The organism is Lentiprolixibacter aurantiacus (assembly GCF_026241225.1).
Lineage (GTDB): Bacteria > Bacteroidota > Bacteroidia > Flavobacteriales > Flavobacteriaceae > Lentiprolixibacter > Lentiprolixibacter aurantiacus.
This window is the reverse complement of the sequence record NZ_JAPFQP010000004.1, coordinates 401,354-516,696: the sequence shown is the minus strand read 5'-3', so window position 1 is coordinate 516,696 and position 115,343 is coordinate 401,354. Positions and strand designations below refer to the sequence as shown.

Sequence of the window (115,343 nt, the reverse complement as noted above, 5' to 3'; positions counted from 1 at the left end):
CATTGAACGTACCCTGAAATTAATAACGGTGACCATTACTACCGCTCGTCCGGGTATCATTATTGGTAAAGGCGGACAGGAGGTTGACAAGCTTAAGGAAGAGCTTAAGAAGATCACCGACAAGGAAGTTCAGATCAACATCTTTGAGATCAAGAGGCCTGAACTGGATGCCAACCTGGTTGCTGCCAGTGTTGCCCGTCAGATTGAAAACCGTATTTCTTACCGCCGGGCAATTAAGATGGCGATAGCCGCTGCCATGCGAATGAATGCTGAAGGAATTAAAATACAGATCTCCGGACGTTTAAACGGAGCTGAGATGGCCCGTACCGAGTCTTACAAGGACGGTCGAATTCCATTATCTACCTTCAGGGCAGATATCGATTATGCTCTGGAAGAGGCACATACCACTTACGGCAGGCTTGGAGTTAAAGTATGGATTATGAAAGGCGAGGTTTATGGCAAGCGAGAGCTTTCTCCCCTTGTAGGTATGTCCAAAGGACAGTCTAAAGGGAAACCGGATGCCAGAAAAAAACGTCGAAGAAAATAAGATTTAAGTAGAAGCAAATGTTACAGCCAAAAAGAACTAAATACCGCAAGGCGCAGAAAGGCCGTATGAAGGGGATTTCCCAGAGAGGACACCAGCTTTCCAACGGAATGTTCGGTATAAAATCTCTTGATTCGAGCTTTATCACTTCGCGGCAGATCGAGGCAGCGCGTGTAGCTGCAACCCGATACATGAAGCGCCAGGGACAGTTGTGGATCAAAATCTTCCCGGACAAGCCTATTACCAAGAAGCCTCTTGAAGTAAGGATGGGTAAGGGTAAAGGTGCTCCGGAATACTGGGTGGCCGTTGTTAAGCCAGGGCGTGTTATGTTTGAAGTTGCCGGGGTACCAATGGATATAGCCAAAGAAGCTCTGAGGTTAGCCGCTCAGAAACTACCGGTTAAAACGAAGTTTATTGTGGCACGCGATTACGACGCGGCATAAAAAAGGATAGGACGATGAAACAGTCTGAAGTAAAAGAAATGTCCGTAGAGGAATTGAAAGAGAAGATCGCTGCTTTGAAGAAGCAACATGCAGACTTGAAAATGGCGCACTCCGTAACGCCATTGGAAAATCCACTTCTTATCAGAAATACAAAAAGAACTGTGGCGCGTTTGGCAACAGAATTAACAAAAAGGGAAAACCAATAATGGGTTCTGCTTTATGGAAAAAAGAAATTTAAGAAAGGAAAGAATAGGCGTTGTTACCAGCAACAGAATGGAGAAATCCATTGTAGTTTCTGAAGTAAAGCGGGTAAAGCACCCCATGTACGGAAAGTTCGTACTGCGGACTAAGAAGTACGTAGCGCACGATGAGCAAAACGATTGTAATATTGGCGATACTGTGCGGATTATGGAAACCCGCCCTTTAAGCAAAACCAAGTGCTGGAGGTTAGTAGAAGTCCTAGAAAGAGCAAAATAAAATGGTACAACAAGAGTCTAGATTAAAAGTTGCGGACAATACTGGGGCAAAAGAAGTTTTGACCATCCGCGTATTGGGAGGTACAAAAAGAAGATATGCCTCTGTGGGAGACAAGATTGTGGTTACCGTTAAGGAAGCTACTCCCAACGGAAGCGTAAAAAAAGGTGCGGTTTCAACAGCTGTTGTGGTACGTACTATTAAAGAAGTGCGCAGGCCGGACGGATCTTACATCCGTTTTGACGACAATGCCTGTGTATTGTTGAATCCTGCCGGCGAAATGAGGGGAACACGTGTTTTCGGACCGGTTGCCAGGGAACTGCGGGAGAAACAATTCATGAAGATTGTATCACTGGCCCCTGAGGTACTATAAAGCGAAGAAAATGAAACTGAGAATAAAAACAGGAGATACCGTACGGGTAATTGCCGGAGACCACAAGGGCAGCGAAGGAAAAGTAGTCAGCGTGGACCGGGAAAAGAACAAAGCCATAGTGGAAGGGATCAACATGGTTTCCAAGCATGAGAAGCCAAGTGCCCAGAATCCACAGGGTGGTATTGTTAAAAAGGAGGCACCTATTCATGTGTCTAACCTGTCACTGATAGACAGCAAGAGCGGGGATATTACCCGTGTGGGTTTCGAAGTCAGAGACGGCAAGAAAGTGAGGTTTTCCAAGAAATCTAACGAAGTAATTTAGTTATGGCTTACGTTCCAAGATTAAAGAAAGAATACCAGGAGCGCGTAATCAGTGCTCTGAAGGAGGAATTTGGTTACAAGAATGTAATGGAGGTTCCTAAACTCAAGAAGATTGTTTTGAGCAGAGGGGTTGGAGCTGCCGTGGCCGATAAGAAACTCATTGATCACGCTGTGGATGAACTTACCATGATCAGTGGTCAAAAAGCGGTTGCCACCATTTCCAAAAAGGACGTCGCTGCCTTCAAACTGAGAAAGGGAATGCCAATTGGCGCCAAAGTTACCCTCAGAGGAGAGAAGATGTACGAATTCCTGGACAGGCTTGTGACTACTGCCCTTCCAAGGGTTAGGGACTTCCAGGGTATCCGCGCTACAGGATTCGACGGTCGAGGTAATTACAACCTCGGGGTTACGGAACAGATCATCTTTCCGGAAATCAATATAGATAAAATCAACCGTATCAGCGGAATGGACATCACTTTTGTGACCTCTGCCAATACGGATAAGGAAGCAAAATCACTTTTAGCAGAATTGGGACTTCCCTTTAAAAAGAATTAGTATGGCTAAAGAATCAATGAAAGCCCGTGAACGCAAAAGGGCAAAAATGGTTGCAAAATACGCTGCAAAGCGTAAAGCTCTTAAAGAAGCAGGAGATTACGAGGCATTGCAAAAGCTGCCTAAAAACGCTTCTCCTGTTCGCAAGCACAACCGTTGCAAATTAACCGGACGTCCGAAAGGTTACATGAGAACTTTCGGTATTTCCAGGGTTACTTTCAGGGAAATGGCCAATCAGGGATTGATCCCCGGAGTGAAAAAAGCAAGTTGGTAAACGATATAAATTAGGGAGAAGATGTTTACAGATCCAATAGCAGATTATCTGACCAGAATAAGAAACGCCAGCCGGGCTGGTCACAGGGTAGTGGAGATCCCTGCGTCTAACCTCAAAAAGGAAATGACCAAGATACTTTTTGATCAGGGTTATATCCTGAGTTACAAATTTGAGGAAGACAAGGTTCAGGGTTCCATTAAGATTGCCTTGAAATACGACAAGTTTACCAAGGAACCGGTAATTCGCAATATTGAGCGAATTAGTAAGCCCGGATTGCGTAAGTACGCCTCGTCTGGCGAAATGCCACGGGTGCTCAACGGACTTGGAATTGCCATTGTGTCTACCTCCCACGGAGTGATGACCAGCAAGCAGGCAAAAAGGGAAAATGTAGGGGGCGAAGTGCTTTGCTACGTGTACTAAGAGTTAAAGAGATCTAAAGAATAGGAAAATGTCAAGAATAGGTAATAACCCAATCGCCATCCCGGAAGGAGCCCAGGTAGAGGTAAAAGACAATGTGGTTACTGTTAAAGGTAAATTGGGGGAACTGAGCCAGGAGTTCGACGCAGTGGAAATTAAGGTGGAAGAAGGTCAGGTAGTTGTAAACCGTCCGTCTGAATCTAAAACTCACAAGGCCAAACACGGCTTGTATCGTTCCCTGGTAAACAATATGATTCAGGGAGTAACTCAAGGCTGGACCAAAGAGCTGGAACTTGTTGGTGTTGGTTACCGGGCCAGCAACCAGGGACAGAAACTGGACCTTGCCTTAGGCTTTTCCCACAATATTGTTTTGGACCTGGCTCCGGAGATCAAGGTGGAAACCATTTCCGAGAAAGGTAAAAACCCGATCATCAAATTATCCTCTCACGACAAACAACTGGTGGGCCAGGTGGCTGCCAAAATCCGTTCATTCCGTAAGCCTGAGCCTTACAAAGGAAAAGGTATCAAGTTTGTAGGTGAACAACTGAGAAGAAAAGCTGGTAAGTCAGCATAATAAGAATAGTATGGCATTATCAAAATCACAAAGGAAACTGCGGATACGAAGAAGGATCAGAAAGGTGTCTTTTGGCACCCCTGAAAGACCTAGGTTATCTGTGTTCAGGAGTAACAAAGAAATCTATGCCCAGGTTATTGATGATACTACAGGGCAAACGCTGGCGGCAGCTTCTTCCAGGGATAAGGAATTAAGTGCTGCTAAAGGCACCAAGTCCGAAATCGCTCATGAAGTAGGTAAGTCTCTTGCTGAAAAGGCGAAAAAGGCAGGTATCGAGCAAGTGGCATTTGACCGTGGTGGAAACCTCTATCACGGAAGGGTAAAATCATTGGCAGAAGGAGCCCGTGAGGGTGGATTAAATTTTTAGTTGTGAGTATGTACGCAAAATATAAGAACGTTGAAATAGTTAAGCCTGGTGGGCTGGAATTAAAAGACCGCCTGGTTGGAGTACAACGGGTTACCAAAGTAACCAAAGGAGGTAGAGCATTTGGTTTCTCTGCTATCGTGGTTGTAGGAGATGAAAATGGAGTGGTTGGACACGGACTTGGTAAATCCAAGGAAGTGGCAACTGCCATTGCCAAGGCTGTTGAGGATGCCAAGAAAAATTTGATCCGTATTCCTTTGAACAACGGAACACTGCCTCACGAACAAAAAGGAAAATACGGTGGTGCCCGTGTATATATTCAACCTGCTTCCCACGGTACCGGAGTAATTGCCGGTGGTGCGGTAAGGGCGGTGTTGGAATCCGTTGGCGTACACGATGTACTTTCTAAATCTCAGGGGTCTTCCAACCCGCACAACGTTGTGAAGGCAACTTTTGATGCCCTGCTTCAACTGAGGGATGCCAGAACGGTTGCCCAGCAAAGGGGTATTTCTGTTGAAAAGGTATTTAAAGGATAATCAGGAACAGGATGGGAAAAATACTAGTAAAACAAGTAAAGAGCAGCATAAAAAGGCCACAGAACCAAAAGAGGACACTGGAGGCTCTTGGCTTGCGCAGGATCGGACAGGTCGTTGAACACGATAACACTCCGAATATCCTTGGAATGATCAACAAAGTAAAACATTTGGTTTCCACAGAGGAGGCCAAGTAAAGGAAGGGAAAGATGAACTTGAACAATCTAAAACCCGCTAAAGGGGCGGTTCACAAAGCAGGCAAAACGGTAGGCCGGGGACAGGGTTCTGGTAAAGGAGGAACTGCCACACGAGGTCACAAAGGGGCTAAATCCCGTTCCGGATATTCCAAGAAGATTGGTTTTGAAGGTGGACAAATGCCATTGCAACGACGTGTCCCTAAATTCGGATTTAAAAACATCAACCGCAAAGAGTACCGTGGTGTTAATCTGAGTGACCTGCAGGCACTTGTTGAAAAGAAGGCGGTTAAGGATACAGTTGCTCTGGAAGATCTGATCAGTAACGGACTTGCAGGCAAGAACGATTTGGTAAAAATTCTGGGAGGTGGAGAAGTAAAGGCTTCTTTAAAAGTAACCGCCCATAAATTCACGGCTTCAGCTAAAGCAGCTATTGAGGCTGCCGGTGGAGAAGCTATAAGCCTGTAAGCATAAGACCTATGAAGAAATTCTTCGAGATCATATCGAATATCTGGAAAATTGAGGAACTCCGCGGACGTATTATCGTTACGTTGGGGTTGCTGCTTGTGTATCGTTTTGGTGCCCAGGTAGTACTTCCGGGTATTGATACGTCACAACTGGCAGAACTTTCTTCCAATACGGAACAGGGCATCCTGGGGATATTAAACGCATTTACCGGCGGTGCTTTTGCCAATGCCTCGGTATTTGCTCTTGGTATCATGCCGTATATATCGGCTTCTATTGTAGTTCAGCTGATGGGAATTGCTGTACCCTATCTGCAGAAATTGGATAAGGAAGGGGAAAGTGGCCGTAAAACAAAAAACCAGATTACCAGATGGCTAACCATCGGTATCTGTATAGTTCAGGCTCCGGCTTATCTCTATGGCCTCGGAGCACTGGGTGTTCCTGATAGTGCCTTTCTACTGGGGAAAGGGCTCAATTTCATTATCCCCGCAGTTATCATTCTCGTAACCGGTTGTGTGTTTGCCATGTGGCTGGGAGAGAAGATCACGGATAAAGGGATTGGAAACGGAATCTCCCTGCTCATTATGATTGGTATTATTGCCACCATGCCACAATCCTTTGTGCAGGAATTTCTTTCAAGGACAACAAACAACACAGGAGGTTTGATGTTTATGCTGATTGAAATTATCCTATGGTTTGTGGTGATCCTGGCCAGTGTGCTGCTGGTTATGGCTACCAGAAGAATACCGGTTCAGTATGCGAGAAGGACTGCTTCCGGTGGCTATGAAAAGAACATTGCCGGATCCCGACAATATATTCCCTTAAAGCTCAATGCTTCAGGGGTGATGCCTATCATCTTTGCTCAGGCTATTATGTTTGCTCCCGGACTTTTGGGTCGAACATTCAACAATACTGCTGTTGGACAATGGATGGAGGTACAGTTCCAGGATATCTTTGGACTCGCTTACAACATTTTGTTTGGGGTATTGATTATCATCTTTACCTATTTCTATACAGCTATCACCGTTCCAACGAACAAGATGGCGGATGATTTAAAACGTAGTGGTGGATTCATACCAGGGATCAGGCCGGGAAAAGAAACCGGAGATTTCCTGGATAAAATCATGTCCCTGATCACCTTGCCCGGGTCTGTATTCCTGGCTATTCTTGCAGTTTTGCCTGCCATAGTGGTCAAGCTGATGGATATTCAGGCAGGATGGGCATTGTTCTATGGCGGTACCTCATTGCTGATTATGGTAGGGGTAGCTATTGATACAGTGCAGCAGGTTAACTCCTATCTGTTGAACAGACATTACGATGGATTGATGAAAACCGGAAAAAACAGAAAAGTAGCATAGTATGGCAAAGCAGGCACCCATAGAACAGGATGGTAGCATTATAGAAGCCCTTTCCAATGCCATGTTCCGAGTGGAACTGGAAAACGGGCATGTAGTTACCGCTCATATCTCGGGTAAAATGAGAATGCATTATATCAAATTATTGCCTGGAGACAAGGTAAAGCTCGAGATGAGCCCATATGATCTTACAAAGGCTAGAATAACATACAGATACTAAGCACAAGACAAGATGAAAGTTAGAGCGTCCATAAAGAAAAGAAGTGCCGATTGCAAAATAGTACGCAGAAAAGGCAGATTGTACGTCATTAATAAAAAGAATCCTAGATTCAAACAAAGACAAGGGTAGTTATGGCTAGAATTGCAGGGGTAGATATCCCCAAACAGAAAAGAGGCGTAATCTCACTTACCTATATCTATGGAGTAGGTAAAAGCAGGGCTAAAGAGATCCTGGAGAGGGCAGAGGTTAGCGAAGATACCAAGGTTTCTGACTGGAACGACGACGAGATCGGGCGTATCCGGGAGGCAGTCTCTTTCTACAAAATAGAAGGTGAATTGCGTTCAGAAACCCAGCTGAACATCAAGCGCCTTATGGATATTGGATGTTACAGGGGTATTCGTCACCGATCTGGTTTGCCATTGAGGGGTCAGCGGACTAAGAATAACTCCCGTACAAGGAAAGGAAAAAGAAAAACTGTAGCCAACAAGAAGAAAGCTACCAAATAATAGTCATTTAGGCCGGGGGGATTTAGAACAGTTACTGTGCAGAATCCTTCAGCTGAGACAAAGCGCAATAGTAATTTAATATGGCAAAGACAACGACAAAAACGGCAAAGAAGCGCAAAGTGATTGTGGAGTCTGTTGGTGAGGCCCATGTAACGGCTTCTTTCAACAACATCATTATCTCGCTGACCAATAAGAAGGGAGATGTAATTTCCTGGTCTTCTGCTGGTAAAATGGGGTTCAGGGGTTCTAAAAAGAACACACCTTATGCTGCCCAGGTTGCTGCGGAGGAATGCGCCAAGGTAGCCCATGAAGCAGGGTTGAGGAAGGTAAAGGTATATGTTAAAGGTCCTGGAAACGGAAGGGAATCTGCAATACGTACCATCCACAATGCGGGAATAGAAGTTACTGAGATCATCGATGTAACTCCTCTGCCTCACAACGGTTGCAGACCTCCTAAAAGGAGACGCGTTTAATTTGAGATAATTTTCACAAAAGGATTTTTCACCCGGGGGTGAATAACGATTATCGAAGGATAAGCCTTAATTCATAATCTCACCTCCTAATAATTAGAAAATGGCAAGATACACAGGACCAAAAAGCAAGATCGCACGTAAATTCGGAGAGGCGATCTTTGGAGACGACAAAGCTTTTGAAAAAAAGAATTACCCTCCAGGACAACACGGAAACAACAGACGTCGCGGAAAGAAATCTGAGTACGCGATACAGTTAATGGAAAAGCAGAAGGCCAAGTATACCTACGGCATTCTGGAAAGACAATTCAGGAATTTATTTGCCAAGGCAAACCGAAGCAAGGGTGTTACCGGTGAGGTATTGCTCCAGCTTTGTGAAGCCAGGCTGGACAATGTGGTTTACCGCATGGGAATAGCCAATTCCCGAAGAGCTGCCAGGCAATTGGTTTCTCACCGTCACATAACTGTAAACGGCGAAGTTGTAAACATTCCATCCTTTTCCCTTAAGGCCGGAGATGTTGTAGGGGTTAGGGAAAAATCTAAGTCCCTGCAGGCAATTCAGGATGCTTTAGCTGCCAACAGCAGTGTCTACGAATGGATTACCTGGAACACTGAGAAAAAGGAAGGTACCTTTGTTTCTATTCCGGAGCGTATTCAGATTCCGGAGAATATCAAAGAACAACTAATCGTCGAGTTATACTCTAAATAAAATCATACAATTCCTAACATGGCATTATTAAATTTTCAAAAGCCCGATAAAGTAATCATGATCGATTCCTCCGATTTCGAGGGGAAATTCGAATTCCGTCCTTTGGAACCTGGATATGGATTGACTGTCGGGAACGCACTTAGAAGGGTATTGCTGTCCTCTTTGGAAGGATTTGCTATCACTTCTGTGAGAATCGATAAGGTAGAACACGAATTTTCGGTTATTGAAGGAGTTGTAGAAGATGTTACCGAAATAATCCTGAACCTGAAGCAAGTTCGGTTCAAGAGGCAGATAGAAGATGTGAACGAAGAAACTGTTTCCATTTCTGTTAGTGGCAAGGATCAGTTAACAGCCGGAGACTTTCAGAAGTTCATTTCGGGATTCCAGGTATTGAACCCGGACCTCGTGATCTGCAATATGGATCCCAAGGTGAGCATCAACATGGAGATCATCATAGAAAAAGGACGTGGCTATGTTCCCGCTGAGGAGAACAAAAAAGCCAATGCTCCTATAGGAACCATTGCCGTGGATTCTATTTTCACTCCTATCAAAAACGTGAAGTACAGCATAGAGAACTTCCGTGTGGAGCAGAAAACCGACTATGAGAAACTGGTGTTTGAGATAGTAAGCGATGGGTCTATCCATCCTAAGGATGCCTTAACTGAGGCAGCCAAGATTCTGATCCACCACTTTATGCTCTTTTCAGACGAGCGTATTACCCTGGAGGCAGACGAGATTGCACAGACCGACACTTACGACGAGGAATCTCTCCACATGCGTCAGTTGCTGAAAACCAAATTGGTTGATATGGACCTTTCCGTAAGGGCATTGAATTGCCTGAAAGCGGCTGAAGTAGATACTCTGGGAGATCTGGTTTCTTTTAATAAGAACGATCTGATGAAGTTCAGGAACTTTGGTAAAAAATCACTTACTGAACTGGAAGAACTGGTCATCAACAAGGGTCTTAACTTTGGAATGGACCTATCCAAATACAAATTAGATAAGGATTAATGGGGCAGGAGATTAAGCTCCCCTATAGTTTAGAAAGATGAGACACGGAAAGAAAGTTAATCACTTAGGAAGGAAAGCAGCCCACAGGAAAGCGATGCTAGCGAATATGGCCTGCTCCCTGATTGAACATAAAAGAATCAATACCACGGTTGCCAAGGCCAAGGCACTTAAGCAGTTTGTTGAACCGCTTATTACCAAATCCAAAGCCGAGAACAACCAGTCTGCCGAGGAAGGCACCCATAACCGCAGGATAGTTTTCAGCAACCTGCGTAATAAGCAGGCAGTCTCCGAATTGTTTGGAACTGTTTCTGAAAAGGTGGGAGACAGGCCCGGAGGGTACACCCGGATTATTAAACTGGGTAACCGCCTCGGGGACAATGCTGAAATGGCTATGATAGAACTGGTAGATTTTAATGAGATTTACGAAGCGGGAAGACCCCAGAAGAAAAAATCTACACGAAGAAGCAGGAGAGGTAAAAAAGCAGAAACTGCTCCCGCAGCAGTAACCGGGACAGCAGCAGATGATTCTGAAGAATAGAATGTTTATAAATTCATTAATATTTTGGAAAGGATAGGCCTAAAAGCTTATCCTTTTTTTGTGTTTATTTGTTAAACCAAAATTTCGAAGGCAGCATGAAGTATCAAACCAAAAAGAAAGCCCTGCTTTTACTGGCAGATGGAACCATTTTCTACGGCAAGGCGGTTGGAAACAAAGAAGGAACAGCATTTGGAGAGGTGTGTTTTAATACCGGGATGACCGGATATCAGGAGATCTTTACTGATCCTTCTTACTTTGGACAGCTTATGGTAACCACCAATGCGCACATTGGGAATTACGGGACCAACGCTGATGAAGTAGAATCGGATTCCGTTAAGATATCGGGCCTTATTTGTAAAAACTTCAGCTACGAATATTCCAGGCCCAGCGCCGATAAAAGTCTTCAGGAATTCCTGGACGATAGTCAGCTGTTTGCGATTTCAGACGTGGATACCCGCGCTCTGGTGAGCTATATACGAGATCACGGTGCCATGAATGCCGTTATTTCTACAGATGTGGACAATATTGAAGGCCTGAAAAAGGAACTGGAAAAGGTACCTAGTATGGAAGGCCTCGAGCTGGCATCACGAGTATCAACCAAAGAGCCGTATGAGTTTGGTGACCCGGCTTCCCCTTATAAAATTGCTGCATTGGATATTGGGATTAAAAAGAATATACTTCGCAATCTGGCGAAAAGGGGAGCTCACATCCGTGTTTATCCCTACGATGCCTCTTTCGATGAAATGGCTGCCTTTAAGCCCGACGGGTATTTTATCTCCAATGGGCCCGGTGACCCCGAGCCTCTACATCAGTCCGTTGAAACGGCCAAAAAGATTATGGAGACTAACAAACCCCTTTTTGGAATTTGCCTCGGCCATCAGGTGATTGCACTGGCCAAGGGCATTTCTACCTATAAGATGTACAACGGGCACCGGGGTATTAACCATCCTGTCATCAACCTGGAAACCGGAAAAGGTGAAATTACTTCACAGAACCACGGTTTTGCCATCAACCGGGAAGAGACAGAAGCACATCCGGAGCTTATCATTACACATGTACACCTCAATGACAACACGGTTGCAGGAATGCGGGTAAAGGATAAGAATGTCTTCAGCGTACAATACCATCCCGAAGCCAGCCCTGGCCCCCACGATGCCAATTATTTGTTCGATCAGTACTTTGAGATGATCGCCGCAAATGTGGATGATCAGGTTTCGGTTTAAGGAATTGTTATTATACTCTTCTTAGTGCCCAAACACTTGAGGGAATCCCATGCACCTTTTGTATCTTTATACCGCAATTAGGAAGGATTGCCGGGGATGAACCTTTGCAATTTTCCAAAGTTTGAATAACCTAATAATCAACACAAAATATTATAGAAATGAGCATAATTATTGACGTTCACGCAAGACAAATATTAGATTCCCGTGGTAACCCTACCGTTGAAGTAGATGTAGTAACCGATAGTGGGGTAGTAGGCAGGGCCGCAGTACCATCCGGAGCTTCTACAGGGGAGCATGAAGCCGTTGAGCTCCGCGACGGAGGAAATACCTTTATGGGTAAAGGCGTGAGCCAGGCGGTCAACAACGTCAATACCATTATCGCCGAAGAAATCAGGGGTAAAATAGTTTTTGAGCAGAATCTGATCGATCAGGCAATGATAGACCTTGACGGGACCCCGAATAAATCTAAATTGGGAGCCAATGCCATTCTGGGGGTTTCCCTGGCGGTTGCCAAGGCGGCTGCAAATGAGCTGGGACTTTCCCTGTTTCGCTATGTTGGGGGCGTGAGCGCCAATACCCTTCCTGTTCCTATGATGAATATTATTAACGGAGGTTCGCATTCCGATGCTCCGATTGCTTTTCAGGAATTTATGATCATGCCGGTAAAAGCCAAAGACTTTTCCCATGCCATGCAAATGGGGACAGAAATATTTCACAACCTGAAAAAGGTGTTGCACGACAGGGATCTCAGCACGGCCGTAGGGGATGAAGGAGGGTTTGCCCCTGCTCTTGACGGTACTGAAGATGCCATCGATACCATTGCCAGGGCCGTGGAAAAGGCAGGATATAAATTCGGAGAAGAGATTAAGATAGCTCTGGATTGTGCTTCAGCAGAATTCTATGTGGACGGTAAATACGATTACACCAAGTTTGAAGGGGATAAGGGAGCAGTTCGCTCCTCAGAAGAACAAGCCCGATACCTGGCTGATCTGTGTGAAAAATATCCCATCATTTCCATAGAAGATGGTATGGATGAAAACGACTGGGACGGATGGAAGATACTCACTGAGCTGGTTGGGGATAAGGTGCAACTTGTTGGGGATGACCTGTTTGTAACAAATGTGACCCGCCTTGAGAGGGGTATTGAGAACGGAATTGCCAATTCTATCCTGATCAAGGTAAACCAAATTGGAACGCTTACTGAGACGATAGCTGCGGTTAATATGGCCAAGAATGCCGGCTATACCACGGTTATGTCGCACCGCTCTGGTGAGACCGAAGATAACACCATTGCCGATTTGGCCGTGGCACTTAATACCGGACAGATCAAAACAGGTTCTGCATCCAGAAGTGATCGGATGGCCAAGTACAATCAGTTGCTTCGGATAGAGGAAGAATTGGGCAGTACAGCCTATTACCCACAGGAAAAAGCATTTAAGGTACAGGCCTAGCAGGCGAAGCATTAAGCACGGGATACAGGATTCCGTTTTCACCACTGGCTGTACGAAAGAAAGTACCATAATTCATGAAACACTTTTTATTTGTAGCAGCAGAAAATGATGCGCTGGCCAATTGCAAAGCCGGAGGCATGGGTGATGTTGTCCGGGATGTACCCCGTCAGATATCGGAACGAGGGGATAAGGCTCATGTTGTGGTGCCGGCATACTCCAGGTTACACAAGGAGGCCTTTTTTCGTACACACCTTAATTTTCAACTGAGAGGACAGACCTATACGGCTGAATTATATGAAGCCGTACCCAAGAAGGAGTTCAATAACATCATCCACTATGTAATCCACCACCCCGAGATAGAGTCAGGAAGCATTGCGCATATATATCACGATGATCCTACAGAACCCTTTTACACCGATTTCCTTAAATATACTATTTTCTGCACCGCAGTTGCCGAAGCGATAAAAAGAGGTGTTTTTGGCAACCTGGATATTGTGCATTTGCACGACTGGCATAGCAGCATGGTGTTGTTTTTAAGGGAGTTCCACCCAGGCTATGAATTGTTGAAGCCCATACGATTTGTATACAGTATCCATAATCTGGCCATACAGGGGATCCGCCCTTTCCGGGACAACTACGCTTCTTTGCAGACCTGGTATCCGGAGGTTCCCTATGAAGAAGATCAGCTGAAGGACCAGCGCTACCAGGATTGTATCAACCTCATGGCACTGGGCATTCGATTTGCAGACGCTGTTCATACTGTTTCTCCCTCATATAAGGAGGATATTATGAAACCATCGGACCCTCCTGAGTTCATTGGTGGTGAGGGGCTGGAAAAGGATTTGCAAAAGGCAGACAGGGAGGGCAGGCTGTTTGGTATTCTCAATGGATGCAACTACAAAAACATCCGTTCTGCCAGGCGTAAAAACATCTTCCCAAATATTGTCAAAGCCATATTTATCTGGCTTCAGCAGGAGTCCAAAAAATACAAGGCAGATTTCCTGGCACATACCGGGGAGAAGGTTGTTGCTTATCTGGATACCCCCCCGGATTTTATTTGTTCCAGTGTGGCGCGTTTAACGGAACAAAAGTTTTATTTCATCAAAAGATCGCCTGAAGCGTTTATCCAGATACTGGAAAAACTGGAGGAGGTCAATGGTGTCTTTTTGCTCCTGGGAACCGGAGCACCAGATTACGAGGAGTTGTTCCGGGACCTGAGTCATAAACACAGGAATTTCATTTTTATCAATGGGCAGTCAGAGGATGTAATTGATTCGATCTACCTGGAAAGCAATATGTATTTTATGCCCAGCCTGTTCGAACCATGTGGCATTAGCCAGATGCTGGCTATGCGCAATGGCAACCCATGTCTGGTACATCATACAGGGGGGCTAAAGGACACTGTTAAGGACGGTGTTACAGGATTTGCATTCAATGGGGAAAGCTATGACGATAAGATTCATGATATGGTTCGGGCCTTTAATGACGCCCTGGGGGTTTATATCGATGATCCGGCACGCTGGAAGAAGATCAGGGCCAATGCGAAACGACAGCGATTTACCTGGGAGAAATCAGTTGGCGAATACTACAGGCAGCTGTATCTTTTGGAATATTAAGCCCTTTTAAATGCGGGGAATCCAATTGTTAAGGTGATCCGTTTTTCTTATCTTTAGTGCTTTGAAAAAAATAAGCAAAATCGAACAATGGCAGACAAAGCGATATTAGAATACCAGGGAAAAAGATACGAATTACCCGTTGTCAGGGGAACCGAAAATGAACTTGCAATTGACATCAAAACCCTTCGTGCAACCTCAGGGTTGATTACGCTGGATCCGGGCTATAAAAATACCGGGTCATGCTCAAGTGCCATTACCTTTCTGGATGGGGAAAAGGGTATTTTACGATATCGCGGCTATTCCATTGAGGAACTGGCGGTGAAAGCAGACTTCCTCGAAGTAGCATATCTGCTCATTTTTGGAGAACTGCCAAACAAGGAACAATTAGAGCGCTTCCATACAGATATCAAGCATGAATCGCATGTTGATGAGGAGATGAAAAAGATTCTGGATGGTTTTCCAAAATCTGCCCACCCAATGGGGGTTCTTTCCTCCCTCACCAGTGGCCTGATTGCTTTTAACCCCTCATCCGTAGATGTGCGATCCGAGGAGGCTATGTACAATGCTATTATCCGGATAATGGCCAAATTTCCTGTACTGGTAGCCTGGACTATGCGCAAGCAGCAGGGACTACCCCTGGACTACGGGGATGACAACCTGGGATATGTAGAGAATCTGCACAAGATGATGTTCAAGAGGCCCAATAAGGAATACAAACTCAACAAGGTTGTCATCGATGCCTTAGACCAGCTCCTTATACTGCATGCAGATCACGAACAGAATTGCTCTACCTCCACAGTGAGGATTACAGGTTCCTCGCATGCCGGGTTATTTGTTTCCCTGTCAGCTGGAATTTCGGCCCTTTGGGGACCCCTGCATGGAGGAGCAAACCAGGCGGTACTGGAAATGCTAGAAGCAATTCACGCCGATGGAGGCGATACGGACAAATACATGGCCAAAGCCAAGGACAAGGATGATCCTTTCAGACTGATGGGCTTTGGACACAGGGTGTACAAAAATTTCGATCCCCGTGCAAGGATCATCAAGAAAGCAGCCGATGAGGTGCTGAATGATCTGGGGATTACAGATCCTATCCTGGATATTGCGAAGGGGCTGGAAAAAGTAGCCCTGGAAGATCCTTATTTTGTTGACAGGAAGTTGTATCCGAATGTCGATTTCTACTCAGGAATCATTTACCGTGCGCTGGGGATACCCGTGGAGATGTTCACCGTAATGTTCGCTATGGGCAGACTGCCGGGCTGGATTGCCCAATGGAGGGAGATGCGAATGAATAAAGAACCTATTGGGAGGCCAAGGCAATTGTATGTAGGTGAGAACAGCCGTACTTTTGTACCCCTTAAAAAAAGGTAGTATCCCTGCTGTATTCAATCTGATATGCTGAACCTTAACGTCCGGGACGAGACCGCTCCTCTTAAGGCGGTTCTACTGGGTACTGCCCAGAGCCCTGGTCCGGTGCCCAGACCGGAAGATGCTTATGATCCGAAATCACTGGAACATATTCTGGCGGGAACTTATCCCAAAGAAGCAGATATGATCAGTGAGATGGAAGGCTTTGCAGCTGTATTCAGGAAATATGGAGTAGACCTGTTCCGCCCTGAGGTAATTCCGGATTGCAATCAGATTTTCTCACGAGACATCGCCTTTGTTATCGAGGATAAACTGATCAAGGCCAACATCCTTCCGCACCGGGAAGAAGAGTTCGAGGCCATACTTCACGTACTGGAATATATTGCTCCGGAAAATATCCTGTACCCTCCGGATGAAGTCCATATTGAAGGCGGAGATGTGATGCCCTGGAACGACTATATTTTTATCGGCACCTACACCGGCCATGATTATCCCGATTACATTACTGCACGTACCAATTGGGAAGGGGTGGAATACATACAAAAAATGTTCCCGCACAAGAAGGTGAAGTCCTTCGAGCTGCGCAAGAGCATTGTAAACCCCAAGGAGAACGCCCTTCACCTGGACTGTTGCTTCCAGCCCGTTGGAAAGGACCGCGCGATTATCTGTAAAGCTGGTTTCCTGGTAGAAGAAGAATACCAGTGGCTGGTTGACTATTTCGGCAAGGACAAGATCTTTGAGATCACCGTGGATGAGATGTACCAGATGTTCCCCAATGTATTTTCTATTTCCCCGGATGTTGTGGTTTCAGAGCGCAGCTTCACACGCCTGAACAACTGGCTCCGTAAGGAGGGATTTACGGTGGAAGAAATAGACTATGCTCAGATTTCTAAACAGGGCGGTTTACTGCGTTGCAGCACCATGCCCCTGGTAAGGGAAATTTAAGTTCATATCTCTTTATTAAGTCCCTAAAACCTCTGTAATTTTTGGTTTAGTCTTGTCGGGTAATTGCGTACATTTATCCCACTTTTCCAGGATTGATGATGCAAATTACAAACAGCATTTTAATGATACGGCCGGTCAATTTCCGCATGAATGAGCAAACGGCTGTGAACAATTATTTTATGGAGGATTTGTCCATAAAAAACGCAGAAATTAATGCCCGTGCCCAGCATGAATTTGACCAGTTTGTAGAGGTGCTCCTTTCCCATGGGGTGGATGTGACCGTTGTTGATGACCGAGTTGAGACAGATACGCCGGATTCCATTTTTCCCAATAACTGGATAAGCTTTCATGATAACGGCACAGTTGTGGTTTATCCCATGTTTGCGGAGAACCGGAGAAAAGAGCGCAGGGAAGATTTGTTGGATATTCTGGAGGAGAAGGGTTTTCGCATTGACCAGGTCGTAGATTACACGGCAGCCGAAGAAGACTCCCTTTTTCTGGAAGGCACAGGCAGCATACTTATGGACCGGATAAATCAAAAAGCTTATTGTGCCCTGTCCGAACGTGCCCATGAAGAACTATTGATAGAATTCTGCGAAGATTTTGAGTGTACTCCTGTAATTTTCACGGCATATCAGACCGTGGAAGGGGAACGCTTACCCATCTACCACACCAATGTAATGATGTGCATGGGCGAGGATTTTGCAGTAATCTGTTTGGATAGCATAGACGATAAATCTGAGAAAAGGAATGTGCTCAACCATTTAAAACAGGATGGGAAGACCATTGTGGAGATATCCGAAACCCAGATGCATCAGTTCGCGGGTAACATGCTGCAAGTTATTGGCAGTGACGCCCAAAGGTTGCTTGTAATGAGTTCTTCAGCCTATAACAGCTTAACTCCTGCCCAGATCGCTACCCTGGAAAAATACAATGATAAGATTGTTCACAGTGCGTTGGACACCATCGAAACCTGTGGTGGTGGCAGCGCGCGCTGTATGATGGCAGAGGTGTTCCTTCCCAGGCAATCTAAACCAGCCTAGAGTAGAATATCAGGGATTTTTTTCGGTAGATGCACTAAAGGACCTTATGGCTTCATTGGGTTCCATGATATCGTAGCCTTTCCAGAATTCGGGATCGTATCGGGAGAGGTAGGTAGCCTTAATCGATTCATTTTCCACAGTGCCTTGGAATTCTTCATTGCTGATGAGGTTATTCTGGAATACCACTAGCTCATACTTTTCCCTGTTGTAATTGGATATATCCAGTTCCATGGATAATTCGTTTTGTTTTCGCCTGCCTTTTACGTATTTGTTCTTTTCAATTACTTTCAAAGGCCGCCGGACACCCATTTGGTTCCCGATTATCTTTTCCAGAAAACGGAGTTCATATTTCCCGTTGCTACCCCGGGCAAACAAGGTGGTTCCACGGTAAAGCTGTTCTTCATAGCTCAATCCGAGGAGCCGGATACGCCTTAATGATTTCACGTTTTCATATTCCAGTCGTACCACAGCATAATCATCTATGTTCACATAGATAGTGCCCTGAAAATCCTCAGAGCGCTTAGGGGCAAAGGAGATGATATATACGCCGGCATCATCGATGCTGGTGTATCCTTTAAGGGAAAAATTATAGCGGTTGGGTTTTTCCAGGAAGTTCAGCTTGGATTCATCATTAAAGAATAACGAAGCATAAATGTTGTGAATGGCACTTTTTCGATTCGACAGGAAATAATGCTTTTCTTCCTTCTCAACAACGGGTTCTGATTCTTTTGCCTCCTCATCCTCAGCATCAAAAACCGAATCCAGCTCCATTTTGGTGCCAAAGATCCCGGATTTGATCTTCAGGTAGGAGTTGGGTTTTACATTTTCCCTGAATATTCGTTCCATCTTTTCAGACAGGGCATCCATGGATCCCTCGTTGTTCTTGTCATACAGTTCGGCGGCCTTTTCTATGTACAATTTGTGTTCCTCAGGGGTTCTGTAAAAATCGCACAAGCTCTCTGTGTAATAAGCCGAACTTCTTGGAATAAGGCCTGTGACACTATCCAGGAATTTCTCATTTAGTTCTGCTATGGTCGATTTTTTAAAATCGATTTCAAATTTATTGAGATTGTTCAGGCTGCTTTGCCTGAAAAACATACGTTGTTTTACCGGCTGCTTATTATAATTATAGGGGAGCCTTTCTATTACCTGTTCAATGATGTCTTCTACTTCCATTTCCCGGTCGAAAAGGAAGACTTCATCCAGGTCAATCGCTTTTGGAGAGATCTTAATAATACTGTCTGAAATTCTTTGGATGGAAATAGCCAGTTTTTCATACCCCATGCAGGATATATATAGGGAATCCTGGTTTTCAGGAATAGCACTCCACCTGAGTGAAAACAGGCCTTCTTCATTGGTGATGATACCGGAATTGGTATCGAACCGGATTGTGGCATAGGGGATTCCCTGTCCGGTTTTGCTATCCACCAGTTTGGCCGTAAGGTCCTGTGTATATCCCTGGAGGGTTAATAAACTGAATAGGGCAAAGCAAGCAACTTTACTGATTTTCATAGCGGAAGAAATATCATTCATAGTCATAGACGAGGCAGGGGTTAAAAAAGTAACCTGGAAATGTAACTTTTTTCAGGCGCGGGCTATATTTCTGATCATTCCCCCAAAGATAAAATAGTGGAAAGGGAGCACGCAATACCAGTATAGTCTGCCCTTCAACCCCCTGGGCCGGAATGTGGCTACCTGATGCAAATTGTTTTCATCATCAATTCGGAATTCCAGCCAGGCTTCCCCTGGCAGGCGCATTTCGGCAAACAACAGTAACCTTTTCTTTTTGCGGTCGGCAAGCAGTACCCGCCAAAAATCAAGGGAATCTCCCGGATAGATCCGGTCCGGATGAGTGCGGCCACGCCTTAATCCCACGCCGCCCGTGAATTTATCCAGTAACCCCCTGAGTTTCCACAGCCAGTTCCCGTAATACCATCCGGTTTCTCCTCCAATTTTCCATATGTTATTAAGCACGCGTTTCGGGTCTTCAACCCTGATCATTTTTTCGTCTTTGAGCACCCCAAACCTGGGAACCTGAATGTATTTTTCGAGGCTGGTGTTAAATCGGCCACTAACCATACTGTCTTTCCAACTGCTCACAACAAGGTTTTGCTCAATTCGCTTAAAAGCCATTTTAATTGCTTCCTCATAGGTGTGGGTCTGGATTCCCAGCATTTTTTCGAGGCGGTTATCCCGGGCCACCACTTCAATTTTCATGCTGTCAACAAGGTTGAGGGCTAGTTTATAGGAGGTGGAGGTGACAAAATACAGCCAGTAAGAGGAAAGTTTTGGTGTCATGATGGGCACGGTAAGTATCCAGTTCTTGAAGCCCCGAACTCTGGCATATCCCTTTAGCATCTCCTTATAAGTAAGAACGTCTGGTCCGGCTATGTCAAAAGACTGATTATAGGTATCCTGCCTTCCAATTACACCCGTGAGAAAACGCATCACATCCCTGATGGCTATGGGTTGGGTTTTTGTCAAAACCCATTTAGGGGTGATCATAAAGGGAAGTTTCTCACAAAGGTCCCTGATGATCTCAAAAGAAGAACTTCCGGAACCAACAATAATTCCAGCCCTGAGCACGGTAAGGTTAAAATTCCCTTCGTTCAGGATGTCTTCAACATTCTTCCGGGACCAGAGATGTTTGGACAGGTTCTCATCGTTCACGATTCCGCTCAGGTAGATCACTTGTTTCACCCGGGTGTCCTTGAGATAGGTATTGAAATTCCTGGCGGTGGTAGCTTCCATCTCGTCAAAATCCCGGGTTGAGGTACTCATGGAATGGATGAGGAAATAGGCCACATCAATATCCGCCGGGATTATACCGGGTATTACTTCCTTGAGGAAGTCAATTTCTATTATCTCAACCTGAGCCCTCGTTTCCTCGTCAATGGAAAGCCTTTCGGCGTTGCGTACCGCACAAACTACCTCATGGCCCATTTTAAGCAATAACGGCAGCAATCGCATTCCGATATATCCATTGGCACCTGTGAGTAGTATCTTCATGCTTTAAAGATCTTCAATAGAAGTAGGAGTGTTGTCGGCTTTGTAGTCCATCATTTTCTTAAAGAATTGCCTGATGGCCTTGGTGTCACTTTTGATCTTTACAAAGTAGTGATCCCTGTAGATCGAATACACCTGCGCCTCCCCTTTGTAAACACTAAGTTTATAATACGGAACGATCAGGGCATAGGTTTCAAGCAAAGAACGGAACCTTAGGATGATCCCCTTGGGCCTCAGTTCAATATTGCAGGTATTCAGGTTATTGTCAAGGTTAAGCAGGTTCCCGATCTCCACACTGCAGGATGTTATGAAAAGTTTAGGCGAGCCTATGCCTCCTAATTTCCACCTTTCCTTCAGGGTGAATGGTTTTCCCACGCTATCGGTAATCTTCTTATCAAGTTCTTTGTTGGAGTAGGAAACGTTTGCAAGCATAAATCTTTACTATGAGCTTCGGGCTTATCCCTGTTACCATTGATTATAGATTATAAAGGTAGGGATTAGAAAGGCAGGGAATTCCTAAAAATATGTTATCCCCGAGAAAGCTTAAAATTTATGTAGTTTTGCATCTTCAATCAGGCATTATTATGGATTTGAATTCCCTGCTTAGCATCCGCGTTCAAGAGGCGGTATCTACATTGAAAGGAGTCGATATCCCAACGGTGGAATTGCAGCCAACCCGTAAGGATTTTACAGGAGATATTACCCTTGTGGTATTCCCCATGCTGCGTTATATAAAAGGGAATCCGGAGGCAATTGGGCGTGAAATAGGGGAATACCTCAAAAAACATGTGGATGAGGTGGACGATTTCAACGTGATCAAGGGCTTTTTAAACCTGGAAATCAGTGACCGCTATTATGTAGATGCCTTTAATGTTGTGAAGAAAGATGCCAGGTTTGGTTTTCACAAGGAGGAAAGTACAGGTTCGGTAATGGTGGAATATTCTTCTCCCAATACCAACAAGCCGCTTCACCTCGGACACCTGCGCAATATCTTGCTAGGGTATTCCGTATCTGAAATACTTAAGGCTGCTGGCAAAAAGGTGTATAAAACCCAGATCATTAACGACCGGGGGATCCATATCTGCAAGAGCATGCTTGCATGGAAGAAGTTTGGCAAGGGAGAGACCCCCGAAAGTGCAGGAATTAAAGGCGATAAGCTGGTAGGCAATTACTACGTGGCCTTTGATAAAGCATATAAACAAGAGGTATCCGACCTTATCGCGGGGGGAATGGATAAAGAACAAGCCGAAAAACAGGCCCCCATGCTGGTAGAGGCACAGGAAATGCTAAGAAAATGGGAATCTGGCGATCCGGAGATAGTGGATTTATGGAAAACCATGAATGGCTGGGTTTATAAAGGGTTCGATGAAACCTATCGTGCCATGGGGGTGGATTTCGACGAGCTATACTACGAAAGTGACACCTATTTGCTGGGCAAGGATGTGGTACAGAAAGGGCTGGACCAGGGTGTTTTTTATAAAAAACCCGATGGAAGTGTCTGGATAGACCTGACGGAAGACGGTCTTGATGAAAAGATTGTGCTACGGGCAGATGGTACTGCTGTTTATATGACACAGGATATTGGAACCGCAATTATGAGGGCTGAGAACCATCCGGAGATTGAAGGTATGGTATATACCGTGGGTAACGAGCAGGATTACCACTTCAAAGTACTCTTCCTGATCATGAAAAAACTGGGATACTCCTGGGCAGATCAGCTGTACCACCTCAGTTATGGCATGGTGGATTTGCCAAGTGGTAAAATGAAGAGCCGGGAGGGAACGGTGGTAGATGCAGATGACCTGATGGATGAAATGGCCAGAACAGCCCAGGCGATTTCCATGGAATTGGGCAAACTGGACGATTACAATGAGGAAGAAAAACAGGCCCTGTACCGCATAATCGGGCTTGGGGCCTTAAAATACTATATCCTTAAGGTAGACCCCAGGAAGCGCATCTTGTTTAACCCGGAGGAATCTGTAGATTTTCAGGGGAATACGGGGCCATTCGTTCAATATACCTATGCCCGTATACAATCCATTTTGAGGAAGGCAGATCCCAAAGAGGTTCAATTAAAGGAAACCCTGGTTACAGCTATAGAACTGCATCCTAAGGAAAGGGAATTGCTCAAAGGTTTGCTTTTATTTCCTGAGATTGTGGATAATGCAGCCGAGCAATACAGTCCGGCCCTCATTGCTAATTATACTTATGACCTGGTGAAAGAATTCAATTCCTTCTACCAGCAGGTTTCCATTTTAGGGGAGTCTGACTCAGATAAGCGCCGTTTCAGGGTACAGTTGACGGCCAAGATTGGTGAGGTTATTGCCTCTGCGTTTGGTTTGCTGGGTATACAGGTCCCGGATAGGATGTAAACAAAAAAGATCGCCAAATTGGCGATCTTTTTTTATGATGTTTCCGTCTATGGATTAAGCTTCTGACTTGGCAGTAGCAACAACGGCCAGGTTGTAAACTACCAGTCCGAATCCAATTTTGTTGATGGCATCACCTATGTTGTAAACTACATCCATGGACAGACCTCCAAAGATTCCTTCATACCATCCTGGAGTTCCGGCCATATAACCGATTGGGTAGATTGCCCATCCAACCAGTACAAACCAGCAAAGAGTTTTGTGTGCTGTTAATACGGCACCTCCGGCTTCTGTAGCCAGCTTTTTGGCCTCTCCGAACCAGATGATGTAAACGATCCAGAAGTAAGCCAGTCCGGAAATAAAGCCCCAGATCTGAGCCGCGTCTCTGTAAACTGCCTCTCCGAGATACCCGGTTACCAGCATTACCACAGAAGCAAAGATCAGCTTCCACATTAGTGATTTTTTCGCTCCTGCTACTTTCAGGATCAGGAAGAACTCAACACACATTAACGGCACAGTAAGTACCCAGTCTACATAACGGAAGAATGTAGGTGACTCAGCGTTTGCCGCCCAGTAATCCCTCATGTACCAGTAGTGTACCGCTGCAATAAACGTAATCAATCCAGAAACAAGGATTGAGGTTCTCCACTTCCTGTCGTAGCTGTTCATAGACAGGAAGAAGAAGGCAGAAGCTGCCATCATGGCCATACACCCTACGAAAAAGGTGAAACCAACATAATCATTGGTAGCGATCTTCGCCACCATTGGAATTGATGCTAAAAAATTTTCCATAAAACTAGAATTAGTTAATTTTGTTGAATCAAATGTAGAAAAAATTAAACAGAATAAATCAAAAAAATTCCTTAAATTTTAACAAATATGAAATTTCAACCCTCAAATATTGCCAATATGAACGCTTTCATGATCGTAAGCACTTTTTTCTGCTTGTGGCTGGCTGTTTATTTTGGTGATCGTGCAGAGGCGTTGCTGGCCTATTTGTTTGTTTTCTCTTTTGGTATCATGCATGGGGCCAATGACTTGAAGTTAATACAAAGGACAACCGGGATGAGCAGCCGGTCTTTTTATATGCGGGCACTGGTCAGTTACCTCCTCGTCATAGGAATAATTACAGTATTTTTTTCTTTTGTGCCCATTTTAGCACTGGCATTTTTTGTACTGGCCAGTGCTTATCATTTTGGCGAACAGCATTGGGCATCCCGCACTTCTCTGCCTTCTATTCTGAGAGAGTTATTTTTTATGGCTTATGGGATGTTGATTTTCTTCCTGTTGTTCTATTTCCATGCCGATGAGGTAACTGGTGTAATCCATGATGTAACGGACTTTTCTATACCCACGGCTTTTTACTTCTACGGCCTGCTTGTTTCTGGCTTGACTTTCCTGGTTTTTTTTGCCTGGATAGCGTTTAATTCTTTGTTGTTAACCCATATTATAGAAGAGCTTTTTTACCTGCTGGTCTTTTATGTTTTATTCCAATCGGCCTCATTGATCTGGGGCTTTAGTATCTATTTTGTGATCTGGCACAGTATCCCATCCCTAATGGATCAGGTTCAGTTCCTCAGTGGCGAGATCAGTTCCAAAGCCCTCTGGAGTTATTTCAAATCCTCTTTTCTGTACTGGATAATTTCTCTGGCAGGTCTGGGGATTCTGTATTATATCTTTCAGGGGCAGGACAAGCTGTTTTTTTCCATTCTGGTTTATTTCCTGGCAGCCATAACGTTCCCGCATGTTTTGGTAATGAACAAAGTAAACCGAATCTAGAAAGAAACCCGGAAGCTAACATTGGGTGTAAGCCCGAGTGAGATGCTTTCCACCGCCTCAATTTCGTTCTGCCGGTTCAGGCGGTAATAGGTGTTCAGGACATTGCGTTTATCAAATACATTGATTACCGAGGCACCTGCAGTGGCTTTTATGTTGGCGCTGATATTAAAATCGTAAAGGGCCGATATATCTGCCCGGATATAATCGGGGAGCCTGCCGCTGTTGGGAGATTGGTACGCTATGGTAAAGGGGAATACACTGGTATTGATCCCGGCAGCACCTTCAAGGGGCTGTGTATAGGGCCTGCCTGTGCGGTAGTTTAATCCTACCCCCAGTTTAAATCCCCGGTACATGTATGTGGTTGCAAAGGAAATCGTATGCCGAATATCAAGGTTATTTGGAAAAACGTTTGGAGTGATGTTGTTAAACGTATATTCATTATCGTTAAACGTATAACTGAGCCAGGTACTGAAATAACGGTTCCTGTGGTTGATCAGAAATTCCAGTCCCATGATCCTGTATTCCCCTATTTCCCCATTGAATTGGTCCTCATTCTGAAATCCCTGTGTATCTGTGCTTATCCCGTCTACGTATTTATAGAAACCTTCCAGGCCTACAAACCAGTGTCCTTTATCGTAATTAAGGCCCAGAGAAGCCTGTTTACTGCGTACAATGGGTAGCGGGCGTTCATTGGGGGCGCCATTCAATAGAGTGTCAGTTGCTGTATTGGCAACTATCCAGCGCCTTTTTTCTACACCCAGAAAATTCTGTTCCAGATCAATTACCTGGTTGGTGGTTTGATTCTTGAATTCACCCAGCAATTGCAGTTGCCAGTCTTCCCCCAATTTGTAATTTATATTGACCCTGGGCTCTACAATAATCTCCGAAAATGTATTCAGGTTTTCGATATAGTGTGCCCTGAGCCCAGCAATAGCTTTTAGTCGACCATTTTCAGAATTGTGTATACCCTCGGAAAAGAGCACGTGTGTGCGTATAACCCCTTTTATATTGCTGTTAAAAGGCGGCTGAGTAACGTCTGTAAAATTGGTAACCCCAACTTCAGTAAACTGATATCCTCCCTGCCATGACCAGTTAGGTCGCCACTGAAAACTACCGAATGCCTTCACAGCGGTTTCTACCACCCGGTTATTCTGAAAAAGTTCCTGTACCCCCCCATCTGAAGTATTTTGGGCATCCAGGTTGTATTCTGTATAATAGGCATTGAAACGGGTTTTAAACCTGTCGCTCCAGGAACTCTCCAGGCTCCCTCCAAAAGAGAGGTTGGTCTGGTCCAGTGCACTGCTGTTCCTCAACCCCGTATCCCGGGATTCCTCTTCGTAATTCAGGTTGTTATTTATATTTATGAAATTGAGTCGTACCTTATGGTCCGGACTGGGGTTAAAAAGTACTTTTCCGGTAAAATCATAGAAGTAAAACGATTCATCCCTGTTAACGCCGGTATTGGTCCCGGCCCCGCTTCCAACCACTTCGGAATCCTGGAAAGCACGATCAAAAAACTGGCTGTAGGTTGGGGTGTTGAGGAAATCGGTGACAGACCTTCGCGCTGAAAACTGTACAGCTAATTTATTTGAGAGTGGAATCTGGGCATATGCATCACCACTGATCAGATTGAAGCCTGCCCCCCCGAAAGCATCCTGGTCAAGGCTATTCCTGGTCTCCATGCTGATAATCCCGCTAACACCTTCTCCATACCGGGCGCTTGTTCCATTTTTAATGATGTTGATGCGCTCGGTCAGGTATGGGTTAAAGGCGGATATCAGCCCAAAAAAATGACCAGACTGATACATTTTGATCCCATCCCAGAGTATGAGATTCTGGTCGTTGGTTCCTCCCCGTATATTGATATCGGAAACTCTTTCGTCTATACTTTTGATCCCAGGCAATGCCTGTATGGTCTGCAATATATCCGGTTCTATGAGCCCGGGAAGAATGCCAAACTCTTCCTGTTTGATAGTGAAACTGCCATCGTCTTTGCGCTGTATTCCCGTGGTCAGGAATTGGGATACAACCACTTCCTCCAGCTGCTGGTAACTCAATCCCAGGGGAATACGAGAACAGGGCCTGCTTATAAGATCTTCGGCATTGATATATCTTACTTTGTAGCCCAGATGGCGTATTCTAATTACTGCTTTTCGGGGAACATTTGTGAATGAAAACTTCCCCTCACTATCGGTAACCTGTGCCAGGGAACCTCCCAAAACCTCTACGGAAGCTCCAGGGATACCCAGTGACATATAGTTATCCAGCACTTCTCCGCAAATGTCTACTGTGCTGCTTTTGAAAACGGTATAATAACGTTCGTTTAATTGCTTAATAGTGAGCTGTGTTTGACTTCGCAGCCCTTCCAGTATGGATGGCAAATCTGCAGCCGCCGGCCGAATTATTTCTATTCCGCTCAGGTCTTCATCCGCAAAACTGAACTTGACCTGGAACCGGTTTTCCAGTTCTTCTATATAGGCAATAAGGGAAAGTGATGATTCCTTCTCCTGGGCAGGTGCCTTCTGCAGGAGCACAAGAAGGAAAAGGAGACAAAGAAAAATACGGTTTAGCTTAGTCTTTAGCATATATTAAAACCTGTTTCCCCTCAATGGTATACGCAAGGTTTGAAGGGGCGCTTATACTTTCTAACGCCAAATTCAGGTTTGTGTTGCTAAAGCTGCCGGTATACAACTGATCCAGGTCTACATTCTGGGTTGTGACCTCCAGATCGAACTGTCTTTCCAGTTCACCGAGTACATAGACAAGTGGGGTACTTTTAAAGCTACTTTCATCAAGCATCCAGGCAGGAACTACTTCTGTCGGACTGTCTGCAGGGATGATTTCCCCCCTGATGGCAAGGAATGCGTCACCTGCGGCCAGCTGGGTTTCTTCACCCTGGTAGTTTACGCTTACCAGACCTTCGAAACAGCTTACTTCAAAATAGCCATTACGGTTTTCAACATTAAATTGGGTGCCCAGTACGGTTACTATTCCGGCTTCCGTGGCCACCTGGAACTTTTCTCCTTTGGCCACCTTAAAAAAGGCTTCCCCTTTTAGGTTCAGGGTGCGCTCCTTATCCCAATTCTTTTCGCTGTATGTTATTTCTGACCCGGCATTTAGGATGATCTCAGAATTGTCAGGAAGTACTACTTCACTCCGTTCTGCAAATTCTGTGTGAACGGTGATATCACCAGATGACAGGAAGTAGACTGAAAGCACAGCAATAGCGGCAACTGCTGCCGCAACCCTGATAAATTTCCGGAAAGAATTCAGAGGAACTACTCTTCCTCCTGCATTCTCCTTACGTTGCTGAAGGTCAGCAAGAGCTTTCTCCACATCAAATTCGGGCGCACTTAGCTTGCCTGAAGCCTCTATCAGCCTCTGGTAAGAAGCAAACTCCTCGGACTGTTCGAAAAGCTTTCGCTCTTCTTCCGAAAGTTCGTTATTAAGCCATTTTGCCAAATAATTCTCTTGCATTTTGCTAACTTTTCGTCCTTATAACAACTTAAAATTGATCTACCCTACCCGGAAATCAAAAAAAATTAGTTGTCCTTATATTTTCCCGGGTCTTTCTACCGGATTTTATTAAAGTCCTTCAATCTCATTTCGGAGTGTTTTCAGGGCCAGGTGCATCCTTTTTTCAATGGCCTTGACACTCACTCCTTCCATTTCTGCTATTTCGGCATATTTCTTTCCATCTATCCGGTTCAAAAGGAAAACCGTCCGCTGATTATCAGGTAGACTGGCTAAGGCCCGATCCAGCTTTTCCTTGTATTCCTGTTCTTCGAGCAAAAATTCGGGAGATTCGTGAGAGACTGGTTTTTTTGAATCAGAGGCGTACTTCTGGCGTACTTTCTCTGCCTTGATCAGATTCAAATACAGATTATTGGCAACCGTATAGACAAATGATTTGGCTTTCTCGGGGGATACTTTGGCGCAATTCTCCCAAAGCTTGATAAATGCCTCCTGCACAACGTCATAAGCTTTTTCCTCGTTGCCGTACTTATAATATATGTAATTGAATACCGTTTTGGAATTGGCCCTGAAGAGGGAACTGTACACTTCCTCTTCACAAACATTATCCATAAGCCCCAGGTTCTAAAAGTTGGTCTGTACTCAAAGATATTTTAAAAAAAATTAAAATCGGAGTAGGGTAGAAAGAGAATCAATTGTTATAAGTGAGAACGAACAACAATTTATCCAAATCATTATGAAAAAGATCTTTAATTATTCGGCTTTAGTCCTACTGCTAATTACGGCCCTGACCTTTACTTCCTGTCAGGAGGAATTTGAAGAATTGCCCCAACCCGATGAACAACAAACCTTAATGGCGAGTTCTTCAACGGCCAAACTTATACAGCGAACAGCTGCCAAGGATGGTTCCTTTGACAACATCGTTGACGGAGCTAGCTGTTTTGCCGTTAATTTCCCTTACACGGTAAATGTAAACGGTCTGGACATTACCATCGATTCCCCGGAAGACCTCAAAGTGATCGAGGAGATTTTTGACCAGTTGGATGATGATATTGACGTCCTGGAAATACTTTTCCCCATTACTATCACACTGGAAGATTACACGGAAATTACCATTTCCAATTTTGAAGAATTGAGAGCACTTGCCGCGGAGTGTATTGAAGGTGGCGGAGATGACGATATTGAATGTATTGACTTTGTCTATCCCGTTACTTTTTACACTTTCGACATAAACGAGGTGCAGACTGGTAGTGTTACCATTGAAAACGATGAGCAATTGAGAAGATTCCTGGAAGGCCTTGACGACGATGACCTTATCAGTATTGATTTCCCGGTAGACCTGAAACTTTATGACGGAACCGTGGTTACGGTAACCAACAATGCAGAACTGGCTATCACCATTGAAAACGCCAAAGAAGCCTGTGATGAAGACGACGATAATGATTATAATGATGATGACTTTAATAAGGAGCGCCTGGCCAATTACCTTGTAGAATGCCCCTGGATAGTTCTTTCTGTGGAGCGAGATGGTGTTAACCAATCGGCCCAATACGAAGCATTCCTGATGCGATTCAGGGAAGACGGAAGTGTTACTGTTAGGGACAGGGCAGGAAACGTTCTCAATGGAGAATGGGAGCTTAATGATACTAATAGCGACTACGTAGAATTACAGCTTTTCTTTGATACCCTGGTAGATTTCAACCTGAGCTGGAAGGTATATGAAGTTGGCGAAGGAAAGATCAAACTCTTCTCTGATGAGGGTAACCATATTGTAATGAAAATTGCCTGTGAAGAAGATGTTGAACCAGACTCCCTGAGACAGATCCTGAGAGAATGTAGCTGGGTAATCAAAAAAGTGAAGAACCAGGGAGAGGAAATAAACCGTCTGCTCGGATATGAGTTCAATTTCTTTGCAGAAGGCGTAGTTACCCTTAGCAATGAAGAGATCATGTACGAAGGTACTTGGGAAATAGTGAGGAATGAGCAGGGCAGACTGGTTATGTCCATTACAATAGGAGATGAGCCAGGTGTGAATTTCGAGTGGCCATTGAGCAGCCTGAGGTACGACCGATTAAAGTTTGAGATTCCTGAAATTGGTTACGAACTGATCCTTCAACGCGTATGTGACGATAATGCCAATGATGGTGATGTTGTGGAGATCCGCAGCATTATGATGGAAGGAGAATGGGTAGTTGCTCAGTACCAGGATAACGGTGTGGATATTACTCAGGAGTTTGAAGGGTACGACTTTAACTTCCAGCCAGAGCACCTGGTGACCGTGTCCACCAATATGGATCCGCTATTCAACGGACTCTGGAGGGTAATTCGCAACTATGAAAACGAGCTGAAGGTTTACCTGAACTTTGGAGACGATGCACCTTTTGCTGAGCTTACTGACGACTGGAACCTGGTTTCCATTACCGCAGACCGCATTGAGCTGAAGGATTGGAGTGATGATCCCGAGGCAGGTACCGTAGCATACGATGTGCTTGTATTCGAGAGAAAACAATAGTGAACAGGGAGTAAACCCGTAAAAATCACCTTATTTGCCCCAATTTTGCTGAAAAGGGCAACTCCACCCCCGGAGTTGCCCTTTTCTCTTTCTATATTGTTTCCCACTTCTATCTGTTATTGTTAAATTTGCACTTCTCCCAAAAGAAAGCAATACATGTTCGATAGTTTAAGCGAAAAACTGGATAAGGCCCTACATGTTCTCAAAGGGCACGGGCAAATCACCGAGATCAATGTTGCAGAGACCACCAAGGAGGTCCGCAGGGCCCTGCTGGACGCCGATGTCAACTTTAAGATTGCCAAGGAATTTACCAATAGGGTAAAGGAAAAAGCACTGGGTCAGAATGTATTAAAGACCTTGCAACCGGGGCAGCTGATGGTCAAGATAGTCAAGGATGAGCTAACCGAGCTCATGGGAGGCGATGCTTCCGGGATAAACTTGTCCGGTAGCCCTTCGGTTATCCTGATGTCTGGTCTGCAGGGATCCGGGAAAACAACTTTCTCCGGTAAGCTGGCCAACTACCTAAAAAAGAAAAAATCTAAGAATCCCTTGCTGGTGGCATGTGATGTGTATCGCCCTGCAGCGATAGACCAGCTGCACGTGGTTGGGGATCAGATTGGGGTACCGGTGTTTTCTGACAGGGAGAACCAGGATCCTGTGTCCTTGGCAAAAGCCGGAGTGGCCCATGCAAAGGCCAATGGCCATAATGTAGTCATCATCGATACGGCCGGACGTTTGGCTGTTGACGAGCAGATGATGACTGAAATCGCCAATATCAGGGATGCAGTCTCCCCTCAGGAGACCTTGTTTGTTGTGGATTCTATGACAGGACAGGATGCGGTGAATACGGCAAAGGCCTTTAATGATGTCCTTGATTTTGACGGGGTAATCCTGACCAAACTTGATGGTGATACCCGGGGGGGTGCTGCCATATCCATCAAATCCGTGGTCAACAAGCCCATTAAGTTCATCGGTACCGGTGAGAAAATGGAAGCTATTGACGTTTTCTATCCGGCCAGGATGGCCGACCGGATCCTGGGAATGGGAGATGTAGTTTCCCTGGTTGAAAGGGCTCAGGAACAATTTGATGAAGAGGAAGCCCGCAAACTGCAGAAGAAGATTGCCAAAAACAAGTTTGGTTTTGACGACTTCCTCAAGCAGATCCAGCAGATCAAGAAGATGGGGAATATGAAGGACCTGATGGGTATGATCCCCGGAGCCGGTAAAGCCCTTAAAGGTCTGGACATTGAAGATGACGCCTTCAAGCATGTGGAGGCCATTATTTATTCCATGACACCGGAAGAACGCTCTAATCCCACAACATTGAATGCCAGTCGCAAGAAACGCATCGCAAAGGGAAGCGGAAGGAGCATACAGGAAGTAAATCAGCTTCTCAAACAGTTTAACCAGATGAGCAAAATGATGAAGATGATGCAGGGTGGCGGAGGAAAGAAGATGATGCAAATGATGCAAAATATCCGATAACAGAATCTAGCAAACCCAATAATCAATATCGCACTATGGTCCTCTTAGATGGCAAAAAGATCTCCAATCAGATTAAAGAAGAAATTGCCGCTGAGGTGGCCGCAATGAAAGAACGAGGTGAGAAAGTCCCACACCTTGCCGCTGTACTGGTTGGCAATGACGGCGCCAGCCTTACCTATGTAGGTAGTAAGGTGCGCTCCTGCAAGAAGATCGGGTTTGAGTCAACCCTGAAACACCTTCCCGAAGAAACCACTGAAGAGGAACTTCTGGACCTTGTCAATCAGCTGAATGAAGATCCGGATATTGATGGCTACATAGTACAGCTACCCCTGCCCGGGCATATCGATGAGGAGAAAATACTTATGGCGGTACATCCGGATAAGGATGTAGACGGTTTCCATCCCATGAATTTTGGTAAGATGGCCCTGGATATGGAGACTTTTATTTCTGCAACCCCCTACGGAATTATGGAACTGCTCAGGCGCTATGATGTAGAAACGGAAGGCAAGCATGCCGTTGTAATTGGGAGGAGCCACATAGTAGGCAGGCCAATCAGTATTCTGATGAGCCAGAAGGGAAAGGCAGCCAATGCTACTGTGACACTTACCCATAGCAGAACCAGGAATATTGCGGAACTTACCCGCCAGGCCGATATCGTGGTTTCCGCCCTTGGGGTACCTAACTTCCTTAAGGCTGATATGGTCAAGGAAGGTGCGGTAATTATTGATGTTGGGATTACAAGGGTTCCTGATGAAACCAGGGAAAGAGGATACTATATTACAGGAGATGTAGACTTTGAACCGGTAAGCAAAAAAGCTTCTTATATTACACCGGTTCCCGGAGGAGTGGGTCCTATGACCATAGCCATGCTATTGAAAAATACGCTGCTTGCAAGGTGCAGGCACTGGAGCAGGCCTTAGATCCTACAACTTTCTTTGGTTTGCTTTGGACCGGGTACTGTCATTTGGGGTAACGATATCCAGGTCTTCCCCACCTTCATCATTGGTGCAGGCCATAAATCCCAGAACCATAATCAAACCAACCCCGAGGAATATAATCAGCTGCTTCATAACATTGTGTTTAAGTAGGTGTCCTTAGCCGGTTGAGCTTTTTCTATAACGTGCAAAAAGGGGTGTATGGTATGGTGGGATAAGACAAAATGAGTACCTTTTATCGAAAATTTAATCAACCGTGAAAAAAGCGCTATCCCTTGTTTTTATTGCCATTCTCTTCAATTCCTGCCAGGATGAGGTCTCCTCAGGGGCCAGGATCAGTATTAAACTCAGTATTTCCGAAAACCTGTCTGAAGCCCCTGAAGACGGCAGGTTGCTCCTTCTTCTGGCCGATAATGAAGATCGGGAACCCCGCTTTCAGATAAATGCCGGACTCCATGCACAGCCAGTCTTTGGAATGAATGTGGAAGGTTTAAAGCCCGGTGAGGCCAGGGTGTTTGACGAACAGATTTTTGGATTCCCCTATGAAAGCCTTTCAGAACTTCCCCCGGGAGATTATTGGGTGCAGGGATTATTACATGTTTACGATACCTTCACCTTGTCTACAGGGCACACGGTGAAACTGCCTATGGACAGGGGTGAGGGGCAACAGTGGAACCGCTCCCCGGGAAATATATACAGTAAACCAATAAAAATTACGGTTCCCGAAAGTGGAAAGGTCTCATTCGATATTGTTCTGGACCAGGTTATTCCTCCAATCGAGGAACCTGAGGATACGGAATGGATAAAACATATTAAAATTAAGTCGGAGAAGCTATCGAAATTCTGGGGCCGTGATATGTATCTGGGAGCCCACGTGCTGCTTCCCAAAGGATTTGATGAACACCCGGAAGCTCGTTACCCACTTATGGTTTTCCATGGGCACTTCCCCTCGGATTTCGGTGGCTTCAGAACTACCCCGCCAGATGAGGACCTGGAACCGGAGTATTCCGCACGGTTTGATGTTGAGGGATACAATCGTGTACAACAACAGGAGGCCTATGACTTTTACAAGCGGTGGACAGATCCTGAGTTTCCCCGTTTTCTGATTATCGAAATACAGCATCCCACCCCTTATTATGACGATTCTTATGCGGTAAATTCGGCCAATCAGGGACCTTACGGAGATGCGATTACCTATGAACTGATCCCCCATATTGAAAAGGAATTCCGGGGTATGGGTGAAGGCTGGTCGCGTTTCCTTTACGGAGGCTCTACCGGAGGATGGGAAGCCCTTGCCGTACAGGTGAAGTACCCTGATGAATATAACGGTTGTTTTGCTGCCTGCCCGGATCCTATTGATTTCCGTGCCTACTGCCTTACCAATATCTATGAAGATGAGAATGCTTATTTCTACAAGAGCAATCACAAAGAGCTGGAGGTTCCGGCCCATCGGGACTACCTGGGGCAGGTTCAGACTACGGTGAGGGAATACAATCACCTGGAACTGGTGCTGGGAGATAAGTCAAGATCAGGACAGCAGTGGGATATCTGGGAAGCCACCTATTCACCTCAGGGAGAAGAGGGTTACCCACAGCGATTATGGGATAAAACGACCGGTGAAATTAATCATGACGTAGCCGAATACTGGAAGGAAAACTATGATTTACGCCATATTCTGGAACGCGACTGGGACAAGTTGGGAGAGAAGCTCCGGGGTAAGATCCACATCTATTGCGGGGATATGGACAATTATTATCTCAATAATGCCGTATACCTGATGGAAGACTTTCTGGAAAGTACTACCGACCCCTATTACGAAGGTGAAGTGATGTACGGAGACCGGGCAGAACATTGCTGGAATGGCGATCCTGAATTGCCTAATCACCTCAGTCGCCTCAGATATAACAGCATGTATATTCCCAAGATTATGAAGCGAATAGCAGAAAGTGCTCCCCCCGGCGCCGATCTGGATAGCTGGCGGTACCGGTAGTTGTAACATCTGGAGAGGGAGTATAAAGCCAACAACGAATAAAATTGCCTGGGTTGCCTTCGGGATGATAGGTATCGCCCTGTTAAAAAAAAAGATACTGATAATTTAGTTTATTCCACAAAACCATAGCAATGTCAAAACACTACCTTCTTCTGATCACTCTTAACTGCCTATTAATTGTCCCTGCTGGTGCTCAGGACCTGGTGGACAGGGCGCACGCTTTTTTGAATAGCCTGTCCCCCGAGTTGCAACGGGAGGCACAATTCTCGATAGAGGATGATGAACGCAAAAACTTCCATTTTATCCCAAAGATGCGGAAAGGACCGAACTTTCACGACATGGGTCCGGACCAGAAAAAGGCTGCCCTGGCCCTTTTGGGTGCCAGCCTAAGTGATCAGGGCTATCAAAAGAGCATCGAAATCATGGAACTCGAAAATGTTTTGCTCTCCATGGGGCAGGATTATAAATTTCCTGACGGGTCGCCGGTTCGCGATCCACTTCGGTACCATCTAACCGTTTTTGGCGAACCGTCCCGGGAGGCGCCTTGGGGATGGCGTTTTGAAGGGCACCATATTTCCCTGAATTTTACCTCTCACTCAGGGAAAGTGATTTCATCTACTCCTTCATTTTTCGGATCCAACCCGGGGATTGTATCGATTGAACCATATACGGGAAGGCAAGTACTGAAAAAGGAGAGTACCTTGGCCCTGGACCTGGTAAACTCCCTGTCCGATACACAACTTGGTCAGGCACGGTTTTCTGAAACGGCTCCACGAGGTATCTTTACCGGTATTGAACGGGAGGTTGCCCTGCTGGAACCTATGGGTATAAGCTACACAGCCCTGACCCATGGTCAGCAGGAGGCCTTCATGGACTTGCTCGAGGTCTACATCGGGAACTATATTTTTGATTTTGCCGAGGTACTTCGCCGAAAAATCATGGAAGCCGGCGTGGATAAGCTCCATTTTGCCTGGGCGGGTGGCATGAAATGGGGTCAGCCGCATTATTATCGGATCCAGGGACCTATGCTCATTATCGAATACGATAACACACAAGATGATGCGAACCACGTACACACTGTGGTTAGGGATCTCACAAACGATTTTGCCGAGGACTTCCTAAGGGAGCATTACGAGAAGGAGCACAAAAACTGAGATTCCAGTAACCGGAAGGCAACAAATTAATTGAAATAAATAAAAATTCATATAGAATGAAATACAGAAAGTTAGGAAGAACAGGCTGGGAGGTTAGTGAAATTGGTTACGGTATGTGGGGCATGGCAGGCTGGAAGGAATCCGATGACCTGATATCAAGCCGGTCCCTCAGCATAGCCGTGGAAAAAGGGGTAAATTTTTTCGATACTGCCTGGGCTTATGGAAGTGGGCACAGCGAACGCCTTCTCGGGCAATTGCTTAGAACGCATTTGGACAAAAAACTCTATACGGCCAGCAAAATACCCCCAAAAAACTTCCGGTGGCCGGCCAAACCGGAATATACACTTGACGAATCCTATCCAACGGAGCATATCATGGACTATACCCATAGAACCCTTAAAAATTTGGGGCAGGAACAACTGGACCTGATGCAGTTTCATACCTGGGATGATGGATGGACGGAGCGGGAGGAATGGCAAAGGGCTGTAGAGGAATTAAAGAAATCCGGTAAGGTAAGGGCTATGGGCATCAGCATGAACCGCTGGGAACCGGAAAATGGAATTAAGGCCTTGCATACGGGCCATATAGACGTAGTGCAGGTTATTTACAACATTTTTGATCAGGCTCCGGAGGATGTACTCTTCCCTGTTTGTGATCAGTTAGATATTGGTGTTATTGCACGGGTACCTTTTGATGAAGGTACGCTGACCGGGAATATTACCCGGGATACCGTTTTTCCCAAAGGAGACTGGCGTGCCTCTTATTTTGTACCTGAAAACCTTGAAGCCAGTGCAGATAAGGCAGATCAATTGAGGCCTGTAGTGCCGGAAGGAATGACTATGGCCGAAATGGCGCTCAGATTTATCCTTTCCCACCCATCGGTAAGTACAACAATACCGGGTATGCGCAAGGAACGCAACGTACTGGCCAACGTAGGGACCAGTGATGGAAAAGGATTGACAGAAGAATTGGTTGCCCAATTAAGAAAGCATCGTTGGGACAGGAAGCCTACATCATGGTCTCAATAACAGCATAGATTAAATGGACAAAAAAAAGCTTATTTCACAAATTATAGCAGCCATTGTGCTGTACACGATTATCTCCGTAATCCTGGAAAAGGAATACAGCATGGAGACCTGGATGAACGAGGGTAAAGAAGCCCTGATCTTCGGGGCCATTTTCGGCCTGTTGATGTGGTTCAGGGAAAGATTCCGGAAATCTGAGTAAGCCCTATTTTGCAAATAATTGCCCCATATCCTTGAAGGCTTTGAATTCAAGGGCATTTCCGGCAGGATCCAGGAAAAACATGGTGGCCTGTTCCCCAACCTGTCCTTCAAAACGGATGTAGGGTTCAATAATAAAGGAAACACCTTTTTTCTTTAATCCTTCTGCAAAAGCACGAAAGGTATCCCAGGGCAGGACTACTCCATAATGCGGTACAGGCACATTTTTCCCATCTACCGGGTTAGTGTGTAATTCCTCTTCCGACTTGGGTTTGTAATGGATTACCAACTGGTGCCCGAACAGGTTGAAATCGACCCAGTGATCACTGCTTCGCCCTTCTTCGCACCCCAGGACTTCTCTGTAAAAACTTCGGCATTCTGTTAAATTATGAACAGGTATAGCCACATGAAAAGGAGTAATAGCCATAGATAGTTGTTTAATACTCTAAAAGTATGCCATTTCTAGGATTTCAGAAAATCTGCAATCTGCTGGTTAACCTGCTCCTGGTGCATGGAATGCCCCAATCCCCGTGTCCTGATCAGTTTGCTCCCTTCCCAGCTGGCATGAACGCGTTCTGAGGAAGAAAAAGGTGCAATGGTATCCAGTTCATCATGGATAAGCAAGCCCTTTATCTTAAGCTCTTTGGCAAACTGTGAAGTAGAAAAATCCTTAATCCTAAAACCAAAATGCTTGTAGAGATAATTATCCAGCGCCCGCATTACCCGGTTGTTGAATCTCAGCAACTTCTGATATTGGTCCATAATCTCCGGAAACTCTGAAGGAGATCCTATGGTAACTATTTTCTCTATGCCTTTGGAATCGTACGCATACTGATGGTAAACTGCGGTCATACCGCCAACTGAATGCCCCACGATGTGTTTAGGCTTATATACCTTGCAGATTTCTTCCACGCATTCTGCATAGAGGATTACATTGAAAATTACCCCCGTCGATTTGCCATGTGCAGGAGCATCGAATGCTACGATATCAAAACCATTGTTGCGGAGTTCTTTTATTAATTTTTTCCAGCGGAACGTATTGCTCTCCCATCCGTGTAAAAGCAGAACCCTTTCTTTTTCCCCCGGCCAGTGGTAGGTCTGAAGTCCCATCCCGCCAATAGTGATCACCTGGTCCATGGCATCTTCCAGAAAAGCCTTTTGAATGGGAAGGACCTTACCTTTTCTGGGGGTAACAAAAAGGGTGAAGGCTTTTTCAGCCGCCATCTTTTCAGAAAACAATGCTATAAAATTAAAATAGGCTCCGTAAAGGGGTGGTAGTAAGCGGTTGAGCAGTTTTCTCATTATTAAAGAAGTTACCAGGGGGTAACCTGTTGAATAAGGAGGCAAAAATACTTAGTTCCTGTATAAATTAAAACAGGTATTTGGCATTGCAAATGGGTTGATGAAGTTAAAAAGGCTAAGATCAGAAGCTCTATTCCCAGGCTATCATCAGGTATTTGAGTGCCGCTTTGTCCGGGATTTGCACGGCCTCAATATTCACATCCCGGGTATATCGCAGACTGGCCGGTAGTTCTTCGCGGTCTATGGTAAAGTACAGGTCATGGTTCTTCACAAAGACAACCACATTGCTCAGGGAAGTGACCACTTTCTTAATTTCATATTGCTCCTTAATATCCTTAAAGGTACTGGCCAGTCCTATCCCGTTGTCGGTTACATAACGACGGTCATGAATACGAATGTTTCCTATGCCGGGTATACTATCCGAGTTGGAGGTAATGGACAGCAAGTGCTTTCCTCCCTTTTCAAAAATCCGCACCCTTTGGTTTGAGGAAAGGGAATAGACAGAATCCACGACTACGGAATCTGCCTCATAAAGCGATTCAATATCGGCAAAGGGAGTGTCGCGGTTTACGAGGCCTACACCGTCCTGTCTTATGCTAAAACTGAGGTCCTTATCCTGTTGGCATTGCCAGAAAAGTCCGAGAATGATAATTACTATGGGTAGCTTTCTTTTTGACATGGTTTTAGCGCATTACTTTTTTCATAATTCCAAATACCTCCCGGATAAAGGTGGCACTGGTTAAAACTTTTACAACGGGATGCTGACGTGTACTTCCACGGCTTCTGCTGCTTGTTCGGCTGCGCGTTGTGCTTTTTGTCCTGCTGCGACTGGCCTCCTTTTCTTCTTCCTTCCGGGCCAGCTCCTCGGCCCGGGCAATCTTTTCATTCAGCAATTCATAGGCACTTTCCCGGTCGATAACAGCATTGTACTTGGGAACCAATTTGGAATTGGCTATCTCTTCCTTTAACTCTGCCGGTGTTAGAACATCCATACGGCTCATGGGTGCCCTAAGCATAGTAGCAGCAAGGGGAGTTGGCCGGCCCTTTTCATCCAGGGCAGTGATCAATGCTTCCCCTATGCCAAGTGAGGTTAGTACTTCCTTGGTATCGTAATATTCAGATATCGGGTAGTTCTCTGCAGTGAGCTTGATCGCTTTCCGGTCCCTGGCAGTAAAAGCCCGCAGGGCATGCTGCACCTTAAGCCCTAGTTGTGCCAGTACCTCATCCGGCACATCCGTTGGATTCTGAGTAACAAAATATAGTCCAACACCCTTGGAACGTATAAGTTTTACTATACTTTCAATCTGCTCCAGAAGGGCCTTGCTGGCTTCTTTGAATATCAGGTGGGCTTCATCTATGAACAGTATCAGCTCCGGGCGGTCACTGTCTCCCTGTTCCGGGAAGGTTGCGTAAACTTCTGCGAGCAGACTCAGCATAAAGGTAGAGAAGAGTTTGGGCCGGTCCTGTATGTCTGTAAGGCGGATGATGTTGATCATGCCCCGACCTTCCTCATCAATTCGTGTAAGATCGTTCACATCGAACGACTTTTCCCCGAAAAAAAGCTCGGCACCCTGCTGTTCCAGTTCGATGATTTTTCTGAGGATGGTTCCTGTGGAACTGGTTGAAATCCTTCCGTAGGCTTCGGTAAATTCCTTTTTTCCAGCTCCGGTTGCATACTGCAGTGCTTTTTTGAAGTCTTTCAGGTCCAAAAGAGGCAGCTTGTTATCATCGCAATACTTGAATACAACAGCAACAATTCCTTCCTGGGTTTCATTGAGATCCAGGATGCGTGATAGTAGCACCGGTCCAAATTCCGACACCGTGGCCCTGAGCTTTACCCCATCCTGTTCTGACAGTGATAATATCTCTACCGGAAAACGTTTGGGTTCAAAAGGAAGCCCTATTTTTTCATGACGCTCATCAATTTTTGGGTGTCCCGGACTTGGCTTGGCCAGTCCGCTAAGATCTCCCTTGAGGTCCATTAGCAGAACGGGGATACCCTGTTCACTGAGGTTTTCGGCAATTACCTGCAGGGTTTTGGTCTTTCCGGTTCCCGTAGCACCAGCAATAAGTCCGTGTCTATTGAGCGTTTTGAGGGGTATTTTCACAAAGGCCCCTTGCACTGGTTCCCCTTCATAGATGGCCGATCCCATTATCAGGTAGTCTCCCTTGGTTTTATATCCCTTCTCAATATGACTGAAAAACTCTTCTTGACTGGACATAGCAGAAATTTAGGTTAAAAATAGGGTAATTTTTGGGATTTTAACCCCGTTCTCCCATCTATTGGAAAGCATAGAAATTTCAGATTGGAAGGAGAAGTTATGTCGAAGTAGTATCTTTGCCGAATGGCAGATAAGCAAGTAATGGCTGAGGTTGATAAAGGCAGGATGCTGCCTTTGATGGAGGCTTTTTATACCATACAGGGAGAAGGGTACCACAAGGGTACCGCCGCCTATTTTATTCGGGTTGGAGGATGTGACGTGGGATGCCACTGGTGCGATGTCAAGGAAAGCTGGGATGCGGATGTTCATCCCCCTACGCACATAGACGAGATAGTGGAAAATGCCGCAAAGGCTTCGGATACTATAGTGGTCACCGGTGGGGAACCCCTTACCTGGAATATGGAGCCCCTCACTTCTGCGCTGAAGGCCAGGGGGTTGAAGACCCACATTGAGACTTCCGGGGCCTATCCGCTAACCGGTAGCTGGGATTGGATCTGCCTTTCGCCCAAAAAGAATAAGTTGCCTCTGCAGGCTGTCTACAAGCAGGCACATGAATTGAAGGTTATCGTATACAACAAGCACGATTTTAAGTTTGCTGAAGAACAGGCCCTAAAGATAAACGGGGATTGCATCTTATATCTGCAACCCGAATGGAGCGTAAGGGAAAAGGTGATGCCGCTAATTGTTGACTATGTGATGGGCAACCCCAAATGGAGGGTTTCCTTACAGACCCATAAATACCTGAATATTCCCTAGCGCCCGCCGTTGGCCTGAAGATCTGCAAGGCATGCGGAGTCCAGGTTGGGAACTGCCTGGCTTTTACCGGCAAGAGCGCGCCTTTCCAGAATCCCCATGAGACCTCCACCAAACTCTATTTCAGCTCCCATCAGGCATCCATCTATATCGCAGTGATTTGAAGCTGCAGGATCTTCATGAGGTGTTATCATGGGAGACCCTAAATTTACAAGTCCGGATAAGTGGCCCATTTCATGGCAAAGAACAGCTTCTTCAACATCGGCTACGGTTATATTGCTGCTCCGATTCGCAATATCCCTGACCGTCCTTTCGTATATAACCATGGAAGTATTCCGGTAAACAGAGCCAAGGGTTACGAGATCCTGCTCCGGCTCATCATCATCAGAAGGGGCATCTGCAAAGTAGATATAGATTGCAAGTGTGGTATTTTCATTGTAAGCCGTGCGATTGGCAGTTTCCAAATCTGCAACCTCCTGCAGGGTCAGGGTTGCTTCTCCCGGTGATGGCAGTGACTTGTATTGTATAGTGATATTTTCCTTGAAAGTCCTTTCTCTGATGAATTGTTCAAAGTTGGTCATGGCAGTTGATGTAGGCCTGAACCCTTCCACATAGGCTATTTCGATGAGCAAGTTGCTGAGGTTGGTATTAGCCAGGAGATCACCTGCCGAAGCACCGGTCGCCAAAAGATTGGCAGACCTGTCTATCTGCTCTTCTGGCCGGGGTTGCACATCTTCATCCTTGGAACAGTTGAGGAATAGTGTCAATCCGGCAAATATTAAAAACAACCTGAATCTTTTCATGGCAATTGTATTATTGGGTTTATAACGACTGCCCATACCTTCTAGTATGTATTTATGGTCAAACAGGCCAAATAATCGAAATGATCTCCCGAACAGATCAGTTCGCATTTAAACCCTTGATTTTCAGCGATATCCTTCAATAGGGTAAAGTCGATATAAAACCAGGGAAATGGTTTGCTTTTTTGACCTTTATATTCTACTGTAAAGATAAGCTCTCCGTAGTAATCCTCCATAGCTGGAATGCGAAAACTACCATCCTCTTCTTCAAAAACATAGAGAATGTCCGTACTGTCTGTTAAAATCTGTCCTCCCGGCTGCAATAGTGTTTTTAAATGCTCCAGGAAAGACCCTAACGACTGTATTTTTTCGGCCACCCCAATCCCGTTCATCAGCAGTAAAATGGTATCAAATTTCGTGCCTGAATATTCCTGAATAGAACCATGGACCACATTCTTTACACCCCTAAGCCTGCAAACTTGTACAGCTCCTTCGGAAACATCCAGTGCTGTAACCGAAAATCCCCGTTCCTGCAAATAAAGACTGTGGCTACCCGCACCACAGCCAACGTCCAGGACTTTCCCCCTGCATAGCTTTAAAGCTTGCTGCTCCAAAAATGGCATGTTTTCATAGGAACGAAAAAGATGGGGGAGGGGCAGGATATCTTCCTGTTCCAGGGAGGTAAAGGTGATAAGATCCTCGGTATACCGTCCCTTTTGATAATCTTTGAGGGCCTCGCCGAAAAGGTCCATGGGGATTGATTTGCTAATTGAATACAAATTTGGGATTTTTGAAGGGATTCTGAAAGAAACATATCAGAATCATTAAGCATTGTGAAAGAGAAAATGGAAATACGCTTGTCTAACCTGAAAGAAAGGGCTGCGCAGACACATCAGGAGAATAAACAATTCTTTAAAAAGCTACGAAAAAAACCTCCCAGGCACCTGGATAGCCTGATGCAGGAATTGCATGATGAGGAATTTGAACGGACGGATTGCCTCAAATGCGCACATTGCTGCAAGACCACCGGCCCGCTGTTTACCCGGGCCGATATTGAACGAATTTCCAGGAAGTTGCGTATGAAACCGGGTGTCTTTATTGAAAACTATTTACAAGTGGATGATGAACAGGATTACGTTTTGCAGGAACTGCCCTGTACGTTTCTGGGTCCCGATAACCATTGTATGATCTACGATTTTCGCCCGAAGGCCTGTCGGGAATTTCCCCATACCGATCGGAGGAATTTTCACCAGATTAGTAACCTTACCCTAAAGAATGTTGCGATTTGCCCTGCAGCTTATCAGATTGTGGAAAACATGAAGGCCCGGTTAACGAATTCCTGAATAATGATAATGTAGTATTTTAGCGGCCTATGGAAGCAATATTGAATTATTTCGAAACCATCCCCTCATCCCACCGCAGTGTCCTGCTGGTTCTGGGGATAAGCTTTTTCTGGTTACTGGAAGGTGCTGTGCCCCTGTTTCGTTTTAAATACAGGAAATGGCGTCATGCCCTGCCCAACTTCTTCTTTACCGTGACGACTATCATCATCAATTTTGCGCTGGCTTTTCTGTTGTTGCAAACCAGCGATTGGGTAGCAGCGAACAATTTTGGAATCATCAACTGGATCCAAGGAATGCCCCTCTGGCTATACGCACTTCTAGGGGTGCTTTTGCTGGATCTGATAGGAGCCTATCTAGCCCATTACGTGGAACATAAGGTAAAACCCCTGTGGATGATCCATTTGGTGCACCATACCGATCACGAGGTAGATACCACTACGGCAAACCGCCATCATCCTTTTGAAAGCTTTATTCGTTTTGGCTTTACCCTGTTCGGAGTTTTTATAGTTGGTGCTCCTATTGGGATAGTGATGCTTTACCAGTCCCTTTCCCTGCTGGCTACGCAATTTAGTCATGCGAACATCCGACTTCCCAAGAAAGTTGATGATATAATCAGTTGGATCCTGGTATCTCCGGATATGCACAAGGTACATCACCATTATGTGCTCCCGTATACAGATTCTAATTACGGGAACATTTTCTCCATCTGGGATCGTATGTTTGGTACTTATATGAAACTTGATCGGGAAAATATTGTATACGGAGTGGATACCTTTCCGGACCGTGTTGAAAATGGCAGCATTTCCGGATTGCTTAAACAACCCTTTCATAAATACCGGAGACCCACAACGGTAGCAGAAGAATAATCAGGGATAGATCAGATATTTGGCCCTGATGGCCTTAAAGCGTGCCAGATCGGCTTGCCAGCTTTTTCTGATTTCTTCTTCCCCCAGACCGGATTCAATGGCCAACTGCAGTTTGGTTGTACCAGCATGTTTGGTAAAACCTGAGGTTTTAAAGAATGCGGATTGATCGCGGCTGTGCTCATAGGCTGATATCAGCCATTTCAAAGAAACCACACTCATCCGGGGATACTTACTGAGGTCCAAGCCATGGCAAATTTCCCCCTTGTGCTTTGGATTTTTTGAACCAAAATTAGGTTCCGGGGTATAGGAGAATTCAAAATGTTCTTCACTTAAGAACGGGGCTCCAAAACGCTGGAATTGAAATTCCGTACCCCTTCCTGCATTTACGTGGGTTCCCTCAAAAAGCCCCAGGGACGGATAGAGATTTATGGCCTGGTCATTGGGCAGGTTTGGCGAGGGGCGGATAGGCAGGGAATAGGTTTTTTCATGTGTGTAGTTTTCAAGCGGTATAACCGTCAGATCTGCCTTAACACCCCCTTCAAGCCAGCCTTCCTCGTTGATCATGATAGCATATTCCCCGATGGTCATCCCGTAAACCAGTGGGATAGGGGTCATTCCCAGGAAACCCTGGTGTTCTTTTTCCATAGTAGGCCCGTCCACGTAATGACCGTTGGGGTTGGGGCGGTCCAGAACCAACACGGGTATGTTTTTAGCAGCACAGGCTTCCATAACCAGTTGCAGTGTTGCTATATAGGTATAGAAACGAACTCCTACGTCCTGAATATCGAACAAGACCAGATCAAGACCTTCCAATTGCGAGGCTGTTGGTTTGCGGTTCTTTCCGTAAAGAGAGGTTATGGGCAATCCGGTCTGGGTATCCACCCCATCTTTTACAGCTTCTCCGGCATCGGCCATGCCACGGAATCCATGTTCCGGGGAAAAAACCTTTATTATGTTAATATCCAGGGATAGCAGGGAGTCTATCAGATGCGTATAACCCTGATGCGGATCGGTTGGACCTCTAAAGATTACGCTTGTAGGGTTAGCCACAATGCCGACTTTCTTTCCGCGCAGAAGCTTCAGGTATTCCGAGGTACGGTTGGCAGCCACAACAATCGCTTTTTCTACCTCTGCAGATACCGATCCCGATGCTGTTGTGTCTGTGGTCTTGTCGTTGGCTATATTCCCGCAGGCCATCAGCCACAAAAACCATAAGAATAACGTATTTTTGAGACCGGACATAAAGGGCATTACCTTGAATTTATCGTTTTTTATTGCCAGGAGACTTATCAAAGGCGGGGATCATAAAATTAGCATATCCGCCCCAATAATAAAAATTGCGGTATTGGCCATTGCCCTTGGGGTTATCATGATGCTGGTGGCTATCGCTACCGGGGTGGGCCTAAAGGAAAAGATTCGTGAAAAGGTATCGGTCTTCAATGGTCATATTCAGATCTACAATTACGACAACAACCTCTCGGAGGTCTCTGTAGTCCCCGTTTCCCTGGACCAGGAATTTTACCCGGAGTTCAAAAATGTTGAGGGAGTGTCACATGTGCAGGCCGTAGCGACTAAAGCAGGTATCATCCGGACTTCCGAGACTTTTGAAGGGGTTATTGCTAAAGGCGTGGGGCCGGATTATAAGTGGTCTGCCTTTCAGGAATACCTTGTTGCCGGGAAAATCCCGGATTATGAGGGGTCATTAAATGAGGAGGTTTTGCTTTCGGCCTATATGGCCAATCGTTTGCAATTGGGAGTAGGGGATGAATTCTTTACCTTTTTCCTCAGGGATGAAGACCCTTCCAAAATACCGAACCAGAGGAAATTTAAGGTGGTTGGAATATACGACAGCGGTTTTGAGGAGTTCGACAGCACCTACCTCTTCGTGGATATCCGCCATGTTCAGCGCATGAACCGCTGGGAATCAGATCAAATAGGCAATTTTGAGATCTTTCTGGAAAATTTTGATGACATCGAAACCAAGAGCGCCGAGATCTATGGAAAGACCCTTTCCACGCTGGATACACAGACCATTATGGGTAAGTATTACAAGATATTCGAATGGATTGGCCTTTTTGATTTCAACATCGCTATCATTATTGGAATAATGATCATCGTGGGTGGTATCAATATGATTACGGCCCTGTTAGTGCTTATCCTGGAGCGCACGCAGATGATAGGAATAATGAAGGCACTGGGATCTCACAACTGGCAAATACGAAGAATATTCCTTTACAATGCGGCATATCTGATAGGCGTGGGATTGTTCTGGGGCAACCTGTTTGGTCTGGGCCTGATCTGGGTGCAGGATCGCTACAGGCTCTTTAAATTTCCCAATCCCAAGGAATATTATATAGACTACATACCTGTTTCACTGGATATCCCTACAGTGCTGTTGCTTAATCTTGGGGTATTGTTGCTCTGCCTGCTCATGCTGATACTGCCATCCGTAATTATTACCAGGATTACTCCGGTCAGGGCTATCCAATTCGAATAATCCCCAATATCTTGTGAACTTTTTAACGTACTAGCCGAAGCGTCTTTTTTGCCCGGAATACTATCTTTGCACAACATGGAATACGCTGATACTATACTCGAAACCATAGGGCACACCCCCCTGGTGAAAATAAACAAGCTTACCAGGGACCTCCCCTGCCTGGTGCTGGCCAAATACGAAACCTTTAATCCTGGAAACTCGGTAAAGGATCGCATGGCCCTGCAGATGATTGAAGATGCTGAACAATCCGGCCTGCTTAAACCAGGAGGGACTATTATTGAAGGTACCTCAGGCAATACAGGAATGGGTCTCGCTCTCGCCGCTGTAGTAAAAGGCTACAAGATTGTTTGCGTGATAAACGATAAGCAATCGAAGGAGAAAATTGATATTCTCAGGGCCGTTGGTTCCGAAGTGCATATCTGTCCTACGGACGTAGCCCCGGAAGATCCCAGGAGTTATTATTCCACAGCACGGAGGCTGGCAACTGAGATACCCAATTCCTGGTATGTAAATCAGTATGATAATCCCTCCAACTCCAAAGCCCATTACCTGACTACCGGGCCTGAGATCTGGGAACAGACCTCAGGAAAGGTGACCCATTTTGTGGTTGGTGTTGGAACCGGCGGTACAATTTCCGGGGTGGGCAGCTACCTGAAGTCGAAGAACCCGGATGTCAAGGTTTGGGGAGTAGACACTTACGGCTCTGTTTTTAAAAAATACCACGAGACGGGAATATTTGATGAAAATGAAATATACCCCTATGTAACCGAAGGAATAGGGGAAGATATCCTTCCTAAAAACGTGAATTTTGATATCATAGACGGCTTTACCAAGGTTACGGATAAAGATGCTGCAGTTTATACACGCAGACTGGCCCGTGAAGAAGGGATGTTCCTGGGAAATTCCGCCGGTGCAGCGATCAAAGGGGTGCTTCAGCTTACAGAGCATTTTACTCCGGATGATGTTGTGGTGGTCTTGTTCCATGATCACGGAAGCCGTTATGTGGGCAAGGTTTACAACGATGACTGGATGCGGGAACAGGGGTTCATGGAATAGGGATACATCTTTTGTGTCTAACAAGGCCTTGCCGCTAAAGAAATACCAATGGACATTTTAAAATCTGGTAATCATACGGTTAGAATTGATCAGGGTGAACTGGTTGGTTATTCCTATGGCAAATTTGAACTTATTCACCAGAAGGGACAACGGGGTTGGGGGCACAGCGATACCGAAATGTTCCCCATTATAGGCCCCACGGCAGATACTGCCTACCGCGTGCAGGTACCCAAAGGCAATGCTATTCAGGATCAGCATGGCCTGTTGAGGGAACTGGATTACGAGCAGGTTTCCGTGACCGAAAATTCGGCTTCCTATCGGAAAAGCTACACCGCCGGGACCGTGGTTAAGAACTCCAAGTATCCGGACAGGTCGCCCATGCAGTACCTGATATGGCCCTATTCCTTTGAGTTTACCAAGACCTTTGAACTGACTTATAAGGGGCTTACCGTTTCCTTTGAGATAAAGGGTGAAGCGGACATGCCTTACATGCTGGGATACCATCCTGCTTTCAACCTGATTACGGAAAACCCCCGTATTGAAGCCGGTGAACATGAAATAACCCTGGGTGAGGTAATGCAGGCAGGGAGCAGGGCCCTCGAAATTCCGAATGCCTGCGAATTAGTTTTGCAGGACCAGTGCAGGATTACGGTAAAGACAAATGGATTTGATAACTTTATGTTGTGGACAGAGGTGCCCAACATGCTGTGCATTGAACCGGTTACGTATTATCCCAATACCAAATCCCAGCAATTTTTGCACGAGGGTTTTGACTACCTTAGTCGGGAGGGAAAATTGTACACGGTACATATAATACCTCAGTAACTGACCAAACAAAAAGGATATGCGCGAATTATTGGAAAGGCATTATGGTTATCTTTTCGAAGAGGAATTGCTCAACGAGATCGAAGCCGTTGGGGTTTGTAAAAAAGTCAGGCAGGGAGAGACACTGATGGATATCGGACAATCCATTTCCGCCATGCCCCTTCTTTTTAGCGGGGCCATTAAGGTTATGCGGGAAGATGAGGTGGGAGATGAGCTTATCCTCTATTTTATCGAAAAAGGCGATACCTGTGCCATGACGTTTTCCTGTTGTATGGGCACAGGCAAAAGCGAGATCCGGGCAGTTGCAGAGACGGATACCGAACTGCTTATGATCCCCATTGAAAAAATGGAAGAATGGCTAAGCCGGTATACCAGCTGGAGGCGATTTATCCTGGACAGCTATCATACCCGGCTGTCGGAATTACTGGAGACCGTAGACACCCTTGCTTTTATGAAAATGGATGAGCGCCTGCTCAAATACCTCAGGGATAAAGCCATGGTGACCCATGACGATGTTATTTATGCTACACACCTCCAGGTTGCCCATGACCTGCATACGTCCAGGGTGGTCATTTCCAGACTTTTGAAAAGCCTGGAGAAAGAAGGGAAGATCAAGCTCAACCGGAACCAGATCAAGGTACTTGACCTGTAATACCACTTACCCAAACTGCTATCCGAATTTCTGATTAAGTAGTACCTTTGGATCATGCAAGGCTTTTTACCTGTATTGGACTGGATATCCCGATATACCAGGGCGGATATTCCCCGTGACCTTGGAGCGGGTTTATCGGTTGGGATACTGCTGGTTCCACAGGGTATGGCCTATGCCATGATTGCCGGATTACCCCCGGTTTATGGTCTGTATGCTTCCCTTTTTCCGTTGCTGGTTTATACTTTTTTTGGAACATCCAGGTACCTTGGCATTGGTCCTGTAGCCATGGATTCCCTTTTGGTTGCGGCTGGTCTGGGTATAATCGGTGCTAGTAGCCCTGCAGAGTACATAGCACTCGCTATTGCCCTTGCCTTTTTTGTTGGGGCCATCCAACTTGTACTGGGCCTGCTTAGAATGGGGTTTCTCGTAAATTTTTTGTCAAGGCCGGTGATCAGCGGTTTCATTTCGGCTGCAGCTTTGATTATTATGCTAAGCCAGCTAAAGCACCTTTTCGGGGCGAAAATAGCGGAAAGCAATCGAATCTACGAATTGATCATTAATGCATTTGAGGCCCTGCCGCACATACAGCCCATTGATTTTACAATAGGACTGCTGGGCATATTGATAATTATCCTGATCCGTAAGTGGAACCCCAGGTTTCCCGGGATCCTGCTGGTGGTGGTACTGGGAATATCAGCAGCCTTTCTGTTCAACCTGGAAGCGAAAGGTGTGCGTTTGGTGGGTGCTATTCCTATGGGCCTGCCTGGCTTTTCAATGCCTGAATTGAATGTGGAACTGGTGGAGAAGCTCTGGCCGATAGCCCTGACCTTGGCCATGATTGGCTACCTGGAGGCTGTTTCCATTGCCAAGGGCATTGAAGATAAGAGTAATGAAGACCGTTTGGATGCCAATCAGGAATTACGTGCGCTTGGCCTGTCCAATATGATAGGTTCCTTTTTCCAGTCATACCCCGTTACCGCAAGTTTTTCCCGCTCTGCACTGCTATACGATGCTGGAGCCCGGTCTAACCTGTCTGGCTTAATTTCCGGCCTTGTAGTAGTGGCTACTTTGCTATTCCTTACACCTGTATTCTATTTTCTGCCAAAGGCTGTGCTGGCAAGTATTATCATGGTTACGGTATTCAGGTTGATCGATGTTGCCTATGCCCGTATCCTGTGGTTCAGGCGCAGGGATGAATTCTTCATTTTAGTGGGGACTTTTCTGCTTACGTTGTTTGTAGGGATTACGGAGGGAATTCTTATAGGAGTTCTACTGTCGTTAGTGCTGATGTTGCATCGTACGTCCAAACCTCATTTTGCCATACTGGAGAACATCAGGGGTACTGATTATTACCGGAATGTTGATAGGTTTTCGGAGGATCAGCATATCAGGGAGGATTTGCTAATAATCCGTTTTGACGATCAGCTGTATTTTGGGAATTGCAGCTTTTTCAAGAGGCAGCTTTTCAAATATGTAAAGGAAAAAGGACCGGCGTTGAAGGCGGTTATCCTCAATGCAGAACCTATAAATTATATAGATTCGACAGCTACCCAGATGCTTCTTAAAGCTATTACCAAACTGCGTGAAGAGGGCAGGGAATTTTATATAACCGGGGCCATTGGCCCACTTCGCGACATTATTTTTAACAGTGAACTGATAAACGTTATTCCCAAATCACACCTGTTTGTGCGGATTGTTGAGGCTGTGGCCTATTTTGATGGGAAGGAAGCGCTGTCGCCTATACAGAAAAAAGTAACCCAGCAAACAAAAAAGTCAGGTAACTAGGGTTACCGAATTGCATGGGAAATACATTATTTTTGGCCAAAAATTGACTGTGACATGAAAATAGAACAGATATATACCGGATGCCTTGCACAGGGTGCTTACTATATAGAGAGTGAAGGGGAAGCGGCTATTGTAGATCCTTTACGGGAAACCGGACCCTACCTGAGGCGTGCCCATGAATCTGGGGCAGACATTAAGTACATCTTTGAGACGCATTTTCATGCCGATTTTGTAAGCGGTCATGTTACCCTCTCAAAGGAAACCGGCGCACCTATTGTCTACGGTCCCCTTGCCAATCCCTCCTTCGAAGCCATAATAGCAGAAGATCAACAGGAATTTGTTTTGGGTAAGATCAGGATCAGGGCCCTGCACACACCAGGGCATACCATGGAAAGTACCACTTATCTGCTGATTGATGAAAATGGTAAAGACCACGCCATCTTTTCAGGAGATACCTTATTCCTTGGAGATGTGGGAAGGCCGGATCTGGCTCAGAAGGCAGCTGATATGACCCAGGAGCAGCTGGCGGGTATGCTCTTCGATAGCCTTCGAAGCAAGATTATGCCACTGGCCGATGACGTAATAGTATACCCTGCGCATGGTGCGGGTTCTGCGTGTGGTAAGAATATGATGAAGGAGACCGTGGACACCCTCGGCAACCAGAAAAAAATGAATTACGCCCTCAGGGCGGATATGACCCGGGAAGAGTTTATCAGAGAAGTTACTGAAGGGCTCTTGCCACCCCCTAAGTACTTCCCTGCCAATGTAAAGCTGAACCGGGAAGGTTACGAAGATTTAGGTGAGATTCTGGAGCGGGGAACGCGCGCTTTGTCCCCGGAAGCTTTTGAGGCACGGGCCAATGAAACCGCTGCCGTGATCCTGGATGTAAGGCATCAGGATGAGTTTGTAAAGGGGCATATCCCAAGATCAATTTTTATAGGTCTTAAAGGTGATTTTGCCCCCTGGGTGGGTGCTCTAATTGCCGATGTGAAGCAACCCATACTGCTGGTAACTCCGGCGGGGAATGAAGAGGAAACGGTTACCCGTCTCTCCAGGGTAGGCTTCGATAACACCCTGGGTTACCTGGAAGGTGGTTTCGAAAGCTGGATTGCCTCAGGAAAGGAAACTGACAGCCTTGAATCTGAGGCTCCGGAAGAGATCAGCGAAATCCTGGCCAAAAAAGAAAATCAGGTTTTTGATGTACGCAAAGAAAGTGAGTTTGCCGCAGAGCATTTGGAGGATGCTGTTAATACCCCATTGTCTGTCCTGAATGATCACCTCGCAGAATTCCCTTCGGATAAACCCTTTTATGTTTATTGTGCAGGCGGTTACCGCTCTGTGATCGCTGCTTCCATATTGAAGAGCCGGGGCATCCATAATTTAGTCGATATCGCCGGGGGCTTTACGGCAATGAAGAAAGCATGCTTACCCACTACAGATTTCGTTTGCCCGAGCACCAGGCAGTCCTGATATTTATCATAGGTTTAATACGGCATTGCCTATACTTTTAGTTTTTATCAGGAATCGCTAAACGAAATACACGATGAAAACAAACATGGGAAGATGGGACAAGGTCCTTCGTTTTTTAGTAGCAGTAGCTGTAGCCCTGCTGGTCTACTATGATGTGCTTCAAGGACCATGGGCTTATATCCTGATTGCAGTGGCTGTAGTTTTTTTCCTAACCAGCCTTACCGGTTTCTGTCCGCTTTATGGACTGTTGGGGATCAATTCCATCAAACGCAGAAAATAGGGACTAGCTGGAGAATCCCTGAAGTCAAGTACATCAGAACGAGATTGTCCGGCGTGATATTGGTCATATTTTCAGGAGGGCCTCTTACTTAATTTCGTGGTGTTAATGGAATATATTTAATTATGAAATCATTTCTGATTCCCTTAGCAGATTGGAGCAATGGCATAATTATGATTGCTGTTTTTGCCTTTGTTGTGATTGCCCTGGTCGCTACGCTGGTGAGCTTTATGAACAGTGGAAAGCGCAAGTAGCACATTATTTAAGGCTCAGGTGCAGGCATTTTATCGTCCAGGCTTTGCGTATTATTTTCTGATCACTAAGTGTGTATGGAATTTATAGCTATATTTAGGAGAGCACATTAAATCCTAGATATGTTAAAGAATTTTATTGGGAAAATAGGGACTATGAGCTTTATAATGCTGCTTGTGGTCCTTTCTATAATTATAGTATCCGAATATCTTTTTCTCACAGGAAACAAACTGGAAGCCATATTTATCGCTTTCTGGGCACCAACCATTCTCGGTTTTATGAATTACTTAAAGTATAGAAAGTGATTGCGTTTATCCTGGGCTACTCTATTGTGGTAGGTATAATTTTTATGATCTGGCTTTTATTTGTGATCCGGATGTACCGGGAGATAGATAAATAAAGCCTCTATCTTTCCCGGATTGAAGATTTACAGGTTAGGCCTGGGCCTGCTTCAAATCCATGGGCAAGCCTTTATCCGGATGACGGGTTAAATAGGCCGCAATCAGCTGACGCGCCTCAATGGTATCTTTCTGTGGAATGATGAATGCCATAAGATCCTCAACTGAATTTATGACAGCCTCTCTGCTTACAAATCCATACCCCTTGTAACACCCATCCTGGATGCATACCACGGCTTTTTCATCTGCAGTCCTTCCCTTTTCCCTGATAATCAGGTTTTCCTGTTGCCTTCGGTAGTCCTTTATAGCCCTGCTTACCCGTTTATTGTAGGCATCTGCTGTTTCTTCATCCCGGCATATCCCACGGCAACTCGATATTCGAAAATGAGAGCACTTCCTCACATTTTCCTGTAAGTGGCAGTATCGAGGGCACAGTTCATACGCCTTGCATAGCTCCTCCAGAAATAACCGGCATTCCGTGCTGTTACGCAAAACCGCTATCGGCCTTTTAACTTTGGACAAGCGCTCAAAGGCCAGGTGTATGATGCCATTTCGGTCTTCATATGAAAATATCCCATAGGGCAGGGTGTTGCGCTTTTGTGCCTGATTATACCGGGGAAAATGATGCTTAATGGCTGCCGATTCCATAAGAAGAGCAAGCAAATCACTCCCTGACAGTTCAAAGCTGATATCGGTAGTTTCCCTGCATAGCCTCATTTCTTTTTCAGAACGGTCGTAAAAATGCCCCAGTACCCTTTTTTGAATGTTTTTAGCCTTGCCCACATAGATAATTTCTCCTTTGTGGTCTTTGAAATAATAGACCCCCGGTTTTTTGGGAAGGCGCTCGTAAGTTTCACGGGACAGGCCAGGGGGCAATGTAGCCTCCTGCGACCGGGCATTTAAAAAATAACTGATCAGAGAATCCGAATCGGGTTGTGCAAGAACCTTATGAAAAAGAGTAGTGGTGGCCTCTGCATCCCCCCTTGCCCGGTGGCGGTCTGTAATGGGTATTTCAAGGGACGAACACAATTTTCCAAGACTGTAGGAAGAAAATCCGGGAAATGCCTTTCTTGCCAGGCGCACCGTACAAAGCTTTTTACGAACAAATGCCCTTCCAATAAGGGCAAACTCATTTTTGATGACGTGATAGTCAAAATTAACGCTGTGTGCCACGAAAATCGAATCCCGTGTAATCTCCTCTATCTGCGGTGCTATTTCGGAAAGGGTAGGGGCATTGCGCACCATGAAATTGTCAATGCCGGTAAGGCCGGTGATAAAGTAAGGAATTTCGCATTCCGGGTTAACCAGGGAAGTAAACTCGTCGAGAATTTGCTCGCCATCCGTCTTGAAAATGGATATTTCAGTGATCTTGTTTCCCTTGATCCCGTTGCCAGTGGTTTCTATGTCGACTATCGTATACACCTATGCGATTTGCAGGAGACTAAAGTTAAGGCAAAATTATAAGCCTTGTGCCTAATTGTATATTGGGTAATAGTAGGGGGAATACGTTAGTTATTCAAATAAACTAATTCCAAAGTACCTGTTTTTGAATGAGAAGGGGTTTTTATACGCCCTTTGACGATATGCTGGTGGATCAGAGCTTGCTCTTTGATTGGCTCATCAATTAGACCTGAGGAATTCCTACCTTTATTGACAGCCAGACATGAGGAACAAGGATAAAATACAGTTTGACCACCGCTTTCCCAGAGTGAAAGACCTGAGGGAAAAGGCCAGGAATCGCATTCCCGGATTTGCCTTTGATTATTTGGATGGCGGGTGCAATGAGGAGGTTAACCTGCACAGGAATACCCAAAAGATCAGGGAGGTAATACTTCAGCCCGATTATCTCAGCAACTTTAACGGGGCAGATTTGTCCACCTCCCTGTTCGGGCATACGTATAGTGCTCCATTTGGGATTTCACCTATTGGACTGCAGGGCCTGATCTGGCCCGGTGCCTCCAGGATACTGGCAAAAGCTGCTTTTGAACAGAATATTCCCTTTATCTTAAGCACTGTGGCAACTACGGCCATTGAAGAGATCAGTGAGATTACCGAAGGCAAGGCCTGGTTTCAGTTCTACCACCCGGCTTCAGATGAGATGCGGGACGACCTTATTAAACGCGCTGAAGCTGCAGGAGTAGAAGTCCTGGTGCTCTTGTGCGATGTCCCGACCTTTGGCTACAGGCCGAAAGAGATCCGAAGTGGATTGAGCATGCCCCCACGACTTACCCTCCGAAATATTTTACAGATGATTGCCAGGCCCAAATGGACTATGGCCACCCTGAAAGAGGGAGCCCCCCGCTTTGCCAACCTGGATCCCTACATGCCGGGGAATCTTAACCTTAGTCAGCTCGGGCAGTTTATGGACCAAACCTTTGACAAAAGATTAAACGAAGAAAAAATAGGACCTATCCGTGACCGCTGGAAGGGAAAGCTGGTGCTCAAGGGTGTAGCCTCCTCCTATGATATGAAAAAGGCCATAAAACTGGGAATGGATGGAGTCATCATCTCCAACCATGGAGGCAGGCAACTGGATGCAGGAGAAGCTACAATATCTACCTTAAAACGACTGGCCTGGCTCTATGGTGACCAAACGGTGATTATGATGGATGGGGGACTGCGTTCCGGACCGGATATTGCCCGTACAATGGCCTCAGGGGCCAACTTTACATTTATAGGAAGGCCCTTTATGTATGGCGTAGCCGCACTGGGCAGGGAAGGGGGAATGCATACCATTGCTATGCTCAGGACACAACTACAGCAGATCATGGATCAACTGGGCTGTCCGGCACCATCAGAACTATACCGCTACCTATTAAATGATAATTAGTAATTGGGAGGTAGGCCGGTCTAGAAAATGGAACCGGTATTCCACATGTAAAGCCACCCAACAAAGGCTATTCCCAGACAGATTAAGAAACGCCCAACTTCAACAAGGTTAATCTTAAGTTTCATATTCGGGGGTTTTGAGATATACCATCACAAATTATGGTGAGGTATCATACTGGTCCGGACTTTTAGATAAAACGCGGGATTTTACAGCTTTTTGCCCCTTTCTTAGCCTAAAAACGGGGAAATGTACCTTATGTCGACGGGTGCACATTTGTCTTCAGCACGATTAAAGGAATGTTTTGTCGATTTATGAAACTTGTTCAGGATATCGAAAAATGAGAGAAACATCTTACACATAACATATTTAATCGGTCATTTACTGAAAATATACCGGGACATCCGAGAATATGTTAACGAAAATCACCTATATTTAAATCAGCCACCAAAACAACCAACCTTATTCCTGCCTATTTCGATAGCGCAAGAAGGTGTCCTTTATAAGTTGATAATGGAGGAAACCTGTGCGATATCATGATCAGAATTACTATTAATTAAATGCTGCTGGTTTTATCATGGCAATTAGACCAGGAGGGCTTTAAACGTATTTTGGCATGAATAAAAAAACCGTATTCCTCGCACTGGGCCTAACCCTGGTCACATTAATTTTCTGGGAATTGCACTGGAGGAGTGAAGGGTATCCTATTGCCCCTGAAGACGACAAGCATCTTTATGCGGAACACCGTGCAAGTATTGAGAATTTGGGAAAAGATGATGTGGTACTGCTGGGTTCTTCCCGTGTACTTTTTGATTTCCAGCTGGACGAATTTGAGTCCGTAACCGGTCGAAGACCAGTAATGCTGGCCGCTGCGGGAACCAACCCCATCGCTGCACTGAAAGATATCGTGGAAAACAGTAGTTATTCCGGGAAGATTATCCTGGGTATAACCCCCCCGTTGTATTTCAGTCCGCCAACAATGGACCAGTTTTTCTTCCGGCGTGCACAAAAGTTACTGGATCATTATCACAGCAGGACCTGGGCAGACCGCTGGACGCATACGGTGAAAAAGCCATTGCAGAACACCTTTGCCTTCCTGTGTGCCAGCCCGGAAACATTTTATAACGAACTAGATCCGAGAACCCTTTTGGAATGGAAAATCCAATTACCTGCACGTGTACCTGGGGAACCTCCTTTCCCTATGTTCCAGTATCTGGATTGGGACCGGAATATTACTATGTGGAGGGCCGATACCGATCCGGAATACGCCAAAATGGTAACAGAAGTTTGGAAGGATGCGGTTAATGTTCCTCCCGAAGCCCTTCCACCTCCGGAGGTAATTGAGGAGGGAAGAAAAGGTACAATAGCCATGACCGTAGGCCTTGTCAAGGCATTTGAAGAACGGGGAGGGCAGGTAATATTCGTAAGGTGCCCCTCTTCAGACCTGTTTCTCGATATAGAGAGTAAAGCCTTTCCCAGGGACATGTATTTTGACCAGCTTGTTGAGCAGACCGGCAGTTTTGGCTACCACTTCCAGGATTACTCTTTTATGAACAAGTATACCCCGCCGGAGTGGTCGCACCTGAATACACCAGACGCCAAACAATTCACCCTTGATGTTGCCGCACAAATGCTGAAGGACGGCGCTTTATAAACAATTCAACCACACCAACCAAACCATAAAAGATGTTATTCAACTCCCTTGGATTTATTGTCTTCTTAGTAGTGGTCCTGGCGCTGTACTACAGCCCCATTAAATGGACCAACAAAAAAAGAATCCTCCTCCTGGCCAGTTATTTGTTCTATGCCATGTGGAACCCCCCGCTTATCCTCCTGCTCTGGATATCTACAGTGGTAGACTGGACCGCTGGGAACAAGTTATATACGGAGACCAATGAGCGCAAAAGAAAGATGTGGCTCTACCTCAGTATTATTGTAAACCTTGGTTTCCTGGCGTTTTTTAAGTACGGTGGATTTTTACTCGAGAATTTTACGATGCTGCTTAATGCCGTGGGTGTCGAATACGAAGCCGCTGCACCGGATATCCTGTTGCCTATGGGAATCTCATTCTATACCTTCCAGACCATGTCCTATACCATAGACATGTACTACAGGAGGAACAAGCCGGCCAAAACCTTCCTGGATTTTGCCCTGTTCGTAACCTTCTTCCCTCAGCTGGTGGCCGGACCAATTGTAAGGGCTCCGGAGCTTATTCCTCAGTTCTATGCACCCAAAAGGGCCACAACCAAACAATTCTTCTGGGGTTTCTTTTTGCTGACACTGGGATTATTCGAAAAGGTGATCATGGCAGATGTTTTGCTTTCTCAAACAGCAGACAATGCTTTTGGCGCCGGCAAGGTGTTACATTCCCTGGATGCCTGGGCAGGTACGCTGGCCTTCTCCGGCCAGATCTTTTTTGATTTTGCCGGGTATTCTACCTGTGCTATAGGTATTGCGCTTATGCTGGGTATAATCCTCCCGGATAACTTTAAATACCCCTATGCCGCCATCGGTTTTTCTGATCTCTGGAGGCGCTGGCACATAACACTTTCCAGCTGGCTGCGCGATTATTTGTATATCCCGCTGGGAGGAAACCGAAAGGGCCCAACCCGAACTTACATAAATTTGGCGCTAACCATGTTGCTAGGAGGTTTGTGGCATGGATCGGCCTGGACCTTTGTTATCTGGGGAGGCTTACACGGATTCTACCTCATGGTTGAGCGTTTTTTGAAGATGCATATCACACTAAAAATCAACGCATGGAACGGGATTGTGCTGGCTTTTCTAACATATACCTGTGTGAACTTTACCTGGGTATTCTTCCGGGCGGAAGATTTTGGAACGGCTATGGATATTTTAGGTTCCATGTTCTTTATGCAATCAGGCGAAAAAGTGGTATCTTCATTAGACCTGTGGATTACCTTTTTGGTTATTGGATTACTTTTTATCGTCCACTGGTTGATGCGAAATACCTCCGTAAAAGCGGTGTCTGAAAAAACACCCTGGTGGTTATTGAGTATAGTCTGGGCGGTTATGCTGTTCCTGTTGCTGATAGCACAAACACCTGGAGAACAATTCATTTATTTTCAGTTTTAATTTTTAAATCATGTCGAAGAATATTTTAGGGTTAATCGATTTCTCTTCAGTAACTGAAGATATTGTTGCCAAAGCAGCAGAATTGTCAAAGGTTTATGACGCCAAGTGCTGGCTGGTGCATGTTGCACGGCCCGATCCCGAATTCATTGGCTATGATGTGGGCCCCAAATATATAAGGGACGCCCGTGCGGAACACCTGTTGGATGAGCACCACAAACTCGATGAATACAAGTCCAGGGTAATTTCCGAAGGTGTAAACTGCGAGGTGCTTCTAGTGCAGGGTGAAATTATGGAAACCATCCACCATGAGGTGGAAAAACTGGGAATAGACCTCATTGTGTTAGGAAGCCATGGCCGTAGTATGCTTTATGAACTTATGGTGGGTAGTGTTTGCGAGAACCTGCTGAAGAATTCAAAGGTGCCCCTGTATGTGCTTCCTGCTAAGAAGTGATTGCCATTGCTGGCTTTATTGCACGCGATTTTTCTTTAGAGATCTGTTTTAGCATCTTAATTATTCCGCATTTCTTCTATTTTCTTCTAAAATCGAAAATCGAGTAGATTGATTTCTATAATGATTTGTACGATATTGTAGGTTAATAGAAAAAGAAATGGGTAAGATGGTTATCCAAAACAAATATTAAGGAATGAACAGATTACTTATCTTATTTGTAATTGTTGCTGCGATACTATCGTCGTATAGTGCCAATGCCAGTCAATTATTAAGGCCTCCGTCGGTAGATACTACCGAGACAAAAGAATCCAAAGAGAATTCCGATCCCCTGGGCAGGTCTAACCCAAAAGGTACAGTACGGGGTTTCTTCAAATCCCTTGCCGGAGAAAATCGGCTTCAGGCTGCCCAATACATGGATCTATCAACATTTCCCAATAAGGATCTTGAATCTGAGGTAAAAAACCTGGTCAGGAAACTGGAACTGGCCCTGGACCGCAGCGGGCAGGTATTGCCCATCAATCTGATAAGCAGCAATCCGGATGGGAATTTGAACGATGGCCTTAATCCGGTATTTGAAGAAGTGGGTACTATAGTGCTGCAGGGGAATGAAATCCCGCTACTGCTGGAACTTATAACTACTGAGGATAATCAAAAGAAATGGTTGTTTTCATGGAAAACACTGCAGGTACTCACTTATGAGGAATATGCCAATGATGAGGTGTTTTTGGAGAAGCCGCCTTCCGATGGTATGTTGTCTTCAAGGTGGCAGGGAGGCCCTGTAAGGGACTGGATAGGGATAATCCTCATAGGATTGGGCTCGTATTTAGTGGCCTGGTTGATCACCTTATTCCTCGGTTGGTTTGTTCGTTTATGGTGGAAGAATTTTACAAAAAGTGAGCATGGCAAAGTGCTTAAAACACTTTTAATCCCCTTGCGCCTTGTTCTTGTTGTGGCCATTTTAGTTTATGTGGCCCGGGCCTTTGGGATTTCTATCGTGGTCAGGCAGGCTTTTGGTGTGGTCAATGTAATCCTGCTTTGGATCGCCCTGTTTATATTCATGTGGTTATTGATCAATACCCTGTCTTCCTATGGGGAACAGCGCCTGCGGGAGAGTAACCGCTTTGGGGGGCTTTCCGCCATTTCATTTTTCAGGAACAGCGCCAAGTTTATCCTGGTTCTAGTTGCCCTGTTAATCGCTTTAGACACTGTTGGAGTAAATGTTACGGCTGGTCTGGCTGCCCTTGGCATTGGTGGTATTGCGCTGGCTTTGGGGGCTCAGAAGACCATTGAAAATATTGTAGGGGGCTTGTCCGTGGTCTTTGACCAGCCCGTAAGTGTGGGGGACTTCTGCAAATTTGGAGATACCCTGGGTACGGTAGAAAAGATAGGCATGTTTTCTACTCGGATAAGAACTCTGAGTCGTACTCTGGTGACCATACCCAATGCCGACTTCTCTACCCAGTTAATTGAGAATTATGCAAAGCGGGATATGTTCTGGTATCACACCGTTTTAGGTTTGCGATATGAGACTACCGCGGATCAGATGCGCTATATCCTGGTGGAACTAAGGAAGATCCTTTATGCACATCCAAAAGTAGATCCGGACCCGGCGCGCGTGCGTTTTCTCGGATATGGTAGTGATTCCCTGCAAGTTGAATTATTTGCCTATACTCATGCTGAAGACTGGAATGACTTTTTGGGGATACAGGAGGATATCAACCTGAGGCTTGCGAAAGTAATTGAAGACAGCGGGAGCGGATTTGCGTTCCCTTCACAAACGCTCTACTTGTCCAGAGATCAGGGGCTTTCCCAGGAAAAAAAGGAGGAAGCTGAAAAGCGGGTAAGGGAATGGATCGAAAATAATGAGTTGAAGTTACCCAATTTTGACGCCGATACCATTGCGTCCCTGAAAGGAAGTATTAAATATCCACCAGAAGGTACTGATCTTTCTAAGAATGAAAATAATACCTGAAAATAGTTACCATTCCCAGCCGATACCTGTCCGGACAATATAGTCCGTATCGCTGGCGTTTTCGGCCGGCTGGTTGTCATAATTCAGGGAGACGCCCATACGGACAAAAAAGTCCAGAGGCAGGTCGTATTTCGCATCAAAATTGATATCTGCCCGATATCTTCCGGTATCAGTCAGTCCGGAATAACCCATATATAAAAAAGACAGGTTGAGGTCGCCAATATCATATAAATTCACTTCGGTTCCCAGGTATGCTTCCCAGGTGTTGCGATTTGAAGAATCGTCAGAAAAGCGTTCAAGGTTATTATTAACCCCTGTCTTTACCCCCCAGTAGGCCCTGTTTGAACTCAGGATGAATTTCCCGATACCCAGTTGGGAGTTGGCCCTCAGGTCAATGCGCTGCTCCGTATTGGATAGGGTGGCTATAGTACCAATCAAATACCAGTTTTTAGGTAGAATACGCCTGTAGTTCAATAGGCCGTCGGTACGTTTTACGGGTTCTACATTGTCCTGGCTGGATCTTATGATATTATAAGATGCATCGGCCGTCCATTTATCGGTTTTATAGCTGATGGAGCTCCTCAGTGAAAACTGACGCAGGTCCTGGGCTTTGGTCACATTAAATCCTGCCTCTACCATAGCACCGAAGCGATCGGAAAACTTTTCTTTGAATGGATTGAGATAGACTATGTCGTCCTTTTTACAGGTGGCATATATGGTATCATTATCAAAGATCTTTATTTTTTGATCCGGAAGGGAGGCTAGCCTTCCCCTGTATATCCTATCCTTTATGCTTACTACAAATTTGGATTGCGTATAAATTTCCCTGATGCTGGACCACTTGATTTTAAAATTCTCATCACCATATGGCGCATCGATTTCAAGAACACTCCTTTCCATTTTCTTGATTTCGCCTACCAAGAACTCTTTATGATCAGTGTCAAGAACAAGGGAATCTGCCTGGCTGTAAGTTATGTGTAAAAACACAAAAAGCGCAATTGCAGTAAAATAGAACCTCCTTACAACCCCCATTTTAATTATTATTTGCTGATCAAGTATTTGGCAACCGCATGATAAGCCGGCAATGAAGTGGGGTCAATCTTAGCATTTTTAGCCTCGGGATGGGATGAAAACCTGACAATAACCATTTCTGCGGTGGGGTCTATATAGATCGTCTGCCCGTGTACGCCACGAGCTGCAAAAGCACCGTGCTCGTTGTGGGTATGCCACCACATGTTGCGGTAGCTCCAGCCTGGCAATGAGCTATAGGCCGATTTTGCAAATGCTTCCCGATCCCCACCATTCATGATATCCTCTATCAGGGACTCCGGTAATATTTGTTTCTTATTGAATTTTCCTTTTTTGCGGACCATTTCACCGAACATAGCCATATCCCTCATATTGGCACTGAATCCACCACCGGCAAAGGCAATTCCGGCCCCGTCAATTTGGAAGTAGCCGTCAAAATGCGTACCCAAAGGCTTCCAGATCCTATCCGAAAGCAATTCCGGTATGGATTTACCGCTAACCCTGGAAACGATCCAACCCATCACATCGGTATTTACCGTTTTGTATCCGAATACCTCACCATGCCGGCCCTCTTTTTGAACGGTCTTTAAGTAATCATAGTAGTTTGTGGGTCCTTTATAGGAAGCAGGTTTTGGGAATGGATTCCCCGCTGCGGAAAAGGCCCAGATCTCTGCCTTGGGGTTTGAGTAGTCTTCACTGTATTTCAACCCGGTGGTCATGTCCAGGATCTGTCTGATAGTGGCATCTCCAAAGGCCGAACCTGCCAATTCGGGGATATAGTCGGCACCGGTTTTATTGGCATCCAGCAAGCCTTCATCCACAAGCAATCCGCCTAATGTTCCGGAAAAGGTCTTGCTAACTGACATGGCGGCGTGCAGCCCATCAGGTTTCAGTTCGCCAAAATATTTCTCATAGACAATCCTCCCTTTGTGCAGGATTAACATCCCATCTGTGTAATTCTTCCCCAGGGATTCGCGCCAGGTCATGGGTTTGGAGCTATTGGTTGGCATGAAAGTGACGCCATCAATGGTATTATCAAGCCGGACTCTGAACTTATACCGTTTATCCTTTGACGCTTTTACCACGGTTGTTGGCATAAACTGTCGCATATGGCATACGCTGTAGCGCAGTGCCGGAAACCTGAAAAAACTGCCGTCAATCGCAGATACTATTTTATCCTGAGGCGGTGGAAAACCCTGCATCCAGCCCATTTTAACAGGGTCGGATTCTTCAAAGCCTATATACTCTTGACCCTTAACATCGGTTTGTATTGCAAGGGTCAAAATCAGAATGGTTAAAAGTAATTTTTGCATAATTAAAAGTTTTTAGTGATACCGAATTGAACTAAGAGCCCTCTGTTATCCAGGGTTTCTTTTTTGGTTGGAACCTCCAGAACAGAGGTCAGGTTAAATCCGCCACCAAGGGATTTGCCTATGATGGGCGCTACAATAAAGTCGAATTGATTATTTTCAAAATCGTTGACAATACGCGGTTCAAAAACAAAGAACCAGCCGCTTTGCAGGAACTTAGCAATAAAAGTTCTGATGGTTAGGACATTGAGGTCCGGAACAAAGCCAGCCTTGCTAAGATCAAAGGTATACTGCGGCTGAAAAGCAAGAAAAAGACTGGGATCAAGCGTGTAGGCATAAGTCAGAGAAGGATTGACTGAAAAATACTGGTTTCCAAATCCCTCCGACCCAGTGGGAAGGGTGAACTCCGCGGCTCCTGCCAGGGCGTGTTTGCCTTTAACAAAGAAGGCGTTGAGAACAGAAAAACGCAAATCACCGGCTTTGGTCTGAAACGCATTGCCTGCAGATAGATCATTTCGTGTTATGAGTTCCGGTTTCAGGGAAAAACTCCAGCGATTCACGCCTAAAGTAAAATTGATCCTATTGTTAATTTGGGATCGATCGTCTGCTCGATCGTAATACCAGACTGAATACACCAGTTTGGTCACTACCCGGGTAGGGTCCACACCAGACTGTGTCCTGAGCTGCGCCAGGTTCGTTGTATCCGATTGGGAGCGCGCTTCCTGTCCAGCGGCAAATAAGAAAAGTAATATGAGGGGAAATAACTTCCTGAACATATAATGGAAACAATTTCAGCGGTAAGGTTGTTGGTAAACAAGGTAAAAAAAAAGATACTATTTGTGGTCCTATTATTAAATAATCATTTGGTAATTATGTCCTCCTTCGCTTTCGTTGGGCTCAAGCTTCGGAGGAGTGAAAATTGGAAGGACTAAACCCTACCCTGCCAATTTCAGCTTAGGGTAAACAAAGAACGAATTTCGCCTCCTTCTTCGATGGCTTGAGACCTGTGGATGAATTCGTTGGATTTCGGGTCATAGCGATAGTCTTTTGCCCAGACCTTATGGTTTTCAGCGACCTCCATAATGGAGTCACAGATGAATTCGATTTCTTCCCAGGTATTGGTAGGATGTATAGACATACGTATCCATCCAGGCTTATGCGATAGGTCTCCCTCGTCTATCTCACAGGTGATGTTGCGGGACATTTCCTCGTCCACATGCAGCAGGTAGTGGCCATAGGTGCCCGCGCAGGAGCAACCACCGCGTGTCTGTATCCCATAGCGGTCGTTGAGTAGTTTGACTGCCAGATTGAAGTGAAGATCGTCAATATAGAAGGAAAAACAACCTAGGCGGTCCCTGTGCTGGGGCGCCAGTATGTTAATCCCCTGTTGTTCACCGAGGCGATCAAAAACCCGATTGATGAGCTCATGTTCCCGTTCCAGTATCTGCCTTACTCCCATTTCTTCCTTCAGTTTTATGGCCAGGGCTACCCTTATGGTTTGCAGGAAGGCGGGTGTACCCCCGTCTTCGCGGGTTTCTATGTCGTCAATATATTTATGATTCCCCCAGGGATTTGTCCAGCTAACTGTACCTCCTCCCGGGTTGTCCGGGACCTGATTGTGGTAGAGGTTGTTGTGAAAAAGCAATACGCCACTGGATCCGGGGCCACCCAGGAATTTATGCGGTGAAAAATAGATAGCATCCAGTCGGGCTTCATTATCTTCCGGGTGCATGTCGATATCCACGTAGGGTGCTGAACAGGCGAAATCTACAAAACAGAGACCGTTATACCGGTGTATCAGTCGGGCGATTTCGTGGTAGGGGGTGCGAATCCCGGTAACGTTGGAGGCGGCTGTCACCGCAGCAATCTTGATCGGGGCTTCCTGGTGATCCCGAATACATTTTTCAAACTCATCCAGGCAGATGAGCCCGTCTTCACCGGGAGGTACCACCACAACACGTGCAATAGTCTCCAGCCATGTGGTCTGGTTGGAATGATGTTCCATATGGGTAAGAAAAACCACAGGTCTTTTCAGATCAGGGATCTTAGTATGGGGTTTCAGGTTCTCAAGTACTTTCAGGCCCAATATGCGCTGGAACTTGTTTATTACACCCGTCATACCAGACCCTGTTGTGATCAGCACATCTTCTCCACTTGCATTGGCGTGGTCCTTGATGATACGCCTTGCCTCGGCATAGGCCCGGGTCATGGTGGTGCCGGTAATGGTGGTCTCCGTATGGGTGTTGGCCACAAAGGGACCGAAGTCGGTCAACAGTTTTTCCTCTATGGGCCGGTAGAGCCGGCCGCTCGCTATCCAGTCTGCGTAAAGGATTTTCTTTTCTCCATAAGGAGTTTGGAAGGTCTGGTTTATTCCAATGATGTTCTCCCGGAACTGCCTGAAATAGCTTTCCAGGGTGGATTTTTTTTTGGTGCCTTGTGTTTTTTCCATGCGGATGATATACTTTCAGGTCCGGCTAAACAGCATAGTGAGATCTTGTAAATAAAACAAACTTTTGCTTACCCAAAAAGTAACTGAAAATTAGGGAATTTCTGGCAGATTTTTAATTAAGAACCGTGATTATTCAAGGCCTGGATCTATGGATGGGATTACCTCCGGTGATCCCTTGGGTTCCCGTCCTGCAAATACAACTGCCTGAGCTCTTTTCAGCTGGTTTAGATCAAGCGCTTATTTCTAAAGGCGATACCTGATCCAGACTTCAAATAACGTTCATAGTCATAGGCCTTTATAACCTCCTTAAAAAAGACTACATGAATGAGTTTTACAGGGAGTTTGTCCCGGGTGAAAGATACCTCTCCACGTCTATGTGCTCTTAATCTATTACCTAGATTTCTGGAAAACCCGGTGTAGTATTGACCATTCTTGCATTCTAAAATATAGACTGCGTAGGGTAAAATCATCAAAAATCTATTTGTTTGGAAAGATGCATGTGAGAAATGAAAAGATCAAGCGTTAGCCCTCCTTCGCTTTCGCTTTTGCTCAAGCTTCGGAGGACAGGGAGGTAATAAAAAATAAAGCCCTCCTTCGCTTTCGCTGAGCTCAAGCTTCGGAGGGCGTAGGTGGAGCCGGAGGGATTCGAACCCTCGTCCAAACAAGCAATTACCATGCTTTCTACATGCTTAGTTTCTGTTCGGTTTTCGATGTGTAACTGACCAAAAACCGCCTATTACACACTTAGCTTCTTAAGGTCAACCTGCTTATCGAAGCGCAAAGCAGGCGGTGTTGACTTTTCTGGTGCCCCTAAAAAGATCGCCGTCAACAAGGGCTATCCAGGGACATCTCGCTTCTCTGCCTTGCAGAGACGAGGCTAAATCCTACTATAATTCAGATTAAGCGGCAAGAGCGTAATTAGATTCGCCATTTAAAAGTGTGAAACATGAGATTTACGAGCTGTATCCCAGCGCTCGGCATGCTTACATAGCCATTGGTCTCGCTGTCAAAACCAGTCGGCCCCATATTGTTAAAGAACGTCAATTCACAAAAAGGATTGCGAAGTTAGGAAAAATCTATCCTATGTAACTTTAGTGAAGGAGGAATTTGCCTGTCCTTCGAAATCCACGTAATTTCGAGCAAATTTTATACCAAATCCCTTTTATGCATTTCGGAATCATCAGAGAACGGAAAAACCCTCCTGACCAGCGCGTAGTGCTGTCTCCCGGAGCCTGCCAAAAAGTCCTGTCGGCTTTCCCGAAGGCACATATTACTGTGGAATCTTCCCCAATCCGGGCATTTAGCGACCAGGATTATAAAGATGCCGGTATCACGGTTGCATCCAGCGTTGCGGAGTGTGATGTACTGCTCGGGGTAAAGGAAGTGCCCATTGAAGCTCTGATACCGGATAAAAAGTACTTTTTTTTCTCCCACACCATTAAAAAGCAACCCTATAACCGGGATTTGTTAAGGTCAATCCTCGAGAAGAACATTGAACTCTATGACCATGAAGTAATTGCCAACGCCAAGGGTGTTCGTCTTGTCGCTTTTGGGCGCTATGCGGGAATCGTGGGTGCCTACAATGGTTTCCGTGCTTATGGCCTGAAAACCGGCATTTATGAATTGCCATTTGCCCATACCTTGAAGGACCAGCATGCACTGATCTCGGAACTCCAGCGTTTAGAACTTCCCCCAATCAAGGTGCTGCTTACAGGTAAGGGACGCGTGGGCAACGGTGCCAGGGAAATGCTGGTCGGTATGGGGTTAAGGGAAGTAAACGTTAAACAGTACCTTGAAGAGCAGTTCAAAGAACCGGTATTCTGCCAGATTGATGTACTGGATTACAATAAACGCAAAGACGGACAAGAACTGCCCATAAAAGATTTTTTCAATCATCCCGAGGACTACGTATCCGATTTCTTTCGCTTTGCCAAAGTGACCAACCTTTACATCGCCGGACATTTTTATGGTGATGGAGCGCCTTATTTGTACACCAGAGAAGATGTCCGAAATCCTGAATTCCGAATTGAAACAGTGGCCGATATCAGTTGCGATATTGACGGTCCGGTTGCTACAACCATAAGGGCTTCAACCATTGCCGATCCCATTTATGGGTTTGACAGGAATACGGGAGAGGAGATTGATTTCAAAGATCCCAATGCCGTTGCCGTTATGGCCGTGGACAACCTGCCTGCTGAATTGCCTAGGGATGCAAGCGAAGGCTTTGGAGACACCTTTGTGGAACATGTGATCCCCGCATTCTTCAACGGGGATAGGGATGGGATACTCGAACGTGCCCGAATGACGCAGAATGGTAAACTCACTCCCCGTTATGCCTACCTGCAGGATTATGTAGATGATAAAAAGTAAACCTATCTTAAGGTAATCTCCCAGTCAATTACCGGCTGGGTCCTTGGCGCCGTGTATGCACCAAGGGCCTTCAGGGAAAGGGTTAGCTTATCCAGCTCTTCAAGTGTTTTGATGTTGAGGGTTTTGCTTTCACCTGCCCTGAGGGTAAACACAGGTGGAGTGGAATAGAAATTATAGGGCATCTGGTTTTCGAACGTCAGATCACTACTCGAATTATTTTCCAAAACTACCCGTGCAATTTGGGTGTCCTCAATATAGTGGGCACTTTTAATTTCTACACATGCTTTTAAGAGTGGTTTGAGGTATACTTCCCGCCCCACCATCAAACTATTGTAAACGGCTACCGTACGCCCGGCAAACAATGCCTCTCTGGTGCTCTCCAGGGTCTTCTCTTTAGCAAATACCAGGGTAATGGGCCTGTGATTTCCTTTTTCCAGATAATCCCAGTCGATCAGTCCATGGATGTCACTGGTTCCCATAATGGTCAGATTATGCTTGAGGGCCAGGGCAAGGGATTCCTCGGCATAATCAAAGGTGTTGATCACCTCTATTCCGTGCAGTTCCCCTTTCTCAATGCGTTCCTTTTGAAAATCACTTAAAATGGGATTCCCACTTGGACTTTGGTCGTACCAGGCAGGGTGGTTCCAGAAGACAAAAGCGCCCTGCTCATTGGCTTCCCTGAATGTGGCTTCAGCTTTATCATTCAGCAGTTTGTTGGCGTCCTGGATAAAGACCGCATTGCTGTGGCCTATGGGTTCACTCCTGGTTATTTCCGAGCCATTTATGATTAGCAACCCATGTTCTTTTGCCTCGTCTAGGGCAAGTTCATAGGAACGATTCCGGTCAGGGTGTGGTATATCTGCCTTATGTGGCTGATATTCCAGATGTTCGGTAAGCGATATCACATCCAGGTTCTCCCTGAGCGCCTCCATTACCCTGATACTGGGCCATACTTCCCCGTCGGAAAAAACACTGTGCTGGTGCAAATCTGTTTTCAGGGTGACATACCCTTCAATATTAGGATAGTGCAGAGCGCGCATGCCCTGGTGACTGTGCGACTGTGCATAGCTTTCCAGAAAAACAAGCATGAGCAGGAGGAAAAGAAGGAATCTTGACATGGTACTTTGTTTAAATCTTAAATAAATATAGGTAACCTGGTAATAACCCGGCCCTGGCAGATTTTATCAAATGGTTATCAATAAATACGGCAATAGTTTCCCTTTGTCGGATAATCCTTTTTATACTTCCATCAAACTACATAAAATCATTATATTGGAAAGCTGTTGCAACCATTGCCACAATGAAATTTAACTGGATTTCTGAAAAAGAAATAGACGATTCCCTGCGAAAGTCTTGCATTGATCTGGAGTATCTTTTGCGCCCAAAGATTACACGTTTCCTTATGGATCACCTGGAATACGAGTGCAAGGGCGATTTTTCATCTTTTCATTTTGACGTGGACCTCAATTTGGGCAAATTGCACATCAGTCATAAAACCCCGTTACGGCTAAGTCAGAAAATAATGGCGGATTTCCAAAGGGAGTTAGGCACATTAAGCTTCCAGTAAATTGACCCGGCATCATAATTTCCGTTTTCAACCCTGAAACCAATGGAAATGTTATCTTTTTCCAAACTTTATTCCATTTAAAAATGAATCCAGCCGAATCCTATATTCTGGAAAAACCTGAACCATTTCGGGCCATTCTGCTTCACCTGCAGGTAGTGATAGAAAACACGGTGCCCGGACTGGAACTCAAATACAAGTACCGAATCCCTTTCTACTATTGGCAGGGAAAGCCTTTTTGTTACCTGAATCAATCCCGGGATTACGTTGACCTGGGTTTGGCTTCATCGGCCCACCTCAATGTGCATCTGGAACATATGATTACGAAAGGGAGGAAGGTAATGCGCTCCCTCAGGTACACTTCTCTTGAAGAGATTGATGAAAAAATCCTTGTTGAGGTACTCCAGGATGCCTATTCTGTTAGGGACAAAGGTTTCCGCAAATAAGAATAATAGAAAGGACTAACTGTCTATCTCGTTGATGGTTTTCCGCAGTTTAACCAGATCGGCAAGTAAGGGCTCCAGCAGGTCCAGATGCAACATGTTGGCCCCATCGCTTTTGGCATTCGCCGGATCAAAATGTGTTTCCATGAACAGTCCGTCCACCCCTGTGGCAATTCCTGCCCGTGCCATGGTGGCTATTAAGGCAGGTCGGCCACCCGTAACTCCTGAAGCCTGGTTAGGTTGCTGCAGGGAATGGGTAACATCCAGGACAACGGGCGCATATTGCTTCATGGTCGGTACACCCCGAAAATCAACGATCATATCCTGATACCCAAACATGGTACCCCGGTCGGTGATCATTACTTGTTCGTTGCCGGAGTCCGTTACTTTTCTAACCGCGTGCTGCATGCTCTCAGGGCTCATGAATTGTCCCTTTTTTAAGTTTACGGTTTTACCTGTCTGGGCGGCGGCAACTACCAGGTCTGTTTGCCTTACCAGGAATGCCGGGATCTGCAGTACATCTACATATTCGGCAGCCAGCTCGGCATCTGAAGCTTCATGGATATCGGTTACAGTAGGTACTGAAAACGTCTCTGAAACTTTTCTGAGTATCTTCAACGCCTTCTCATCGCCAATTCCGGTAAAGGAATCCACGCGACTGCGGTTGGCTTTTTTGAAACTCCCTTTGAACACATAGGGGATCTTTAATTTATCTGTTACCGCAACGATACGTTCGGCAATACGAAGGGCCATGTCTTCTCCTTCAATGGCACATGGGCCGGATAACAGGAAAAAATTAGATCCTTCTGCAAACTTTAGGTTGGGAATACGCGCTAATTCCATCTGCGAAATTTTTGGCAAAGGTAGGGATTTGGCCCCTAACAATTATATATAACACTGGCAGAGAGAACAAGTCTAACTTTTTAATTCACTGTGTTTCTTGTGACTAAATAAGGACTATCTTTGCGGCCTTAAAAGGTACGCCCATGTCAAATATGAAGAACATCGCCATTATTGCACACGTAGATCACGGTAAAACTACGCTGGTAGACAAGATCTTACATTTCTGCAAATTGTTTAGGGAAAATGAAAAGACAGGCGAACTGATCCTGGATAATAACGATCTGGAGCGCGAGCGCGGGATCACTATTGTATCCAAGAATGTATCGGTCAATTACAAAGACACCAAGATCAATATTATTGATACTCCCGGCCACGCCGATTTCGGAGGCGAGGTTGAACGGGTACTCAATATGGCCGATGGGGTTTTGCTTTTGGTTGATGCCTTTGAAGGTCCTATGCCTCAGACCCGATTTGTATTGCAAAAAGCACTGGAAATGGGACTTAAGCCCTGTGTGGTAATTAATAAGGTGGATAAGGAAAACTGTACCCCGGATGAGGTTCATGAGAAGGTATTTGACCTGATGTTTGAATTGGGCGCAGAAGAGTGGCAGCTGGATTTTCCGGTAGTTTATGGTTCAGCCAAAAACAACTGGATGAGCACGGACTGGAAAAATGAAACCACATCCATTGAGCCTCTGCTGGAAATGGTCCTGGAACACATACCTAGTTTTACCGCATTGCCGGGAACAACTCAGTTGCTGATTACCTCTCTGGACTTCTCTTCCTTTACCGGTCGGATAGCCATAGGCAGGCTACAGCGGGGTAGCCTGAAGGAGGGTCAGATGGTGTCACTGGTTAAGCGCGATGGAAAGGTAGTAAAGTCCAAAGTGAAAGAACTTTTCACTTTTGAAGGCCTTGGCCGGAAGAAGGTTGAAGAGGTTACCGCAGGGGATATCTGTGCGATTACCGGGCTGGAGGGCTTTGAAATTGGAGATACGGTTGCTGATGCCGAAGCCCCGGAAGCACTGCAGACCATAGCTATTGATGAGCCCACGATGAGCATGTTGTTCACCATCAATGACAGTCCTTTCTTTGGTAAAGAAGGCAAGTTTGTAACTTCAAGACACCTGAAGGAACGCCTTGAAAGGGAGCTGGAAAAGAATCTCGCACTTCGTGTTGAGGAGACGGATAGTGCCGATAAATTTATGGTTTACGGAAGGGGGGTGCTTCACCTTTCGGTTCTTATCGAAACCATGCGACGTGAGGGGTATGAATTGCAGATCGGACAGCCCCAGGTAATTATTCGGGAGCTGGACGGTGTGAAATGCGAACCGGTAGAGCAACTGACTATCGACCTGCCTGAGGAGGTGTCCGGGAAGGCGGTGGAAATGGTTTCTATCAGAAAAGGTGAACTGATCAGCATGGAGTCCAAGGGAGATCGTATGCTTTGCGAATTTATGATTCCTTCAAGGGGAATCATCGGGCTTCGAAATCAACTGCTTACGGCAACGGCCGGGGAGGCCATCATGGCGCACCGTTTCAGGGAATACCAGCCCATGAAAGGGGACATACCACAAAGGATAAACGGCTCGCTGGTTTCCATGGAAAACGGTAAAGCCATACCTTATTCTATTGATAAAATACAGGAGCGTGGCAGGTTCTTTATTGATCCGGGAGAAGATATTTATGAAGGACAGGTAATAGGTGAGAATTCACGGGGCGACGATATGGTAGTAAACGTTACCAAAACCAAAAAACTCTCCAATGTGCGGGCAGCAGGTTCTGATGATAAAGCCAGGATTGTACCGGCAATCAAATTCTCCCTGGAAGAGGCTCTGGAATATATTCAGAAAGACGAGTATGTGGAAGTAACGCCCAGAAGCCTGAGGTTGCGCAAAATCCACTTGAAGGAAGTAGACCGCAAACGAAACAAGCCTGCCTGAAACAGGGAAATTAATCCTGAGGCATTTCGTGGAGGGCTGCAGCTGCAGCTCCGATAATTCCGGCATGGTTCCGCAGTTCAGCAGGGATAACCGGAGTGTCTATGGTGATATACTTCTTGAAATCCTCAAAGTATTTGGAAGTGCCACCGCCCAGAATAATTAGATCCGGGCAAACGAGCAGCTCCACGAGTTCCAGGAAGACATTAAAGCGCTTTGCCCATTTTTTTATGGATAGTCCCTCGCGTTCCCTGGCAGAGGCTGCTGCCCAGGTTTCAATTTTATCGTATTTCTTGTAGGGGATTTGTCCCAGTTCAAAATTCGGAATGAGCTCCCCATTAAAGAAGGCGCCACTGCCCAGTCCGGTCCCGATGGTTATCATGATCACAAAGCCCTGCTTATCCTTTCCCACCCCATAATTCATTGTGGCATAACCGGCAGCTCCCGCATCGTTGATTACCGATACAGGCAATCCGGTGGCCTCGCTGAAGAGTTCTTTGACATTTACGTTCATCCAGCTTATGTCCAGGTTTCCGGGCGATTTGCACACACCGTGCTTTATGATAGTTGGAAAACCAACTCCCACCGGGCCTTTATGATTGAAGTGGTCTACTATCTGCTTCACTACCTTAGCCATTGCCTTTGGTTTTCTTGAGGCCGGAGTGGGAATCCTGAAGCGTTCGGTAAGCATTTCCCCAGTTACAGAATCTACAATTGCCCCCTTCATTCCCGAACCCCCTATATCAATTCCGAGTATTTCCATTAATTCACAATCTAGTTTGGTTCTTTTGTTTTGTTCAATGCCGGTAAAAGTAACAAATTCTTTGGCAGCAATTTTATATGCTACATTTCTCCCCTTGCCCTGTGATAATGAAAGACCATCTGACCGGCTGGAGATAACCGATACCGTTCCTCATAGGACAACCATTGCAATTCCGCAATCTCAGACTTCGCCTGTAATTCTCCGTTGAATCGGGCCTTATAACAGTGCATGCGAACAATTGCACCCGGAAATTGCATGTCTGCCGGGGCTTCGAAAACCTTTACGAAGACCAAACTCACAGGGTCCAGATTTACATTTAGTTCTTCCCCGATCTCCCGCAGCACGGTTTGTTCATCATTTTCGCCAGGTTCCTTTTTTCCACCTGGGATATAGAAAAGATTCTTACCCTTGCTGCGCACACAAAGCATTTTCTTATCCACAATACAGATCCAGGCAACTTTATCGATAATATGCTCTGTAGGTTCAATATAATAGTCTATAGAATTCAGGCTGTGGTTGGGGTCAATCCGGTCCAGTATCTTGTCTGTAAGTTTTCCAAAGCCCGTAAGTGTCCCCAGTACTTTATTTCGGCCCAGGGCACTGGATATGGTCTCGTCCCGGTTCCCGAATTTATACCCGCCTTTTCCAATCCATAGCAAGTTCAGTAAATGCTGCATGATCACATTGCCCAATTGGTCGATGGAGATGGCAATTTTCAGGCTGTACTCGCCCAGACCGGTTAGTCCTTTCGTAACCAATTTGTAGGCTACTCCATAGGCAAACCCCAGGGGAACGGTCAGGATAAAAAGTATAATGGAGATCAAAAATAACAGCAACCCAATCAGGGGGTTGGCCTTTTTGGGTTCCCTGTTCTCCTGTTTTTTAAGTAGCACGATATGGCGATTGGTTTATACTGCTTTCTGAACCACTTCGAACACTTTTGCCCCGTCACATTTAAGGGTTTTAGCGGGGTATTTGAGGATCAAAGCATAGTCGTGTGTAGCCATAAGGATGGTCCTTCCCGCCTGGTTGATTTCCTGTAGAACCTTCATGACCTCCACACTGGTTTGCGGATCCAGGTTACCTGTGGGTTCATCTGCCAGGATAAGCTCCGGATCGTTCAAAAGTGCCCTGGCGATAGCAATGCGCTGTTGTTCGCCTCCGGATAGTTCATGTGGAAACTTAAACCCCTTTGTTTTCATGCCCACCTTATCCAGCACCTTTTCGATCTGTGCGTCCATTTTGGCCTCATCTTTCCAGCCGGTTGCCTTAAGGACAAAGCGGAGGTTGTTGTTTACATTCCGGTCTGGCAGCAACTTGAAATCCTGGAAAACAATGCCAAGCTTCCTTCTCAGGTATGGGATATCTTTCTCCTTGAGGGTTTTGAGGTTGAAACCCACAATTTCACCTTCTCCTTCTTTCAGAGGCAGATCGGCATACAGGGTCTTCATCAGGCTGCTTTTACCACTGCCGGTTTTTCCTATCAGGTATACAAAGGAGCCCTTTTTAACCTCGAGGTCTACACCTTTGAGAATCATATTGTCCTGCTGGTATACCCCGGCTTCCTGAAGACTTAGAATGCTTTCTGCCATATCCTTAATTGTTGATATAAAAGTAATAAGTTCATTCAGAATTCCTTCGCTGACCTTAGAAATTTCTTTTAATTCAAACCTCCATATACTGGAACACCATATTTGCCGTTATAAGGGGTAATACGGGAATTTTTAGTGTTCAACACGAAATGAAAATGAAAAACACCACAGCATTGCTATGCCTATGGGCTATGGCGTTCTCCCTGGGTGCACAGGAGTCACGGATCTTTACTCATGATCAAAAACGCTACCAGGAAGCACTGGCCCTATACAACAACAAGCAGTACCAGGCAGCTCAAACTATCTTCCAAAAAGTAAAAACTGAAACTCGCGATCCGGAGACGGAGGCGAATAGTGCTTATTACGTAGCCAATGCGGCTGTGCGCCTTAATCAACTGGGGGCTGATGGGCTGATGGAAGATTTTGTGGAGGATTACCCCACTTCCACTAAAAGGAATTCGGCCTTTATGGATGTGGCCGACTACTATTTTGCCAATGGAAAGTATCCCTATGCCCTTAAATGGTACCGTAAGGTAGAAGAGGGTTCTGTGGCACCACGGGACAGGGAAAGATTCAATTTTAACCTCGGGTATGCCCTGTACGCTTCCAAAAAACCCAAAGAAGCAGAACGTTACCTGAACAGGGTGGTAAATTCCCCTGAATACGGATCCCAGGCTAAATACTACCTGGGGTATATCGCCTATCAGCAGGACGACTATGAGCTTGCGAATGAGCGTTTTGATAAAATTACCGACCAGGAGGTGCTCAATGAAAAGCTGTCCTACTACCAGGCCGACATGAACTTCAAGCTGGGCAATTTTCAGGAGGCTATTGATCTGGCCAAAAAGCAACTGGAGCGAGCAGATCGAAAGGAGCTATCGGAACTTAACAAGATAATTGGCGAAAGCTATTTTAACCTGGGTCAGTATAGTACAGCTATTCCGCACCTCGAGGCCTACAAAGGCAAGCGAGGAAAATGGAGCAATACAGATTTCTACCTGCTTGGATACAGCTACTACAAACAGGAGGACTATGCCAATGCCATTCAGCAATTCAATAAAATCATAGGCGGAGAGAACAGTGTCTCCCAGAACGCCTATTATCACCTAGCTGAGTGTTATCTCAAACTGGATAAAAAAGCCGAAGCCCTGAACGCTTTCAGGAATGCTGCCCAAATGGATTTCAATACGGATATCAAAGGGGATGCCTATCTAAATTATGCCAGACTGGGGTATGAAATTGGCAATCCCTACGAAAGTGTTCCCGAAGTACTTCAGCAGTACCTGAAGGACTATCCCGGAGACCCTAACAAGACCGAAATACAGGAGTTACTGGTAGATTCCTTTATTACCTCAGGCAATTTTGCGGGAGCACTGGAACTCCTGGAAAACAACAGGGGTTTTGCCAGTAGGGAAACCTACCAGAAGGTAGCTTATTACCGTGGGATTGAACTTTTTCTGGATACCGATTACACGTCTGCTCTTGAACATTTTGAAAAATCCCTTAAGAGTAGTGAAAACCTTTTGTTTGCAGCACGAGCCCAATACTGGAAGGCAGAATCGGCATACCAGCTCAATCGTTTTGATGAAGCCAGAAGGGGCTATATGCAGTTCTTGAAGAACCCTCAATCTCCCTCCACAGAGGAGTATACCCATGTTTACTACAACCTGGCTTATGCAGCCTTCAAATTGAAAGACTACACGGGCGCCATTCAATATTTTAAGCAGGTCGCCTCTAAGGGCCAGAACGATGAACGAAGATACGATGCACTGGTAAGGATGGGCGACTGCTATTTCGTTACACGGCAGTATAATAATGCCATATCGGCCTATGAGCAGGTAATCCAATCTACAAGCAAGGAACGGGATTATGCCGCCTATCAGAAGGCGATGAGTTATGGGTTTGTGGGTAAATCTGACGAGAAGTTGCGGGAATTGAACCGTTTTGTCAACAGTTACCTCAAATCTTCCTTACGCGATGATGCGATGTTCGAAATGGGCAGCACTTATATAAAACAAAACCAACAGGAGCTTGGACTGCAGGCCTATGAACGCCTGATCGGGGAATTTGCAAGAAGTCCATTCATTCCCAGGGCCATGCTGAGGCAGGGACTGGTGTACTACAACAGCAATCAGAATGAGGAGGCCTTACGCAAGTTCCGATCGGTTGTTGCTACCTATCCGAAGAGCCCGGAATCCCGCCAGGCTGTGGCTACCGCCAAACTGATCTATGTAGATCTCGGGCGCGTTGAAGAATACGCTCAATGGGTAAAAAATATCGATTTTGTTGAGGTAACGGATGCTGAACTGGATAAAGCCACCTTTGAGTCTGCCGAAAAACAACGCATAGAGGGTAAGGCAGAAGCAGCTATCCGCGGATACAACAATTATCTTAAAAACTTCCCCAATGGGTTGTACACAGTGGAGGTGAGCTTCAGATTGGCTCAGTTATATTACGCCGGGGAAGACTGGGATAATGCATTGCCCCGGTACCGCGCAGTGGCCGATGCCGAAGCCAGCTCTTTTTCAGAGCAGGCCCTCACCAGGACCTGCGAACTCCTGCTAAGAACCGGTCGGAACAACGAGGCCGTTCCCTATCTGACCCGCCTGGAAAACATGGCCCAGATCGGCCAGAACAGGACATTTGCCCAATCCAACCTCATGAAGACCTACTACGAACAGGGGGATTACACCAGAACCCTGGAATATGCAGATAAGGTCCTTGCCGCAGGAGATATTGACAATCGGATACGCAGCGATGCCAAGATCATGATAGCCCGGTCGGCCATTAAAACCAATAAGCAGGAGCTTGCCAAACAGGCTTACAGGGAGGTGCTGCCCATTGCCACGGGAGAAATAGCGGCAGAGGCCCTGTATTACGACGCCTATTTCAAAGAAAAGGAAAAAGATTTTGAAGGATCCAATGCGGCAGTACAAAAACTGGCGAGAACCTATCCGGCTTACAGGGAATGGGGAGGTAAAGGCCTTATTATTATGGCCAGGAATTTTTATGCCATGGAAGACGCCTACCAGGCAACCTATATACTGGAAAGCGTAACCAAAAATTTCAAAGAATTCCCGGAGATCGTGGAAGAGGCTTCTGCAGAACTCAATAGGATCAAAACCCTGGAAGCGGAAAGAAATTCATCAATCAATCCCGAAGGAAACTAAAAGCGAACACATCATGAATAAGAATAAGCTATTTCTGCTTATGGCTGTACTGATTTCAGGCACAGTGATCTGTGAAGCACAGGAGACTGAAATTGGTACTGAGGAAGTAACCGTGGTAAAGCCATACGCGCCGTCCGTTTCAGATGCATTCAAGATCAGATCGGTACCGGGCCTCATAGATTCGATCGTCAGAAAGAAAAAAAAGATCAACTACAGCATATTTTCTGTCCCGGTGGCCTCCACCTTCACACCCGCAAAGGGCAGGGCAGCAGGCGTGGAAAAAGCAAGGCCTGAAGAACTCTTTAACTCCTATGCATCTGTTGGCCTCGGAAATTATAACAACGCTCTGGTAGACTTCTATACAAGCAGAGAAATAGATCGTGGGAATCAGCGCCTGGACATTGGCTTGAATCACTTTTCCTCTCGCGGGGATATAGACGATACGCCCCTCAACACTGATTTTTACAACACGGACCTGGCTGCCTATTACACCAAGAACGACCGTAATTACAGCTGGGGCGCCAACCTGGGTGCAAATCACAGCCTGTACAACTGGTATGGACTTCCTGAAACGGTTAATGATCCGATTATAATTGAGGGAATTGACGAGAAGCAGCAGTATTTTACTCTTGAGGCAGGAGCCTACTTGAAAATGGAAGAATCATCAGTTAAAAAAGCGGAAGTTCAATTACGACGTTTTTGGGATGATGTGGAATCTGCCGAGAACCGACTGGTTTTCCAGACTGTGCTGGAATTCCCGGTAACGGAAGAGAACCTGACAGTAGCGGCCGGGCTAGATTACCTTGGGGGAAGTTTTCAAAATGCCCTGATCAGTAATTTTCAAAATCTTGAGGGTATTGATTACGGATTTATGCAGGCCAATATTAATCCCAGCCTGAATATATTGAGGGACAACCTAACATTGAACCTCGGAGCCAATATTACCTATGGCCTCGATACTGAGAACAGTGAGAGTAATTTTTATATCTACCCTGCTGTGAGAGCCTCATACCGCTTGCTGGATGAGGTTGCTATAGCCTATGGTGGAGTGGAGGGGGAGCTTCGCCAGAATTCCTATCATGGATTTGTTTCGGAGAATCCGTTTTTGGCGCCCGCTCTGGTAATTCAACCCACAGACCATCAGTATGATGCTTATGTAGGACTTAAAGGCCAGTTACTTCCTAATCTGAGTTATAATATCAAAGGTTCTTATACGGCAGAAAACAGGCGACCCCTATTTAAACTGACCCCTGAGAATGCTTTCAGGAATGATGAAAAGGCCTATTTCTACGGAAATTCCTTTGAATTGTTTTACGACGATATCAAGACCCTTGGGATATTCGGAGAAATTAATCTGGATGTGAACCGAAATTTTAGCCTGGGATTAAATGCTGAGATATTCGATTACGATACCGAAACGGATAACCCCGCATGGAACCTTCCCAATATACAGGGATCCCTTTTTATGGATTACCAGATCGGGGAAAAGTGGTTCCTTGGAGCCAACCTTTTCTATGTTGGCGAACGGGAAGATATAAGCGCGCAGGTAGTGCAGAATGTACAACCTCAGGATTTCCCTTCATCAATAATTCAGTTGGATGGATTTTTTGATGCCAATGCACATTTAGGTTACCGCTTTAACAATCAGCTGTCCATATTTGCCAAGGCAAGCAACCTGGCCAATAATCAATATCAGCGCTGGGCCAATTTCAGGGTACAGGGATTACAGGTCCTTGCCGGAGCCACCTACAAATTTGATTTTTAGACATCACCTTTTTAGACCAGATTTACGATTTTATAAATTTTACCGTTCGTTTGTCGCCGAAGGAATCCATTTAACCGGAACAAGTATGGGTTTCCATGCCTAAATCCCTACATTAGAGTTGGTTAAGCCAATTATCTTGAATTCGCTGAGTACAAAATTAATAGGGACCTTTACTTTTGCCCTGCTTTGCCTGTTTTGTCAGGCTCAAAACCTGGTCCAGAACCCCAGTTTTGAAAAATTTGAGCAATGTCCTGTGAAATTGGGTAATCTCAATACTGATGTAGTGCAATGGTCGACCCCCACTTTGGGTTCCACGGATTATTTCCACAGTTGTAGCATACATATGGGTACCCCAAAAAATTTTAACGGGGAGCAGGCAGCAAAATTTGGTTCCGGATATTCGGGTTTATACCTCTATGCCCCGGACGACTACAGGGAATATCTTCAAGGCGAGCTCATCGGGACACTGGAAAAAGGAAAACAATACGAGCTCTCATTTTTCATCAGTCTGGCAGAACGCTCAGATTTTGCTATCCGGGAATTTGGTGTGCTATTTACAGACAATCCTCTGAAATTTGAGACCAAAAGGAATATTTCAAGGAAAGTCCGCTACAGTGAAGCCAACAACCGGTATCACTATCTTCGTATTCCTGATTCGGAATTTTTCAGGGACACCCAGGACTGGGTTGAAGTAAGGACCACTTTTGAGGCCAAAGGGACGGAGCGCTTTATGATCCTGGGGAATTTTGAAAATAACGCAGCAACCTTGACAACTAAAAGGAAGCGCTTAGCCAGACAGGGGGCTTATTATTACCTGGATAGGGTTTCCCTTAGCAGCCCTGGCAAATCCGGAACCGTAACAGAGGCTTCCGTCCCAATAGAAGACGAGGTTGCATATGAACTGGGTGAGGAGCATACCTTTAAAAATGTACTGTTTGCATTTGATGAGTACCACCTTGATTCTGAAGCCCGGGAAGAAGTTCTAACCGTCTATAACTACCTGGCGAAGCATCCCACCTATCAAATTACGGTGCACGGGCATACGGATAATGTAGGCACAGCTACCTATAATCAACGCCTGTCTGAAAGAAGGAGCGAAGCTGTCGCCAGGGAATTGAGGAGATTGGGGCTACCTAAAAGCAGAATCAGCTGGTCTGGCAAAGGAGGCCGAGAACCGCTGGCATCCAATGATTCCGAGGAAGGCCGACAAGAAAACCGGCGGGTATCCTTTTTCCTTAGCAATGAATAATGCTTTTAAAAACCTGGTATTCTGATAATGAACCCGGTAGGGCTTAAAAATCGCTCTTTGGGAAAAAATATCAGGCCGATATGGTAGATTTATTTCTTACATTTAAAGAAATAAAAACAGCTGTATCATGAAGAAATTATTCCATTTTGGAGTTCTGCTCCTTGCCCTTTTAGTTTTTGTCCCCGCCGCGGGGCGAAATGATATCCCTGACACTGCTGAGAATGATATCCCGATAATATCCAAGAAAAAATGGGTGGGGATTTGGGATTATACCGTTTCCGATGTGCCACCGGAATATACCAATGGGCAGATACATGTTACCAAATCTGGAAGGGATTACCTGGTGGAATTGGTTATGGAATACGGAAAGTTGTCAGGGAAGTCTGTGATGCTGAAAAGCAAGGTGTTATATTTTGAAGTAGACCTGGATGGTGCCCCTATAAAAATTACCATAAACCGGGAAGATGACTCCATAAGCGGTGAAGCCTCTACTCCGGATGGAGTGTTCTTTCTGGAAGGACAACGCCGGGAGTAAGGTTCATTAAGAACAGGATCTGTCTCCTAACTCACTAAACATAAAACTCAGGATAGTAGAAATAAAAAAACCGGGAAAGCTCCCGGTTTTTCTGTATTCTAGGAAATTTCACTTACATCTTGATGGGTACGGCTACTCTTGTGGTTCCCCATCCCATTACAAGGTGAACGCCGTTATCTACTTCTTTGAAGGCCATTGAAAAGGCTTCCAGGGATTCCCCATCACTGCTCACACCGGCCATGGCACGGGCAATATCAGCTCCTTCGTCATAGGAATAGGCTCCCCACTGATTGAGGTTCTTATTGAGGATCACAGTCCATTGTGATTCTCCGGGAATCGTAAACAAGGAATAAGTACCTGCCTTAACAGCTGTATCGCCAAAGGTAACGTCTTTGTAGAAGGTGATCTCTACAGCCTCATTGGCTCCGGTCCTCCAGACTTTGCCGGCAGGGGCCAATTCGGAAAGAGACCTTCCTTTGAGTTGTGGCCTGCTGTAGATCACACGAACGGCTTTTTCGGATACGCGATAGCTAGATGGATAAGAGGCAATATCAGCCGGACTTTTGTCCAGTCCGCTGAATTTCTGTGCTGTAAGAGAGGTGGTGAATACCAGGGCCAGGGTGAAAATGGCCAGTGTAAATACTTTTTTCATGGATAATGGATTTGTTTAAGTGATAAAACTACTTTGTTTTTGTGTTTGCCCTTTATAAAGAGTCGTTAAAATTTGACTTGCTTACAATTCTGCAGCGATTTATTTAAATAGCCAAATCTGATCTAATATTTTGTGTGTAATATTAATTTAAAACTTATAAATAGTAATATAAATAATAATAAGTATTTAAATATGTTATATAAAATATGATATTTGACTTTTAAATGAAATTATTTATATGTGCGGAATAGTATGTGCCTTCGATCTGAAGGAGAAAGCAGAAGGGCTTCGGCCCCAACTTTTGGAAATGTCAAAGAAGGTCAGGCATCGTGGTCCTGACTGGAGTGGAATATACGCTGATGAAAATGCCATCCTGGCCCATGAGCGACTTGCAATTGTGGATCCCGCTTCTGGGAAGCAGCCTTTGTTTAGTCCGGATGGTAAGCTGGTCCTGGCGGCCAACGGTGAAATATACAACCACCGTGAACTTCGAAAAGAGTTCGAGGGAACATACGACTTTGCTACACAGTCGGACTGTGAAGTGATCCTCGCCCTGTACCAGAAAAAGGGCGTGGAGTTCCTTGATGAACTCAATGGAATTTTTGGGTTTGCAATTTATGATGCCGCCAAGGACGAGTATTTTGTGGCCAGGGACCATATGGGGATAATCCCCCTTTATATGGGATGGGATAAGAACGGAACCTTCTATGTTGCCTCCGAACTTAAGGCCCTTGAAGGGACCTGCAGCAAGATTGAGCTTTTTCCCCCGGGACACTATCTCCACAGTGGAGATGGCGAGCTGAAGCGATGGTACACCCGTGATTGGATGGGGTACGATGCTGTAAGAGAAAACAAAACCAGTATTGCAGAAGTAAGGGAAGCTCTGGAAGCAGCAGTTCACCGGCAGCTGATGTCTGATGTGCCTTATGGCGTATTGCTTTCCGGGGGGCTGGATTCTTCTGTAACCTCTGCCATTGCCAAGAAATTTGCCCAGAAAAGGGTAGAGTCCGATGATAAGGTGGATGCCTGGTGGCCCCAGTTACACTCCTTTTCAGTAGGCCTGGAAGGATCGCCGGACCTGGCTGCTGCACGCAAAGTGGCAGACCATATTGGAACGGTTCATCATGAAATCAAATTTACTATACAGGAAGGTCTGGATGCGATCAAGGATGTGATCTACAACCTGGAAACCTATGATATCACAACAGTGCGTGCTTCTACGCCAATGTACCTGATGGCCCGGGTAATAAAATCGATGGGGATCAAGATGGTGCTCTCCGGCGAAGGTGCAGACGAGCTCTTTGGTGGCTATCTGTATTTTCACAAGGCACCAGGTCCAAAAGATTTTCACGAGGAAACCGTTCGCAAGCTCAAAAAACTCCACATGTACGATTGCCTGAGGGCTAACAAATCCCTGGCAGCCTGGGGAATTGAGGGACGCGTGCCCTTTCTGGACAAGGAGTTTATTGATGTAGCCATGCGAATCAACCCAAAGGATAAAATGATCAATGGCGAACGTATGGAAAAATGGGTGGTTCGAAAGGCCTTCGAGGATTATTTACCGGAAAGTGTTGCCTGGCGGCAAAAGGAACAATTTTCAGATGGGGTAGGGTACAGCTGGATCGATACGCTCAAGGAGCTGGTAGATAAGGAGGTTAGTGATGAGCAGCTTGCCAATGCACAGTATCGTTTTCCTATACAGACCCCGACTTCAAAGGAAGAGTATTATTACCGTGCTATTTTCGAATCTCATTTTCCCAGTGACGCAGCGGCGCTGTCAGTACCCCAGGAGGCTTCTGTGGCCTGTAGCACGCAAATTGCACTGGAATGGGATGAGGCATTCAAGAACATGAACGATCCGTCTGGAAGGGCAGTGGCACAGGTGCATGAAGACGCCTATGTAAAATAAATGGGACACAGCCTGTTTAGGGCTGCAAATATTTCAAGCAGTTTTTAAGTTAGTCGCAAGGGAGTATTCAGGGATGGGTACTCCTTTATTATTCCAGGACCGCTAAGCCAGCCATGTATAGATAAGTGACACGACAACTGTAATCACAATGGGGGCCATTAATCCAAGGCTGATACCTCCGTATCGGAAATCTCGCTGAACCAGCTTGCCGGTGCTGTATGCAATGGCATTGGGAGGGGTTGAAATTGGCAAAAAGAGCGCGGCAGAAGCACATAAACCTATTACCAGTGGCAAAACAACCGGGTTTTTGAATGTAAGTATAATCCCGATGGGTATAAGTATGGTAGCCGTTGCGGTATTGCTCATAATATTTGAAAGTACTACGGTCAGGAAGCCAAAGCACAGTACAAGGACATAGAAGTTGAGGTCAAATTCCTGTATTTTTTCCACATAGAAGCTAGCCAGTCCGGTTTCCTTTATGGCAAGGCCCAGGGCCAGTCCACCCGCTACCAGCATCAGGGTATCCCAGGGTAGTTTTCGCACGTCGTCCCCACTAATAATACCAGACATGGTTAGCAGGATAATGGGCAGCAGGGACACAACGGAGGCCGGTATACCATGAACATTTTCTGTTAACCATAATAGTAAAGTAAGGCCCAGAACGGCCAGCACAATCCTTTTTTTAATCCGCTCAAACTTATAGATGCTAGCAGGATCGTCTGTTTCCTCTTTTTCCAGTTCAATTTGCACTTCCTTTACCTTGGGGATATATCGGTTGGAAAGCAGCAACCAAAAAAGGAATGTAAAAAGTATGGCCAGAGGGAAACCAACCATCATCCATTCCAGAAAACCGATGTCTACCCCATTGTTATTAAGGGCCTCAACAGCCACTGCATTAGGGGGAGACCCTATCAGGGTCCCCATACCGCCTATGGAAGCTGCTCCGGAAATACCCAGCAATATGGCTTTGGAAAAGGGTGAATTTTTGTCGAGTGTCTTCACAAAAGGCATCACAGAGGCAATCATCATGGCTGTCGTTGCCGTGTTGGACATGATCATGGAGAAAAGTGCCGTCGTGAGCATTAGCCCAAGCAGGATAAATTTGGGTTTGGTGCCAAAACGGGATATGGATAAACGGAAAACCAGTCGATCCAGTTTGGTTTTGCTCATGGCCTCTGCCATAAAAAAACCGCCAAGCATTAACCAGATCACACTACTGGACCAGGAGTTGATATATTCTATGTAGTGGGCCTGCACGTTTTCAGGATCTACCTCGGAATAATAGCTGTTCATAGCGAAAATCAGAAAACCGAAGACCAGGAGCCCGACGGCAAAAGGCGGAATGGCCTCTGTAATCCATAAACCAACAGCGAGGAACAGCATAAAAAGCACATAGATCTGGGCCTGATCCATGACAGGTTCGTAAAGGGCGTAGGTAAGCGCAAAAGAGAGGATGATACTGAGCAGGAAGTAAATGATCTTGCTCTGGATATCTACCACTTTCTGTATATGAGGCATCAGCTTCAGCGACGCCGTTCGGGAATCAGCCATTAGAAAATTATTAGCAGGTTTTCCGCTTACAAATGTACAATTCAAAAAGAATGGAAAACCTAATAAATGTCATAGAGTATCCCGAATTCTGATTAAGGTGAAAACACTGCTAAATTGTTGTTAAATTGTTGATAACTTCGGACCTTCAAATGTCAAGCAAACGTATATTATATAGGTGATTGCGTATATTTGTTGGATTGCAAAATTGCAGGCTATAAACGTAAAATTTTATGAGCGAGGAACTTAAGAAGAATAATTACGGGGCAGATAGTATTCAGGCACTTGAGGGTATTGAACACGTGCGGATGAGACCCTCCATGTATATCGGTGATGTTGGGGTAAGAGGCCTTCACCATCTGGTATACGAAGTAGTAGATAATTCCATTGATGAGGCCATGGGCGGCCACTGTGATACTATAAGCGTAACCATCAATGAAGATAACTCTATAACGGTTGAAGATAACGGTAGGGGAATACCCGTAGGACTCCATAAAAAGGAAGGGGTCTCTGCCCTTGAGGTTGTGATGACCAAAATCGGTGCAGGAGGGAAATTCGACAAGGATTCCTATAAGGTATCAGGGGGACTCCACGGTGTGGGTGTTTCTGTGGTTAACGCCTTATCAGATAATCTGAAAGCCACCGTGTTCCGGGAGGGGAAGATATGGGAACAGGAATACCAGCGTGGAAAAACCTCCTATCCCGTTAAAAGTATTGGGGAATCTGATAAGACGGGGACTATAGTAACATTCCATCCGGACGCGCAGATCTTTACCCAAACTATAGAATACAGCTATGAAACCCTGGCCAACCGGATGCGTGAACTGGCTTATCTCAACAAAGGGATTACCATTACTATTACCGATACGCGCCAAAAGGATGATAAAGGTGAATTCTTGTCAGAGACCTTTCATTCAGAGGAAGGGCTCAAGGAGTTTATAAAATTCCTGGACAGTAACCGTGAGCCACTTATTCAGAACGTGATTTCCATGGAAGGGGAAAAGAATGACATCCCTGTGGAAGTGGCTATGATCTACAACAACAGCTACACGGAAAACCTGCATTCCTATGTAAACAACATTAATACGCATGAAGGGGGGACTCACCTTTCCGGATTCCGAAGGGGTCTGACCACTACCCTCAAAAAATATGCAGATTCTTCCGGTATGCTGGATAAGCTCAAGTTTGAAGTGTCCGGTGATGATTTCCGCGAAGGACTAACCGCTATCGTTTCGGTTAAGGTGGCTGAGCCTCAGTTCGAGGGCCAGACCAAAACCAAGTTGGGTAACCGCGAGGTATCATCTGCAGTAAGTCAAGCGGTTTCCGAAATGCTCACTAACTACCTGGAAGAGCACCCGGACGATGCCAAGATGATCGTACAGAAAGTGATCCTTGCTGCTCAGGCCAGGCATGCGGCTACCAAAGCCCGGGAAATGGTACAGCGCAAAAGTGTTATGTCCGGCGGAGGTTTACCCGGAAAACTTTCTGATTGCTCCGAACAGGACCCTGCAAAATGCGAGGTATTCCTCGTAGAGGGGGATTCTGCGGGAGGTACGGCAAAACAGGGACGGGACCGTAATTTCCAGGCCATCCTTCCACTGAGGGGTAAAATTCTCAACGTGGAAAAGGCCATGCAGCACAAAGTGTTCGAAAATGAGGAGATTAAGAATATCTACACAGCCCTGGGGGTAACCATTGGAACGGAAGAGGATAGCAAGGCGCTGAACCTGGAAAAATTGAGGTATCACAAGGTGATCATCATGTGTGATGCGGATGTGGACGGAAGCCATATCGAAACCCTGATACTCACTTTCTTCTTCCGGTATATGCGGGAATTGATAGAAAACGGGCATGTTTATATTGCCACCCCACCACTTTACCTGGTTAAGAAGGGGAACAAGAAACGCTATGCCTGGAACGACAAGGAACGCGATGAGATCGCAGAATCCTTTGGTGGAAGCGTGTCCATACAACGCTATAAAGGTCTGGGGGAAATGAATGCAGAACAGCTTTGGGATACTACCATGAATCCTGAGTTTCGTACCCTGCGCCAGGTAACCATCGATAATGCCACTGAATCCGATCGTATCTTCTCTATGCTTATGGGCGACGAGGTGCCTCCGAGACGGGAATTTATTGAGAAAAATGCCGTATATGCGAACATTGATGTATAGGAATTGTGCCTTACACAACAAAAACTCGCTCCCATGGGGCGAGTTTTTTAGTTTTAGGAAAAATATTACAAAATGAAACGGATCTTATTTTTTCTATTTATTGGCTTTTCAGCCTGTGGTTTTGCCCAATCGAACATCAATGACCTGCTGGCAGCGGGAATAGATGATGCAGAACAGTACACCAATGACTACCTTGCTCCAACCCTGGAGGCTTCTATCTACAGCCTGGGTGGCAGCTGGTACAATACTGCGGATGCCAAGCCCCTTGGGGGATTTGAAATATCGGTTGTGGGTAACCTGTCGTTTTTCGGAAACAAAGACGACAAAAAATCTTTTGTTCTGAATACTGCCGATTACCAGAACCTGCAGTTTACAGATGGAAGCACTTCTAAAACGGTTTCAACAGCTCTGGGCGACATTCAGGGTGTGCAGGTTTTTGTTGAAGATGAAACCGGCCTGGTACGGGCAGATTTTGAGCTGCCTTCCGGACTTGCTGCAGAAGACATCAACTTTATCCCTTCAGGATTCCTTCAGGCCAGTGTTGGTTTAATTAAAGGTACAGAGGTCAAGGCGCGTTTTCTTCCTAAAATAGAAACAGATGATGTTTCCCTGAGCCTTTTTGGCGTTGGGATACAGCATGAATTTACCAAACACCTTCCTGCAGATAAAATGCTCCCTGTTGCCATATCAGCTGTAATCGGCTACACGCAATTAAACGGGGAATATGATTTTACCTCAACTTCAGTGGTTGACGGCTCAAATCAGCGGCTGGATACCAAGCTTAAAACCTGGAACTTCCAGGCCGTGGTCTCCACGCGTTTGCCTATCATTAACTTTTATGGCGGACTCGGATACCTTTCCGGAACATCAGAAACTGATGTCCTGGGTACCTATGTGGTAACTTCGGGGCCATTTCAGACGACTTACAACGATCCTTTTTCTGTAAGCGCAGACGCCAGCGGTGTTATTGCCAATGTAGGCACCAAATTGAAACTCGGCTTCTTCAGGCTGAATGCCGATTATTCCCTGGGCGAATTCAACCGATTAACCGTAGGAGTTAATTTCGGATTCAGGTAGAAAACAAAAACGTACAGACAACCATAAATGAAAAACAGCCTTCAAATCGAAGGCTGTTTTTCGTAACTATATGGAAAAATTAAGGGGGTTTATTCTCTAAACGCCAGGATATTATCACGTGTGTCTGCCAGTACTTCCCCGGCAGTAAGGTCTTTTCTGACTACCTCCTGGCTCATCATGTCCGTTCCAGGGTAATTGATCGTATATACACCATCCCGGATCTCCCAGTTAAAATCAGTTTTAAAAACAAGTGTATTATTCTCATAGCGGTGGTACCTGCCCAGATATACGTCGTTGAAAATCCATTCCTGACGAACAGCTTCCCGGCTGCTTTCTTCCAACTCGTTTACGTCAAGGCGCGACCAGATTCCAATAACAGGGTCATTGTTTTCTGGTATCCGCGTACAGTTGCTCACAGAAATGATAGCAACTATGGCCATAAGTGAAAAGAACTTCTTCATGTAAGTAAGCGTTGATTTGGGAATTTACTAACGCATTTACGGTGCCCATTATTGTTAAAATTCGATATACTGCACTGAAATTTTGGAATCTTCGTTGAAGCGCACCTTTTTTTAACAAAAAGCAACAGCTGATACCGGTCTCAAAGTGCACTTTGCCTACTGAAATTAATCCACAGTCAGGTAGGCTTTCTTTGGGTAAAAATGCCTAATTTTGTGGCGTTAAAAATCCAGATAAAATGCAGGTTTCAAAGCATTTTAGGGTTGTTGAATAGTAAACCTTTTTAAATCTATAAATACATGAAAGTTACCGTAGTAGGAGCGGGTGCTGTTGGGGCCAGTTGTGCCGAGTATATCGCCATTAAAGATTTTGCATCGGAGGTAGTACTTCTGGATATCAAAGAAGGCTATGCCGAAGGTAAGGCCATGGATCTCATGCAGACCGCATCCTTAAACAGTTTCGATACCAAAATAACCGGAACCACCAATGATTACTCTAAAACAGCCAACAGTGACATCGCTGTGATCACTTCTGGTATCCCAAGAAAGCCCGGGATGACCAGGGAAGAGTTGATTGGTATTAATGCCGGTATTGTCAAAGAGGTGGCTACCAACCTTTTAAAACATTCTCCAGATGCCATAATTATTGTGGTAAGTAACCCAATGGATACCATGACTTATCTGGTTCACAAAGCTACAGACCTTCCAAAAAACAGGATCATAGGTATGGGAGGGGCCCTGGATAGTGCCCGGTTTAAGTATCGCCTTGCCGAAGCCATGGAAGCCCCTATTTCCGATATAGATGGCATGGTCATCGGCGGACATAGTGATACAGGCATGGTACCACTTATCAGGCATGCTACCCGAAATAGCGTTAAAGTATCCGAATTCTTATCGGACGATCGCATGCAGGAAGTGGTGGAAGCTACCAAAGTAGGTGGTGCTACCCTTACCAAACTGCTTGGAACCAGTGCCTGGTATGCACCCGGTGCTGCCGTATCTGCACTTGTACAGGCCATAGCATGTGACCAGAAAAAGATGTTCCCCTGTTCAGTGCTCCTGGCAGGAGAATATGGCCTGGACGATATCTGTATCGGAGTTCCCGTCATATTGGGAAGAAACGGAATCGAGCAGATCGTGGAGATAGAACTCAACGACAAGGAAAAAGCCAAAATGCAGGAAAGCGCTGCAGGAGTAAGCAAAACCAACGGCCTTTTGGACGTTTAAAATAAAGCTGTTATTTTATAAAAAGCACCTTGTCTCAAAGGTGCTTTTTTTATTGGCTGTGGGTTACTATCCCGGTATTTCCGAATTCCTAAACCTGATCTGCCGAGGAATTTAGGCTGGATTTCACCATCCATAAATACGGTAAATATATTGTTAGTTCCTCGTGGAAATGATATATTTGCACGCTATTTACGAATACCATCAACAAATCAAAATAATCCATGCAGAATAAAGGACTCATAAAGCTTTTTGCTTTGCTGTTCGGGTTGGTTAGTATCTATCAATTATCCTATACCTTTTTTACAAGCAAAATAGAATCGGACGCTCAAAAGTTTGCCGCAATGAAAATCCCTTCTTCCGAAGAGGATTATGTGGCCAAGCGGGAAATCCTGGAAGCGAGTTACCTGGATTCAATTGGCAAGAACCCTATCCTTGGTTTTACCACTTATGAAGAGGCGAAAACCAAAGAACTCAATAAAGGACTTGACCTTAAAGGGGGGATTAATGTTACCCTTCAGATTTCCGTAAAGGATATACTGAAAGGGCTCGCGGCCAATACCAAAAACCCCATATTCAACAAAGCCCTGGCCGATGCTGATGCAGCTTCCAAGAATAGTGACGACACCTACCTGAACCTGTTCTTTGAAGCATTCGAAAATATCAAGGGAGACGCCAAGCTGGCTAACCCGGACATATTTGCCAACAAGGGCCTTAGCGATGAGATCAACTTCCAGATGACTGATGATGAGGTTAAACCTATCATCCGGCGCAAGATTGACGAATCCGTAGTTTCGGCCTTTGAGGTACTCAGGGAACGTATTGATGGTTTTGGTGTTACCCAGCCCAATATTCAGCGTGAAGGAAATTCAGGTCGTATCGTTGTGGAACTTCCTGGTGCCCGGGACATTGCGAGGGCACGTGACCTTTTATCCAGTACGGCTCAACTGGAGTTCTGGGAAACCTACGAGCCCAACAACCAGAGCCTGATCAACTTTTTCATACAGGCCAATAACCGACTAAAAGACATTGTTGTTCCCGAAGAGGAAGTAGTCAAGGCAGAATCCGAGATCGATACATTGCTCTCTGATGTAGCTCAGGATTCCCTTGATCTGGCTACTGAAAGAAATCCACTATTTGAAAAACTGCAGCTCAACGGGCCTGGTTTTGCCATAGGTATTGCTGCAATTAAAGACACTGCAGAAATTGGGGGATGGCTCAGAATGCCCGAAATAAGGAGGTTGCTTCCTGCCGATGTGCAATTCACTAAATTTTTATGGGAACGCCCTTCCAAAGGTACTGAGGTTGCCGCCCTTTTTGCCCTGAAGTCGAACAGGGACAATACCCCCAGGATCAGTGGGGATGTGGTAAGCGATGCTCGCGACCAGTTCGACCAGTTTAACCGTCCTTCAGTAGGGATGGATATGAACGTTAAAGGCGCCAAGGAGTGGGAGAAACTTACCAATGAGGCCAACCTTAATAATACTGGTATTGCCATTGTTCTGGACAATAAGGTATATACAGCTCCCGGGGTAACTACTGTTGGGGGAATATCAGGTGGTAGTTCGGAAATAACCGGGACCTTTACCGTCAACGAAACTAAAGATATAGCCAATGTACTCAGGGCTGGTAAATTGCCGGCTTCTGCAGAAATCATCGACTCTTTTGTGGTTGGTCCGTCACTGGGCCAGGAAGCAATTGACAGTGGGTTTATGTCCTTTGTCATAGCGATGATCTTTGTCCTTATCTGGATGATTTTCTACTATGGCAAGGCAGGGATTTTTGCAGACATTGCCCTGATATTCAATATTGTGCTCATCTTTGGGGTGCTGGCCAGTCTTGGAGCCGTACTTACCTTACCAGGTATTGCAGGTATCGTTCTGACCATTGGTATGTCTGTGGATGCTAACGTACTTATTTTTGAGCGGATTAAGGAGGAAATTGCCAAAGGTAAAGGAAAAGGGCAGGCCATTGCAGATGGTTTTGCCAATGCGTTGTCTTCCATTCTGGATGCGAACATAACAACGGGCCTAACGGCATTGATCCTCCTGGTTTTCGGTTCAGGGCCCATCAAAGGCTTCGCCACAACATTGATCATTGGTATCCTCACCTCCCTGTTCACAGCCATTTTTATCACCAGGCTATTGGTAGACTGGTATATCTCAGGCAAAGGGCGCACACTGGATTTTTCAACAGCCATTACCAAGAACCTGTTCACTAATATGGATATCCGATTCCTGAGCAAGAGAAAGGTGGCCTACATTTTATCATTTATTCTGGTAGCTGTGGGTATCTTCTCCTTAACTACAAGGGGATTAGACCAGGGTGTTGATTTTGTAGGTGGAAGAAACTACCAGATACGTTTTGTTGATCCGGTTAATCCAACGGAGATTACCAGTGAATTGACGGAGGTTTTCGGTAGTGCTGCTGCTAAGACTTTCGGAGACGCTAACCAGATCATGGTAAGTACAAAGTACAAGGTAGATGTACAGGGAACTGAAGTAGATGACGAGATCCTGAATAAATTATATACATCACTTCAGAAGTATTTGCCGGATGGAGCTACCTATGAAGATTTCATTCCTGGTGGTACCAATGGGGATATTGGGGTACTGAAATACCGAAAAGTAGGGCCAACCATTGCGGATGATATCAAACAAAACGCAGTATGGGCCATTGTTGGGTCCCTGGCTGTGGTGTTCCTTTATATCCTCCTCCGTTTCCGGAAATGGCAATATTCCCTTGGTGCGGTTGTGGCTGTTTTCCATGATGTACTGTTTGTTCTGGGAGTATTTTCGCTTACCAGCAGTATTATGCCCTTCAATATGGAAATTGACCAGGCCTTCATAGCTGCCATCCTTACGGTGATTGGATATTCCCTGAACGATACGGTGGTTGTATTTGACCGTATCAGGGAGATAGTGAATGAGCGTGGCTGGAAAGGCGGAGCCAACATCAACAACGCACTTAACAGCACTCTTAGCAGAACCCTGAATACCTCCCTTACCACCCTTGTGGTACTGTTGTCTATCTTTATTTTCGGTGGGGAAACACTCAGAGGGTTTATGTTCGCAATGATCGTCGGGGTAGTAATAGGAACTTATTCGTCCCTGTTTATCGCCACACCGGTGATGTACGACACACTGAAAAAGAAAATTCTCAAGGAAGAAAAATAAGAAGAAGAACCCCGGGCAATAACCCGGGGTTTTTTATTCTTATTTGAACGGACTTAATCTTTAGGTCCTATGTGCTGTACAAATCAGAAAGCAGCCGTTTTCTGATTACGCTTGTGCTTGTAAAATACTTTACTTCATACCCGCGCTTGCTTCAATTACTTTTCCTGTTGAACCCTCTTTTCCCGGCGAAAGAATATATGTGAACTGTGGATTTAATCCGGGTTCCGGTCTATGGGAAACAAATACAACGCAGGAGTCTGTAGAGCGCGCTATTTGGTTCACCAGACCTACCACAAGAGTGGCGGCTGTATCATCCAGGCCGGTAGTTGGCTCGTCCAGGATTAAAAGAGGAGGGTGTTTGATCATGGCTCGGACACACATGATAAGCCGCTGCTGTCCCAAAGAGAGTTCATGAAAATACCGTTGGCTCAGGTCTTTCATCCCCAGGAAATCCAGCCATTTCCGGGCCAGCTGCTTTTCTGCGCGGGAAGGTTGTACATAGAGCCCTATAGAATCATGCAAACCGGATATGAGCATATTTTCCAGACTGTGGTATCCCCGGAAACGATCTATCATGGCAGGTGTAAAATAACCGAGCTTCTCTTTTATGTCCCATACACTTTCCCCACTACCTTTCTTATTCCCAAACAGGCTGATATCCTGACCGTAGGCTTTTGGGTTTTCACCGGTTATTAGGGAAAGCATAGTTGTTTTTCCACTGCCATTGGGGCCGCTTAGCTGCCAGAATTCCCCGGATTTGAGTTCCCATGAAACCTGATGGAGGACCGGTTTTTCACCGTAACTTAAGCTTACTTTTTTAAATAACACCAGCGGGTCTGAGACCTGTGCTATAGGATTCAACGGACCAGGCACGGACTTTTTAAAAGGAGCTGTATTTGTAATGGTTTCTAAATAAGAGAGATTATCAATTACCCTTAATTTATCCTCATGGAATACAGCCCACCTGCTGGGAAATGAAAATTGGTCTGTCTTTCGGGTAATAAGCTGAACCAGAGGTATGTCCCGTGCAAGTTTGGAAAGGAGCCCTCTTAACACTTCCCTTGACGCTGTATCCAGGTTATCCAGCGGGTTATCCAGTACCAGGAATTCATTATCCTGTGAAAGCAGATATTCGAGCAGGGCTTTCTTTCTTTCCCCACTGCTCAGTGTGTTGAGATGCTGCCTGCTTCCCGCTGTTAGGAAATTCAGGTCATGCCGTTCCTCTTCCTCAATGAACCGGTCTATTTCGGATTGTGAGAAGAGGCCTCCCTTCATACCTTTCAGGTATTCAAGTTCTTTGGGAAGATCCTGGCCCAGGAGTAATTGTTCGAAAAGCTGTTCGCGATCCGATTCGTTGTCTGCAAATATGGTCCAGTGAACTATGGCCATGGCTACAATCAGGCTGTTTATCCACGAGGGGATTAAGGTTTTATTGCCTGTTAAAAACTATACGGTCACCCAACTGTATTCCCCATTTATCTGAAAGACCGGCGTTTATTTCCAGGACATATTGGACGGGTAATCCCGAGGGTATTCCCGATTCATCCAGTGGGGCAGCGTTTTGCCTGATGTTAACGATATTAAGCCCTTCATCAATAAAAATGATATCCAGGGGGATGAGGGTATTCTTCATGTAAAAGGAATGGAAGGCCACATCAGGGAAAATAAAGAGCATGGCCTGATTGGCTTCCATCTTTTCCCGGTACATCAGACCCGTTTCTATCTCGTAATCCGATTCTGCAATTTCAATCTCCAGTTGGGTTATGAGAGAATCTTTTGTACCCCTGTAAATCTCAAGTTCCCCTTCTTTGCTGAAGGTTATGGGTTCCGTACTGATTGACTTTTTGGGTTCGTCCTTGCAGCTCGAAATAACCGAGAGCGCAACAAGGCATAGAAGAGATACCCTTAGCAATACCATTATGTTCATTTTCAACTGCATCTAGGAGCTGGCCTTTACAGGTTTAAACATAAAGAAAAGACCTATGAGGATAAAAGGGAGGCTGAGCCACTGTCCCGTGGAAAGCAGGCCCAGGGATTCTTCAAACCCTCCCTGGCTTTTCTTGACGAACTCCACAAAAAATCTTACTGTCCAGAGTAGTACAAGGAACAGCCCAAACAGGTACCCGGGCTTATCTTTTTTATCTGTTTTCCAGTATAGGAAATACAGGATGAGGAAAACAAAGATATAGGCAACACCTTCGTAAAGCTGCGCTGGGTGACGGAAAGGAATGGCTTCGAAAAACTCAGCAAATTTCGGGTTAGTCTCAAGGGCTGCATAGGCGGCATCCGGAGTGTTTTCTCCAGTAATTGCCATGACTTTTCCAGCAGGCATATCATCCGAATCCCGGACAAACTTAGTTGCAAAGAGAAAAGAAGCATCTGTGATCTTGCCGTTGATCTCCGAATTAAAAAAGTTCCCCAGGCGCACACAGAAAGCACCGAGGGCCACAGGTATTACCAGGCGGTCCAGGACCCACATCATTTTAAGCTCTTTGTGTTTTCGGCTCAGGAGGTACATCCCAATAATCACCCCAATAGCGGCCCCATGACTTGCCAATCCCGTGAATCCAGTGAATTCGTAACCATTGATAAGCCCAAATAGGGATTCACCGGCTCTTTCCCGAACAGGTAGCAGGATTTCCACTAAATGGTTTTTGTAGTAAGACCAGTCATAAAAGAAAACATGGCCCAGGCGAGCTCCAAGCATGGTAGATAAAACCGTGTAGATAAACAGGGCATCCAGCTGTTTCAAATCCCTTTTTTCATTAAAAAAAATCCGCTTCATGATAAACCAACCTACCACAAAGGCAACAATCCAAAGCAGGTTATAATATTTGATCTGAAGAAAACCTAGTTTGAATAGGGTATCGTCCGGATTCCAGGTAATTCCTAAAAAGTACATAGTCTGTATTTTGCTGGGCTAAGATAAGAAAATAGCTGGCTACGGGTACCCCCTGCTCTGGCTAAAACATGTGAAATTAACGTTTGGAATGGGGAATACTGATGTGTTGCCAAATGGACATCAGGTCAATTCAGGGTACGGGATCGTATCCGCTTCCACCCCAGGGGTGGCAACTGAAAATTCGCTTAATGGCCAGGCCTCCACCTTTCCACAATCCATGTTTCTTAAGGGCTTCCAGTGTATATTGGGAACAAGTGGGGGAATAACGGCAGCTGGGTGGCGTCCAGGAAGAAATGAGTACCTGGTAGGCCCGTACCAGGAAAACAAATGGTGCGATAAGTATTTTTTTTAGCATTCAGGTCCTAATTGTACAGCACCTATCAGCGTGTGCTGAACGTTGTTCCATCCTTGCCATCTTTCAATTGAATACCCAAACCGGCAAGTTCATCCCGTATTTTATCCGAAGTATCGAAGTCTTTGTTAGCCCGGGCCTCGTTCCTAAGCTGGATCAGCAGATTAATAACTCCACTCAGCTGAGAAGAATCCTGGCCCTGTTCGCTGGTTCGTTCCAGGCCGAGTACCTCAAAAATAAAAGTATTCAAAGTGTCTGTAAGCAAGTCCCTGTCTTTCTGACTTATGGTCTCTTTCCCTTGTTTTACAAGGTTTATATGTTTTACTCCCTCAAAGAGGGTTGCAATGAGAATGGGCGTGTTGAAATCATCGTTCATGGCATCGTAGCACTTTTGCTGCCAGTCCTGGTAATCGAATGAAGATTTTTCTGAAGTGGATAAAGAGGCCAATTGATCAAGAGCCTCCATGAGGCGTTGATACCCCTTTTCTGCTGCCAGAAGTGCATCATTGCTCAAATCCAGGATACTGGTGTAGTGTGCCTGCATCATGAAAAAACGCACAACGGCAGGTGAAAACGCTTTACTCAGAATATGGTTATCCCCACTAAAAATCTCTTCAGGTAGTAGGTTGTTTCCCGTTGATTTGGCCATTTTCTTACCGTTCAGGGTAAGCATGTTGGCATGTAGCCAGTACCTTACCGGTGATTGGCCATTGCAGGCTTCTGCCTGAGCGATTTCACATTCGTGGTGTGGAAATTTCAAATCCATTCCACCACCGTGGATATCGAAGGTGTCTCCGAGGTATTTGGTGCTCATGGCAGTGCATTCCAGGTGCCAGCCTGGGAATCCATCTCCCCAGGGAGAAGGCCATCGCATTATGTGCTGAGGCTCGGCCTTTTTCCAGAGGGCGAAATCCTGCGGGCTGTTTTTTTCATCCTGGGATGCCAGCTCCCGGGTGTTGGAGATCATATCCTCTAACTTCCTGCCACTTAGTTTTCCGTAATCGTAGGATTCGTTGAATTTATTCACATCAAAATACACTGAGCCATTTTTCTCATAAGCGAAGCCCTTGTCCAGGATTTCCTTGATGATCTCAATCTGCTCTATGATATGACCCGTAGCTGTGGGTTCTATGCTCGGCGGCAAGAAATTGAATTTATGCAGGATGTTATGGAAGTCAACCGTATACCGCTGTACCACTTCCATGGGCTCCAGCTTTTCGAGGCGGGCTTTTTTGGCGATCTTATCCTCACCCTCTCCGGCATCGTCCTCCAGATGTCCGGCATCGGTAATGTTGCGCACATAACGCACTTTATAGCCCAAATGACGCAGGTACCTGAAAATCATATCAAAAGACATGAAAGTCCGGCAATTGCCCAGGTGTACATTGCTGTAAACGGTTGGGCCACACACATACATACCTACGTAGCCTTCATTCATAGGGGTAAATTCCTCTTTTTTTCCGCTAAGTGAATTGTATACCCTGAGTTTCTGGTTTTCGTACAATGCCATAGGTGTACTCTAGAGTTTAGAAATTGGTGTCCAGGTTGATGTAATCTAAAAACTCCCGCCGAACTCCTTCTTCCTTAAACCTGCCTCCATATTCGGCTGTTACCGTGCTGCTATCCACATCCCGGATACCCCTCGAATTTACGCAAAGGTGTTTGGCATCAATAACACAGGCTACATCTTCGGTGCCCAGGACTTTTTGCAATTCCCTTACTATCTGAATATTAAGTCGCTCCTGAACCTGTGGGCGTTTGGCAAAATAGTCCACAATGCGGTTCATCTTCGAGAGCCCCACAACGGTGCCGTTAGAGATATAGGCAATATGAGCCTTGCCCACAATGGGCAGGAGGTGGTGCTCACAAGTAGAATAGAGGGTGATGTTCTTCTCTACGAGCATTTCCCCGTATTTGTATTTGTTCTGGAACTTTGATGAGCTGGGTTTCTTTTCCGGATCTAAGCCCCCGAATAGTTCCTGTACATACATTTTTGCCACGCGATTGGGTGTTCCTTTAAGGCTGTCATCCTGCATATCCATACCCAGGGTATGCATGATCTCAAACACATGTTTTTGGATGCGTTCGATCTTTTCCTGCTCACTCAGTTTAAATGCATCCTCCCTCATGGGTGTTTCTTCGGAGCTGGACAAATGGTCATTCCCAACCGCCTCAAAACGAGCCTCTAATGTGCTATCAAATTTCATTCGAAATCAATTTTACGAAGAGCAAAGATATACATTATATGGCACTTTATGGCCGGTTTCACGGTGTACACAACATAAATTAGTGTTAACGGAGACCCCGGGTTATTTTTAAATCCAGCCAAATTCGGACCTGTTTATGAAGCGTTACCTGATCATAACGGCAATAGCCTTTTTGTTGGGGGTATTATCAGTATCTGCCCAGATCGCTTCCGATTGTATCAATGCCATTCCTATCTGCAATAATACGCCTGCCAACGGCGGCACTCAGGATTTCGGCATAGATGATTTTAATGGAGCTGCCATGAGCGGATGTTTAGAAAGAGGGTTCCGCCCTGCCATAGAATCCAATTCTGCCTGGTACAGGTTCAGAACAGGGGCTTCCGGACAACTGGGTTTTAATATTGGGTTTGATCCCTCAGAAGACTGGGACTTTGCCCTTTACCTGGCTAGTGATTGCGGAGACTTAGGTGACCCAGTGCGTTGTAATTTTTTCGATAATTCGGACATGCAATCTTATATGGGCGTGGGCGAAGACCCCACTGGAGATACAGACACCTTCCTTTATGATGAATGGCTCGATGTGGAACCAGGCCAGGATTATTACCTGCTCATAGACAATTACAGCAATACCAATTCGGGATTTTCGATACAATTTTCCGGACAGATCTTTGAGACCAACCCTCTGGATGCGCTGGACTGTTCCATAATCAGCAACTTATTGGGGCCACCCATAGCTGCCTGTGATAATGAAACCATCGTTCTGGATGCCAGCGCTGCTGCTGATGCCCTGTCCTTCACCTGGTACAGAGATACCGGAACCGGATATGAATTGCTGCCCGGAGAAACCGGGGCCACTCTGAATCCAACTATTTCAGCTATGTACAGGGTGGAGGTCATTACAACAAGCATGACCAACATCATAAGCGATGTGCAGGTGGCTTTTTCCACCGCTCCAACTGCCTCTCCCATATCGGATGAGGCCATTTGTTCCGAGTTGCAGCCCTTCGATCTCGGCAACAAGGATATGGAAGTGCTGGGGCCACAGGATCCGGCGCAATATCGGGTGAGTTATCACCAGACCCAGAGCGATGCCGATCTGGGTGTCAATGCACTGCCTTTGCAATACAACATTTTGCCGGGGGTACAGCAGGTATTTGCACGGGTTACCAGTGAGGATAATCCCCGCTGTTTTGATGCCTCCCAAAGCTTTGAATTGAATGTGCTGCAAACCCCTGTTCTGGCTTTTCCGGAGGAGGTTTTTATTTGCGAGGATACCGCTGGGGTATTGATAGGGGAAATGGCGCCGCAGGGACACCTCTCGTATTCCTGGGATACCGGGGAGAACAGTCCTGCCATTAGCGTAACCCAGGCTGGAGATTACACCCTGACTGTTACCAATTCACAGGCCGGGGTTGATTGTATATCAACGCGCACGGTATCTGTGGTTGTTTCGGAAACGCCAACCATTGCGGAGGTAATTGTTGAAGATTTACAGCAAAGCAACAGGGTAGAGATAGTTCCCGGACTGTCCGGGAATTTCCAGTACCAGCTCGATGGGGGTCCTGCCCAGGCATCCACCGTTTTTGAAGGGGTAAGCCCCGGGACTCATGTGGTCACAATTACAGATCTTTTGGGTTGTGGCTCGGTGTCTGAGACCATAACTGTGGTAGGTTTCCCAAGCTTCTTTACACCCAATGGGGATGGGGCTAATGACCTGTGGCATATTGAAGGGATTTCCACACTGAATTCACCGGTGGTGGCCGTGTTTGACCGGTACGGTAAACTCATAGTTCAGATAGATCAAAACAGCGCTGGCTGGGACGGTACCTTTAACGGCCGTGAACTGCCCTCAACAGACTACTGGTTCAGGCTTACTTATACTGATACAGAAGGACAGCGGATTGAGGCTAAACTGGTGAGGAACCATTTCTCATTGAGGAGATAGGACTACAGCCTTAATCCATACTTTAGTCATTCGTCGATTTGGCATTCAAATCTCTTTTCAAAATATACTAAACAGGGCCTGGTCGAGTTATTATAGTGTTTGTTACCCGACATAAGCTCCAAATCTATGTTTAAATTCTTTTGTTGCCTGTGTACTGTTTTGTTTGGCTTTGCCTTGCTGAGTGCCCAGAACTCTCCGGATTGCCGCAGCGCCATTCCGGTTTGTGCCGATGCACCCATTGCCGGGATTGCTGATGGTGGCGGCGATATAGACGATTTTGATCCGGACGTGATCAGACAAACCGGTTGTCTGGAAAAAGGGAGTGTAAGTTCGGCTAATATAGAGAATAACACCTCCTGGTATGTATTCAGGGCCGGGACAGACGGAAGAATTGGTTTTGACCTGGAAGCACTGCCTTCACCCGGGGGCATAATTACGGCCGAGTGGGATTTTGCCCTCTATGGCCCGGATGTAGATTGTGGAAGCATCAGCAATGGATCGGCGCAACCTATTCGCTGCAACTATGAAGTAAACAACACCCGATTTACCGGGATCGGAGTGAATCCTGAAAACGGACAGGTGGGTGCACCATCCCTTACCGGGAACCTGAACACCTATGACGAATGGATAGATGTTAGGGCCGGTGAAGTCTATTACCTGCTCATCAATAACTTCAATACCAACTTTAACGGCGACCCAGAGAATTATATCCTGACCTTTACAGGGACTTCGGTAGATGCAGACCAGAACACGGCCCTGGATTGTACCCTTAGAGATGAATTCCTCGGGCTGGATATCGTAGCCTGTGAAGGAGATCCCGACATCGTGCTAAGCGCTCTAAATTCACCTGCAGGGCCTAATATTTCGAATGTTACCTGGGAAGTTGACACTGATGACGACGGAAATATAGATGCAGTTCTGGCTTCGGGACCTGCAGAAACTACCTATACGGTCAGCAGCCCAAATTCAGGTCGGTATTATGTTACCATAGACGATACATTGGGAGGTACCATTACAGACAATATCCTGATCACCTTTTACGGGATTCCCGTCCTGGACCGGATTGATGTGCTGGATGACCTTTCGGATAATAATACCATTGAAGTCTTTGTACAGGGCAATGGGAACTATGAATACGCTTTGAACGGGGGGGAATTTCAGGATTCACCCATCTTCGAAGATGTTCCCCCGGGACAGAATAACCTGGTTATCAATGATAAAAATGGATGTGGAACTACCAATCCCATCCCTTTCCTCGTAGTGGGGTATCCCAAATTCTTTACTCCGAATGGGGATGGCATTCACGACGCATGGAATATCCTGGGTATAGAGACGCTGACAGATCCTGTGGTCTTCATCTTTGACCGCTATGGAAAACTACTCAAGCAACTGGACGAAACAACCGTTGGCTGGGATGGAACTTTTAACGGAAGGCCTATGCCTTCTTCAGATTACTGGTTCCGCCTGGAATATGAACGGGATGAAGGAGGAGTCCTGGTTGCCAATACCATTCGTACTCACTTTTCATTGGTTCGATAAAAAAACCCGGCAATCGCCGGGTTTATATTTGTTGTAGATAATGTCCTAGAAGTTAATGGTGTACGCTAGTGTAACATTAGTGTTTACACGGTTCACGCTGGCTGCATTGTTAAGCCCCACTGTAAATAATTGCTCGTTTACATCCTGCTCACTTCTGCTGAAGGCAAGGTCTAACCGGCTCGCTCCGAAATTGTATCCAATACCACCGGAATAGGCTGTCAAGTCGCCAATTCCTCCGTTGTTTATCCCGCCATCTGCGAACGGACTTTCTTCAAATCGATAACCTGCTCGAAGGCTTACCTTGTCAATGCGGTATTCTCCACCAATCCTGTAGGAGGAAACTGTTCCCAATTCAGAAGCGATGAATTGATTTTCAGACGAAAAACTAGGATCTGAAACTGGTCTTAGTTCGGCCTGAGACATGTCCTGATAGCCATAATCAAAACTGAGAAGGCCTTCTTTGCCAAATACCAGTGCAACACTACCAGTTAATTTACCAGGTGTTTTTATGGTATATCGTTCAAACAGATTCACGATGTTGAAGTCAATGAATCCAATTTCGCTATCTGCCAGGTCCGAGTCTATACGCTGAGAGGTATCATCGGTTAGCCTGTACCAGGTAGGCGACTGATAACTACCACCAACTCTTATGTTTTCATTCAACTTGGCTATGGCACCCAGGCTGAAAGAAAATCCAGTCCCTTCGGTACGCAACAGATTGTCAAAGTTTACAAACTGTATGGGGGAGGCAACATCGTATCCACTTTCTGTAAACTCCTTGTATTGATCATAAAGAACAGTGTGAAAATTTAGGGCCGCACCCAGATATAAATTATCCTTGTATTGTGATCCCAATGCCAGGCTGAATTTACTGTTAAAGCCACTTGTCCTCAAGAGGTAATCCTGGCTAACCTGGCTGTACTGTGCATTGGAAACATAAGCGGTATTATTGTTGTCATCCGGGTCTACAGGATCTATTACTCCGCCGTAATAGCCGAGGAAGGTCTGTTGATCCAGGAAGCCCAGGCTGGAACCAATGTCCAGATAGGCCTCTTCAATAAATTCACCGTCACGAATCAAGATAGAACCAAAGGGTACACCCTGTGCTGCGCTAAGGAAATAATTGTCTATACCTTGCGGACTGTTTCCGCGTATTACGATATCATTGTCAAAATTCTCAACCATATCGTAATTAAAGGCCAGGGCTACTTTTTTCCATTCGCTGTTGTCATTGTTTCGAAAAACGAATACCCCACCCAACTGGTTTATGTCCCAAAAACTATTGTTTATGGCAGTTGTGGAATTAAAATAAGTAGCCTCGTTGTCCCGGTTGAAGTTGGCGCCGGTTATTCCAAACAAACTGTTGTTGAACACTGCAACACCCGCCGGGTTGATATTAAGTGCCGAAAGGTCGCCTCCAAGGGCTCCAAAAGCACCTCCCATTGCCTGGAAACGAGCGGTTCCCTGAAGGTCTTCTGTGCTGTAACGCAGCACATCATTGATATTCTGAGCTGAGGCGCCAATGCATACCAAAGCCAGGAGTAAATACAAATACCTTTTCATCTTGCTATATATTATGATGTTAGAATGTTAGGCTGATTAATTCCTTCTGCCGCCACCCCGGCTGCCTCCTGAAGACCTGCTTCCACCCGAAGACCGGGAAGAACCACCTGAACTTCTGACACTACCGGAACTACGCGAGCTGCCTCCTGAGCTCCTGCTGTAACCTGAGCTTCTGGAACTGCTTCCCGAGCTCCTGTACCCGGAACTTCTTGAGCTTGAGGATCGACTTCCGGAACTTCGATAGCCCGAAGAACGGCTGCCAGAACTCCTGTAACCTGAGCTTCTGCTCCCAGATCGGTTGTATGAGGAACTTCTTGAAGAGCCACTGTAAGTGCTTCTGCCAGACCTGGCTGTAGTGCCTCTGCTACTTCTGTAGCTGCTATTCCCAGGGGTATTTCCCCGATACGAGCGGTATGTGTTTGATGACCTGTTGTATCTTGGATTTGCCCTTGTGCTTCTGCTACTCCTGTAGGCCCTGTTTCTTTCAATGGCATCTGCGCTTACGCTCCTTCGGGAAGACAGGTTGCTTCTGTAGCTTCTGCTCCTGTTTATAGCACTACTTCTCGTAAGGTTAGAACGACCACTGTTGCTGCGGTATCTGGTACCATCATTCAGGCGTGAAGAAAGATTAGACCTGCCCCTAAGGTTATTGGCTGCAAGAGTGTTGCGATCATAGAAGCCACGTCTGCTCCTGTTGTAGGACCAATTGTATCCGCGGCCATAATACGCATAATAGGGATAGCCGTAGTTCCAGCCCCAGCCCCAGTTCCAGCGGTTCCAGCCCCAGCTGTTCCAACCCCAGTAGCCTCCCCAGCCCCAGTTGTTCCAGCCCCAGTTGTTCCAGCCCCAGTTGTTCCAGCCCCAGCCCCAGTTGTTCCAGCGGTTCCAGCCCCAGGTATTCCAGCCCCAGCCCCAGAAAGGATCGGCCCAACCCCAGTTGTTCCAGCCCCATCCGTTGTTAATGAAGTTTATAGTTACATTACTTGGGTTGTCGCCCCATCCACCATAACCGACGTAATCATTGTTTTGGTCAAAATAATTGGTTTCCTGGTCCAGATTGAGACTATCGTTCTCTACTCCACTGTAATAGGCATCTACATCAGTGAAGACCTCGCTCTCCATGATGTCATTAATTTGATCCGCTTTCTGTCCAAAATAATCCTCGTAGATCCCATCTTCAGCCTGTACAGGTTGAGGTTGGGTTCTTTGCTGAACCGATCGCTCAGGAGAGATACGATAAGGACTTTGGGCATAGATTCCGTCATTGTCGTAATAGGAAGCCTGCTGGTAAGATCCGCAGGAAACAGCAAATATTCCCAGTGTTACCAAAAGGGCTATACGACGAATTTTCGGTTGGGGTAGTATATGCATCATGGTCGTAAATTTATATTGTTGAACATTTTAAAAATAGTTAGTTTTACCGAACTATTTTTGTTAATAAGGTCACAATATTTGTGCCAAACTATAATTGATGGGAAAAAATCTAACCAAGAGGAGTGAGGACTATTCCAAATGGTACAATGAATTGGTGATCAAAGCCGATCTTGCCGAAAATTCGGGTGTCCGCGGGTGTATGGTGATCAAACCCTATGGTTTTGCCATATGGGAGAAAATGCAGGCAGGGCTGGACAAAATGTTCAAGGATACCGGGCATGAAAACGCTTATTTCCCCCTGTTTATACCTAAGTCGTACCTGAGCAAGGAGGCCAGTCATGTGGAAGGATTTGCCAAGGAATGTGCTGTAGTGACACACTACCGCCTAAAAAATGCGGAGGATGGGTCCGGAATTGTGGTAGACGAAAACGCAAAGCTGGAAGAAGAGCTTATTGTCCGTCCTACGTCAGAAACCATTATTTGGGATACTTATCGCAAATGGATACAGTCTTACCGGGATTTGCCCCTGTTGATCAATCAGTGGGCCAACGTGGTCCGCTGGGAAATGCGAACCCGTCTCTTTCTTCGTACTGCAGAGTTTCTCTGGCAGGAAGGGCATACCGCCCACGCTACCAGGCAGGAAGCCATAGAAGAGGCAGAACTAATCCTGAACCTCTACGCCGAATTTGCTGAAAAACATATGGCTGTGCCCGTAATCAAAGGGACCAAAACCGAAAGTGAGCGTTTTGCCGGGGCAGTAGAAACCTATTGTATTGAAGCGCTTATGCAGGACGGGAAAGCGCTTCAGGCTGGAACCTCCCATTTTTTAGGGCAGAATTTTGCCAGGGCATTCGACGTTAAATTTGCCACTAAAGAAGGTCAGCAGGAACACGTATGGGCTACGTCCTGGGGGGTGTCGACCCGACTAATGGGGGCTCTGATCATGACGCATAGCGATGACAACGGGCTGGTTTTGCCACCGGTACTGGCTCCCATACAGGTGGTTATCGTACCTATCTATAAGGGGCTTGAAGTGCTGGAGGCCATTGATGAAAAAGTTGCGCCTCTGGTGGAAGCTCTTCGAGACAAAGGCATATCCGTTAAATACGATAACAGGGATACCCATAAGCCTGGTTTCAAATTCAATGAATACGAACTTAAGGGTGTGCCTGTGCGATTGGCCGTAGGCCCTCGTGATCTTGAAAACGGGACTTATGAGGTGGCCCGAAGGGATACGCTGCAAAAGGAAGTTGTAGCTGCAGATGCTGTTGTGGAACACATCTCTGGCTTGCTTGATGATATCCAGCAGAATCTTTACAACAAGGCGGCAGCATTTCGGGACGACCGCATTACCAGGGTTGATGACTACGAAGAATTTAAGAATATTCTCGAAAACAAGGGAGGGTTTATAGCCGCCCACTGGGATGGTACAGCCGAAACTGAGGAGCGTATCAAAGAGGAGACCAAGGCAACCATAAGATGTATACCGCTGAATGCTGCTAAAGAGGAGGGAAGCTGCATACTGACGGGGAAACCATCACAACGCAGGGTGCTATTTGCCAAGGCGTATTAAAGCTTTCAAAAAATAGGATTTGGGGGTTGTGATAGTAAAAAATAATTGTATTTTTGCATCCGCTTGTGTGTAAGCACAATGGCCCGTTCGTCTAGGGGTTAGGACGCCAGGTTTTCATCCTGGTAACAGGGGTTCGATTCCCCTACGGGCTACAAAGACAGGAAAACTTTTTGGTTGTTTCCTGTTTATTAATCATTTTGGCCCGTTCGTCTAGGGGTTAGGACGCCAGGTTTTCATCCTGGTAACAGGGGTTCGATTCCCCTACGGGCTACAAATCAGGGTGAACAAAGAACATACCCGAAAAACATAAGAGTAAGACAATGGCAAATCACAAGTCGGCATTAAAGAGGATCAGAAGGAACGAATCGGTACGTTTACGCAATCGCTACCAGCACAAAACAACGAGGAATGCGATCAAAAAATTGCGAAATGAAACCGACAAGAAAAAGGCAGAGGCGCTATTGCCATCTGTTGTCAGCATGATAGATAAGTTGGCCAAAAGGAATATTATCCACGGTAATAAGGCGGCCAACCTGAAAAGCAAGCTTACCCAACAGGTGGCAGGGCTGTAACATATTTTCCTTTTTACAGGGAACCCCGGTTGTTGTGAGCCGGGGTTTTTTTGTTCCCGGAGGTATACAATAAAAAAGCCCGACTACATGAAGCAGTCGGGCTTAATTTATATTGGTGAATACCTATTGATTCATGGTCATCAGGAATTCATTGTTATCCCTGGTTTGCTTAATGCGCTGTTCCATAAATTCCATGGCTTCTATTGGGTTCATATCTGCCAGGTACTTGCGCAGAATCCACATGCGCTGAACCGTATTTTCATCATGCAGCAGGTCGTCTCTTCGCGTTGAAGAAGATACCAGGTCAATAGCAGGGAAGATCCTGCGGTTACTGATCCTTCTGTCCAGCTGCAATTCCATGTTACCTGTTCCTTTGAATTCCTCAAAGATCACTTCGTCCATTTTAGATCCTGTTTCCGTAAGCGCAGTGGCTATAATGGAAAGGGATCCGCCATTTTCGATATTACGTGCCGCTCCGAAAAACCTTTTGGGTTTATGCAGGGCATTTGCGTCAACCCCTCCACTAAGTACCTTTCCGGAAGCGGGTTGAACCGTATTGTATGCCCGTGCTAGACGTGTAATGGAATCCAGCAGGATAACCACATCATGACCGCACTCTACAAGACGCTTGGCCTTTTCGAGCACAATGTTGGCCACGCGAACGTGCTCAGTAGCCTCCTTGTCAAAAGTAGAAGCTACCACTTCCCCGCGTACATTGCGCTGCATATCGGTTACCTCTTCCGGACGTTCATCAATAAGCAGGACAATCTGATATACTTCAGGGTGGTTGGCTGCTATGGCATTGGCGATATCTTTCAGCAGCATGGTCTTACCTGTTTTGGGCTGAGCCACAATCATACCCCTTTGTCCTTTTCCGATGGGGGAGAACAGATCTATAATCCGGGTAGATATATTGCTTTGTCTTTCCGCCAGGTTGAATTTTTCATCGGGAAAAAGGGGTGTAAGATGTTCAAACGCCACTCGATCCCTGACTACCTGTGGATCCAGGCCATTGATCTTGTTTACTTTGATCAGCGGAAAATACTTTTCGCCCTCTTTTGGCGGACGGACATTACCTAATACCGTATCGCCGGTCTTCAGGCCAAACAGCCTGATCTGCGACTGAGATACGTAAATATCGTCAGGTGATGAAAGATAATTGTAATCCGAGGAACGCAGGAATCCGTAGCCATCCTGCATAATGTCAAGCACTCCTTCGCTGGCGATAATGCTATCGAACTCGTATTCGGGCTGCTTGTATTTATTCCTTAAATCTTTGTCAAAATTGCTGCTTTTGCCTTCCTGATTATCTCTCTTCTGGTGCTGTCTTGGTTTTCCCTGTTGCTTGTGAGGTCCACCCCCTTTTTGTTGGTCTCTCTTCTGGCGACGATCTTCGTTCTGGCCGCCTTTCTTCTGACCTTTGTTTTCAGGTTCCTTATTGTCAGGTTCTGTTTTGTTGGGTTCCTCTTTTTTAGGCTTTCTATCATGCCCCTTGGTCGCTGGAACGCGCTTTGGTTTTGGGGCTGCCTCGGTCTTTTCGTCCGATGTCGCAACCGTTTTTACGGCACTGGGGTTACTTGCCTGCACATCCAGAATCTGATAAACCAGATCCAGTTTTTTTAATGATTTGTACTTGGGTACTTTAAGGCTTTTGGCAATTTCTTGTAATTCCGGGAGTTTTTTTCCCTTTAGTTCTGAAATCTCAAACATTCAGTATTGAATAAATTAAACTTAACTAAGATGAAGTGTGTTGTTATTTGGGTATTACTTGGGAAAGAATTCCCAGGCGGTAAGTGATCTAACTAATAACGAGGCAATAATACGAATTATTTTTCACTTTTCTGTTTATTGTATATGAAGAATTGATACGATGTGAATTCTGTGAAAGGATATTTATTTATTCTGCTATTTCTTTGTGGCAGAACCTTCTATAGCTCAGTTAGCGAATTTTATGAAATTTAGGTTGATTTGATTTTCAGGAAATAAAAACTGCCGTATTTTTGCATCTCTAATTCAAAAGCGGTGATACAACGCATTCAGACTGTTTATTTGATCATCACGGCCATACTTTCCGGGGTTCTGCCATTCTGGTTACCGCTCTGGTCGGAGAATGGAAATGCCGTTTACGCTAGTGAGGCGTTATGGATAGCTGCCGTGTTTATGGTGGTAGCAGTTCTGGCGCTTATTGCTGTTTTTTTATACAAGAATCGAAAAAACCAGTTTGTTTTAAACCGGTTGAACCTCATATTGAACCTTTTTTTACTAGGATTTTTCGTTTACCGGTCCCTAAGTTTATCTGGAGAAACCTCGGTTTCTGAGAAAGGTATTGGGATGTTGATTCCGATTTTTTCTATCGTTTTTCTGGCCCTGGCTAACAAGGCCATCAAAAAGGATGAAGATCTCGTAAAATCTGTGGACCGCTTACGTTGAACCTGACATCTTAGTAGTATTAGTGCGTAAAACCCTGGCAAGCCTGGCTTCGTCAGGGTTTTTTGCTTTAGAAACTTAGCGCTGAAACCTGGTTTTTTACCGTTTCCCCAGCTCTATGACTTCCAGGTCCTTTATTTCCTTCCCATCAATAACAAACCGAAGCATTGTCCTCACCTGGTGAAACCCCTGTTTTCCGCATGCCCCGGGATTCATATGGAGGAGATCCAGCTTTTTATCCCATTGAACTTTGAGTATGTGAGAATGCCCACTTATGAAGAGTCTGGGAGGCTTTGATTTGATTTCTTTCCTGACCCTTGGGTTATACCGGTCCGGGTAGCCGCCAATATGGGTCATCCATACAGAAACCTGCTCGCAGTTAAACTTCTGGTCTAACGGAAATTCCTTTTGAATAATGGCATTGTCAATATTCCCATATACAGCCCTTACCCGGGTAATGTCTGCCAGCTGATCTGTAACTTCCAGAGAACCTATGTCGCCGGCATGCCAGACTTCATCGGCCATTCTGGCGTATTTCAGGATGTTCTCATCCATATGCCCATGGGTGTCTGATAACAGGAGTATACGTGTCATGGATAATACTTTGAACTGTGGAGGATCAGATGGTACTACTTCATTATCTTTACGCTTGCAAAATTAGTAGATTCGTTGAGATACTTTTTATCCCTCTCATATTTTGGTGAAGCTTATCACGGCTGGCAGCGGCAACCCAATGCCATTTCCGTGCAGGAGGTAGTTGAAGATGCCCTTACCACACTGATGAGATGCCCTATTTCGATAGTAGGGGCCGGGAGGACAGATACCGGAGTTCATGCCCGGGAGATCTACGCCCATTTCGATACAGACCTGGGCCTTCCCTCTGACCTGGAACACCGTCTCAACCGCTTTCTGCCGGATGATATAGCCGTAAACGGATTGTATTTAACTCCTGAAGACGCACATGCCCGCTTCAGTGCAATTTCCCGCTCTTATGAATATCATGTCACGAAAAGGAAGGATCCCTTTCTGCGAGACCGGGCCTATCTGATGCAACGCCCCCTTGATGTGGCAAGGATGAACGAGGCGGCTACTGTGCTGAAGTCATACCGTGATTTTGAGTGCTTTTCAAAAAGCAATACAGACGTGCAGACCTTTAATTGCGAAATTACTTCGGCTTATTGGAAGGAGGATGGCGATTTGCTGGTATTCCATATCACGGCAGACCGTTTTCTCCGCAACATGGTCAGGGCTGTTGTGGGAACCCTGCTCGATGTTGGACTTGGAAAGCTCAGCCTGGAAGATGTTAAAGCTATTATAAAAAGCAAGGATAGGAGTGAGGCCGGCGTCTCTGTCCCTGCAAAAGGGTTATATTTGACACGTGTAGAATACCCCGAGGGTATACTTTAAACGGATGGACAGGGAGACGGGAAAAGCATTTGATTTCAGGCTATTCAAGCGAGTACTGGCATATACCAGGCCTTATCGTTTTACCTTTTTGGGTGTATCCCTTGCGGCTATTTTGTTGTCCGTATTCGCCGTTTTGTCAGCCTTATTCCTCAAACAGATTGTAGACGAAGCCCTGCTCCAAAAGAATGCGGATAAACTGATCTATTATTCCATTGCCATGGGGGTTGTACTCCTGGGACAGGTAATATGCCAGTTGTTGTTTAACTATTACGCAAATTGGGTAGGGGAGTCCGTAATACGCGATATCCGCATGAAGTTGTTCCGGCACATGATCAGCTTCAGGATGAAGTATTTTGACAATTCTTCCGTGGGAGTTCTGGTAACCCGGGCAGTGGCCGATATGCAACGTATAGGGGAAATCTTCAGCCAGGGTTTTTTTGTTATTGTGGCCGATTTATTAAAGATGCTGGTAGCTGCAACTGTTATGATCTACCTGAACTGGAAACTATCACTGATTGTCTTCGCCCTTCTACCTATCATCCTCTATGCTACTCGATTATTCCAGCAGGCTATGAAGAAGGCCTTTATAGAGGTGCGCGCCCAGGTTTCCAACCTGAATTCTTTTGTGCAGGAGCGACTAACCGGTATGAAGATCGTTCAATTGTTTACCAGGGAAGATATTGAAAGCAGGAAGTTCAGGGATATCAATGAGAAACACCGCGATGCCTGGTTAAAAACGGTATGGTACAATTCCTTCTTTTTTCCTGTGGCTGAGATTGTTTCCTCTGTGGCTATTGGACTGATTGTCTGGTATGGTGGTTTGCAAAACGTAGCCGGGCTGAATCCCGATGAGTTTGGGACAGTTTTTGCTTTTATCCTCCTGATAGAAATGCTCTTCAGGCCCTTGCGCCAGATTGCAGACAAGTTCAACACCCTGCAAATGGGTATGGTGGCAGCCAACCGGGTTTTCAAGATTTTGGATACAGACAGCCATATCGAGGACCGGGGCACACGGCAAATTGAACATATGCGAGGGGAAATCCAGTTCGACCAGGTGCGCTTTGGGTATCTGGAAGAAGAGGAAGTACTGCATGGCGTAAGCTTTAAAGTCAATGCCGGGGAAACCATAGCTATTGTTGGCGCTACAGGGGCTGGAAAGTCTACCATTATCAACCTGCTCAACCGCTTTTATGAGATCAACGCCGGGGCCATCCTCCTTGATGGGGTAAACATCCGCGATTATCGGTTATCTACATTACGAAAGAATATAGCCGTAGTACTTCAGGATGTATTTTTATTCGCCGATACCATCGCCAATAACATCACTCTTCGAAATACTGAAGTTACGGAAAAGGTTGTGGAAGAAGCTGCACGACAAATTGGGGTACATGATTTCATAAGTTCTTTACCCGGGGGTTACCAGTACAATGTAAAAGAGCGTGGATCCATGTTATCCAGTGGGCAGCGGCAGCTCATCGCCTTTCTAAG

At 45.7% G+C, this 115,343-nt stretch carries 113 protein-coding genes, 2 tRNA genes and 1 other RNA gene (2 of these 116 running past the window's edge); 76 read left to right on the top strand and 40 right to left on the bottom strand.

Features of this window, described 5'->3' with window-relative positions; genetic code table 11:
• The 28 genes from rpsC to ctlX all read left to right on the top strand — a co-directional run.
• Positions 1 to 547, top strand: the 3' portion of a protein-coding gene (gene rpsC / locus OO016_RS13785; protein ID WP_266015207.1) for a 30S ribosomal protein S3. Its footprint begins 164 nt before the window's first position; the window shows 547 of its 711 coding nt (coding positions 165-711); the start codon falls outside the window, past its left edge; the stop codon is at positions 545 to 547.
• A gap of 17 nt (positions 548 to 564) precedes the next feature.
• A complete protein-coding gene (gene rplP / locus OO016_RS13780; RefSeq protein ID WP_266015206.1) occupies positions 565 to 987 on the top strand; it encodes a 50S ribosomal protein L16 in 423 nt (140 codons plus the stop codon).
• Positions 988 to 1,001: 14 nt separating this feature from the next.
• Entirely contained in the window at positions 1,002 to 1,193 is a 192-nt protein-coding gene (rpmC, locus tag OO016_RS13775; RefSeq protein ID WP_266015205.1) for a 50S ribosomal protein L29, read from the top strand.
• A 13-nt stretch (positions 1,194 to 1,206) separates the two neighbouring features.
• Positions 1,207 to 1,464: a 30S ribosomal protein S17 gene (gene rpsQ / locus OO016_RS13770; RefSeq protein WP_266015204.1), complete on the top strand. Its 258-nt coding sequence runs from the start codon at positions 1,207 to 1,209 to the stop codon at positions 1,462 to 1,464.
• A gap of 1 nt (position 1,465) precedes the next feature.
• Positions 1,466 to 1,834, top strand: coding sequence for a 50S ribosomal protein L14 (gene rplN / locus OO016_RS13765; RefSeq protein ID WP_266015203.1), 369 nt, complete (start codon positions 1,466 to 1,468; stop codon positions 1,832 to 1,834).
• 10 nt (positions 1,835 to 1,844) lie between these two features.
• Entirely contained in the window at positions 1,845 to 2,156 is a 312-nt protein-coding gene (rplX, locus tag OO016_RS13760) for a 50S ribosomal protein L24 (protein WP_266015202.1), read from the top strand.
• A 2-nt stretch (positions 2,157 to 2,158) separates the two neighbouring features.
• Complete coding sequence (gene rplE / locus OO016_RS13755; protein WP_266015201.1) at positions 2,159 to 2,710, top strand: 50S ribosomal protein L5; 552 nt, start codon at positions 2,159 to 2,161, stop codon at positions 2,708 to 2,710.
• Position 2,711: 1 nt separating this feature from the next.
• Positions 2,712 to 2,981 carry a 30S ribosomal protein S14 gene (gene rpsN / locus OO016_RS13750; protein WP_266015200.1) on the top strand — a complete coding sequence of 90 codons (270 nt, stop codon included), beginning with the start codon at positions 2,712 to 2,714 and terminating at the stop codon, positions 2,979 to 2,981.
• A gap of 21 nt (positions 2,982 to 3,002) precedes the next feature.
• Positions 3,003 to 3,401 carry a 30S ribosomal protein S8 gene (gene rpsH / locus OO016_RS13745; protein ID WP_266015199.1) on the top strand — a complete coding sequence of 133 codons (399 nt, stop codon included), beginning with the start codon at positions 3,003 to 3,005 and terminating at the stop codon, positions 3,399 to 3,401.
• A 28-nt stretch (positions 3,402 to 3,429) separates the two neighbouring features.
• Positions 3,430 to 3,972, top strand: coding sequence for a 50S ribosomal protein L6 (gene rplF / locus OO016_RS13740; RefSeq protein WP_266015198.1), 543 nt, complete (start codon positions 3,430 to 3,432; stop codon positions 3,970 to 3,972).
• A gap of 10 nt (positions 3,973 to 3,982) precedes the next feature.
• Positions 3,983 to 4,339: a 50S ribosomal protein L18 gene (rplR, locus tag OO016_RS13735; protein WP_304608113.1), complete on the top strand. Its 357-nt coding sequence runs from the start codon at positions 3,983 to 3,985 to the stop codon at positions 4,337 to 4,339.
• Between the two features lie 8 nt (positions 4,340 to 4,347).
• Entirely contained in the window at positions 4,348 to 4,872 is a 525-nt protein-coding gene (gene rpsE / locus OO016_RS13730) for a 30S ribosomal protein S5 (RefSeq protein WP_266015197.1), read from the top strand.
• 11 nt (positions 4,873 to 4,883) lie between these two features.
• The gene (rpmD, locus tag OO016_RS13725; RefSeq protein ID WP_266015196.1) at positions 4,884 to 5,066 is read left to right on the top strand and encodes a 50S ribosomal protein L30; all 183 of its coding nucleotides are present in this window, start codon (positions 4,884 to 4,886) and stop codon (positions 5,064 to 5,066) included.
• A gap of 12 nt (positions 5,067 to 5,078) precedes the next feature.
• Positions 5,079 to 5,531: a 50S ribosomal protein L15 gene (rplO, locus tag OO016_RS13720; RefSeq protein WP_266015195.1), complete on the top strand. Its 453-nt coding sequence runs from the start codon at positions 5,079 to 5,081 to the stop codon at positions 5,529 to 5,531.
• A gap of 11 nt (positions 5,532 to 5,542) precedes the next feature.
• Entirely contained in the window at positions 5,543 to 6,886 is a 1,344-nt protein-coding gene (gene secY / locus OO016_RS13715) for a preprotein translocase subunit SecY (protein ID WP_266015194.1), read from the top strand.
• A 1-nt stretch (position 6,887) separates the two neighbouring features.
• The gene (infA, locus tag OO016_RS13710) at positions 6,888 to 7,103 is read left to right on the top strand and encodes a translation initiation factor IF-1 (RefSeq protein WP_015753973.1); all 216 of its coding nucleotides are present in this window, start codon (positions 6,888 to 6,890) and stop codon (positions 7,101 to 7,103) included.
• A 12-nt stretch (positions 7,104 to 7,115) separates the two neighbouring features.
• A complete protein-coding gene (ykgO, locus tag OO016_RS13705) occupies positions 7,116 to 7,232 on the top strand; it encodes a type B 50S ribosomal protein L36 (protein WP_010519235.1) in 117 nt (38 codons plus the stop codon).
• 2 nt (positions 7,233 to 7,234) lie between these two features.
• A complete protein-coding gene (rpsM, locus tag OO016_RS13700; protein WP_266015156.1) occupies positions 7,235 to 7,609 on the top strand; it encodes a 30S ribosomal protein S13 in 375 nt (124 codons plus the stop codon).
• A gap of 80 nt (positions 7,610 to 7,689) precedes the next feature.
• Positions 7,690 to 8,082, top strand: a complete 393-nt coding sequence (gene rpsK / locus OO016_RS13695; protein ID WP_266015154.1) for a 30S ribosomal protein S11 — start codon at positions 7,690 to 7,692, stop codon at positions 8,080 to 8,082.
• A gap of 100 nt (positions 8,083 to 8,182) precedes the next feature.
• Complete coding sequence (gene rpsD / locus OO016_RS13690; RefSeq protein WP_266015152.1) at positions 8,183 to 8,788, top strand: 30S ribosomal protein S4; 606 nt, start codon at positions 8,183 to 8,185, stop codon at positions 8,786 to 8,788.
• Positions 8,789 to 8,806: 18 nt separating this feature from the next.
• Positions 8,807 to 9,799, top strand: coding sequence for a DNA-directed RNA polymerase subunit alpha (locus OO016_RS13685; RefSeq protein WP_266015150.1), 993 nt, complete (start codon positions 8,807 to 8,809; stop codon positions 9,797 to 9,799).
• A gap of 37 nt (positions 9,800 to 9,836) precedes the next feature.
• Entirely contained in the window at positions 9,837 to 10,337 is a 501-nt protein-coding gene (gene rplQ / locus OO016_RS13680) for a 50S ribosomal protein L17 (protein ID WP_266015148.1), read from the top strand.
• A gap of 95 nt (positions 10,338 to 10,432) precedes the next feature.
• A complete protein-coding gene (gene carA / locus OO016_RS13675) occupies positions 10,433 to 11,560 on the top strand; it encodes a glutamine-hydrolyzing carbamoyl-phosphate synthase small subunit (protein ID WP_266015146.1) in 1,128 nt (375 codons plus the stop codon).
• 158 nt (positions 11,561 to 11,718) lie between these two features.
• A complete protein-coding gene (gene eno / locus OO016_RS13670) occupies positions 11,719 to 13,011 on the top strand; it encodes a phosphopyruvate hydratase (RefSeq protein WP_266015144.1) in 1,293 nt (430 codons plus the stop codon).
• Positions 13,012 to 13,085: 74 nt separating this feature from the next.
• Entirely contained in the window at positions 13,086 to 14,627 is a 1,542-nt protein-coding gene (locus OO016_RS13665; RefSeq protein ID WP_266015142.1) for a glycogen synthase, read from the top strand.
• An 87-nt stretch (positions 14,628 to 14,714) separates the two neighbouring features.
• Complete coding sequence (locus tag OO016_RS13660) at positions 14,715 to 15,998, top strand: citrate synthase (protein ID WP_266015138.1); 1,284 nt, start codon at positions 14,715 to 14,717, stop codon at positions 15,996 to 15,998.
• A 24-nt stretch (positions 15,999 to 16,022) separates the two neighbouring features.
• Complete coding sequence (locus tag OO016_RS13655) at positions 16,023 to 16,940, top strand: dimethylarginine dimethylaminohydrolase family protein (RefSeq protein ID WP_266015135.1); 918 nt, start codon at positions 16,023 to 16,025, stop codon at positions 16,938 to 16,940.
• Between the two features lie 95 nt (positions 16,941 to 17,035).
• A complete protein-coding gene (gene ctlX / locus OO016_RS13650; RefSeq protein ID WP_369413858.1) occupies positions 17,036 to 17,983 on the top strand; it encodes a citrulline utilization hydrolase CtlX in 948 nt (315 codons plus the stop codon).
• A gap of 9 nt (positions 17,984 to 17,992) precedes the next feature.
• Here ctlX and OO016_RS13645 read toward each other — a convergent pair whose 3' ends face one another.
• From OO016_RS13645 to OO016_RS13635, 3 genes are all read right to left on the bottom strand, one after another.
• Complete coding sequence (locus OO016_RS13645) at positions 17,993 to 19,495, bottom strand: carboxypeptidase-like regulatory domain-containing protein (RefSeq protein ID WP_266015133.1); 1,503 nt, start codon at positions 19,493 to 19,495, stop codon at positions 17,993 to 17,995.
• A 72-nt stretch (positions 19,496 to 19,567) separates the two neighbouring features.
• The gene (locus OO016_RS13640) at positions 19,568 to 20,992 is read right to left on the bottom strand and encodes an SDR family oxidoreductase (protein ID WP_266015131.1); all 1,425 of its coding nucleotides are present in this window, start codon (positions 20,990 to 20,992) and stop codon (positions 19,568 to 19,570) included.
• Positions 20,993 to 20,995: 3 nt separating this feature from the next.
• On the bottom strand, positions 20,996 to 21,421 hold the full coding sequence (locus OO016_RS13635) for a hypothetical protein (protein WP_266015129.1): 426 nt from the start codon (positions 21,419 to 21,421) through the stop codon (positions 20,996 to 20,998).
• 152 nt (positions 21,422 to 21,573) lie between these two features.
• Between OO016_RS13635 and argS the strand changes: the two genes are divergently transcribed.
• Positions 21,574 to 23,361 carry an arginine--tRNA ligase gene (argS, locus tag OO016_RS13630; protein ID WP_266015126.1) on the top strand — a complete coding sequence of 596 codons (1,788 nt, stop codon included), beginning with the start codon at positions 21,574 to 21,576 and terminating at the stop codon, positions 23,359 to 23,361.
• Positions 23,362 to 23,415: 54 nt separating this feature from the next.
• Here the strand turns inward: argS and OO016_RS13625 are convergent, their stop codons facing one another.
• Positions 23,416 to 24,150 (bottom strand): bacteriorhodopsin-like, encoded by a 735-nt coding sequence (locus OO016_RS13625; protein WP_266015123.1) that lies wholly within the window; start codon positions 24,148 to 24,150, stop codon positions 23,416 to 23,418.
• An 87-nt stretch (positions 24,151 to 24,237) separates the two neighbouring features.
• On the opposite strand from OO016_RS13625, the gene OO016_RS13620 reads away from it, so the two are divergent.
• Positions 24,238 to 25,137, top strand: coding sequence for a Brp/Blh family beta-carotene 15,15'-dioxygenase (locus tag OO016_RS13620; protein ID WP_266015121.1), 900 nt, complete (start codon positions 24,238 to 24,240; stop codon positions 25,135 to 25,137).
• Here the strand turns inward: OO016_RS13620 and OO016_RS13615 are convergent.
• The 3 genes from OO016_RS13615 to OO016_RS13605 form a co-directional block, all read right to left on the bottom strand.
• A complete protein-coding gene (locus OO016_RS13615; RefSeq protein ID WP_266015119.1) occupies positions 25,134 to 27,722 on the bottom strand; it encodes a TonB-dependent receptor in 2,589 nt (862 codons plus the stop codon). The two genes, OO016_RS13620 and OO016_RS13615, sit on opposite strands and share 4 nt — an antisense overlap.
• Entirely contained in the window at positions 27,709 to 28,614 is a 906-nt protein-coding gene (locus OO016_RS13610) for a FecR family protein (protein ID WP_266015117.1), read from the bottom strand. The genes OO016_RS13615 and OO016_RS13610 overlap by 14 nt, the downstream gene beginning before the upstream one ends.
• Before the next feature lie 108 nt (positions 28,615 to 28,722).
• Complete coding sequence (locus OO016_RS13605) at positions 28,723 to 29,223, bottom strand: RNA polymerase sigma factor (RefSeq protein ID WP_266015114.1); 501 nt, start codon at positions 29,221 to 29,223, stop codon at positions 28,723 to 28,725.
• Between the two features lie 124 nt (positions 29,224 to 29,347).
• Here OO016_RS13605 and OO016_RS13600 point away from each other — a divergent pair, with 124 nt between their 5' ends.
• The 3 genes from OO016_RS13600 to folD all read left to right on the top strand — a co-directional run bounded on the left by OO016_RS13600 (position 29,348) and on the right by folD (position 33,528).
• Positions 29,348 to 31,123, top strand: coding sequence for a hypothetical protein (locus tag OO016_RS13600; protein WP_266015111.1), 1,776 nt, complete (start codon positions 29,348 to 29,350; stop codon positions 31,121 to 31,123).
• A gap of 156 nt (positions 31,124 to 31,279) precedes the next feature.
• The gene (gene ffh, locus OO016_RS13595; protein ID WP_266015109.1) at positions 31,280 to 32,608 is read left to right on the top strand and encodes a signal recognition particle protein; all 1,329 of its coding nucleotides are present in this window, start codon (positions 31,280 to 31,282) and stop codon (positions 32,606 to 32,608) included.
• Positions 32,609 to 32,643: 35 nt separating this feature from the next.
• Positions 32,644 to 33,528, top strand: a complete 885-nt coding sequence (gene folD / locus OO016_RS13590; RefSeq protein ID WP_266015106.1) for a bifunctional methylenetetrahydrofolate dehydrogenase/methenyltetrahydrofolate cyclohydrolase FolD — start codon at positions 32,644 to 32,646, stop codon at positions 33,526 to 33,528.
• A gap of 3 nt (positions 33,529 to 33,531) precedes the next feature.
• On the opposite strand, the gene OO016_RS13585 is transcribed toward folD, so the two are convergent.
• Positions 33,532 to 33,678 (bottom strand): hypothetical protein, encoded by a 147-nt coding sequence (locus tag OO016_RS13585; protein ID WP_266015103.1) that lies wholly within the window; start codon positions 33,676 to 33,678, stop codon positions 33,532 to 33,534.
• Between the two features lie 121 nt (positions 33,679 to 33,799).
• Between OO016_RS13585 and OO016_RS14475 the strand changes: the two genes are divergently transcribed.
• The 4 genes from OO016_RS14475 (at position 33,800) to OO016_RS13565 (ending at position 37,914) form a co-directional block, all read left to right on the top strand.
• Positions 33,800 to 35,533: an alpha/beta hydrolase-fold protein gene (locus tag OO016_RS14475; protein WP_266015101.1), complete on the top strand. Its 1,734-nt coding sequence runs from the start codon at positions 33,800 to 33,802 to the stop codon at positions 35,531 to 35,533.
• Between the two features lie 131 nt (positions 35,534 to 35,664).
• Positions 35,665 to 36,687 carry a DUF3500 domain-containing protein gene (locus tag OO016_RS13575; protein WP_266015098.1) on the top strand — a complete coding sequence of 341 codons (1,023 nt, stop codon included), beginning with the start codon at positions 35,665 to 35,667 and terminating at the stop codon, positions 36,685 to 36,687.
• Positions 36,688 to 36,743: 56 nt separating this feature from the next.
• Entirely contained in the window at positions 36,744 to 37,715 is a 972-nt protein-coding gene (locus OO016_RS13570; RefSeq protein WP_266015095.1) for an aldo/keto reductase, read from the top strand.
• A gap of 13 nt (positions 37,716 to 37,728) precedes the next feature.
• A complete protein-coding gene (locus OO016_RS13565) occupies positions 37,729 to 37,914 on the top strand; it encodes a hypothetical protein (RefSeq protein ID WP_266015092.1) in 186 nt (61 codons plus the stop codon).
• 3 nt (positions 37,915 to 37,917) lie between these two features.
• Here the strand turns inward: OO016_RS13565 and OO016_RS13560 are convergent, their stop codons facing one another.
• The 4 genes from OO016_RS13560 to OO016_RS13545 all read right to left on the bottom strand — a co-directional run bounded on the left by OO016_RS13560 (position 37,918) and on the right by OO016_RS13545 (position 41,434).
• Entirely contained in the window at positions 37,918 to 38,337 is a 420-nt protein-coding gene (locus OO016_RS13560) for a VOC family protein (RefSeq protein ID WP_266015090.1), read from the bottom strand.
• A 35-nt stretch (positions 38,338 to 38,372) separates the two neighbouring features.
• The gene (locus OO016_RS13555) at positions 38,373 to 39,212 is read right to left on the bottom strand and encodes an alpha/beta fold hydrolase (protein WP_266015087.1); all 840 of its coding nucleotides are present in this window, start codon (positions 39,210 to 39,212) and stop codon (positions 38,373 to 38,375) included.
• Between the two features lie 130 nt (positions 39,213 to 39,342).
• Entirely contained in the window at positions 39,343 to 39,891 is a 549-nt protein-coding gene (locus OO016_RS13550) for a hypothetical protein (protein ID WP_266015084.1), read from the bottom strand.
• Between the two features lie 4 nt (positions 39,892 to 39,895).
• A complete protein-coding gene (locus OO016_RS13545) occupies positions 39,896 to 41,434 on the bottom strand; it encodes a helicase HerA-like domain-containing protein (RefSeq protein WP_266015082.1) in 1,539 nt (512 codons plus the stop codon).
• Positions 41,435 to 41,557: 123 nt separating this feature from the next.
• Here OO016_RS13545 and OO016_RS13540 point away from each other — a divergent pair, with 123 nt between their 5' ends.
• On the top strand, positions 41,558 to 42,190 hold the full coding sequence (locus OO016_RS13540) for a 7-carboxy-7-deazaguanine synthase QueE (RefSeq protein WP_266015079.1): 633 nt from the start codon (positions 41,558 to 41,560) through the stop codon (positions 42,188 to 42,190).
• Here OO016_RS13540 and OO016_RS13535 read toward each other — a convergent pair.
• Positions 42,187 to 43,098, bottom strand: coding sequence for a hypothetical protein (locus OO016_RS13535; RefSeq protein ID WP_369413857.1), 912 nt, complete (start codon positions 43,096 to 43,098; stop codon positions 42,187 to 42,189). The genes OO016_RS13540 and OO016_RS13535 overlap by 4 nt on opposite strands.
• Positions 43,032 to 43,739 (bottom strand): class I SAM-dependent methyltransferase, encoded by a 708-nt coding sequence (locus tag OO016_RS13530; protein WP_266015076.1) that lies wholly within the window; start codon positions 43,737 to 43,739, stop codon positions 43,032 to 43,034. The genes OO016_RS13535 and OO016_RS13530 overlap by 67 nt, the downstream gene beginning before the upstream one ends.
• 93 nt (positions 43,740 to 43,832) lie before the next feature.
• Here OO016_RS13530 and OO016_RS13525 point away from each other — a divergent pair, with 93 nt between their 5' ends.
• Positions 43,833 to 44,330, top strand: a complete 498-nt coding sequence (locus OO016_RS13525) for a YkgJ family cysteine cluster protein (RefSeq protein WP_266015511.1) — start codon at positions 43,833 to 43,835, stop codon at positions 44,328 to 44,330.
• A 29-nt stretch (positions 44,331 to 44,359) separates the two neighbouring features.
• Positions 44,360 to 45,196, top strand: a complete 837-nt coding sequence (locus OO016_RS13520; RefSeq protein ID WP_266015074.1) for a sterol desaturase family protein — start codon at positions 44,360 to 44,362, stop codon at positions 45,194 to 45,196.
• On the opposite strand, the gene OO016_RS13515 is transcribed toward OO016_RS13520, so the two are convergent.
• Positions 45,197 to 46,447, bottom strand: a complete 1,251-nt coding sequence (locus OO016_RS13515) for an exo-beta-N-acetylmuramidase NamZ family protein (protein WP_266015070.1) — start codon at positions 46,445 to 46,447, stop codon at positions 45,197 to 45,199.
• A gap of 4 nt (positions 46,448 to 46,451) precedes the next feature.
• Between OO016_RS13515 and OO016_RS13510 the strand changes: the two genes are divergently transcribed.
• The 9 genes from OO016_RS13510 (at position 46,452) to OO016_RS13470 (ending at position 54,315) form a co-directional block, all read left to right on the top strand.
• Positions 46,452 to 47,693, top strand: a complete 1,242-nt coding sequence (locus OO016_RS13510; RefSeq protein ID WP_266015066.1) for an ABC transporter permease — start codon at positions 46,452 to 46,454, stop codon at positions 47,691 to 47,693.
• Positions 47,694 to 47,768: 75 nt separating this feature from the next.
• Positions 47,769 to 48,749 (top strand): PLP-dependent cysteine synthase family protein, encoded by a 981-nt coding sequence (locus OO016_RS13505; protein WP_266015063.1) that lies wholly within the window; start codon positions 47,769 to 47,771, stop codon positions 48,747 to 48,749.
• Between the two features lie 48 nt (positions 48,750 to 48,797).
• On the top strand, positions 48,798 to 49,574 hold the full coding sequence (locus OO016_RS13500; RefSeq protein WP_266015060.1) for an aldose 1-epimerase: 777 nt from the start codon (positions 48,798 to 48,800) through the stop codon (positions 49,572 to 49,574).
• Between the two features lie 19 nt (positions 49,575 to 49,593).
• Complete coding sequence (locus tag OO016_RS13495; RefSeq protein WP_266015057.1) at positions 49,594 to 50,226, top strand: Crp/Fnr family transcriptional regulator; 633 nt, start codon at positions 49,594 to 49,596, stop codon at positions 50,224 to 50,226.
• Positions 50,227 to 50,280: 54 nt separating this feature from the next.
• The gene (locus tag OO016_RS13490) at positions 50,281 to 52,011 is read left to right on the top strand and encodes a SulP family inorganic anion transporter (protein ID WP_266015054.1); all 1,731 of its coding nucleotides are present in this window, start codon (positions 50,281 to 50,283) and stop codon (positions 52,009 to 52,011) included.
• Positions 52,012 to 52,065: 54 nt separating this feature from the next.
• Positions 52,066 to 53,481 carry an MBL fold metallo-hydrolase gene (locus OO016_RS13485; RefSeq protein WP_266015051.1) on the top strand — a complete coding sequence of 472 codons (1,416 nt, stop codon included), beginning with the start codon at positions 52,066 to 52,068 and terminating at the stop codon, positions 53,479 to 53,481.
• 73 nt (positions 53,482 to 53,554) lie between these two features.
• Positions 53,555 to 53,761 (top strand): YgaP family membrane protein, encoded by a 207-nt coding sequence (locus OO016_RS13480; RefSeq protein ID WP_266015048.1) that lies wholly within the window; start codon positions 53,555 to 53,557, stop codon positions 53,759 to 53,761.
• 122 nt (positions 53,762 to 53,883) lie between these two features.
• Entirely contained in the window at positions 53,884 to 54,012 is a 129-nt protein-coding gene (locus tag OO016_RS13475) for a hypothetical protein (protein WP_266015045.1), read from the top strand.
• A gap of 120 nt (positions 54,013 to 54,132) precedes the next feature.
• Complete coding sequence (locus OO016_RS13470) at positions 54,133 to 54,315, top strand: hypothetical protein (protein WP_266015042.1); 183 nt, start codon at positions 54,133 to 54,135, stop codon at positions 54,313 to 54,315.
• Between the two features lie 129 nt (positions 54,316 to 54,444).
• On the opposite strand, the gene OO016_RS13465 is transcribed toward OO016_RS13470, so the two are convergent.
• Positions 54,445 to 55,830: an exonuclease domain-containing protein gene (locus tag OO016_RS13465; protein WP_266015038.1), complete on the bottom strand. Its 1,386-nt coding sequence runs from the start codon at positions 55,828 to 55,830 to the stop codon at positions 54,445 to 54,447.
• A gap of 241 nt (positions 55,831 to 56,071) precedes the next feature.
• Here OO016_RS13465 and OO016_RS13460 point away from each other — a divergent pair, with 241 nt between their 5' ends.
• From OO016_RS13460 to OO016_RS13440, 5 genes are all read left to right on the top strand, one after another.
• Positions 56,072 to 57,238, top strand: coding sequence for an alpha-hydroxy acid oxidase (locus tag OO016_RS13460; protein ID WP_266015036.1), 1,167 nt, complete (start codon positions 56,072 to 56,074; stop codon positions 57,236 to 57,238).
• Between the two features lie 613 nt (positions 57,239 to 57,851).
• Entirely contained in the window at positions 57,852 to 58,889 is a 1,038-nt protein-coding gene (locus OO016_RS13455) for a hypothetical protein (protein ID WP_266015033.1), read from the top strand.
• A 32-nt stretch (positions 58,890 to 58,921) separates the two neighbouring features.
• Positions 58,922 to 60,331 (top strand): MBOAT family O-acyltransferase, encoded by a 1,410-nt coding sequence (locus OO016_RS13450; RefSeq protein WP_266015030.1) that lies wholly within the window; start codon positions 58,922 to 58,924, stop codon positions 60,329 to 60,331.
• A 10-nt stretch (positions 60,332 to 60,341) separates the two neighbouring features.
• Positions 60,342 to 60,782: a universal stress protein gene (locus OO016_RS13445; RefSeq protein ID WP_266015027.1), complete on the top strand. Its 441-nt coding sequence runs from the start codon at positions 60,342 to 60,344 to the stop codon at positions 60,780 to 60,782.
• A gap of 193 nt (positions 60,783 to 60,975) precedes the next feature.
• On the top strand, positions 60,976 to 62,754 hold the full coding sequence (locus tag OO016_RS13440; protein WP_266015022.1) for a mechanosensitive ion channel family protein: 1,779 nt from the start codon (positions 60,976 to 60,978) through the stop codon (positions 62,752 to 62,754).
• A 6-nt stretch (positions 62,755 to 62,760) separates the two neighbouring features.
• Here the strand turns inward: OO016_RS13440 and OO016_RS13435 are convergent, their stop codons facing one another.
• From OO016_RS13435 to ssrA, 6 genes are all read right to left on the bottom strand, one after another.
• Positions 62,761 to 63,786 (bottom strand): DUF481 domain-containing protein, encoded by a 1,026-nt coding sequence (locus OO016_RS13435; RefSeq protein WP_266015019.1) that lies wholly within the window; start codon positions 63,784 to 63,786, stop codon positions 62,761 to 62,763.
• An 8-nt stretch (positions 63,787 to 63,794) separates the two neighbouring features.
• Complete coding sequence (locus OO016_RS13430) at positions 63,795 to 65,096, bottom strand: serine hydrolase domain-containing protein (protein ID WP_266015016.1); 1,302 nt, start codon at positions 65,094 to 65,096, stop codon at positions 63,795 to 63,797.
• A 2-nt stretch (positions 65,097 to 65,098) separates the two neighbouring features.
• Positions 65,099 to 65,869, bottom strand: coding sequence for a transporter (locus tag OO016_RS13425; protein ID WP_266015013.1), 771 nt, complete (start codon positions 65,867 to 65,869; stop codon positions 65,099 to 65,101).
• A 173-nt stretch (positions 65,870 to 66,042) separates the two neighbouring features.
• On the bottom strand, positions 66,043 to 67,542 hold the full coding sequence (locus tag OO016_RS13420; RefSeq protein WP_266015010.1) for an aminotransferase class V-fold PLP-dependent enzyme: 1,500 nt from the start codon (positions 67,540 to 67,542) through the stop codon (positions 66,043 to 66,045).
• A gap of 224 nt (positions 67,543 to 67,766) precedes the next feature.
• On the bottom strand, positions 67,767 to 68,012 hold the full coding sequence (locus OO016_RS13415) for a GIY-YIG nuclease family protein (RefSeq protein ID WP_266015007.1): 246 nt from the start codon (positions 68,010 to 68,012) through the stop codon (positions 67,767 to 67,769).
• 157 nt (positions 68,013 to 68,169) lie between these two features.
• Positions 68,170 to 68,566: a transfer-messenger RNA gene (gene ssrA / locus OO016_RS13410) on the bottom strand.
• A gap of 140 nt (positions 68,567 to 68,706) precedes the next feature.
• Between ssrA and OO016_RS13405 the strand changes: the two genes are divergently transcribed.
• The gene (locus OO016_RS13405) at positions 68,707 to 69,912 is read left to right on the top strand and encodes an NAD(P)-dependent oxidoreductase (RefSeq protein WP_266015006.1); all 1,206 of its coding nucleotides are present in this window, start codon (positions 68,707 to 68,709) and stop codon (positions 69,910 to 69,912) included.
• A gap of 2 nt (positions 69,913 to 69,914) precedes the next feature.
• Here the strand turns inward: OO016_RS13405 and OO016_RS13400 are convergent, their stop codons facing one another.
• Positions 69,915 to 71,030: an Sb-PDE family phosphodiesterase gene (locus OO016_RS13400; RefSeq protein WP_266015003.1), complete on the bottom strand. Its 1,116-nt coding sequence runs from the start codon at positions 71,028 to 71,030 to the stop codon at positions 69,915 to 69,917.
• 182 nt (positions 71,031 to 71,212) lie between these two features.
• Between OO016_RS13400 and OO016_RS13395 the strand changes: the two genes are divergently transcribed.
• Both OO016_RS13395 and OO016_RS13390 read left to right on the top strand, forming a co-directional pair.
• The gene (locus OO016_RS13395) at positions 71,213 to 71,479 is read left to right on the top strand and encodes a hypothetical protein (RefSeq protein ID WP_266015000.1); all 267 of its coding nucleotides are present in this window, start codon (positions 71,213 to 71,215) and stop codon (positions 71,477 to 71,479) included.
• An 83-nt stretch (positions 71,480 to 71,562) separates the two neighbouring features.
• Positions 71,563 to 71,922 (top strand): DUF1801 domain-containing protein, encoded by a 360-nt coding sequence (locus tag OO016_RS13390; protein ID WP_266014998.1) that lies wholly within the window; start codon positions 71,563 to 71,565, stop codon positions 71,920 to 71,922.
• A 15-nt stretch (positions 71,923 to 71,937) separates the two neighbouring features.
• Here OO016_RS13390 and kdsA read toward each other — a convergent pair whose 3' ends face one another.
• Positions 71,938 to 72,762, bottom strand: a complete 825-nt coding sequence (kdsA, locus tag OO016_RS13385) for a 3-deoxy-8-phosphooctulonate synthase (RefSeq protein ID WP_266015510.1) — start codon at positions 72,760 to 72,762, stop codon at positions 71,938 to 71,940.
• A 143-nt stretch (positions 72,763 to 72,905) separates the two neighbouring features.
• Between kdsA and typA the strand changes: the two genes are divergently transcribed.
• The gene (typA, locus tag OO016_RS13380) at positions 72,906 to 74,705 is read left to right on the top strand and encodes a translational GTPase TypA (protein ID WP_266014996.1); all 1,800 of its coding nucleotides are present in this window, start codon (positions 72,906 to 72,908) and stop codon (positions 74,703 to 74,705) included.
• A gap of 10 nt (positions 74,706 to 74,715) precedes the next feature.
• On the opposite strand, the gene ppgK is transcribed toward typA, so the two are convergent.
• The 3 genes from ppgK to OO016_RS13365 all read right to left on the bottom strand — a co-directional run bounded on the left by ppgK (position 74,716) and on the right by OO016_RS13365 (position 77,057).
• Entirely contained in the window at positions 74,716 to 75,465 is a 750-nt protein-coding gene (ppgK, locus tag OO016_RS13375; RefSeq protein WP_266014993.1) for a polyphosphate--glucose phosphotransferase, read from the bottom strand.
• An 80-nt stretch (positions 75,466 to 75,545) separates the two neighbouring features.
• Positions 75,546 to 76,358, bottom strand: a complete 813-nt coding sequence (locus tag OO016_RS13370) for an NUDIX hydrolase (protein WP_266014991.1) — start codon at positions 76,356 to 76,358, stop codon at positions 75,546 to 75,548.
• A gap of 15 nt (positions 76,359 to 76,373) precedes the next feature.
• Positions 76,374 to 77,057 (bottom strand): cell division ATP-binding protein FtsE, encoded by a 684-nt coding sequence (locus tag OO016_RS13365; RefSeq protein ID WP_266014989.1) that lies wholly within the window; start codon positions 77,055 to 77,057, stop codon positions 76,374 to 76,376.
• A gap of 149 nt (positions 77,058 to 77,206) precedes the next feature.
• Between OO016_RS13365 and OO016_RS13360 the strand changes: the two genes are divergently transcribed.
• From OO016_RS13360 to OO016_RS13345, 4 genes are all read left to right on the top strand, one after another.
• On the top strand, positions 77,207 to 80,227 hold the full coding sequence (locus OO016_RS13360; protein ID WP_266014986.1) for a tetratricopeptide repeat protein: 3,021 nt from the start codon (positions 77,207 to 77,209) through the stop codon (positions 80,225 to 80,227).
• A gap of 13 nt (positions 80,228 to 80,240) precedes the next feature.
• A complete protein-coding gene (locus OO016_RS13355; protein WP_266014983.1) occupies positions 80,241 to 81,992 on the top strand; it encodes a TonB-dependent receptor in 1,752 nt (583 codons plus the stop codon).
• 136 nt (positions 81,993 to 82,128) lie between these two features.
• Positions 82,129 to 83,241 carry an OmpA family protein gene (locus OO016_RS13350; RefSeq protein ID WP_266014980.1) on the top strand — a complete coding sequence of 371 codons (1,113 nt, stop codon included), beginning with the start codon at positions 82,129 to 82,131 and terminating at the stop codon, positions 83,239 to 83,241.
• A gap of 127 nt (positions 83,242 to 83,368) precedes the next feature.
• Positions 83,369 to 83,776: a hypothetical protein gene (locus tag OO016_RS13345; RefSeq protein WP_266014977.1), complete on the top strand. Its 408-nt coding sequence runs from the start codon at positions 83,369 to 83,371 to the stop codon at positions 83,774 to 83,776.
• Between the two features lie 112 nt (positions 83,777 to 83,888).
• Here OO016_RS13345 and OO016_RS13340 read toward each other — a convergent pair whose 3' ends face one another.
• A complete protein-coding gene (locus OO016_RS13340) occupies positions 83,889 to 84,428 on the bottom strand; it encodes a DUF2911 domain-containing protein (RefSeq protein ID WP_266014974.1) in 540 nt (179 codons plus the stop codon).
• Positions 84,429 to 84,666: 238 nt separating this feature from the next.
• Here OO016_RS13340 and asnB point away from each other — a divergent pair, with 238 nt between their 5' ends.
• Positions 84,667 to 86,337 (top strand): asparagine synthase B, encoded by a 1,671-nt coding sequence (gene asnB / locus OO016_RS13335; protein ID WP_266014972.1) that lies wholly within the window; start codon positions 84,667 to 84,669, stop codon positions 86,335 to 86,337.
• Between the two features lie 102 nt (positions 86,338 to 86,439).
• On the opposite strand, the gene OO016_RS13330 is transcribed toward asnB, so the two are convergent.
• Positions 86,440 to 87,888, bottom strand: coding sequence for an SLC13 family permease (locus OO016_RS13330; protein WP_266014969.1), 1,449 nt, complete (start codon positions 87,886 to 87,888; stop codon positions 86,440 to 86,442).
• Positions 87,889 to 88,118: 230 nt separating this feature from the next.
• Here OO016_RS13330 and gyrB point away from each other — a divergent pair, with 230 nt between their 5' ends.
• Both gyrB and OO016_RS13320 read left to right on the top strand, forming a co-directional pair.
• A complete protein-coding gene (gene gyrB, locus OO016_RS13325) occupies positions 88,119 to 90,059 on the top strand; it encodes a DNA topoisomerase (ATP-hydrolyzing) subunit B (protein WP_266014966.1) in 1,941 nt (646 codons plus the stop codon).
• 72 nt (positions 90,060 to 90,131) lie between these two features.
• The gene (locus OO016_RS13320) at positions 90,132 to 91,136 is read left to right on the top strand and encodes a DUF6588 family protein (protein ID WP_266014964.1); all 1,005 of its coding nucleotides are present in this window, start codon (positions 90,132 to 90,134) and stop codon (positions 91,134 to 91,136) included.
• An 89-nt stretch (positions 91,137 to 91,225) separates the two neighbouring features.
• On the opposite strand, the gene OO016_RS13315 is transcribed toward OO016_RS13320, so the two are convergent.
• Positions 91,226 to 91,597, bottom strand: coding sequence for a hypothetical protein (locus OO016_RS13315; RefSeq protein ID WP_266014961.1), 372 nt, complete (start codon positions 91,595 to 91,597; stop codon positions 91,226 to 91,228).
• Positions 91,598 to 91,894: 297 nt separating this feature from the next.
• Between OO016_RS13315 and mdh the strand changes: the two genes are divergently transcribed.
• Together mdh and secDF are read left to right on the top strand one after the other, a co-directional pair.
• Positions 91,895 to 92,821 carry a malate dehydrogenase gene (gene mdh, locus OO016_RS13310; protein WP_266014957.1) on the top strand — a complete coding sequence of 309 codons (927 nt, stop codon included), beginning with the start codon at positions 91,895 to 91,897 and terminating at the stop codon, positions 92,819 to 92,821.
• Positions 92,822 to 93,042: 221 nt separating this feature from the next.
• Positions 93,043 to 95,994: a protein translocase subunit SecDF gene (gene secDF, locus OO016_RS13305; RefSeq protein WP_266014955.1), complete on the top strand. Its 2,952-nt coding sequence runs from the start codon at positions 93,043 to 93,045 to the stop codon at positions 95,992 to 95,994.
• A gap of 129 nt (positions 95,995 to 96,123) precedes the next feature.
• Here the strand turns inward: secDF and OO016_RS13300 are convergent, their stop codons facing one another.
• The 6 genes from OO016_RS13300 to folE form a co-directional block, all read right to left on the bottom strand.
• Positions 96,124 to 97,383: an ATP-binding cassette domain-containing protein gene (locus tag OO016_RS13300; RefSeq protein WP_266014953.1), complete on the bottom strand. Its 1,260-nt coding sequence runs from the start codon at positions 97,381 to 97,383 to the stop codon at positions 96,124 to 96,126.
• 40 nt (positions 97,384 to 97,423) lie between these two features.
• A complete protein-coding gene (locus OO016_RS13295) occupies positions 97,424 to 97,921 on the bottom strand; it encodes a DUF192 domain-containing protein (protein ID WP_266014951.1) in 498 nt (165 codons plus the stop codon).
• Between the two features lie 12 nt (positions 97,922 to 97,933).
• Complete coding sequence (lgt, locus tag OO016_RS13290) at positions 97,934 to 98,896, bottom strand: prolipoprotein diacylglyceryl transferase (RefSeq protein WP_266014949.1); 963 nt, start codon at positions 98,894 to 98,896, stop codon at positions 97,934 to 97,936.
• 130 nt (positions 98,897 to 99,026) lie between these two features.
• On the bottom strand, positions 99,027 to 99,251 hold the full coding sequence (yidD, locus tag OO016_RS13285) for a membrane protein insertion efficiency factor YidD (RefSeq protein ID WP_266014947.1): 225 nt from the start codon (positions 99,249 to 99,251) through the stop codon (positions 99,027 to 99,029).
• 25 nt (positions 99,252 to 99,276) lie between these two features.
• On the bottom strand, positions 99,277 to 100,758 hold the full coding sequence (gene cysS, locus OO016_RS13280; protein WP_266014944.1) for a cysteine--tRNA ligase: 1,482 nt from the start codon (positions 100,756 to 100,758) through the stop codon (positions 99,277 to 99,279).
• A 16-nt stretch (positions 100,759 to 100,774) separates the two neighbouring features.
• Positions 100,775 to 101,455, bottom strand: a complete 681-nt coding sequence (gene folE / locus OO016_RS13275; RefSeq protein ID WP_266014941.1) for a GTP cyclohydrolase I FolE — start codon at positions 101,453 to 101,455, stop codon at positions 100,775 to 100,777.
• A gap of 136 nt (positions 101,456 to 101,591) precedes the next feature.
• Between folE and OO016_RS13270 the strand changes: the two genes are divergently transcribed.
• Both OO016_RS13270 and OO016_RS13265 read left to right on the top strand, forming a co-directional pair.
• A complete protein-coding gene (locus OO016_RS13270; RefSeq protein ID WP_266014938.1) occupies positions 101,592 to 103,400 on the top strand; it encodes a T9SS type B sorting domain-containing protein in 1,809 nt (602 codons plus the stop codon).
• Between the two features lie 126 nt (positions 103,401 to 103,526).
• Positions 103,527 to 104,939 carry a T9SS type B sorting domain-containing protein gene (locus tag OO016_RS13265; RefSeq protein ID WP_266014936.1) on the top strand — a complete coding sequence of 471 codons (1,413 nt, stop codon included), beginning with the start codon at positions 103,527 to 103,529 and terminating at the stop codon, positions 104,937 to 104,939.
• A 45-nt stretch (positions 104,940 to 104,984) separates the two neighbouring features.
• On the opposite strand, the gene OO016_RS13260 is transcribed toward OO016_RS13265, so the two are convergent.
• Together OO016_RS13260 and OO016_RS13255 are read right to left on the bottom strand one after the other, a co-directional pair.
• Positions 104,985 to 106,502, bottom strand: a complete 1,518-nt coding sequence (locus OO016_RS13260) for an OmpP1/FadL family transporter (RefSeq protein ID WP_266014933.1) — start codon at positions 106,500 to 106,502, stop codon at positions 104,985 to 104,987.
• A 36-nt stretch (positions 106,503 to 106,538) separates the two neighbouring features.
• Positions 106,539 to 107,876 carry a hypothetical protein gene (locus tag OO016_RS13255; protein ID WP_266014930.1) on the bottom strand — a complete coding sequence of 446 codons (1,338 nt, stop codon included), beginning with the start codon at positions 107,874 to 107,876 and terminating at the stop codon, positions 106,539 to 106,541.
• Between the two features lie 97 nt (positions 107,877 to 107,973).
• Between OO016_RS13255 and proS the strand changes: the two genes are divergently transcribed.
• The 4 genes from proS (at position 107,974) to rpsT (ending at position 110,021) form a co-directional block, all read left to right on the top strand.
• Positions 107,974 to 109,449, top strand: coding sequence for a proline--tRNA ligase (gene proS, locus OO016_RS13250; protein WP_266014927.1), 1,476 nt, complete (start codon positions 107,974 to 107,976; stop codon positions 109,447 to 109,449).
• 80 nt (positions 109,450 to 109,529) lie between these two features.
• A tRNA-Glu gene (locus tag OO016_RS13245) sits at positions 109,530 to 109,601 on the top strand.
• Between the two features lie 47 nt (positions 109,602 to 109,648).
• A tRNA-Glu gene (locus OO016_RS13240) sits at positions 109,649 to 109,720 on the top strand.
• Positions 109,721 to 109,769: 49 nt separating this feature from the next.
• Positions 109,770 to 110,021: a 30S ribosomal protein S20 gene (gene rpsT, locus OO016_RS13235; protein ID WP_266014923.1), complete on the top strand. Its 252-nt coding sequence runs from the start codon at positions 109,770 to 109,772 to the stop codon at positions 110,019 to 110,021.
• A gap of 123 nt (positions 110,022 to 110,144) precedes the next feature.
• Here the strand turns inward: rpsT and rho are convergent, their stop codons facing one another.
• A complete protein-coding gene (rho, locus tag OO016_RS13230; RefSeq protein WP_266014920.1) occupies positions 110,145 to 111,731 on the bottom strand; it encodes a transcription termination factor Rho in 1,587 nt (528 codons plus the stop codon).
• Positions 111,732 to 112,043: 312 nt separating this feature from the next.
• Here rho and OO016_RS13225 point away from each other — a divergent pair, with 312 nt between their 5' ends.
• Entirely contained in the window at positions 112,044 to 112,451 is a 408-nt protein-coding gene (locus OO016_RS13225; RefSeq protein WP_266014917.1) for a DUF4293 domain-containing protein, read from the top strand.
• A 96-nt stretch (positions 112,452 to 112,547) separates the two neighbouring features.
• Here the strand turns inward: OO016_RS13225 and OO016_RS13220 are convergent, their stop codons facing one another.
• Positions 112,548 to 113,042 (bottom strand): metallophosphoesterase family protein, encoded by a 495-nt coding sequence (locus tag OO016_RS13220; RefSeq protein ID WP_266014915.1) that lies wholly within the window; start codon positions 113,040 to 113,042, stop codon positions 112,548 to 112,550.
• Between the two features lie 75 nt (positions 113,043 to 113,117).
• Here OO016_RS13220 and truA point away from each other — a divergent pair, with 75 nt between their 5' ends.
• Positions 113,118 to 113,855 carry a tRNA pseudouridine(38-40) synthase TruA gene (gene truA / locus OO016_RS13215; protein ID WP_266014913.1) on the top strand — a complete coding sequence of 246 codons (738 nt, stop codon included), beginning with the start codon at positions 113,118 to 113,120 and terminating at the stop codon, positions 113,853 to 113,855.
• A gap of 4 nt (positions 113,856 to 113,859) precedes the next feature.
• On the top strand, positions 113,860 to 115,343 hold the 5' portion of the coding sequence (locus OO016_RS13210) for an ABC transporter ATP-binding protein (protein ID WP_266014910.1). The gene runs 283 nt beyond the window's last position; 1,484 of the gene's 1,767 nt are visible here — the first part of the coding sequence; the start codon lies at positions 113,860 to 113,862; the stop codon falls past the right edge of the window.

Bases quoted from the DNA above. Each gene is read 5' to 3' on its own strand.
- OO016_RS13435 (WP_266015019.1), bottom strand. From the start codon at position 63,786: ATGGGGGTTGTAAGGAGGTTCTATTTTACTGCAATTGCGCTTTTTGTG.
- OO016_RS13440 (WP_266015022.1), top strand. From the start codon at position 60,976: ATGAACAGATTACTTATCTTATTTGTAATTGTTGCTGCGATACTATCG.
- lgt (WP_266014949.1), bottom strand. From the start codon at position 98,896: ATGTACTTTTTAGGAATTACCTGGAATCCGGACGATACCCTATTCAAA.
- eno (WP_266015144.1), top strand. From the start codon at position 11,719: ATGAGCATAATTATTGACGTTCACGCAAGACAAATATTAGATTCCCGT.
- OO016_RS13450 (WP_266015030.1), top strand. From the start codon at position 58,922: ATGTTATTCAACTCCCTTGGATTTATTGTCTTCTTAGTAGTGGTCCTG.
- rpmD (WP_266015196.1), top strand. From the start codon at position 4,884: ATGGGAAAAATACTAGTAAAACAAGTAAAGAGCAGCATAAAAAGGCCA.
- ppgK (WP_266014993.1), bottom strand. From the start codon at position 75,465: ATGGAAATACTCGGAATTGATATAGGGGGTTCGGGAATGAAGGGGGCA.
- OO016_RS13615 (WP_266015119.1), bottom strand. From the start codon at position 27,722: ATGCTAAAGACTAAGCTAAACCGTATTTTTCTTTGTCTCCTTTTCCTT.
- OO016_RS13265 (WP_266014936.1), top strand. From the start codon at position 103,527: ATGTTTAAATTCTTTTGTTGCCTGTGTACTGTTTTGTTTGGCTTTGCC.
- OO016_RS13485 (WP_266015051.1), top strand. From the start codon at position 52,066: ATGAAAATAGAACAGATATATACCGGATGCCTTGCACAGGGTGCTTAC.
- OO016_RS13355 (WP_266014983.1), top strand. From the start codon at position 80,241: ATGAATAAGAATAAGCTATTTCTGCTTATGGCTGTACTGATTTCAGGC.
- rpsE (WP_266015197.1), top strand. From the start codon at position 4,348: ATGTACGCAAAATATAAGAACGTTGAAATAGTTAAGCCTGGTGGGCTG.
- rpsM (WP_266015156.1), top strand. From the start codon at position 7,235: ATGGCTAGAATTGCAGGGGTAGATATCCCCAAACAGAAAAGAGGCGTA.
- OO016_RS13565 (WP_266015092.1), top strand. From the start codon at position 37,729: ATGGACAAAAAAAAGCTTATTTCACAAATTATAGCAGCCATTGTGCTG.
- OO016_RS13260 (WP_266014933.1), bottom strand. From the start codon at position 106,502: ATGAAAAGGTATTTGTATTTACTCCTGGCTTTGGTATGCATTGGCGCC.
- OO016_RS13570 (WP_266015095.1), top strand. From the start codon at position 36,744: ATGAAATACAGAAAGTTAGGAAGAACAGGCTGGGAGGTTAGTGAAATT.
- rpsQ (WP_266015204.1), top strand. From the start codon at position 1,207: ATGGAAAAAAGAAATTTAAGAAAGGAAAGAATAGGCGTTGTTACCAGC.
- OO016_RS13620 (WP_266015121.1), top strand. From the start codon at position 24,238: ATGAAATTTCAACCCTCAAATATTGCCAATATGAACGCTTTCATGATC.
- OO016_RS13535 (WP_369413857.1), bottom strand. From the start codon at position 43,098: ATGCGAACTGATCTGTTCGGGAGATCATTTCGATTATTTGGCCTGTTT.
- OO016_RS13605 (WP_266015114.1), bottom strand. From the start codon at position 29,223: ATGGATAATGTTTGTGAAGAGGAAGTGTACAGTTCCCTCTTCAGGGCC.
- OO016_RS13460 (WP_266015036.1), top strand. From the start codon at position 56,072: ATGAGGAACAAGGATAAAATACAGTTTGACCACCGCTTTCCCAGAGTG.
- OO016_RS13685 (WP_266015150.1), top strand. From the start codon at position 8,807: ATGGCATTATTAAATTTTCAAAAGCCCGATAAAGTAATCATGATCGAT.
- OO016_RS13660 (WP_266015138.1), top strand. From the start codon at position 14,715: ATGGCAGACAAAGCGATATTAGAATACCAGGGAAAAAGATACGAATTA.
- proS (WP_266014927.1), top strand. From the start codon at position 107,974: ATGGGAAAAAATCTAACCAAGAGGAGTGAGGACTATTCCAAATGGTAC.
- ffh (WP_266015109.1), top strand. From the start codon at position 31,280: ATGTTCGATAGTTTAAGCGAAAAACTGGATAAGGCCCTACATGTTCTC.
- OO016_RS13655 (WP_266015135.1), top strand. From the start codon at position 16,023: ATGCTGAACCTTAACGTCCGGGACGAGACCGCTCCTCTTAAGGCGGTT.
- OO016_RS13520 (WP_266015074.1), top strand. From the start codon at position 44,360: ATGGAAGCAATATTGAATTATTTCGAAACCATCCCCTCATCCCACCGC.
- OO016_RS13270 (WP_266014938.1), top strand. From the start codon at position 101,592: ATGAAGCGTTACCTGATCATAACGGCAATAGCCTTTTTGTTGGGGGTA.
- rplP (WP_266015206.1), top strand. From the start codon at position 565: ATGTTACAGCCAAAAAGAACTAAATACCGCAAGGCGCAGAAAGGCCGT.
- rplE (WP_266015201.1), top strand. From the start codon at position 2,159: ATGGCTTACGTTCCAAGATTAAAGAAAGAATACCAGGAGCGCGTAATC.
- kdsA (WP_266015510.1), bottom strand. From the start codon at position 72,762: ATGGAATTAGCGCGTATTCCCAACCTAAAGTTTGCAGAAGGATCTAAT.
- ctlX (WP_369413858.1), top strand. From the start codon at position 17,036: ATGATGCAAATTACAAACAGCATTTTAATGATACGGCCGGTCAATTTC.
- rho (WP_266014920.1), bottom strand. From the start codon at position 111,731: ATGTTTGAGATTTCAGAACTAAAGGGAAAAAAACTCCCGGAATTACAA.
- OO016_RS13645 (WP_266015133.1), bottom strand. From the start codon at position 19,495: ATGAAAATCAGTAAAGTTGCTTGCTTTGCCCTATTCAGTTTATTAACC.
- ykgO (WP_010519235.1), top strand. From the start codon at position 7,116: ATGAAAGTTAGAGCGTCCATAAAGAAAAGAAGTGCCGATTGCAAAATA.
- folD (WP_266015106.1), top strand. From the start codon at position 32,644: ATGGTCCTCTTAGATGGCAAAAAGATCTCCAATCAGATTAAAGAAGAA.
- rpsN (WP_266015200.1), top strand. From the start codon at position 2,712: ATGGCTAAAGAATCAATGAAAGCCCGTGAACGCAAAAGGGCAAAAATG.
- infA (WP_015753973.1), top strand. From the start codon at position 6,888: ATGGCAAAGCAGGCACCCATAGAACAGGATGGTAGCATTATAGAAGCC.
- OO016_RS13625 (WP_266015123.1), bottom strand. From the start codon at position 24,150: ATGGAAAATTTTTTAGCATCAATTCCAATGGTGGCGAAGATCGCTACC.
- OO016_RS13505 (WP_266015063.1), top strand. From the start codon at position 47,769: ATGGAATACGCTGATACTATACTCGAAACCATAGGGCACACCCCCCTG.
- rpsT (WP_266014923.1), top strand. From the start codon at position 109,770: ATGGCAAATCACAAGTCGGCATTAAAGAGGATCAGAAGGAACGAATCG.
- rpsH (WP_266015199.1), top strand. From the start codon at position 3,003: ATGTTTACAGATCCAATAGCAGATTATCTGACCAGAATAAGAAACGCC.
- OO016_RS13400 (WP_266015003.1), bottom strand. From the start codon at position 71,030: ATGTCAAGATTCCTTCTTTTCCTCCTGCTCATGCTTGTTTTTCTGGAA.
- typA (WP_266014996.1), top strand. From the start codon at position 72,906: ATGTCAAATATGAAGAACATCGCCATTATTGCACACGTAGATCACGGT.
- OO016_RS13475 (WP_266015045.1), top strand. From the start codon at position 53,884: ATGAAATCATTTCTGATTCCCTTAGCAGATTGGAGCAATGGCATAATT.
- OO016_RS13405 (WP_266015006.1), top strand. From the start codon at position 68,707: ATGCATTTCGGAATCATCAGAGAACGGAAAAACCCTCCTGACCAGCGC.
- OO016_RS13255 (WP_266014930.1), bottom strand. From the start codon at position 107,876: ATGATGCATATACTACCCCAACCGAAAATTCGTCGTATAGCCCTTTTG.
- rpsD (WP_266015152.1), top strand. From the start codon at position 8,183: ATGGCAAGATACACAGGACCAAAAAGCAAGATCGCACGTAAATTCGGA.
- carA (WP_266015146.1), top strand. From the start codon at position 10,433: ATGAAGTATCAAACCAAAAAGAAAGCCCTGCTTTTACTGGCAGATGGA.
- OO016_RS13430 (WP_266015016.1), bottom strand. From the start codon at position 65,096: ATGCAAAAATTACTTTTAACCATTCTGATTTTGACCCTTGCAATACAA.
- OO016_RS13480 (WP_266015048.1), top strand. From the start codon at position 53,555: ATGAAAACAAACATGGGAAGATGGGACAAGGTCCTTCGTTTTTTAGTA.
- rplN (WP_266015203.1), top strand. From the start codon at position 1,466: ATGGTACAACAAGAGTCTAGATTAAAAGTTGCGGACAATACTGGGGCA.
- OO016_RS13515 (WP_266015070.1), bottom strand. From the start codon at position 46,447: ATGCCCTTTATGTCCGGTCTCAAAAATACGTTATTCTTATGGTTTTTG.
- OO016_RS13545 (WP_266015082.1), bottom strand. From the start codon at position 41,434: ATGTCCAGTCAAGAAGAGTTTTTCAGTCATATTGAGAAGGGATATAAA.
- OO016_RS13635 (WP_266015129.1), bottom strand. From the start codon at position 21,421: ATGCTTGCAAACGTTTCCTACTCCAACAAAGAACTTGATAAGAAGATT.
- secDF (WP_266014955.1), top strand. From the start codon at position 93,043: ATGCAGAATAAAGGACTCATAAAGCTTTTTGCTTTGCTGTTCGGGTTG.
- rplR (WP_304608113.1), top strand. From the start codon at position 3,983: ATGGCATTATCAAAATCACAAAGGAAACTGCGGATACGAAGAAGGATC.
- OO016_RS13500 (WP_266015060.1), top strand. From the start codon at position 48,798: ATGGACATTTTAAAATCTGGTAATCATACGGTTAGAATTGATCAGGGT.
- rpmC (WP_266015205.1), top strand. From the start codon at position 1,002: ATGAAACAGTCTGAAGTAAAAGAAATGTCCGTAGAGGAATTGAAAGAG.
- OO016_RS13395 (WP_266015000.1), top strand. From the start codon at position 71,213: ATGAAATTTAACTGGATTTCTGAAAAAGAAATAGACGATTCCCTGCGA.
- OO016_RS13445 (WP_266015027.1), top strand. From the start codon at position 60,342: ATGTCGAAGAATATTTTAGGGTTAATCGATTTCTCTTCAGTAACTGAA.
- OO016_RS13540 (WP_266015079.1), top strand. From the start codon at position 41,558: ATGGCAGATAAGCAAGTAATGGCTGAGGTTGATAAAGGCAGGATGCTG.
- OO016_RS13610 (WP_266015117.1), bottom strand. From the start codon at position 28,614: ATGCAAGAGAATTATTTGGCAAAATGGCTTAATAACGAACTTTCGGAA.
- OO016_RS13315 (WP_266014961.1), bottom strand. From the start codon at position 91,597: ATGAAGAAGTTCTTTTCACTTATGGCCATAGTTGCTATCATTTCTGTG.
- OO016_RS13550 (WP_266015084.1), bottom strand. From the start codon at position 39,891: ATGTCAAAAAGAAAGCTACCCATAGTAATTATCATTCTCGGACTTTTC.
- OO016_RS13600 (WP_266015111.1), top strand. From the start codon at position 29,348: ATGAAAAAGATCTTTAATTATTCGGCTTTAGTCCTACTGCTAATTACG.
- mdh (WP_266014957.1), top strand. From the start codon at position 91,895: ATGAAAGTTACCGTAGTAGGAGCGGGTGCTGTTGGGGCCAGTTGTGCC.
- OO016_RS13365 (WP_266014989.1), bottom strand. From the start codon at position 77,057: ATGGCAGAAAGCATTCTAAGTCTTCAGGAAGCCGGGGTATACCAGCAG.
- OO016_RS13425 (WP_266015013.1), bottom strand. From the start codon at position 65,869: ATGTTCAGGAAGTTATTTCCCCTCATATTACTTTTCTTATTTGCCGCT.
- secY (WP_266015194.1), top strand. From the start codon at position 5,543: ATGAAGAAATTCTTCGAGATCATATCGAATATCTGGAAAATTGAGGAA.
- OO016_RS13295 (WP_266014951.1), bottom strand. From the start codon at position 97,921: ATGAACATAATGGTATTGCTAAGGGTATCTCTTCTATGCCTTGTTGCG.
- yidD (WP_266014947.1), bottom strand. From the start codon at position 99,251: ATGCTAAAAAAAATACTTATCGCACCATTTGTTTTCCTGGTACGGGCC.
- OO016_RS13555 (WP_266015087.1), bottom strand. From the start codon at position 39,212: ATGAGAAAACTGCTCAACCGCTTACTACCACCCCTTTACGGAGCCTAT.
- OO016_RS13490 (WP_266015054.1), top strand. From the start codon at position 50,281: ATGCAAGGCTTTTTACCTGTATTGGACTGGATATCCCGATATACCAGG.
- rplO (WP_266015195.1), top strand. From the start codon at position 5,079: ATGAACTTGAACAATCTAAAACCCGCTAAAGGGGCGGTTCACAAAGCA.
- asnB (WP_266014972.1), top strand. From the start codon at position 84,667: ATGTGCGGAATAGTATGTGCCTTCGATCTGAAGGAGAAAGCAGAAGGG.
- OO016_RS13525 (WP_266015511.1), top strand. From the start codon at position 43,833: ATGGAAATACGCTTGTCTAACCTGAAAGAAAGGGCTGCGCAGACACAT.
- OO016_RS13360 (WP_266014986.1), top strand. From the start codon at position 77,207: ATGAAAATGAAAAACACCACAGCATTGCTATGCCTATGGGCTATGGCG.
- cysS (WP_266014944.1), bottom strand. From the start codon at position 100,758: ATGGCATTGTACGAAAACCAGAAACTCAGGGTATACAATTCACTTAGC.
- rplF (WP_266015198.1), top strand. From the start codon at position 3,430: ATGTCAAGAATAGGTAATAACCCAATCGCCATCCCGGAAGGAGCCCAG.
- OO016_RS13330 (WP_266014969.1), bottom strand. From the start codon at position 87,888: ATGGCTGATTCCCGAACGGCGTCGCTGAAGCTGATGCCTCATATACAG.
- OO016_RS13340 (WP_266014974.1), bottom strand. From the start codon at position 84,428: ATGAAAAAAGTATTTACACTGGCCATTTTCACCCTGGCCCTGGTATTC.
- OO016_RS13470 (WP_266015042.1), top strand. From the start codon at position 54,133: ATGTTAAAGAATTTTATTGGGAAAATAGGGACTATGAGCTTTATAATG.
- OO016_RS13665 (WP_266015142.1), top strand. From the start codon at position 13,086: ATGAAACACTTTTTATTTGTAGCAGCAGAAAATGATGCGCTGGCCAAT.
- OO016_RS13585 (WP_266015103.1), bottom strand. From the start codon at position 33,678: ATGAAGCAGCTGATTATATTCCTCGGGGTTGGTTTGATTATGGTTCTG.
- rplQ (WP_266015148.1), top strand. From the start codon at position 9,837: ATGAGACACGGAAAGAAAGTTAATCACTTAGGAAGGAAAGCAGCCCAC.
- OO016_RS13530 (WP_266015076.1), bottom strand. From the start codon at position 43,739: ATGGACCTTTTCGGCGAGGCCCTCAAAGATTATCAAAAGGGACGGTAT.
- OO016_RS13390 (WP_266014998.1), top strand. From the start codon at position 71,563: ATGAATCCAGCCGAATCCTATATTCTGGAAAAACCTGAACCATTTCGG.
- OO016_RS13640 (WP_266015131.1), bottom strand. From the start codon at position 20,992: ATGAAGATACTACTCACAGGTGCCAATGGATATATCGGAATGCGATTG.
- OO016_RS13220 (WP_266014915.1), bottom strand. From the start codon at position 113,042: ATGACACGTATACTCCTGTTATCAGACACCCATGGGCATATGGATGAG.
- gyrB (WP_266014966.1), top strand. From the start codon at position 88,119: ATGAGCGAGGAACTTAAGAAGAATAATTACGGGGCAGATAGTATTCAG.
- OO016_RS13345 (WP_266014977.1), top strand. From the start codon at position 83,369: ATGAAGAAATTATTCCATTTTGGAGTTCTGCTCCTTGCCCTTTTAGTT.
- rpsK (WP_266015154.1), top strand. From the start codon at position 7,690: ATGGCAAAGACAACGACAAAAACGGCAAAGAAGCGCAAAGTGATTGTG.
- OO016_RS13495 (WP_266015057.1), top strand. From the start codon at position 49,594: ATGCGCGAATTATTGGAAAGGCATTATGGTTATCTTTTCGAAGAGGAA.
- argS (WP_266015126.1), top strand. From the start codon at position 21,574: ATGGATTTGAATTCCCTGCTTAGCATCCGCGTTCAAGAGGCGGTATCT.
- OO016_RS13320 (WP_266014964.1), top strand. From the start codon at position 90,132: ATGAAACGGATCTTATTTTTTCTATTTATTGGCTTTTCAGCCTGTGGT.
- OO016_RS13420 (WP_266015010.1), bottom strand. From the start codon at position 67,542: ATGGAAAAAACACAAGGCACCAAAAAAAAATCCACCCTGGAAAGCTAT.
- OO016_RS13300 (WP_266014953.1), bottom strand. From the start codon at position 97,383: ATGGCCATAGTTCACTGGACCATATTTGCAGACAACGAATCGGATCGC.
- OO016_RS13575 (WP_266015098.1), top strand. From the start codon at position 35,665: ATGTCAAAACACTACCTTCTTCTGATCACTCTTAACTGCCTATTAATT.
- OO016_RS13455 (WP_266015033.1), top strand. From the start codon at position 57,852: ATGAATAAAAAAACCGTATTCCTCGCACTGGGCCTAACCCTGGTCACA.
- folE (WP_266014941.1), bottom strand. From the start codon at position 101,455: ATGAAATTTGATAGCACATTAGAGGCTCGTTTTGAGGCGGTTGGGAAT.
- rplX (WP_266015202.1), top strand. From the start codon at position 1,845: ATGAAACTGAGAATAAAAACAGGAGATACCGTACGGGTAATTGCCGGA.
- OO016_RS13415 (WP_266015007.1), bottom strand. From the start codon at position 68,012: ATGATTTTACCCTACGCAGTCTATATTTTAGAATGCAAGAATGGTCAA.
- OO016_RS13560 (WP_266015090.1), bottom strand. From the start codon at position 38,337: ATGGCTATTACTCCTTTTCATGTGGCTATACCTGTTCATAATTTAACA.